General features: G+C 55.5%; 115 protein-coding genes and 1 other RNA gene (2 of these 116 only partly in view). 78 read left to right on the forward strand and 38 right to left on the reverse strand.

Going from position 1 to position 111,896, the window contains the following annotated elements:
* The 21 genes from N7220_RS18465 to N7220_RS18565 form a co-directional block, all read left to right on the forward strand.
* A protein-coding gene (locus N7220_RS18465) for a hypothetical protein (RefSeq protein WP_283148999.1) crosses the window boundary here: on the forward strand, positions 1 to 134 show its 3' end. Its footprint begins 334 nt before the window's first position; 134 of the gene's 468 nt are visible here — the last part of the coding sequence; its start codon lies off the left edge, out of view; it ends in the stop codon at positions 132 to 134.
* Between the two features lie 309 nt (positions 135 to 443).
* The gene (locus N7220_RS18470) at positions 444 to 905 is read left to right on the forward strand and encodes a terminase small subunit-like protein (RefSeq protein WP_283149000.1); all 462 of its coding nucleotides are present in this window, start codon (positions 444 to 446) and stop codon (positions 903 to 905) included.
* Entirely contained in the window at positions 886 to 2,094 is a 1,209-nt protein-coding gene (locus tag N7220_RS18475) for a PBSX family phage terminase large subunit (protein ID WP_283149001.1), read from the forward strand. The genes N7220_RS18470 and N7220_RS18475 overlap by 20 nt, the downstream gene beginning before the upstream one ends.
* Before the next feature lie 14 nt (positions 2,095 to 2,108).
* Complete coding sequence (locus tag N7220_RS18480) at positions 2,109 to 3,557, forward strand: DUF1073 domain-containing protein (protein WP_283149002.1); 1,449 nt, start codon at positions 2,109 to 2,111, stop codon at positions 3,555 to 3,557.
* Positions 3,493 to 4,239, forward strand: a complete 747-nt coding sequence (locus N7220_RS18485; RefSeq protein ID WP_283149003.1) for a phage head morphogenesis protein — start codon at positions 3,493 to 3,495, stop codon at positions 4,237 to 4,239. The genes N7220_RS18480 and N7220_RS18485 overlap by 65 nt, the downstream gene beginning before the upstream one ends.
* A 42-nt stretch (positions 4,240 to 4,281) precedes the next feature.
* Positions 4,282 to 5,559, forward strand: a complete 1,278-nt coding sequence (locus tag N7220_RS18490; RefSeq protein WP_283149004.1) for a DUF2213 domain-containing protein — start codon at positions 4,282 to 4,284, stop codon at positions 5,557 to 5,559.
* A gap of 13 nt (positions 5,560 to 5,572) precedes the next feature.
* Entirely contained in the window at positions 5,573 to 6,067 is a 495-nt protein-coding gene (locus N7220_RS18495) for a structural cement protein Gp24 (RefSeq protein ID WP_283149005.1), read from the forward strand.
* A 13-nt stretch (positions 6,068 to 6,080) separates the two neighbouring features.
* Positions 6,081 to 7,028 carry a DUF2184 domain-containing protein gene (locus N7220_RS18500; RefSeq protein WP_283149006.1) on the forward strand — a complete coding sequence of 316 codons (948 nt, stop codon included), beginning with the start codon at positions 6,081 to 6,083 and terminating at the stop codon, positions 7,026 to 7,028.
* A 10-nt stretch (positions 7,029 to 7,038) separates the two neighbouring features.
* Positions 7,039 to 7,245, forward strand: coding sequence for an STY1053 family phage-associated protein (locus N7220_RS18505; protein ID WP_283149007.1), 207 nt, complete (start codon positions 7,039 to 7,041; stop codon positions 7,243 to 7,245).
* 2 nt (positions 7,246 to 7,247) lie between these two features.
* Positions 7,248 to 7,631: a DUF4054 domain-containing protein gene (locus N7220_RS18510; protein WP_283149008.1), complete on the forward strand. Its 384-nt coding sequence runs from the start codon at positions 7,248 to 7,250 to the stop codon at positions 7,629 to 7,631.
* A gap of 9 nt (positions 7,632 to 7,640) precedes the next feature.
* On the forward strand, positions 7,641 to 8,225 hold the full coding sequence (locus tag N7220_RS18515; protein ID WP_283149009.1) for a hypothetical protein: 585 nt from the start codon (positions 7,641 to 7,643) through the stop codon (positions 8,223 to 8,225).
* Positions 8,225 to 8,596, forward strand: a complete 372-nt coding sequence (locus N7220_RS18520; RefSeq protein WP_283149010.1) for a hypothetical protein — start codon at positions 8,225 to 8,227, stop codon at positions 8,594 to 8,596. The genes N7220_RS18515 and N7220_RS18520 overlap by 1 nt, the downstream gene beginning before the upstream one ends.
* 3 nt (positions 8,597 to 8,599) lie before the next feature.
* Positions 8,600 to 9,160, forward strand: a complete 561-nt coding sequence (locus N7220_RS18525; RefSeq protein ID WP_283149011.1) for a phage neck terminator protein — start codon at positions 8,600 to 8,602, stop codon at positions 9,158 to 9,160.
* Positions 9,161 to 9,178: 18 nt separating this feature from the next.
* Positions 9,179 to 10,663 carry a DUF3383 domain-containing protein gene (locus tag N7220_RS18530; protein ID WP_283149012.1) on the forward strand — a complete coding sequence of 495 codons (1,485 nt, stop codon included), beginning with the start codon at positions 9,179 to 9,181 and terminating at the stop codon, positions 10,661 to 10,663.
* 9 nt (positions 10,664 to 10,672) lie between these two features.
* Positions 10,673 to 11,116, forward strand: coding sequence for a tail tube family protein (locus tag N7220_RS18535; RefSeq protein ID WP_283149013.1), 444 nt, complete (start codon positions 10,673 to 10,675; stop codon positions 11,114 to 11,116).
* Positions 11,116 to 11,556, forward strand: coding sequence for a phage tail assembly chaperone (locus N7220_RS18540; protein ID WP_283149014.1), 441 nt, complete (start codon positions 11,116 to 11,118; stop codon positions 11,554 to 11,556). The genes N7220_RS18535 and N7220_RS18540 overlap by 1 nt, the downstream gene beginning before the upstream one ends.
* Positions 11,557 to 11,594: 38 nt before the next feature.
* A complete protein-coding gene (locus tag N7220_RS18545) occupies positions 11,595 to 11,744 on the forward strand; it encodes a DUF6889 family protein (RefSeq protein ID WP_283149015.1) in 150 nt (49 codons plus the stop codon).
* A complete protein-coding gene (locus N7220_RS18550; RefSeq protein ID WP_283149016.1) occupies positions 11,737 to 13,515 on the forward strand; it encodes a phage tail tip lysozyme in 1,779 nt (592 codons plus the stop codon). Before N7220_RS18545 ends, N7220_RS18550 begins: the two co-directional genes overlap by 8 nt.
* Positions 13,515 to 14,105, forward strand: coding sequence for a phage baseplate protein (locus tag N7220_RS18555; RefSeq protein WP_283149017.1), 591 nt, complete (start codon positions 13,515 to 13,517; stop codon positions 14,103 to 14,105). Before N7220_RS18550 ends, N7220_RS18555 begins: the two co-directional genes overlap by 1 nt.
* Entirely contained in the window at positions 14,105 to 14,419 is a 315-nt protein-coding gene (locus N7220_RS18560; RefSeq protein WP_283149018.1) for a phage baseplate plug family protein, read from the forward strand. Before N7220_RS18555 ends, N7220_RS18560 begins: the two co-directional genes overlap by 1 nt.
* Positions 14,419 to 15,375: a phage protein gene (locus tag N7220_RS18565; protein ID WP_283149019.1), complete on the forward strand. Its 957-nt coding sequence runs from the start codon at positions 14,419 to 14,421 to the stop codon at positions 15,373 to 15,375. Before N7220_RS18560 ends, N7220_RS18565 begins: the two co-directional genes overlap by 1 nt.
* On the opposite strand, the gene N7220_RS18570 is transcribed toward N7220_RS18565, so the two are convergent.
* Positions 15,376 to 15,996 carry a hypothetical protein gene (locus N7220_RS18570; RefSeq protein ID WP_283149020.1) on the reverse strand — a complete coding sequence of 207 codons (621 nt, stop codon included), beginning with the start codon at positions 15,994 to 15,996 and terminating at the stop codon, positions 15,376 to 15,378.
* A 9-nt stretch (positions 15,997 to 16,005) separates the two neighbouring features.
* Here N7220_RS18570 and N7220_RS18575 point away from each other — a divergent pair, with 9 nt between their 5' ends.
* The 13 genes from N7220_RS18575 (at position 16,006) to N7220_RS18635 (ending at position 24,917) form a co-directional block, all read left to right on the forward strand.
* On the forward strand, positions 16,006 to 16,782 hold the full coding sequence (locus N7220_RS18575; RefSeq protein WP_283149021.1) for a Gp138 family membrane-puncturing spike protein: 777 nt from the start codon (positions 16,006 to 16,008) through the stop codon (positions 16,780 to 16,782).
* Between the two features lie 8 nt (positions 16,783 to 16,790).
* On the forward strand, positions 16,791 to 17,144 hold the full coding sequence (locus N7220_RS18580; protein WP_283149022.1) for a contractile injection system sheath initiator: 354 nt from the start codon (positions 16,791 to 16,793) through the stop codon (positions 17,142 to 17,144).
* Positions 17,145 to 17,209: 65 nt separating this feature from the next.
* Positions 17,210 to 18,322: a baseplate J/gp47 family protein gene (locus N7220_RS18585; protein ID WP_283149023.1), complete on the forward strand. Its 1,113-nt coding sequence runs from the start codon at positions 17,210 to 17,212 to the stop codon at positions 18,320 to 18,322.
* A 1-nt stretch (position 18,323) separates the two neighbouring features.
* Complete coding sequence (locus tag N7220_RS18590) at positions 18,324 to 18,986, forward strand: DUF2612 domain-containing protein (RefSeq protein ID WP_283149024.1); 663 nt, start codon at positions 18,324 to 18,326, stop codon at positions 18,984 to 18,986.
* A gap of 63 nt (positions 18,987 to 19,049) precedes the next feature.
* Positions 19,050 to 20,366, forward strand: coding sequence for a glycine-rich domain-containing protein (locus N7220_RS18595; RefSeq protein WP_283149025.1), 1,317 nt, complete (start codon positions 19,050 to 19,052; stop codon positions 20,364 to 20,366).
* Entirely contained in the window at positions 20,366 to 20,944 is a 579-nt protein-coding gene (locus N7220_RS18600) for a DUF4376 domain-containing protein (RefSeq protein WP_283149026.1), read from the forward strand. Before N7220_RS18595 ends, N7220_RS18600 begins: the two co-directional genes overlap by 1 nt.
* Positions 20,945 to 21,014: 70 nt before the next feature.
* Complete coding sequence (locus N7220_RS18605) at positions 21,015 to 21,371, forward strand: hypothetical protein (protein ID WP_283149027.1); 357 nt, start codon at positions 21,015 to 21,017, stop codon at positions 21,369 to 21,371.
* Positions 21,372 to 21,389: 18 nt separating this feature from the next.
* Entirely contained in the window at positions 21,390 to 21,845 is a 456-nt protein-coding gene (locus tag N7220_RS18610; protein WP_283149028.1) for a glycoside hydrolase family 73 protein, read from the forward strand.
* A gap of 1,034 nt (positions 21,846 to 22,879) precedes the next feature.
* A complete protein-coding gene (locus N7220_RS18615) occupies positions 22,880 to 23,371 on the forward strand; it encodes a hypothetical protein (RefSeq protein WP_283149029.1) in 492 nt (163 codons plus the stop codon).
* Positions 23,372 to 23,585: 214 nt separating this feature from the next.
* On the forward strand, positions 23,586 to 23,816 hold the full coding sequence (locus N7220_RS18620; protein ID WP_283149030.1) for a hypothetical protein: 231 nt from the start codon (positions 23,586 to 23,588) through the stop codon (positions 23,814 to 23,816).
* Positions 23,813 to 24,124 carry a hypothetical protein gene (locus N7220_RS18625; protein ID WP_283149031.1) on the forward strand — a complete coding sequence of 104 codons (312 nt, stop codon included), beginning with the start codon at positions 23,813 to 23,815 and terminating at the stop codon, positions 24,122 to 24,124. The genes N7220_RS18620 and N7220_RS18625 overlap by 4 nt, the downstream gene beginning before the upstream one ends.
* 11 nt (positions 24,125 to 24,135) lie before the next feature.
* Complete coding sequence (locus N7220_RS18630) at positions 24,136 to 24,558, forward strand: hypothetical protein (protein ID WP_283149032.1); 423 nt, start codon at positions 24,136 to 24,138, stop codon at positions 24,556 to 24,558.
* The gene (locus N7220_RS18635) at positions 24,555 to 24,917 is read left to right on the forward strand and encodes a DUF1353 domain-containing protein (RefSeq protein WP_283149033.1); all 363 of its coding nucleotides are present in this window, start codon (positions 24,555 to 24,557) and stop codon (positions 24,915 to 24,917) included. Before N7220_RS18630 ends, N7220_RS18635 begins: the two co-directional genes overlap by 4 nt.
* Positions 24,918 to 24,968: 51 nt before the next feature.
* On the opposite strand, the gene N7220_RS18640 is transcribed toward N7220_RS18635, so the two are convergent.
* The 3 genes from N7220_RS18640 to N7220_RS18650 form a co-directional block, all read right to left on the reverse strand.
* Positions 24,969 to 25,604, reverse strand: coding sequence for a hypothetical protein (locus N7220_RS18640; RefSeq protein ID WP_283149034.1), 636 nt, complete (start codon positions 25,602 to 25,604; stop codon positions 24,969 to 24,971).
* Between the two features lie 120 nt (positions 25,605 to 25,724).
* Positions 25,725 to 26,666, reverse strand: coding sequence for an SOS response-associated peptidase (locus N7220_RS18645; RefSeq protein ID WP_283149035.1), 942 nt, complete (start codon positions 26,664 to 26,666; stop codon positions 25,725 to 25,727).
* Between the two features lie 766 nt (positions 26,667 to 27,432).
* Positions 27,433 to 29,253: a pectinesterase gene (locus N7220_RS18650; protein WP_283149036.1), complete on the reverse strand. Its 1,821-nt coding sequence runs from the start codon at positions 29,251 to 29,253 to the stop codon at positions 27,433 to 27,435.
* A gap of 658 nt (positions 29,254 to 29,911) precedes the next feature.
* Between N7220_RS18650 and N7220_RS18655 the strand changes: the two genes are divergently transcribed.
* Both N7220_RS18655 and N7220_RS18660 read left to right on the forward strand, forming a co-directional pair.
* Complete coding sequence (locus N7220_RS18655; RefSeq protein ID WP_283149037.1) at positions 29,912 to 30,565, forward strand: glutathione S-transferase family protein; 654 nt, start codon at positions 29,912 to 29,914, stop codon at positions 30,563 to 30,565.
* Between the two features lie 448 nt (positions 30,566 to 31,013).
* Entirely contained in the window at positions 31,014 to 31,940 is a 927-nt protein-coding gene (locus N7220_RS18660) for a TauD/TfdA dioxygenase family protein (protein WP_283149038.1), read from the forward strand.
* A gap of 217 nt (positions 31,941 to 32,157) precedes the next feature.
* On the opposite strand, the gene N7220_RS18665 is transcribed toward N7220_RS18660, so the two are convergent.
* Positions 32,158 to 32,955, reverse strand: coding sequence for a Crp/Fnr family transcriptional regulator (locus N7220_RS18665; protein WP_283149039.1), 798 nt, complete (start codon positions 32,953 to 32,955; stop codon positions 32,158 to 32,160).
* A gap of 327 nt (positions 32,956 to 33,282) precedes the next feature.
* On the opposite strand from N7220_RS18665, the gene N7220_RS18670 reads away from it, so the two are divergent.
* The 5 genes from N7220_RS18670 (at position 33,283) to N7220_RS18690 (ending at position 37,283) form a co-directional block, all read left to right on the forward strand.
* Positions 33,283 to 33,738, forward strand: coding sequence for an Hsp20 family protein (locus N7220_RS18670; protein WP_283149040.1), 456 nt, complete (start codon positions 33,283 to 33,285; stop codon positions 33,736 to 33,738).
* 235 nt (positions 33,739 to 33,973) lie between these two features.
* Positions 33,974 to 34,969 (forward strand): GGDEF domain-containing protein, encoded by a 996-nt coding sequence (locus N7220_RS18675; protein WP_283149041.1) that lies wholly within the window; start codon positions 33,974 to 33,976, stop codon positions 34,967 to 34,969.
* 117 nt (positions 34,970 to 35,086) lie between these two features.
* Positions 35,087 to 35,332 (forward strand): hypothetical protein, encoded by a 246-nt coding sequence (locus N7220_RS18680; RefSeq protein ID WP_283149042.1) that lies wholly within the window; start codon positions 35,087 to 35,089, stop codon positions 35,330 to 35,332.
* 360 nt (positions 35,333 to 35,692) lie between these two features.
* Entirely contained in the window at positions 35,693 to 36,529 is an 837-nt protein-coding gene (locus N7220_RS18685; RefSeq protein ID WP_283149043.1) for a hypothetical protein, read from the forward strand.
* 451 nt (positions 36,530 to 36,980) lie between these two features.
* Positions 36,981 to 37,283: an I78 family peptidase inhibitor gene (locus N7220_RS18690; RefSeq protein ID WP_283149044.1), complete on the forward strand. Its 303-nt coding sequence runs from the start codon at positions 36,981 to 36,983 to the stop codon at positions 37,281 to 37,283.
* A 22-nt stretch (positions 37,284 to 37,305) separates the two neighbouring features.
* On the opposite strand, the gene N7220_RS18695 is transcribed toward N7220_RS18690, so the two are convergent.
* Entirely contained in the window at positions 37,306 to 37,791 is a 486-nt protein-coding gene (locus N7220_RS18695) for a bacteriohemerythrin (RefSeq protein ID WP_283149045.1), read from the reverse strand.
* Positions 37,792 to 38,179: 388 nt separating this feature from the next.
* On the opposite strand from N7220_RS18695, the gene N7220_RS18700 reads away from it, so the two are divergent.
* From N7220_RS18700 to N7220_RS18720, 5 genes are all read left to right on the forward strand, one after another.
* A complete protein-coding gene (locus N7220_RS18700; protein WP_283149046.1) occupies positions 38,180 to 40,513 on the forward strand; it encodes an extracellular solute-binding protein in 2,334 nt (777 codons plus the stop codon).
* Between the two features lie 193 nt (positions 40,514 to 40,706).
* Positions 40,707 to 42,116, forward strand: coding sequence for a hypothetical protein (locus N7220_RS18705; RefSeq protein WP_283149047.1), 1,410 nt, complete (start codon positions 40,707 to 40,709; stop codon positions 42,114 to 42,116).
* A gap of 139 nt (positions 42,117 to 42,255) precedes the next feature.
* Positions 42,256 to 43,266: a GGDEF domain-containing protein gene (locus N7220_RS18710; protein WP_283149048.1), complete on the forward strand. Its 1,011-nt coding sequence runs from the start codon at positions 42,256 to 42,258 to the stop codon at positions 43,264 to 43,266.
* A 33-nt stretch (positions 43,267 to 43,299) separates the two neighbouring features.
* Positions 43,300 to 43,737: a hypothetical protein gene (locus tag N7220_RS18715; RefSeq protein WP_283149049.1), complete on the forward strand. Its 438-nt coding sequence runs from the start codon at positions 43,300 to 43,302 to the stop codon at positions 43,735 to 43,737.
* 185 nt (positions 43,738 to 43,922) lie between these two features.
* Positions 43,923 to 45,323, forward strand: a complete 1,401-nt coding sequence (locus N7220_RS18720) for a tetratricopeptide repeat protein (protein ID WP_283149050.1) — start codon at positions 43,923 to 43,925, stop codon at positions 45,321 to 45,323.
* On the opposite strand, the gene N7220_RS18725 is transcribed toward N7220_RS18720, so the two are convergent.
* Positions 45,295 to 46,545 carry an arsenic transporter gene (locus tag N7220_RS18725; protein ID WP_283149051.1) on the reverse strand — a complete coding sequence of 417 codons (1,251 nt, stop codon included), beginning with the start codon at positions 46,543 to 46,545 and terminating at the stop codon, positions 45,295 to 45,297. The two genes, N7220_RS18720 and N7220_RS18725, sit on opposite strands and share 29 nt — an antisense overlap.
* Positions 46,546 to 46,732: 187 nt before the next feature.
* Here N7220_RS18725 and N7220_RS18730 point away from each other — a divergent pair, with 187 nt between their 5' ends.
* Complete coding sequence (locus N7220_RS18730; RefSeq protein ID WP_283149052.1) at positions 46,733 to 46,906, forward strand: hypothetical protein; 174 nt, start codon at positions 46,733 to 46,735, stop codon at positions 46,904 to 46,906.
* A gap of 154 nt (positions 46,907 to 47,060) precedes the next feature.
* On the forward strand, positions 47,061 to 47,318 hold the full coding sequence (locus N7220_RS18735) for a DUF2185 domain-containing protein (RefSeq protein WP_283149053.1): 258 nt from the start codon (positions 47,061 to 47,063) through the stop codon (positions 47,316 to 47,318).
* 52 nt (positions 47,319 to 47,370) lie between these two features.
* On the opposite strand, the gene N7220_RS18740 is transcribed toward N7220_RS18735, so the two are convergent.
* On the reverse strand, positions 47,371 to 48,261 hold the full coding sequence (locus N7220_RS18740) for a LysR family transcriptional regulator (RefSeq protein WP_283149054.1): 891 nt from the start codon (positions 48,259 to 48,261) through the stop codon (positions 47,371 to 47,373).
* A 132-nt stretch (positions 48,262 to 48,393) separates the two neighbouring features.
* On the opposite strand from N7220_RS18740, the gene N7220_RS18745 reads away from it, so the two are divergent.
* Positions 48,394 to 48,720 carry a carboxymuconolactone decarboxylase family protein gene (locus N7220_RS18745; RefSeq protein WP_283149055.1) on the forward strand — a complete coding sequence of 109 codons (327 nt, stop codon included), beginning with the start codon at positions 48,394 to 48,396 and terminating at the stop codon, positions 48,718 to 48,720.
* 77 nt (positions 48,721 to 48,797) lie between these two features.
* Positions 48,798 to 49,802, forward strand: a complete 1,005-nt coding sequence (locus N7220_RS18750) for an aldo/keto reductase (protein WP_283149056.1) — start codon at positions 48,798 to 48,800, stop codon at positions 49,800 to 49,802.
* A gap of 96 nt (positions 49,803 to 49,898) precedes the next feature.
* Here N7220_RS18750 and N7220_RS18755 read toward each other — a convergent pair whose 3' ends face one another.
* Together N7220_RS18755 and N7220_RS18760 are read right to left on the reverse strand one after the other, a co-directional pair.
* Entirely contained in the window at positions 49,899 to 50,354 is a 456-nt protein-coding gene (locus tag N7220_RS18755) for an SgcJ/EcaC family oxidoreductase (RefSeq protein WP_283149057.1), read from the reverse strand.
* A gap of 443 nt (positions 50,355 to 50,797) precedes the next feature.
* The gene (locus tag N7220_RS18760) at positions 50,798 to 51,547 is read right to left on the reverse strand and encodes an SDR family NAD(P)-dependent oxidoreductase (protein WP_283149058.1); all 750 of its coding nucleotides are present in this window, start codon (positions 51,545 to 51,547) and stop codon (positions 50,798 to 50,800) included.
* A 118-nt stretch (positions 51,548 to 51,665) separates the two neighbouring features.
* Here N7220_RS18760 and N7220_RS18765 point away from each other — a divergent pair, with 118 nt between their 5' ends.
* Positions 51,666 to 52,577 (forward strand): LysR family transcriptional regulator, encoded by a 912-nt coding sequence (locus tag N7220_RS18765; RefSeq protein WP_283149059.1) that lies wholly within the window; start codon positions 51,666 to 51,668, stop codon positions 52,575 to 52,577.
* On the opposite strand, the gene N7220_RS18770 is transcribed toward N7220_RS18765, so the two are convergent.
* Together N7220_RS18770 and N7220_RS18775 are read right to left on the reverse strand one after the other, a co-directional pair.
* A complete protein-coding gene (locus N7220_RS18770) occupies positions 52,572 to 53,537 on the reverse strand; it encodes a helix-turn-helix domain-containing GNAT family N-acetyltransferase (RefSeq protein ID WP_283149060.1) in 966 nt (321 codons plus the stop codon). The genes N7220_RS18765 and N7220_RS18770 overlap by 6 nt on opposite strands.
* A 293-nt stretch (positions 53,538 to 53,830) precedes the next feature.
* Positions 53,831 to 54,457 carry an NAD(P)H-dependent oxidoreductase gene (locus N7220_RS18775; protein WP_283149061.1) on the reverse strand — a complete coding sequence of 209 codons (627 nt, stop codon included), beginning with the start codon at positions 54,455 to 54,457 and terminating at the stop codon, positions 53,831 to 53,833.
* Positions 54,458 to 54,895: 438 nt separating this feature from the next.
* Here N7220_RS18775 and N7220_RS18780 point away from each other — a divergent pair, with 438 nt between their 5' ends.
* From N7220_RS18780 to N7220_RS18795, 4 genes are all read left to right on the forward strand, one after another.
* Positions 54,896 to 55,438, forward strand: coding sequence for a fimbrial protein (locus tag N7220_RS18780; RefSeq protein ID WP_283149062.1), 543 nt, complete (start codon positions 54,896 to 54,898; stop codon positions 55,436 to 55,438).
* A gap of 87 nt (positions 55,439 to 55,525) precedes the next feature.
* A complete protein-coding gene (locus tag N7220_RS18785; RefSeq protein ID WP_283149063.1) occupies positions 55,526 to 56,302 on the forward strand; it encodes a fimbrial biogenesis chaperone in 777 nt (258 codons plus the stop codon).
* A gap of 290 nt (positions 56,303 to 56,592) precedes the next feature.
* Positions 56,593 to 59,247 carry a fimbria/pilus outer membrane usher protein gene (locus tag N7220_RS18790; protein ID WP_283149064.1) on the forward strand — a complete coding sequence of 885 codons (2,655 nt, stop codon included), beginning with the start codon at positions 56,593 to 56,595 and terminating at the stop codon, positions 59,245 to 59,247.
* Between the two features lie 6 nt (positions 59,248 to 59,253).
* A complete protein-coding gene (locus N7220_RS18795; protein ID WP_283149065.1) occupies positions 59,254 to 60,486 on the forward strand; it encodes a fimbrial protein in 1,233 nt (410 codons plus the stop codon).
* 77 nt (positions 60,487 to 60,563) lie between these two features.
* Here N7220_RS18795 and N7220_RS18800 read toward each other — a convergent pair whose 3' ends face one another.
* From N7220_RS18800 to N7220_RS18850, 11 genes are all read right to left on the reverse strand, one after another.
* On the reverse strand, positions 60,564 to 64,064 hold the full coding sequence (locus tag N7220_RS18800; RefSeq protein ID WP_283149066.1) for an ATP-binding protein: 3,501 nt from the start codon (positions 64,062 to 64,064) through the stop codon (positions 60,564 to 60,566).
* Between the two features lie 12 nt (positions 64,065 to 64,076).
* On the reverse strand, positions 64,077 to 64,706 hold the full coding sequence (locus N7220_RS18805) for a response regulator transcription factor (RefSeq protein WP_283149067.1): 630 nt from the start codon (positions 64,704 to 64,706) through the stop codon (positions 64,077 to 64,079).
* A 154-nt stretch (positions 64,707 to 64,860) separates the two neighbouring features.
* Complete coding sequence (locus N7220_RS18810) at positions 64,861 to 66,957, reverse strand: hybrid sensor histidine kinase/response regulator (protein ID WP_283149068.1); 2,097 nt, start codon at positions 66,955 to 66,957, stop codon at positions 64,861 to 64,863.
* Between the two features lie 58 nt (positions 66,958 to 67,015).
* Positions 67,016 to 67,663, reverse strand: coding sequence for a response regulator (locus tag N7220_RS18815; RefSeq protein WP_283149069.1), 648 nt, complete (start codon positions 67,661 to 67,663; stop codon positions 67,016 to 67,018).
* On the reverse strand, positions 67,660 to 68,238 hold the full coding sequence (locus N7220_RS18820) for a hypothetical protein (RefSeq protein WP_283149070.1): 579 nt from the start codon (positions 68,236 to 68,238) through the stop codon (positions 67,660 to 67,662). The genes N7220_RS18815 and N7220_RS18820 overlap by 4 nt, the downstream gene beginning before the upstream one ends.
* Before the next feature lie 535 nt (positions 68,239 to 68,773).
* Positions 68,774 to 70,036, reverse strand: a complete 1,263-nt coding sequence (locus N7220_RS18825) for an NHL repeat-containing protein (protein ID WP_283149071.1) — start codon at positions 70,034 to 70,036, stop codon at positions 68,774 to 68,776.
* Between the two features lie 288 nt (positions 70,037 to 70,324).
* Positions 70,325 to 70,897 carry a hypothetical protein gene (locus tag N7220_RS18830; RefSeq protein ID WP_283149072.1) on the reverse strand — a complete coding sequence of 191 codons (573 nt, stop codon included), beginning with the start codon at positions 70,895 to 70,897 and terminating at the stop codon, positions 70,325 to 70,327.
* Positions 70,894 to 71,466: a hypothetical protein gene (locus N7220_RS18835; RefSeq protein WP_283149073.1), complete on the reverse strand. Its 573-nt coding sequence runs from the start codon at positions 71,464 to 71,466 to the stop codon at positions 70,894 to 70,896. Before N7220_RS18835 ends, N7220_RS18830 begins: the two co-directional genes overlap by 4 nt.
* Before the next feature lie 659 nt (positions 71,467 to 72,125).
* Positions 72,126 to 72,572 (reverse strand): hypothetical protein, encoded by a 447-nt coding sequence (locus tag N7220_RS18840; RefSeq protein WP_283149074.1) that lies wholly within the window; start codon positions 72,570 to 72,572, stop codon positions 72,126 to 72,128.
* Positions 72,550 to 72,795: a polymorphic toxin type 44 domain-containing protein gene (locus N7220_RS18845; RefSeq protein ID WP_283149075.1), complete on the reverse strand. Its 246-nt coding sequence runs from the start codon at positions 72,793 to 72,795 to the stop codon at positions 72,550 to 72,552. The genes N7220_RS18840 and N7220_RS18845 overlap by 23 nt, the downstream gene beginning before the upstream one ends.
* Positions 72,796 to 73,355: 560 nt before the next feature.
* Positions 73,356 to 73,748: a hypothetical protein gene (locus N7220_RS18850; RefSeq protein ID WP_283149076.1), complete on the reverse strand. Its 393-nt coding sequence runs from the start codon at positions 73,746 to 73,748 to the stop codon at positions 73,356 to 73,358.
* 329 nt (positions 73,749 to 74,077) lie between these two features.
* Between N7220_RS18850 and N7220_RS18855 the strand changes: the two genes are divergently transcribed.
* Positions 74,078 to 75,235: an FRG domain-containing protein gene (locus N7220_RS18855; protein ID WP_283149077.1), complete on the forward strand. Its 1,158-nt coding sequence runs from the start codon at positions 74,078 to 74,080 to the stop codon at positions 75,233 to 75,235.
* 214 nt (positions 75,236 to 75,449) lie between these two features.
* On the opposite strand, the gene N7220_RS18860 is transcribed toward N7220_RS18855, so the two are convergent.
* The 3 genes from N7220_RS18860 to N7220_RS18870 form a co-directional block, all read right to left on the reverse strand.
* Positions 75,450 to 75,662: a hypothetical protein gene (locus tag N7220_RS18860; protein ID WP_283149078.1), complete on the reverse strand. Its 213-nt coding sequence runs from the start codon at positions 75,660 to 75,662 to the stop codon at positions 75,450 to 75,452.
* Between the two features lie 102 nt (positions 75,663 to 75,764).
* Positions 75,765 to 76,123: a transfer-messenger RNA gene (gene ssrA, locus N7220_RS18865) on the reverse strand.
* Between the two features lie 89 nt (positions 76,124 to 76,212).
* On the reverse strand, positions 76,213 to 76,743 hold the full coding sequence (locus N7220_RS18870; RefSeq protein WP_283149079.1) for an acyl-CoA thioesterase: 531 nt from the start codon (positions 76,741 to 76,743) through the stop codon (positions 76,213 to 76,215).
* A gap of 181 nt (positions 76,744 to 76,924) precedes the next feature.
* On the opposite strand from N7220_RS18870, the gene acuI reads away from it, so the two are divergent.
* The gene (acuI, locus tag N7220_RS18875; protein ID WP_283149080.1) at positions 76,925 to 77,908 is read left to right on the forward strand and encodes an acrylyl-CoA reductase (NADPH); all 984 of its coding nucleotides are present in this window, start codon (positions 76,925 to 76,927) and stop codon (positions 77,906 to 77,908) included.
* A gap of 66 nt (positions 77,909 to 77,974) precedes the next feature.
* On the opposite strand, the gene N7220_RS18880 is transcribed toward acuI, so the two are convergent.
* The 6 genes from N7220_RS18880 to N7220_RS18905 form a co-directional block, all read right to left on the reverse strand.
* Positions 77,975 to 78,640 (reverse strand): HAD family hydrolase, encoded by a 666-nt coding sequence (locus tag N7220_RS18880; protein ID WP_283149081.1) that lies wholly within the window; start codon positions 78,638 to 78,640, stop codon positions 77,975 to 77,977.
* Positions 78,641 to 78,718: 78 nt separating this feature from the next.
* The gene (gene ubiG / locus N7220_RS18885) at positions 78,719 to 79,447 is read right to left on the reverse strand and encodes a bifunctional 2-polyprenyl-6-hydroxyphenol methylase/3-demethylubiquinol 3-O-methyltransferase UbiG (protein ID WP_283149082.1); all 729 of its coding nucleotides are present in this window, start codon (positions 79,445 to 79,447) and stop codon (positions 78,719 to 78,721) included.
* Positions 79,444 to 80,760: a TRZ/ATZ family hydrolase gene (locus N7220_RS18890; protein WP_283149083.1), complete on the reverse strand. Its 1,317-nt coding sequence runs from the start codon at positions 80,758 to 80,760 to the stop codon at positions 79,444 to 79,446. The genes ubiG and N7220_RS18890 overlap by 4 nt, the downstream gene beginning before the upstream one ends.
* A gap of 85 nt (positions 80,761 to 80,845) precedes the next feature.
* The gene (locus tag N7220_RS18895; RefSeq protein ID WP_283149084.1) at positions 80,846 to 81,070 is read right to left on the reverse strand and encodes a hypothetical protein; all 225 of its coding nucleotides are present in this window, start codon (positions 81,068 to 81,070) and stop codon (positions 80,846 to 80,848) included.
* Between the two features lie 275 nt (positions 81,071 to 81,345).
* Positions 81,346 to 81,870 (reverse strand): DUF7931 domain-containing protein, encoded by a 525-nt coding sequence (locus N7220_RS18900; protein WP_283149085.1) that lies wholly within the window; start codon positions 81,868 to 81,870, stop codon positions 81,346 to 81,348.
* Positions 81,800 to 82,921 (reverse strand): cupin domain-containing protein, encoded by a 1,122-nt coding sequence (locus tag N7220_RS18905; RefSeq protein ID WP_283149086.1) that lies wholly within the window; start codon positions 82,919 to 82,921, stop codon positions 81,800 to 81,802. The genes N7220_RS18900 and N7220_RS18905 overlap by 71 nt, the downstream gene beginning before the upstream one ends.
* Here N7220_RS18905 and N7220_RS18910 point away from each other — a divergent pair.
* The 5 genes from N7220_RS18910 (at position 82,914) to N7220_RS18930 (ending at position 89,639) form a co-directional block, all read left to right on the forward strand.
* Entirely contained in the window at positions 82,914 to 83,450 is a 537-nt protein-coding gene (locus N7220_RS18910) for a peroxiredoxin (protein ID WP_283149087.1), read from the forward strand. The two genes, N7220_RS18905 and N7220_RS18910, sit on opposite strands and share 8 nt — an antisense overlap.
* 5 nt (positions 83,451 to 83,455) lie before the next feature.
* Positions 83,456 to 83,935, forward strand: coding sequence for an FKBP-type peptidyl-prolyl cis-trans isomerase (locus N7220_RS18915; protein ID WP_283149088.1), 480 nt, complete (start codon positions 83,456 to 83,458; stop codon positions 83,933 to 83,935).
* Between the two features lie 792 nt (positions 83,936 to 84,727).
* Complete coding sequence (locus N7220_RS18920; RefSeq protein ID WP_283149089.1) at positions 84,728 to 87,613, forward strand: ribonucleoside-diphosphate reductase subunit alpha; 2,886 nt, start codon at positions 84,728 to 84,730, stop codon at positions 87,611 to 87,613.
* Positions 87,614 to 87,752: 139 nt separating this feature from the next.
* Entirely contained in the window at positions 87,753 to 88,352 is a 600-nt protein-coding gene (locus tag N7220_RS18925) for a hypothetical protein (RefSeq protein WP_283149090.1), read from the forward strand.
* Between the two features lie 174 nt (positions 88,353 to 88,526).
* On the forward strand, positions 88,527 to 89,639 hold the full coding sequence (locus N7220_RS18930; protein ID WP_283149091.1) for a ribonucleotide-diphosphate reductase subunit beta: 1,113 nt from the start codon (positions 88,527 to 88,529) through the stop codon (positions 89,637 to 89,639).
* 237 nt (positions 89,640 to 89,876) lie between these two features.
* Here the strand turns inward: N7220_RS18930 and N7220_RS18935 are convergent, their stop codons facing one another.
* Complete coding sequence (locus tag N7220_RS18935; RefSeq protein ID WP_283149092.1) at positions 89,877 to 90,980, reverse strand: aldo/keto reductase; 1,104 nt, start codon at positions 90,978 to 90,980, stop codon at positions 89,877 to 89,879.
* A gap of 117 nt (positions 90,981 to 91,097) precedes the next feature.
* On the opposite strand from N7220_RS18935, the gene N7220_RS18940 reads away from it, so the two are divergent.
* Positions 91,098 to 92,021: a LysR family transcriptional regulator gene (locus N7220_RS18940; protein WP_283149093.1), complete on the forward strand. Its 924-nt coding sequence runs from the start codon at positions 91,098 to 91,100 to the stop codon at positions 92,019 to 92,021.
* Here N7220_RS18940 and N7220_RS18945 read toward each other — a convergent pair.
* Positions 92,018 to 92,407 carry a cupin domain-containing protein gene (locus tag N7220_RS18945; protein WP_283149094.1) on the reverse strand — a complete coding sequence of 130 codons (390 nt, stop codon included), beginning with the start codon at positions 92,405 to 92,407 and terminating at the stop codon, positions 92,018 to 92,020. The two genes, N7220_RS18940 and N7220_RS18945, sit on opposite strands and share 4 nt — an antisense overlap.
* Before the next feature lie 68 nt (positions 92,408 to 92,475).
* A complete protein-coding gene (locus N7220_RS18950) occupies positions 92,476 to 93,315 on the reverse strand; it encodes a DMT family transporter (RefSeq protein WP_283149095.1) in 840 nt (279 codons plus the stop codon).
* Positions 93,316 to 93,420: 105 nt separating this feature from the next.
* Here N7220_RS18950 and N7220_RS18955 point away from each other — a divergent pair, with 105 nt between their 5' ends.
* From N7220_RS18955 to N7220_RS18965, 3 genes are all read left to right on the forward strand, one after another.
* A complete protein-coding gene (locus N7220_RS18955) occupies positions 93,421 to 94,092 on the forward strand; it encodes a TetR/AcrR family transcriptional regulator (protein ID WP_283149096.1) in 672 nt (223 codons plus the stop codon).
* A gap of 71 nt (positions 94,093 to 94,163) precedes the next feature.
* Positions 94,164 to 95,063, forward strand: coding sequence for an alpha/beta hydrolase (locus tag N7220_RS18960; protein WP_283149097.1), 900 nt, complete (start codon positions 94,164 to 94,166; stop codon positions 95,061 to 95,063).
* Between the two features lie 71 nt (positions 95,064 to 95,134).
* Positions 95,135 to 95,578 (forward strand): DUF2214 family protein, encoded by a 444-nt coding sequence (locus N7220_RS18965; RefSeq protein WP_283149098.1) that lies wholly within the window; start codon positions 95,135 to 95,137, stop codon positions 95,576 to 95,578.
* A gap of 515 nt (positions 95,579 to 96,093) precedes the next feature.
* Here N7220_RS18965 and N7220_RS18970 read toward each other — a convergent pair.
* Complete coding sequence (locus N7220_RS18970; protein ID WP_283149099.1) at positions 96,094 to 97,047, reverse strand: LysR family transcriptional regulator; 954 nt, start codon at positions 97,045 to 97,047, stop codon at positions 96,094 to 96,096.
* Positions 97,048 to 97,276: 229 nt separating this feature from the next.
* On the opposite strand from N7220_RS18970, the gene N7220_RS18975 reads away from it, so the two are divergent.
* The 8 genes from N7220_RS18975 (at position 97,277) to N7220_RS19010 (ending at position 105,510) form a co-directional block, all read left to right on the forward strand.
* Positions 97,277 to 98,134 (forward strand): fumarylacetoacetate hydrolase family protein, encoded by an 858-nt coding sequence (locus N7220_RS18975; RefSeq protein WP_283149100.1) that lies wholly within the window; start codon positions 97,277 to 97,279, stop codon positions 98,132 to 98,134.
* 57 nt (positions 98,135 to 98,191) lie between these two features.
* Positions 98,192 to 98,944: an SDR family NAD(P)-dependent oxidoreductase gene (locus N7220_RS18980; RefSeq protein WP_283149101.1), complete on the forward strand. Its 753-nt coding sequence runs from the start codon at positions 98,192 to 98,194 to the stop codon at positions 98,942 to 98,944.
* 96 nt (positions 98,945 to 99,040) lie between these two features.
* A complete protein-coding gene (gene rhmD, locus N7220_RS18985; RefSeq protein WP_283149102.1) occupies positions 99,041 to 100,219 on the forward strand; it encodes an L-rhamnonate dehydratase in 1,179 nt (392 codons plus the stop codon).
* Positions 100,220 to 100,705: 486 nt separating this feature from the next.
* The gene (gene lra1 / locus N7220_RS18990) at positions 100,706 to 101,458 is read left to right on the forward strand and encodes an L-rhamnose 1-dehydrogenase Lra1 (protein WP_283149103.1); all 753 of its coding nucleotides are present in this window, start codon (positions 100,706 to 100,708) and stop codon (positions 101,456 to 101,458) included.
* Positions 101,459 to 101,571: 113 nt separating this feature from the next.
* Entirely contained in the window at positions 101,572 to 101,886 is a 315-nt protein-coding gene (rhaM, locus tag N7220_RS18995) for an L-rhamnose mutarotase (protein WP_283149104.1), read from the forward strand.
* Between the two features lie 7 nt (positions 101,887 to 101,893).
* Complete coding sequence (locus N7220_RS19000; protein ID WP_283149105.1) at positions 101,894 to 102,784, forward strand: amidohydrolase family protein; 891 nt, start codon at positions 101,894 to 101,896, stop codon at positions 102,782 to 102,784.
* A 132-nt stretch (positions 102,785 to 102,916) separates the two neighbouring features.
* Positions 102,917 to 104,443, forward strand: a complete 1,527-nt coding sequence (locus N7220_RS19005) for a sugar ABC transporter ATP-binding protein (protein WP_283149106.1) — start codon at positions 102,917 to 102,919, stop codon at positions 104,441 to 104,443.
* Positions 104,444 to 104,499: 56 nt separating this feature from the next.
* Positions 104,500 to 105,510, forward strand: coding sequence for an ABC transporter permease (locus N7220_RS19010; protein WP_283149107.1), 1,011 nt, complete (start codon positions 104,500 to 104,502; stop codon positions 105,508 to 105,510).
* Between the two features lie 560 nt (positions 105,511 to 106,070).
* Here N7220_RS19010 and N7220_RS19015 read toward each other — a convergent pair.
* Positions 106,071 to 106,307, reverse strand: a complete 237-nt coding sequence (locus N7220_RS19015) for a hypothetical protein (RefSeq protein ID WP_283149108.1) — start codon at positions 106,305 to 106,307, stop codon at positions 106,071 to 106,073.
* 141 nt (positions 106,308 to 106,448) lie between these two features.
* Here N7220_RS19015 and N7220_RS19020 point away from each other — a divergent pair, with 141 nt between their 5' ends.
* Positions 106,449 to 107,456 (forward strand): ABC transporter permease, encoded by a 1,008-nt coding sequence (locus N7220_RS19020; RefSeq protein WP_283149109.1) that lies wholly within the window; start codon positions 106,449 to 106,451, stop codon positions 107,454 to 107,456.
* Between the two features lie 181 nt (positions 107,457 to 107,637).
* Positions 107,638 to 108,639: a rhamnose ABC transporter substrate-binding protein gene (gene rhaS, locus N7220_RS19025; protein ID WP_283149110.1), complete on the forward strand. Its 1,002-nt coding sequence runs from the start codon at positions 107,638 to 107,640 to the stop codon at positions 108,637 to 108,639.
* 90 nt (positions 108,640 to 108,729) lie between these two features.
* On the opposite strand, the gene N7220_RS19030 is transcribed toward rhaS, so the two are convergent.
* Positions 108,730 to 109,518 (reverse strand): mechanosensitive ion channel family protein, encoded by a 789-nt coding sequence (locus N7220_RS19030; protein WP_283149111.1) that lies wholly within the window; start codon positions 109,516 to 109,518, stop codon positions 108,730 to 108,732.
* Between the two features lie 244 nt (positions 109,519 to 109,762).
* On the opposite strand from N7220_RS19030, the gene N7220_RS19035 reads away from it, so the two are divergent.
* Both N7220_RS19035 and N7220_RS19040 read left to right on the forward strand, forming a co-directional pair.
* Complete coding sequence (locus N7220_RS19035) at positions 109,763 to 110,515, forward strand: (Fe-S)-binding protein (RefSeq protein WP_283149112.1); 753 nt, start codon at positions 109,763 to 109,765, stop codon at positions 110,513 to 110,515.
* Positions 110,512 to 111,896 carry the 5' portion of a lactate utilization protein B gene (locus tag N7220_RS19040; protein WP_283149113.1) on the forward strand. 37 nt of this gene lie beyond the right edge of the window, so only the first 1,385 of its 1,422 coding nucleotides appear in the window; the start codon lies at positions 110,512 to 110,514; its stop codon lies beyond the right edge, outside the window. Before N7220_RS19035 ends, N7220_RS19040 begins: the two co-directional genes overlap by 4 nt.

Below are 111,896 nucleotides of genomic sequence, written 5' to 3' on the forward strand. Positions count from 1 at the left end.
GGACAGAAACATGCAAAGTATTGAATGGTGATCTGCGTAGCGCGCTTGCGGTACTCGAACTGCAGCTTCTTGACCTGATCACGATGCCAACTGTTGCGAACGCGCACCGATTTCTCGAGAAAGTACTTGCTTAAATGCGTGAGTAAAACTATCATCTTTTTTGTAGCGTGCATTGGTGCGCTTCAAACGAATTCAATGCAAAGCCCCGGCCTAAACAGCTGGGGCTTTTGCGTTTCTGGTCATGCCATAACAAGGCAAATTCATTTGCGGTCCCCTGGGATACTCAAAGGCTGACGCCCTGCCGCAGACCTTGCAACGATGCACGGCAAGCGCAGAGTGCCGGAAAACCTGCGCAGCTATCGACTAAATGAAAGTTGGTCTCCTCCCCGCAATGCGGTCCTCGCCAACGCAGGGCGATAGCAACACCCCTACGGATTGAAAACATGGCAAGGCCCACCCGATACACCAATGCGATGGCAGAGCGAATCTGTGAGCGCTTGATGGGTGGCGAGAGTTTGCGCCGCATCTGCAAATCGGATGACACGCCCGACCAAGCTACTGTTTACCGGTGGCTGAACCAGAACAAATCGTTTCGCGAGCAATACACCCGCGCGCGAGAAGTTCAGGCCGACACGCTGGCTGACGAAATCATCGATATTGCTGACGACGGCATCAATGACAGCTACGTGGATGAAGATAGCGGGGCAGAGCGCACCAATTACGATGTGATCGCTCGCAGCAAACTCCGTGTTGATGCGCGTAAGTGGCTGGCCGGGAAGATGGCGCCAAAGAAGTACGGCGAGAAGATTCAACAGGAACTCTCTGGGCCGGGCGGTGAACCACTGGCCCCGCCAGTCTTCAATGTGACGTTCGGGAAGCAAGAGGATGGCGGCGATCAATCTTGAGTTCGCCCCCAAGTTTGCCCCGTTATTCAAGCCGAAGCGTTACAAGGTATTCCATGGTGGCCGTGGTGGCGCCAAGTCGTGGGAGATAGCTCGCGCCTTGGTACTGCTGGCGTCCTGCAAGAAACTGCGCATTCTCTGTGCGCGTGAAGTACAGAACACCATCAAGGATTCAGTCCACAAGTTGTTGAAGGATCAGATCGAATCGCTCGGCCTGCTGCCTTGGTTCACGATCACCGATACCAGCATAAAAAGCACGACGGGTTCTGAATTCATTTTCAAAGGCCTGCGCTACGACGTGCAAGGCGTGAAGTCCACGGAAGGCATCGATATTTGCTGGGTGGAAGAAGCTCAGACAGTAAGTGCTGATTCATGGGAGGTACTGATCCCGACCATCCGCAAGGAAGGTTCAGAAATCTGGATCAGCTTTAACCCGAAAGAAGAAGTCGACCCCACCTACCAGCGCTTTGTACTGAATCCACCAGATGACTCGGTGGTGGTCGAGGTTAATTACTGCGACAACCCCTGGTTTCCGGAAGTACTCCGCAAGGAAATGGAGTACTGCAAGCGCGTCGACTTTGATGCCTATGAGCATATCTGGCTCGGCAAGCCACGCAAGATCAGCGCGGCAGTCATCTTCTCCGGCAGGTATCGCGTCGATGCATTTCCTGATGACCTATGGATCAAGGCGGAACGTCTGTTCTTTGGCGCTGACTTTGGCTTCGCGCAAGACCCGAGCACGCTAATCCGCTGTTTCATTCTCGAAAACAAGCTTTACATCGAGCATGAAGCCTACGGCGTGGGTGTTGAGCTGGATGAAATGCACCAGCTTTACGACAGCGTTCCCAGTTCACGTGACTGGCCTATCAAGGGCGATAACAGCCGCCCGGAAACGATCAGCTATATGCACCGGCAGGGATTCTCAATTTCTGCCGCAGATAAATGGCCTGGCTGCGTTGAAGATGGCATCACGCATCTACGCGGCTTTGAAGAAATCATCATTCATGAGCGTTGCAAGCACACCGCTGATGAAGCCCGGCTTTATTCGTACAAGGTCGACAAGCAGACCAATGAGGTACTGCCGATCATCGTAGACAAACACAACCACTGCTGGGATGCGATTCGTTACGCCTTGGATGGCTATATCCAGGCACGTGGCGGCGCTGGCTTGTGGGCCCGACTCGCTGGCTAAACAGGAACACATTAATGGCACGGAAACCCGCACGCATTCAGAAGGCAGCGGCCCGCAGCCAGGATAGCAAAGGCAAGTTCCAGTCGCGGGACAGCTTCCAGAACTTGATGGCCCGTACGGGCTACGGCGCTGGCAGCCTGCAGGACGGCAGCGCTTACACGTTCGACTACATCAGCCGCAACCGCACGTTGCTGGAAGGCGCGTTTCAGTCGAACTGGGTGGCGCGCACCACGGTATCTGTGGTGGCTGAAGACATGACCCGCGAGGGCATTGAAATCAAGTCGTCGCTTGAGCCTGACGACCTGGAAATGATTTACGAAGAGTTCGACACCCTGCAATTGTGGGATGCGCTCTGCGACAACATCAAATGGGCGCGGCTCTACGGCGGCTCCATTGCCGTGATGCTGATCGACGGCCAGGACATGAGCAAGCCGCTCAACGTCGAAACCATTGCAGAGGGCCAATTCAAGGGCCTGATGGTGCTTGATCGCTGGTTGGTTCAGCCAACACTTGAAGACATCGTCAAGCAGTATGGCGATGGATTCGGGCTGCCACGCTTTTATGACGTGGTCGCCGACTCACTTGCTCTGGCGCGCCAACGCATCCACCACTCGCGGGTAATCCGCATCGACGGTGAAGACCTGCCGTACTGGCGCAAGATCAGCGAGAACCTGTGGGGCGTGTCGGTGCTTGAAGGGCTGTGGGATCGGATCATTGCCTTCGATAGCACGACCGAGGGCGCTGCACAGCTGGTATACAAGGCATACCTGCGCACCTACAAAGTGGAAGGCCTGCGGCAGATCATTGCTGCTGGCGGCAAGGTCATGGAAGGTCTGGTCGCCCAGATCGAGATGATCCGCAAGTATCAGTCCAGTGAAGGACTGACGCTGATGGATAAGTCTGATGAATTCGAGGCGCACTCGTACACCTTCAGCGGCTTGTCTGATGTCCTGTTGCAGTTCGGTCAGCAATTGTCTGGCGCCACGCAGATTCCGCTGGTGCGGTTGTTTGGCCAGTCTCCGGCCGGGCTGAACAGCACGGGCGAATCAGACTTGGCGACGTACCAAGACACGATCAAGCGCGGCCAGAACCGAAAGCTCCGAACTGGCCTGACCAAGTTGCTGGATGTAGTCAGTCGATCACGCCTTGGTAAGCCTTTACCTGCTGGCACCACATTCAAGTTCCGGCCGCTGTATCAGCTGAAGGATATCGACAAAGCCAACATCGCCAAGACAGTTAGCGATGCGGTGATCAACGCAGAAGATGCCGGAATCATCTCGCGCTCGACTGCGCTGAAAGAGTTACGGCAGTCGGCAGAAACAACCGGCATTTTCTCCAATATCTCAGACGAGGAGATCGAGGAGGCCGAGAATGATCCGCCGCCGCCAGGGGAAACAGATGACCCAGCTAACGAGGGATCGCAAGCGCAAGAGCAGCAATCCGGTAAGAACGCGGAAGATTGAACAGGCTTATTCGGGCCAGTTGCGCAAGGTTGCCCAGCATATCGGGCACCTTATCAACGGGTTTCCTGCGGGTGATCCGGCATCGGTTGCGCCAATTACCCAATTGCTGACCGCTTACAGTGAGGCGCTGACCCAGTGGGCTACGTTTACTGGTGCCAGCATGCTTGCAGCGGTGAACAAGCAAGACGTGGCTATGTGGGCGCGCAATGCAGAGGAAATGTCGAAAGCGCTGCGCTATGAACTCAAGCACACGCAAACAGGTGAGTTGCAGCGCGAATTACTGGCCGAGCAGGTGACATTGATCAAGTCGATTCCGCTTGATGCTGCTCGGCGCGTACATGATCTGACGTTGAAGGGTTTGGAAGACTCAACCCGCGCTGCCGAGATTGCCAGGGAAATACGACGATCTGGCGAAGTGTCAGCGAGCAAGGCTACGCTGATCGCCCGTACTGAAGTGGCGCGAACGGCCAGCACACTGACGCAATCGAGGGCTGAACAGGTCGGCAGTACGCATTACATCTGGCGCACGTCAGGTGATGGCGATGTTCGCCACGCCCACAAGGAAATGAATGGCAAGGTTGTTGCATGGGCTGATCCACCTCTATTGAGCGATGGCACCCGCACGCATGCCGGCCAGATTTACAACTGCCGGTGCTACCCGGAACCCATTATCCCCGATTAAACAGACCCGCTTCGGCGGGTTTTTTCATGGGCGAAAGAAACGATGCAACGCATCACAAAAGACGCCAGTGGCCGCCTTCGCATCTACACGGTTGAGCAGCTTGGCCCCAAGCAGTCGGTCACGCCTGAAGGGTTTCTGCTTTGCCATGACGTGCCCATTGCCCGCACCGGCACTCAGTTATACGGCGCTGATGAGGTGCCGGTTGATTCAGCCAATGGCGAGGTTCGCATCTATCGGCAGGAAGACGACGTTTTCCGTCCTGAGACGGTAGCGAGCTTCGAAGGCAAGTCGGTCACGATTGACCACCCGGATGATTTCGTCACACCCGAGAACTGGAAAGAACTCACGGTCGGGGTGACCCAGAACGTGCGCCGCGGTACTGGCGCAGAAACCGATCTGCTGATTGCAGACCTGCTCATTACCGACCAGGAAGCAATCAACGCAGTACGCGCGGGACTACGCGAGGTCTCGTGCGGCTATGAAGCTGACTATGAGCAAGATTCGCCCGGTGTGGGTTACCAGCGAAATATCGTCGGCAATCACGTAGCGCTCGTTGAGCGTGGCCGCGCAGGCCCGCGTTGTGCAATTCAAGACAAGGAACCGAAACACATGGCTAAACCTAGCTGGAAAGACCGCATCTGGGCCGCATTCGGCTCGCGTGATGCGGAAGGGATGGAAGAAGCCCTGAAGGAAGGTCAGAAGTCAGCAGATGCCGATGACGAAACTGAGGAAGAACGCAAAGCGCGTGAAGCCAAGGAATCGAGCAAGACTGGCGATGCTGCGCTGAAGAAGATCATGGACAAGCTCCAGTCCATGGATGCGGATATCCAGGAACTGAAGAAAGAGCGTGCCGAGTCGGAAGACGATGACGGCAAAGAAGACGACCCGGATATGACTACCGATACCGTGATCGAAGCCGAAACTGCACGCAAGGCTGATGTCGGTAAGACCTACACCGGTGATGCCCTGCGTGACACGGTATCCCGCGCTGAAATTCTGGCTCCGGGTCTGGCCACGCCGACCACTGATGGCGTCAAGGTTGCTGATGCTGTTGCCCGACACCAACGCCGTGCGTTGAAGCAGGCTATGACCACCGACGCGGGTAAGGCAGCAATTGCGCCATTTCTGAATGGTCGTGCGCTCGACAAGCTGACTGGCGATGCTTTGCATGCGGTTTTCATTGGGGCCTCCGAGCTGATGAAGACTCGCAACAACGACACCGCCACGCGCAGCACTGCCAAGACCTCAGATTTTGGTGGTGTAACGACCGTAGCCAAGATCAACGAAGCCAACGCGCAGTACTGGCAAAACCGCAAATAAGGATGCCGAAACCATGAGCAATGCAATTCTTTACCGCATGAATTCTGGCATCCCTGGGGATGTCAGCCGCCGCCAGAGCGCCACGATTGAATCTGGCTTTTATGATTCAGGCGCCGCTTTCCCTGGCTACGGCCTGTTCGGCAAGATCGTGTCGGGCAAGTTCGATCCGATCGGTGCTGGCGACACTGCCGCCAATGTGTATGGCGCGCTGGTTCGTCCGTATCCAACGACCGGGCTCAATGCCTCCGATCCGCTGGGTACAGCCGTGCCTCCTACTTCCGGCGTCTGCAACATCTTGCGCCGTGGCTACATGACCGTGAAAAACAACGCCGGTACAGCATCGCTGGGAAGCCAGGTTTACGTGCGTGTTGCCGCTGCGGCTGCAGGCAAACCCATCGGCGGCATCGAGGCAGCATCCGATACAACCAACACCATCGCCATCACTGGCGCAACGTTCATGAGCGCGGCAGACGCCTCCGGCAACGTTGAAATCGCATTCAATATCTAAAGGGGCACTGTAAATGCTGACTTTTGACCGTCGTACCATCGACTCGGCCGGTGCCTTCCTCGTTGGCGAACTGGAACGCTTGGACCAGACCTTGCACATGCCTTTGGCATCGGTGACCTGGTCGCGCGATATCAAACTGCGTGAAGACGTTTCTATTGCTGACGAACTGTCGTCCTTCACCAATTCGGCGTTTGCCGCAGCTGGCGGCCCATCGCCTAATGGCAAAAGCTGGATCGGCAAGGATGCGACCGCTATTGCTGGCATGGCACTGGATATCGGCAAGACTGCAAATCCCCTGAACTTGTGGGGTATGGAGCTGGGCTGGACATTGCCTGAACTGGAATCCGCCCAGAAGCTCGGGCGCCCGGTTGATCAGCAGAAGTTTGCTGGCATGCAACTCAAGTACCAGATGGACATCGATGAGCAGGTTTATATCGGTGACACTGGCTTGGGCGTTACCGGCCTCGTGAATAACGGCAGTGTGGCCACCACGAACGCCATCAACGGCAACTGGAACAATGGCACGACCACGCCGAACCAGATTCTGCAGGATGTGAATACCCTGCTGGAGTCGGTCTGGGCTTCGTCCGCTTTCGCTGTTTGCCCGGAAGAACTGCGCGTGCCGCCAATCCAGTACAGCTATCTGGTCAGCACACTGATCAGCTCGGCCGGTAATATCTCAATCCTGCGCTTCCTGCAGGAAAACTCGATTGCCAATGCGGTCAATGGCAAGCCTTTGAACATTCAGCCGCTGAAATGGCTGACTGGTCGTGGTGCTTCCAACAAGGATCGCATGGTGGCGTACACCAACGACACCAAGCGTGTGCGCTTCCCGCTGGTGCCGTTGCAACGTACCCCGCTGGAATACCGTGGCATTCAACAACTGACCACCTACTTTGGTCGCCTGGGTGTCGTCGAAGTGGTTTACGGCGAAACGCTCGGCTACGTCGACGGTATTTAAGGGGAACACCATGTCAGTCATCAATGTTGCAAAGGCCTTTACACTTTCCGTGGTCGAAGAAGGCCAGTTGGTGAAAAAGCCTTTCGCCGTCGGCATCCAGGATGTTGAAGACTTTGTCGCCGACCACTGGTATACCAAGGCTCACACCGAGCCATTGCCTGATGCCGTAGCCAAGGCAAAGAAGCCTGCTGACACCACCGCCAAGCCACAAGGTTAATCATGGATACCGCCCAGTTTCGGGAAGACTTCACCGAATTCAGCGACGAGACAATCTATCCAGACTCGTTGGTCCAGCTATGGCTGACCGCAGCGCTGATGTTCGTGGACGAATGCCGGTGGGGCGATGCCTATAACCTCGGTCTAGAGCTTTTCACCGCGCATCACCTTGTGGTGTCAGCGAAAGACCAGCAGGCGGCAGAGATTGGGGCGGTGCCGGGGCAAGTGACCGGTGCCACTTCATCCAAGTCGGTTGACAAGGTCAGCGTCGGATTTGATACCAAGGCCGTTACCTACGAAGGTGCTGGCTTCTGGAACATGTCCAGCTATGGCATTCAGTTTTACCAGCTCATGATGATCTTCGGCGCTGGCGGCATCCAACTTTGAGGTAATCCAATGGTCAGCGTCAAAATCCGCAAGGACAACGTCGCTGCCGTACTCAAGGGGATCGCTTCGCTTGCACGGCAGGATGTGCTGGTCGGCATCCCTGGCACTGAAGGGGATCATGCTGGCGAGGATGGCAGGCCGGTCACCAAGGCCGAACTTGGCTATATCCATGAGAACGGCTCTCCAGCCTCAAACATCCCCGCGCGGCCTTTTTTGCTGCCAGGCGTTCGTGATGTCCAGGACAAGACCATCAATGACTTCCGTGCCGCTGCCACCGCGGCGCTGAACGGAAATTCAGAGAAGGTATTGTCAGCGATGTCGCGAGCTGGTGAACGTGCGGCTCAAAGTGCCAAGTCGGTAATGACCAACTCAGCGTATACGCCGCTAAAGCCTGGCACCATCGCCAACCGCTGGCGTTCACGGAATACGGCGAGTCGGCGAAAGGGTGAAAAGCAGTACATGGATATGATCGCCTCAGGGGCACAGGCCGCAGGTATGAGCTTGTCCGATATTGAGGCGGCGGCGGGTATCCAGCCCCTAATCAACACCGGCGAATTGCGCAATTCGATCACCTACGTCATCAGGAAAAAGTAATGGCACAACTTGATGTTACTGAGGTGCTGCTTGATCCGCTGTTCGGTGACAAGAACATCCTTTGCTGTCGGCAGACACAGACCATTGATGATAATGGCTATGCGACCAATACCGAAGCACAGACGCCTTTTTTTGGGGTGGTTACCTCGGACACGGGCGATGTGCTCACAAGGCTGTCTGAAGGCTCTCGCATTGTTGGCAACATTATCATCCATACCAAACTGCGCCTCATCGACGGCGACACTGGTCTGGATGCGGACGAAATCATCTGGCAGGGCCGACGTTACACCGTAGCCAAGGTCAACGATTACAGCCACTTCGGGCGCGGCTTTGTCGCGGCCTCCTGCGATATCAAACCACTCTCGGGTTAACCCATGGCGAATGATTCTTCAACTGGCGGCTATCTCGCGCCGGTCGCGGCGTCTCCGCCAGAAACTGACAAAGACCTCGATACGATCCTGCAGGCCATGGTGACGGGCATATCCGGGTTGCCTGGCAACCTTGTTCGCCCTCGATGGCAGCCGACTGTGCCCAAGCAGCCAGAGCCAACAACCAACTGGTGTGCAATCGGTATTCAGCGGCAAGTCCTGGTCGACATGCCCTATATCGCGCATGACGGCACTGGAAACGGCCAAGACAACTTCATGCGGTATGAAGAAATTGATCTGCTCTGCTCCTTCTACGGGCCGCAGGGCATGCAATACGCCAGTGCAGTACGCGATGGCATCTACATTCCGCAAAACAGCGAAGCCATCAAGCAACACAACATGGCATTTATCGGCGCGTCGGACATCATCCCGGCGCCTGATTTCGTAAACCAGCAATGGATTCGCCGCTTTGATATGACGATCCGGCTGCGCAGGCAAATCACCCGCACCTATCAGGTGCTCAACATTCTGTCGGCTGAAACGCAAGTCACGCCTGACTCTTTCTAAATCATCGGAGTGCAAGATATGTCTCTTGGTCTTTCCGTATCGGACGTGGTCAGCGTTGACGTCGTCATGTCGCCCATTGCCGCAGCTACCCGCAATTTCGGGGCGCTGCTGGTGTTAGGCGCATCCAGTGTGATCGATATCAATAGCCGTATTCGCCAGTACACCACCCTGGACGCAGTTGCCTCTGATTTTGGCACCAGCGCCCCTGAGTATCTGGCTGCAGACCTGTTTTTCTCGCAGTCGCCGCAGCCGTCATTGCTTTATGTTGGTCGCTGGGCCAAGACGCCCACTTCTGCGCAATTGCTCGGCGGTGTGCTCTCCGCAGCACAGCAAGCAATGTCTAATTTCAGCTCTATCGCCAACGGTACGATGGCCATCACCATCGATGGCACCGCCAAGACGTTGTCTGCGATGGATTTCACGGGGCAGACCAACTTGAATGGCGTGGCCTCTGCCATTACGGCCAAGCTGGGCGCGGCAGGTACTTGCACGTGGGACGCGGTGAATAGTCGCTTTGCGATTACCAGTTCCACGACTGGCACGACATCTACCATTGGCTACGCAACATCTACTGGCAGTGGCACGGATGTGTCTACGTTGATCCTGATGCAATCCGGCCAGGCCTCCGCGCCGGTGCCGGGTGTACTTGCAGAAACCCTTCTGGCTGCCGTGTCGTTAATGGCCAACCTGTCGAATGACTGGTATGGGCTGGAGGTCGCAGATAGCTCGCCGACCACCAGCGATCTGCTGGGTGTGGCAGCCTATATTGAGGGCTCTGGCGTATCCCGCATCTTCGGCGTAACCACTACGTCTTCGACCGCGCTGGACTCGACCTCGACTACTGACTTGCCGGCGCAGCTGAAGGCAGCGAAATATCGTCGGACGTTCTCCCAGTACAGCAGCAGCTCGGCATATGCAGCGGCTTCGATCTATGGCCGTGCTTTCACGGTCAACTTCCAGGGCAACAACACCACGATCACGCTGAAGTTCAAGCAAGAGCCTGGCGTCACTGCGGAAACCCTGACCGAGAGCCAGGCAGCTACGCTCAAGGGCAAGAACTGCAATGCCTTCGTGAACTATGCCAATTCAACCGCCATCATCCAGGAAGGCGTGATGGCAGACGGCTCGTTCTTTGACGAAGTGCATGGCCTGGACTGGCTGCAGAACGATGTGCAGACGGCAGTATTCAACCTGCTCTACACCAGCCTGACCAAGATTCCTCAGACCGATGCTGGTATCAACCAGATCGTCACGACCATTGCCAGTCGCCTGGATCAGGCCGTGGCTAATGGCCTGGTCGCGCCCGGGGTATGGAATGCGGGCGGCTTTGGTTCGTTGAATCAGGGCGACACGCTGGCCAAGGGCTATTACGTCTACGCGCCACCGATTGCTACGCAGTCACAGGCCGACCGAGAAGCTCGTAAAGCCCCGGTGATTCAGGTCGCCGTCAAGCTGGCTGGTGCGGTTCATTCCGTCGACGCCATCATCAACGTGAACCGCTAAGGGGAAACCATGCCTGCTTATTCATTCCTGGACGTCCAGGCAACGCTGGTCGCCGTTGGCGGTGTCATCAATATTGGCTCTGGTGCATCGGTGGCAGAGGAAGGCATCACCATCCAACGTGCTGGCGACAAAAATACAATGCTCATTGCCGCCGATGGCAACGGCATGCATAGCCTTCATGCTGACAAATCCGGCCAGGTTACGGTGCGCCTGATCAAGGGCTCTCCGGTCAATGCCAAACTGATGGCGCTTTATGACGCCCAGTCGCTCAGTTCCGCGCTTTGGGGAAAGAACATCATTACCGTGAGCAATTCGGTTGTTGGCGATATGCACGTGGCCAGTGCCTGCGCCTTCAAAAAGTGCCCGGATATGAACAACAAGAAAGATGCCGATATCGTTGAATGGATTTTCGATTCCATCGACATCAATAGCATCCTTGGGACGTACAACTGATGGAATTCGAACTCAATGGCGTGAATTACCGCGCTGGCAAACTGACCGCCTTCGAGCAGTTTCATGTGTCTCGCAAGATCGCTCCCATTGTGCCGACGCTGATTCCTATCTTTTTGCGGCTGTCGAAGGCCGCTGGCGACAAGCCACTGACCGAAAATCTGGCCGAGATGGGCGAGATTCTGCAGCCCTTCGCCGATGGCATCGCGTCAATGCCTGATAGCGATGCGGAGTATGTCCTTGGTACTTGCCTGTCGGTCGTCCAACGACAGCAGGGCGGCAATTGGTCTGTGGTCTGGAACAAACAGCACAACACCAGCATGTTTGATGACATGGATATCGGTGTGATGCTGCCCATCGCCGTGCGAGTTATTCGTGACAGCCTCGGGGGTTTTATCAACGGGCTGCTTACGAGCCAGACGGGCAGCCCGGGCGCGGCATAACTTGGCGCACTTTGCCTGGTGGCGAGGACTGGCTATTGTTGCCGGTCCTCAAAGGCTGGGTGAAGTATGAATCGCTCAAGGATGGATCAATCGATCTGGCTGACCTTGCACTATTGCACGACATGGCGCGCGTTCAGGCCGACAACGAAACCATCGCGTACGACATGAGGAAGCAGAACAATGGCTAGCCCAGACACCATCAAGGACTTTCTGGTCTCGCTGGGCTTCCAGGTCGATGAGAAGGGCCTGAAGAAATTCACTGGTGGCATTGCCGATGCAACGCTGCAAGTCGGAAAGCTGGTTGCTGCCATTGCCGGTGCAGCACTCACCGTCGGCGCCGGCGTCGCTGCATTTGCCAGCAACATGGAGTCGCTGTACTTCGCGTCAAAGCGTACCGGCGCGGCTGCGGCAAACATTCGCGCGCTGGAATCGGCCGCCAAAGATTTCGGGGCCTCGGCAGATGAAGCCCGCGGCTCTCTGGAAAGTGTTGCGCGCTTCATGCGCAATACACCTGGCGGCGAAGGTTTTCTGCAAAGCCTGGGCGTACAGACCCGCGATGCCAACGGCCAGTTGCGCGATACCAGCGACATCCTGATCGATCTGGGCAAGTCCTTTGCCAAGATGCCGCAATATCAGGCAAACGAGTACGCCCAGTTCCTTGGCATCTCGGAAAAGATGCAACTAGCCTTGCGCGATGGCGACTTTGAAAAGGACGTGCAGCGCAAGCGCCAGGCCCTGAAAGACTCGGGCATGGACAAGGCGACCGAAGACGCCCACAAGTTCATGGTGCAATTGCGCGACCTTGGCGTGCAGTTTGAAGCCTTGGGCGTGAAGATCGAAGCGGCGCTCTTGCAGAAGGCGGGGCCGATACTGGCCCAGTTCAAAGCATGGTTCGACAAGTCCTCACCAGAAATCGTCGATCGCATTACCGATGTGCTGGTGGTCCTGCTAAGGCTAGTCGAAGAAGGCGCGCCAGTTTTGCTCAAGCTGCTTGATTACTTCGTACAGCTTGATAAAGAAACCGGCGGCTTATCTACCCAGATCATTGCGCTTACCGCCCTGTTTATTGCCATGGGCGGTCCAAGTGTCTTATCGGCCATCGGTGGGTTGCTTGGGGGATTGAACAAGGTTTCTGCGGGCGCTGAGGCTGCCGCGGGGAGTGTTGGTCTTATTGGTAAGGCTTTCCTGCTGGCAACACAGGCAGCGACTGCATATTTTGCTTACCAAGCAGGCTATAAGATTGGCGAAAAAATCAACGAGCACCTGTCCCAGGACACCAAAGACAAGATCGGCGGCACCATTGCCACGGTTCTGGCCAAGCTGGGTGTAAAGGAAGCGCAGGAGGCTCTCGATATCAATGAGGGCGGAGGTATCAATAAGCCAACCCCTATTGGTAAAAAGTCGGTAAACCAGAAAGCGCAATCCATGCGTGGGACTGGTGATGCACGCCAGTATGCGCTGAACCTGTTCCAGAACCTTGGCTGGTCACCTGAGCAGGCCGCCGGATTGGTGGCGAACCTGACTCATGAGAGCGGGCTTAATCCCGGCGCAGTGGGCGACAGCGGGCGCGCCTTTGGCATCGCCCAATGGCACCCAGACCGGCAAGCGGCGTATGCGAAGTGGTCCGGAAAAGACATCCAGAAGTCCTCGTTCGAAGACCAGCTTCGATTCGTCAATTACGAGCTCACAAACGGTGCAGAAAAACGCGCTGGTGACTTGCTGCGCGCTACTCGCAATGCGGCTGATGCGGGCAGCGTGGTATCGCGTTATTACGAGCGGCCAGCTGATCAGATCGGCGAAGCGCAAAAGCGGTCGGCCTCTGCGGTGCAGATTGCCCAGGACACCAAGATTTATGTTCAGGGGAGTAATGATCCCGCAGAAACAGCGCGCCGTGTAGCTGAAGAACAGGGCCGCGTGAGTGCGGCAACCGTGCGCAATTTCCGAGAGGTTGTTTCCTGATGGCAACGTTTGCTGGACTGATCACGATCTCGCCAAAGCGCAAGATCGGCACGATCGCCGCCAAGGTGACACTGGAAGAATTGGCCACTGATGATCTGACGATTACGGGGCATCCGGTCGAGGCTGGTGCAGATATCACCGATCACGCCTTCAGCAACCCGGCGCAGGTCGTTATCCAGTGTGGCTGGAGCAATGCCGACATTGAAGCCTTGTCAGGCTTTGCGGAGGAATTGCTCTATGACATCAGCCAGGGCGCGTTTGGCGCTGACTATGTGTCATCGGTCTATGCCCAGCTGATTGCGCTGCAGAAGTCCCGCGTGCCTTTTGATGTGGTGACCGGCAAGCGCAGCTACACCAACATGCTGATTGCCAGCCTGGCGGTCACTACGGACAAAGAGAGTGAAAACATTCTCATGGTCCGGGTGACCTGCAAGCAGATCATCATCGTGGGTACGCAAGTCACCACGTTGCCGCCGGCAGCCAACCAGGCCAACCCGGCTTCGACGGCCAGTACGCAGAACATTGGATTCAAACAGGTGATTCCCGCCATGCCTGCATCAGGTGGCACAGTTTCACCGGGGGCCTGGTAATGCCGAGCTATTTTGAGATACCCCTGAGCGCAACGCCACAGACATTCCCGATTACGCTTTCGGGTGTGGATTACCGGATGACGGTGCAGTTTCGCAACGCCGATCAAGGGGGCTGGGTACTGGATGTCGCGGATGGCCAGAGCAACCCGCTGGTTCAGGGAATCCCGCTGGTGACCGGTGTTAATTTGCTGGCCCCATATGGCCATCTTGGGTTTACCGGGCGCTTGTGGGTACAAACTACAAACGACCCCGACGCTATTCCGACTTACGCCAATCTTGGCACCGATTCACACGTTTACTGGGTAACCGACTGATGTCTGACCAATACCTCCGCAATGCTTCGCTGCTTATTGGCAACGATGCGGAGGCGCTGGACCTGTCGCAACTACGGTTCCGGTTTGCAATTCACCGAGGCGACAACCGGACACCCAACAGCGCGGACATCCGGGTTTACAACATATCGGATGCAACCCGGCAGAAAATACAGAACGAATTTACCCGGGTGGTGCTGCAAGCAGGTTATGGCGACAGCATGGGCGTGATCTTCGACGGCACCGTGGTGCAGGTTCGCCGCGGGCGCGAAAGCCAGACTGATACCTATCTGGATATCACAGTTGCTGACGGCGACAGCGCCTACAACTTCGCCGCTATGAACATGTCTCTGGCGGCTGGCGCATCGATCGATAACCAGATTGCCGCCGTGATGCAGTCCATGGTGCCCCAAGGTGTAACTCTGGGATATAAGCCTCCCGCACTCACCGGCAAGACGCTGCCGCGCGGAAAGGTCTATTACGGCACCGCTCGTGCTTATATCGACAATCTGGTCAAAACCATCTCGGCCAAATGGAGCATTCAGGACGGCAAGGTGGAAATCGTGCCGTTGAATGCCTATATCCCGGGCGATATTCCGGTCATCACGGCTGCCACCGGCATGGTTGGGCTGCCAGAGCAGACTCAGAACGGTATCAAGGTGCGCATGCTGCTGAACCCGGCCATCCGCATTGGCCGCCTGATCAAGCTGGACAACGCCAGCATCCAAGAGCAACGGCTCGGGGTCGGTATCGACAACCAGGTCAACAACCAGTTTCTGCAACTGCAGGGTAAGAAAGATAACGACGGCCTGTACTACGTCATGGTTGCCGAGCACTCAGGCGATACACGTGGCAATGAGTGGTACACCGACGTGATTTGCCTGGCGACGGATGCATCTGTGCCTCTGGAACTTGCACAAAAGGGGTCAGCAATCGATCCCATAAAGCCGTACGGCTGATCAATCAGTAGCCATTTTGAACATTGAGGGAAGAGTCACCCCTTTATAAATACCTCGCTTGGTTTTCACAGTAACCTGTGGGACCGCATTGGAATTGTCCAAAAGCATTTCTCCATCTTGCTCAACAACGATGCAGTCAAATGAAGATGGATCGATCTCTCGTAGTTGCCCATGCTGAAGTTCCCAAGCCTTGCGAAGCGAATCTGGGCCGTTGGATATATTTGCGACTTCCTGCATCGCTCGCATTACCACCTCAACGGTATCGAGATCATGGCAAATAAGTGCGCCTGGCATTAAATACAGCGCCACTGCATTGACACGTTGTAGATTTGGATCAATGGAGGTCGAGTTTACGGACACGCATCGTTGCCATTTTTTTTCATATTCATATTGTTCTGGTGAACCAAAGCACCATCCACCTTGGCTCAATTTGGTCACCAACTGATCTCGCTTGTCGCAATATTCCATGGTTTTTTGATTGTCTCCACTGCCTCCTCTGCAAGCATCATTTAATTGCTCAACCTTTGCGATTAATGGCTGAGCCTGCGTTTTCGAAAGTGGAGCAGCCATGCCAAATGAGCTGAATAACAATATAACGCAGGCAAGAACGAATAATTTCATGAGGTCTCCATGGATCAACGAGAACGGCACAATGACCCGCAGCTTGCATTAGATGCTGCTTTGGTCGGTCATCAGGCAACAATATGGACTGCATTGCCTGGCATTATCCAGAGCTTCAACGCATCTGCAATGACTTGCGTGGTACAGCCCACTATCAAAGGCCAGATACAAGACAAGAACGGCAATTTCTCATCCGTAGTAATGCCGCTGCTGCTGGATTGTCCTGTGTTCTTCCCCTCTGGCGGCGGCTGCACGCTGACCTTCCCGCTGACCAAGGGCGACGAGTGCCTGGTGGTGTTTGCCTCTCGCTGTATCGACAGTTGGTGGCAAAGCGGTGGCGTACAGGAACGTGCGGAATACCGAATGCATGACCTGAGCGACGGCTTTGTATTTGCGGGCGTGCGCTCGCAACCGCGTGTGCTCGGATCGGTCAGCACCAGTACCACCCAATTACGCACTGATGATGGCGCGGCCTATATCGAGGTGAATCCCGTAAACCACGCCATCAACCTGAAAACCTCGGGTAACGCGGACGTGAACGTTGGCGGGAGCATCACCGCCGAGGCGGCAGGAAATATCATCATGACAGCACCGCAGATCACACTGAATGGGGCTGTGACCATCAATGGTCCGCTGAACCAAGGTATTGGCAGTGCTGGTGGTGGCGCAACCTTGTTGGGTCCGTTGGCAGTTACGAATGATGTCACCGCAGGCGGGAAGAGCCTCAAAACGCATACCCACGGCGGCGTGCAGCCAGGTAGTGGAAACACTGGGGCTCCCAACTAGGAAACACCATGAGATACCGCAAGGAAGACGCTAACGGCGATTACTCGTTTGGCGGGGGCCCGGCTGACTTCTGGGTTGATGTTCCTGAGGCTGTAGGACAGGCCGTCATGACCAAGCTCAGGCTCTGGGCTGGAGAATGGTTTCTGGATAACACCGAAGGCACGCCGTGGAATACCAAAGTTCTTGGCAAATACACACAGGAAACCCGCGATGCAGCCATCAGAGCCCGCATTCTCCAAACTCCGGGCGTGACTGACATCGAAACCTACGCAAGCGTCTTCGATGGGAACACCCGGTCTCTTTCGGTCACCGCGACCATCAACACGATTTACGGCCAGACACCTATCACGGGGACGCTGTAATGACCTCACCGACAGCAGCAGTTGTGACTTCTACCGGCATTTCCGCCCCCTCGTATGAAGGTGTCTTGACCTGGCTGCAAGGCCAATATCAATCCATTTATGGCGCCGACATCTATATCGATCCGGACAGCAAGGATGGGCAGTTTCTGGCCGTAATTGCTTCAGCGATCAATGACTGCAATGCCTCGGCAATCTCGGTTTACAACTCATTTAGCCCGGCAACAGGGCAGGGTAATGGGCTATCTTCCAACGTGAAGATCAATGGTATCGCACGTGCACAGGCCAGCAATTCGACCGCAGATATCTTGATTGTTGGCCAAGCTGGAACAGCAATTACCAACGGCATTGTGAGCGATACAAGCAACAACCGTTGGGCGTTGCCGGCCAATGTCACCATTCCTCCTTCAGGCCAGATTACGGTAACGGCAACATGCCAGACGCTCGGGGCCGTGGTAGCTGCGGCGGGGACGGTCTCTGCGATTACTACCCCAACACTGGGCTGGCAGTCCGCTACAAACCCCGCTGCTGCAGCGCCGGGTGCGCCAGTGGAAACAGACGCCCAGTTGCGCGTGCGCCAGCAGCAATCAGTCGCACTTCCATCGTTGACAGTGCTGGCAGGTATTGTCGGGGCAGTCGAGGCAATCGCTAGCGTCGCCGAGGTGGTCGCATATGAGAACGATACGGGAACGACTGATGGCAATGGATTGCCACCGCATTCCATATCTCTGGTCGTCGAAGGCGGAGATGCCACCGCGATTGCTACCGCGATCATGCAGAAGAAGACGCCCGGCGCGTACACCTATGGAACAACGGTCATTAGCGTGACCGATAGTGTGGGCGTTGTGCATCCCATCCGTTTCTATCGCCCAACGAACGAGGCCATTACGGTTGCCATCTCTGTAAAGGCACTCAACGGCTACACGTCCGCCATTGGCACGTCTATCCAGCAGGCAGTATCTGACTACATTAACGGCACACCTATTGGTGGTGGTGCAGCCGCTGGCGTTGAATGGGATTCAAGCATCAGTGCGGCCAAGTCCGTGCCTGGCAGTGGTACGTTCAAAATCGAATCACTAACCTTGACCGGGCCAGGTGGAGCGGGAACGCCTGATGTTCCGCTGGCATTCAACCAGAACGCAACCTGTACCCCGGCGAGCGTCGTTCTCACAGTGAGCTGATATGGCACAGGTTTCTGATTACACCGGGCTGATCACCTCAGAGCACGCCGATAAGCCGAATTACATGGCGATGGTGTCTGCAGTGGCCGGCGCGTTCGTTTCGGTCATCAACGATATCGAAGCCATTCCCCCAGCATTCGATCTGGATTTGGCCATTGGTGCCCAGCTTGATGTGCTTGGCCTCTGGATCGGCTTGTCGCGGAACGTGAAAACGCCGCTGAACGTTTATTTCTCATTCGACACGGTGGGGCTGGGTTTCGATCAGGGCAACTGGAAAGGCCCATTTGATCCATCGGATGGCATCACATCTCTGGACGATGACACTTACAGGATCATGTTGCGCGCCAAGATTGGTGCAAACAACTGGGATAGCACCCTGGTTTCCTATCAGGAAATCATGGCTGAAGTATTTTCTGGAACGGGCGCCAACGTATTCGCCGTCGACAATCAGGACATGTCGATGAGCGTCTACATTTCCGGGGTCATCCCGTCCGCAATTTTGCTGGCCTTGATCAAAGGCGGGTACCTCCCGCTCAAACCGGAAGGCGTGCACGTGAATACCTACATCGTTACGTCGGTGGATGATGCACCGCTCTTCGGATTCGATGTCCAGAACCAGTTCATCGCCGGTTTCGATACTGGCGCATGGGGCACGTCGCTCTAATTCATATCGTGAATCAACACAAGCCACCTTTGGGTGGCTTTTTTTATGCCTGCTGGAGTACCAATGGCCACATCGAATGACTTTCTCGCGTTTGCCGCGCAAACCGGTGCCAATGTTGTAGACCAATCGACCTATGCTGGCCTGGCTGCAGTTGCTGCCGGTTATTCGTCTGGGGTCGCGCAATCAGCCCAAGTTAACAAGACCCTGCGCCAATCGTCGACTATCGCTGCCATGATCGGCCAGATCATCGCCGACTATAGCGGCCAGAATGCTGCGGATAACGGCAATATCGCGACCCTGGAAGCCAATTTCATTCTGGCGCTGAAGGCGATTAACCGTAACTCGGTGGTGCTGGCAGATACCGGTGCCGCGAATGTATATACAGCGGTGAACACACCACCGCTGACCACTCTACCCAGCACAACTGGATACGTTGTTAAGCTAAGTATCGTCAATGCCAACACCGGAGCGTCCACGTTTGCGCCAGATGGTTTGTCAGTAAAGCCTGTATATGGCTTGGGATTGCAGCCATTGCAGGGTGGCGAACTCGTAGCAAAGGGCGTAGCTACTTTGCTGTATGTAGTTGCTTCAACGGTTAATTCTGGTAACGGCGCGTGGGTAATTCTTGAATGCACGGGTGGTGCACAGCAGGTAACAAATGCCTCCGCCAGCCAGCATGCACTCACTCTCGGCCGCTCCCTCGGTCGCCTGATTGGCGTGCAGGTATTTTTCAACCCGGGTGCAGCTACATACACGCCATCCACAGGTATGACCCAAGCGGTAGTTTTTGCAAGCGGCGCCGGTGGTGGTGGAGGGGGGTCTATTGTAACAACTGCCGGGCAAGCTTCAGTGGGGGCGGGCGGCGCAAGCGGTAGTTTCTGGAACGGTACATTGTCGGCTGCAACCGTGGGTGCATCTCTTGCGTTGACTGTCGGGGCGGGTGGCATTGTAAACGTTGGTGGTGCAGGGGGGAATGGCGGGGCAACATCACTCGGGGCTTTGGTAACCATCCCGGGTGGCAATGGCGGAGCCGCGGGTGGGGCAGCAGCAACGACTACAAGTGCCATTAACCCAGGTGCCTTACCAGGCGGCGTGGCTTCAGTTTCAGGAGGGACCACCATTGTTAACTCGTATGGGATTAATGGTGGTCACGGTTTTGTTACCCAATCCGGTACTATTTCTGGTTGGGGCGGCGGGTCTGCCATAAGTGGTGGTGCTGGGGGTGGTAAATCCGTACAAACGGGCAATCCTGGACTAGGAGGGGCTGTGCCGGGCTCTGCCGGTTCTGGCAGTGCAGCCGGGGCAAGTAGTGCTGCGCTTGCGGGTGGTGCTGGCGCGCAAGGCATCATTATCATTTACGAATTCGGGAACCCCGCATAATGACAGTCTACGCATACGTACAAAATGGCGTGGTGGTGGAGCTTGTCGCGTCCGCCTCGGATGCCAACGGAAAAGACATTCCGCTGGATCAGCGTTTCGTGCCGGACTTCGTTGCTTCACTCGTCGATCTTACGGGCGTCGAGCCGCAGCCAGAGCAGCGCTGGACCTACGATGGCAAGGTTTTTACCGATCCTTCATATGTCTCGCCAGCGCAATTGCTGGCGAACGCTCAGGAAACGCAGATCGCCACCATCTATGACGCCTACGTCGACGCGATCCAGCAACCGGTGAGCTTCACGCCTGCTGACGGCCAGGCGAAGGCATTCCAGGCGGATGCCGGTAGCCAGACCGTATTGCTGCAGGCGATCACCGGTTATGGCTTGGCAGGCACCGTTCCAGAGGGCTTCTACTGGGTATCTGAAGACAATACGCAGAACCCGTTCACGTTGGCTGATCTGAAGGGCTTGTATGCGGTGATGCTTGCGCAAGGCTGGGCTGCATTCCAGAAGCGCCAGACGTTGAAAGCCGAGATTCTTGCAGCGACAACGGTGGCGGCAGTTCAGGCTATCGACTGGTAGTAACTCTCCTGCATTACCCAAAAAGCAATGACGCCACCCTTGAGGTGGTTTTTTTATTTCAGGAATGCTGATGCCACCAACGACCGAATCCACTGAAGTTTCGCTGGCCAGACTGGAGGAGCGCTTTCAAGGGCTCCTGAAAGGCAACAACCAGATGGCCGACGACCTTCGCCGAATGGCCGAGGCCTATGAGCGGCTAGTAGAAAGCGGCGAGCGGATTGGCTTGATCGAGAAAGACGTGACGACCCATAGCGACAGCATCAAGAAGCTTTGGGAAAAGCACGATGCCTTGGCAAAGACAGTCAGCGACATTCAGCTGGCCAGCGGCAAGTCCTACCAGGCGCTCGTCTGGGACGGGGTGAAGTACATCGCGTTTGCGGTGGCCGGTGCGCTCCTGGCTCACTTCGGCATCAAGGTTGGTTCCTGATTCATCTTGGATAGCCCCATGACACCACAAGTATTTATTGCGGCTATTTCTGCCGCCGCAGTCGCATCTGCAAAAAAGACTGGTATTCCAGCCAGCTTCACCATTGCTGAATCAGCGCTTGAATCTGGCTGGGGCGCATCTCAACTCGCCCAGCAAGCCATGAACCTGTTCGGGGTGAAAGCTGACCCGGCGTGGCACGGCCCGACTTTCTCCCTTCAGACGCGTGAATACCTCAAAAGCCAGTGGGTCATGGTGCCTGCGCTGTGGCGAAAATACGACGACTGGCAGGGGTGCATGGATGATCATGCCCAGTTCCTGCTGACCAACCCAAGGTATAAAAACTGTTTTCCGGCCACTGGTGGTGTGGCGTTTGCACAACAGGTTGCTGCTTCTGGGTACGCTACCGACCCTGACTACGCAGCTAAAATCCGGTCGATCATTTCGACTCATGAATTGGCCAAATTCGACTCTTAACCCCTGTCGATAAACGTTTAAACGAATACAGCTGGTATATCGGTTTAAGCGTTTTTTGCCAATTCAATGCGAATTGGTATACCGAAAAATGCCTAAAACGCTTTAGAGATATCCTAAATGGAGGCGTGTACACGCTCTGCTTTGATCGATAAAACTGGTTTTCTTGTCGTTTATCCATCAGAAATACGCGTTTTTTCAATTGGAAAACCATTTTTTAATATGGGTGTCGCTTTTGTTGGTGTTGTCCGCAGACGTGCCCATCAAAATTTAAATTTTGATATTAATCAGAATGTTGCTTGATGTTGACGTTGTTTGTGATGCGGTTGAGAAGCAGCCATTGTGCTAGTTTTAGCGAGATCGTCTGGGAGGAAAACCGTTTCTTTTTCCCCTTGGTAGAGAAACAAGAAGCTTATCCAGATGGATGTTTCTTTGCATTGAGCGCTTGTTTTCTACATTAATAATTAACAATTGCTAAAGAAATTGAAGAGTTTGTTAACAATTAATTGGGGGGGCTTGCGGAGTTGCCCGTTTTGCGCGGCGAGTGACATCAAAAAAAGCACTTTCGCTATTCTGGATTCGGGGCGTAAGATGGCCTTCCGCATCGAATGGTCGATGTGGCAATTGAGGAGATCGATTTGGGATCAAAGAGGTATGGAATTGGGGTAGGTGCAGCGTCAACTGACACCTCCCCGGAACCGCTGAACACACCTTGCGAAGAGTGCTCTACCGAGAATGGTACGCACGCCTATGCCAACGAGCAATCAAGAAGCTCGGCTGTCCGACCTTTGGCAGATGCTGTTGATCTCTATGGAAACATGATCATTGTTTCATGGAAGGATGACGGCGTGGACCAGCAGCGCGTTATTAAAGCCGATCGGGTTATGCGCGAATTCGCCGGATCCCTCCAGCGACGTGACGAGGTACGCCGCACGTTACGCGTTGAGTACGTCATGGAGCTGCTTGACGCCCGGTAGCAGTACAACAAGCAAAGCAAGCCCCGCAAATGCGGGGCTTTTTTTATGGCCGGAGAAAATATGACGGAAGTAACCCAAACCCACGAAGAGAAAGAGACGCTGGTCGTCGATGTGCTGTTGCCAGGGCATGAGCCGCGCGTGACCACTCCGCTGTTTCTGCACACCAAGAAGTTGCTGATTGAGCGCGTGGGCGGCCGGTGCTGGATTTGTGGGCGCACTGCTGAAGAAAGCGGCCATCCGCTGGAAGCGCACCACCATCCGGTGGAGCGCAGCCTGGCAAACCTGACAGATTGGGATTTATTCCGCAGCGAATGCGAGGCCGGGATGTGGGGCGAGTACGCCAAGGCCTTCGATTGGAGCAAGTTCGACCCTGCTGACCCATACACCTTTGTCGATGACATGACCGTGAACGGGATGCTGCTTTGCAAGGAACATCACACCGGCAAGGGCACGGGCATCCACGATCTGCCTGGGCCGCTGTGGCTAGGCCAGAAGTATGGCCGGGAAGGGTACCAATTCACCGGCAATGAAGTTCTGCACCACGAGGGCTAGTTTTTCTTTTTCAGCTCACGGTAAATCGAGCCACCTAGTGCGCCGACAAAAACGATTACCGCGCCGATGATCGCCTGCATTCCGGTCTTTGGATAGAAGTACACGGCCACCGCCGTGCAAGCACACGCTAGAAAAAATATCTCCATCGCCCATCTTTTATGCATGGCTACGCCCCACGTTTGCGATCAACAGAATCAACTACAGGATAGATCCTATGAACAAAACATCCAGCATCGTCACTGGTGGCATCACCTTTACCGCCGCCACGCTCGTTCCGGCTGTGCAATGGGCACTAAATGGCTTTCCACGCCCAATCCCGGAAAGCGTGCCGTATCTGGTTTCTGCTGGCTTGGTGACCGGGGCGCATTCGCTGTACAACTACCTGATCACCCGCACGTCGCCGAAAATCGCTGTGACCAGTAATCCACCGGCCCAGCCCCAATGATCCGCGCTGCGCTCCTGTGCCTGGTGGTCATGCTGGGCGGCTGTGCAGGCATCTCCACCTATGTGGTTCAGCCGTTCCGCGACGAGACTGGCCAGATCATTTGCTGCAAGGCGTTCGTCCAGTCCGGCAAGGATGTGGCCAGCGTGTCGGTCCACGTTGCCAAGACCGGATCGGATAACTTCACCATCGACTTTTCAGAAACCGGCGTCGGTGCAACCGCGCCGATCACTGCAGTTACTTCCGTAGCATCTGGCGTCGCTGGCGCCGTCACCGATGCCGCAATCACCGCGGCTAAATTCGCCAAATAAGGATTGAACCCATGAAATACATCATGCTGCTTGCGGCAGGCTTCGCCGCGCTCGCGATTTCTGGTTGCGCTACCAATGGCACCCACAAGATTCAGACACCGGCACAAGTGGCCAGCCAGGTATGCCCAGCCGCCACAGCGGCCATTACCTCGCTACAGCAAGTATCGGGGCTGAGCTCGTCGGCTCAGGCCGATCTGGCCAAGGCTGCGCCCGTTGTTGCGGAGGTATGCGCTGCCGGTACCACGGTCGATGCGCTGGACCTGAAGTCGCTTTCGGCGACTGCACTGCCCGCGATCTTGACTGTGGTGAACGCCTCGCCGCTGGCTGATGACGTGAAGACGCGGATTGGCATTGATCTGACGGTTGCCCAGATCGTGCTGGCCTCCGTGATTAGCTCATTGCCCCCAGATGCTTCTGGAGTGGCCACACAATGAGCCGGTTTCTGACCAAGCTGGAAATCGCGAATGCCACGGATAAGGATGATGGCCAGTGGGTGCTGATTGCGCCCCTGGTCTATCAATCTGACGTGGCGGGGCAAACGTTCACGGTGCCGGCCGGGTTCCATACTGATCTGGCCAGTGTGCCGCGCCTGCCGGTGGTGTTCCTGCTGACGGGTGACACCAGCCGCGAAGCGGCAGCGTTGCACGACTACCTGTACACCGAACACCCAGTGCCGCGTGCGATAGCTGATGCGGTACTGCGCGAAGCCTCTGCGGTCACCGGCGTTCCGGCTTGGAGGCGCTGGCTGATGTGGGCAGGAGTCCGCCTTTGGGGGGCGCCACACTGGTTATAAGCGAACTTGTCCGCATGACGTATTTTCTTGGTAATAGCGAGCGGGGAGCGATTATTGGATCTTCACCCGTGCGACGAAAGTCATTTCTCCCCCCAAGTTGAGCGGCACTTTCTCCGCTTCGGATAAATAGTGAAAGCCGGCGGTCGGGGGCCACGGATCAAAGACGCCAACATTTCCAATTGCGCTAGGTCCATTTGGGGTTTCCATAAGCTCCATCGAGACCAACATCATGCAATGGTGCTTATTGCAGTAGATCAAAGGGTGGTTATTGGCGAGCTCCTCGGCAATCATTTGGTTATTTAATACGTTTATACCATTGATGGCATCGTATGCAGCAGTGACCCTTGAGTGGAATGTGCTTCCTCCTTGATCGGTCCACCCGACACTTAACGCATTTCCAATGGTCCTCGGATTCCCTGATGGCTGGCACCGCGGATTTCCAAAAACTCGTTGGACAATATCCACTTGATCGACCTGGTAGTCGTAGGTGGCAAAAAGCATGGAAATTGAAGCTGCCCAACAAAAAAGGGGGCAACTTTGTAGAACCAGGGCTGGATTGTCGACCCACACTCGCACCGGTGTTCCATTGGCCGTTGGTGGACCCAACCTCAAAGAATCTGCGAACAATTGCGGCATAAGTGCGCAGGCGGCCATCCCCGCCAAAAAATCTCGTCGATTCACGGCCATATTCATGCCTCCAATAAAAACTCACATGTAGGAGGAATACGACAAAAAGTGAGTATGGTTGGAATTTTTCCTGCAAAAATACGGACAGATGGGCGTAGTGATGGCGTAAGTATTTTTCGGCTATAGAGAGCCTGTCGCCGCATCGAGCTCAAGGGTTTTTTTATATCCCTTCGGTGCAGGCTCGGCATACATCTTCTCTGCCGGGTAAAGCTTGAGAAATGTGCGGGCAATTTCAGGATCACGGCATGTTAGCCAGGCGTCGTAATCTTCCCGTTCGATGATCACCAACGAGCGTTTTTCATCTTCAGGTTTGTGGAACCGGCTCATAACTGGATGGCCATCAGCGTTGACCGTGATCTGGGTAAATGAAAACGACAGTTCCCCGTCGTCCTCTTTCCATGCTCGGAACAGGCCAGCCACGGCGAATGGAAATCCGCCAAGTAGCCCGATCTTGTAGCGCACCGGCTTACCGGTCTCATAGCACGGCTCGTAAAACTGCAGCATGGGCACCAAACAAAGTTGGCAGCGCTGCCAAGCTGACCGGAATGAATGCTTCTCGCCGATCGATTCCGCGCGGGCGTTCATCGTTGAGAACTTTGCGCCGGGTGGCAGGCGCTTTTTCGGAATCATCCCATAGGTCGCGTGCAGGACCTGGCGTCCTTCATCACGGCTCACCAGGATAGGCGCCACGTAATCCTGATAGACCTCGGGCTTCCAGTCCTTCGGCATCTCAAATCCGACACCGAAAAGCTCGATTGCCTCACGTACGCTGAGCACGTCGTAGTTTGTGCACATCACCGAATATCCTGAATCATCCAGGGTTTCAGCATAGGCGATCCCATTGTCTTCTTCCCGCTCGTGCTTTATCCCCAGCAGAAATGCCTGTATCTGCAGGAAAGCTACAATCGGAGGGGTTACTTCGATGTGACTACGGCATACCTCTGTCCCGTGGTAGCGGATGCAGTAATGCGTCGTTCCGGAATTTCCTGGCGATAGAACCAAGTCGAAGCCCAGTTTGCTGGTATCGGTTTTCAGCTGGTCAAGAGAGTAGATGGTGTTCATTCGCGAGAATGTAGAACGTTCGTTCTATTTCGTCTATTCTTGTCGATAAGCGTACCTGGCACACTTTCCGGCACAGACCGCAGAAACCATCCGTATGTGGTCAGAAAAAAAGCCACTGTTTCCAGTGGCTCAAAGCGGTACACATACGGCTGATTTCTACTGAGGCGGGTTCGAATCCCCCTCTCTCCGCCAGCTTTACACCCAACGACATCCAGCGTTGGCAAATAAACCCCGATGAAACCTGGTGTTCACGGGGTTTTTTGTTATCCGGCGCGACGCGGGGGCTGCACGGGAGCGTTGGGCCATTGTGAGTAGGTGTGTGAGTAACCATGCTCGTTATCGCACAAGCTACTACTTACAGTTATCCGGCCTGACAATGGCAAGGAATTCTGCGGTCAGCCATATTGAGTTGGAATACAACGAGTTGAGGCCGCATAGCTCACTGGGAAACCGGACCCCGAGCGAGTTCCGGCTCGCACACCTTGAAGCCGGGAATCTCCAGTTCTAGCCGCTCGGTTAGGCGGGAGGAGATCAGATCACAATAGCGAATGCTCTTAACTGGGCATCACCGAGATAGGAGTGGACCACCTTGCGGGGCTGCCGCCGCGTTCAAGCATCCACCGTAAAAGAAAAGAGGAACCAGATATCTGGTTCCTCTTTTTGTTTAGTGCGGATGATTGGTGTTATCGCGGGAAGACCCAGTGACGTGGCAATTGACCCTCGTTACCCCCGCGGTTAGCAGAGGTCTGCAGACTATGCCATTTGATCACGGTGTCGGCACCCAGCCTGTATTGCTGTTCCAGCTGGCGAATACCTTGGTGCGCGTATTGATACCACTGAGGTCCAGCGTATTGCTGGCATCCGTGGTGTCACGGCCAATCATGCTCAGTGCATTACCTGCGCTATCCATACTTCCGCTCTCACGCCAGCCACTGGCAGAGGTCGCTGTGGTCGGGTTCGGTAATGGGTTGGCAGGCGAGGTGCCAGGACTAGACCAACCCACTGTGGCAATGTGTGTACCCATCTTGGTGTTGATGTAGCCAATATTGTCGCAATAGTAGTTGGCGTTAACCAGGCTGCCGGTGGTGAATTGCGTGGTGCAATAGCCATTGGCGACAGTCAAGCCGGCGGAGCGACCAAGGTAAGTGCTGCCAGCTGGTACACCCGAGTCAGCCGTCAACGTACTGTTGAGCACCACAAAGCCCGGATAACCGTAAGTGGCGCGCGACTGGAAGATATACCCGCCCGAAGCCGGGGTGACCGGATCGGCCACCGTGTGTAGTTCGCTATTCTCGAACATTGCGGCAAACGGTGTGCCCCAGATGAAGTCCACATCACCGGCGATGTAGGTCTGGTAATACCAGACCCAGCCCTTGGTCTGAATCGTATCCTGTGCGCTCAAGAAGTTCATGTAGCTGGCAACCATGCGGCTGCCGGCCAAGGTCGAACTGTTGTAGTAGATCGTTTCAGCCTGATTGTTGTAATTCGACAATTTGACGTGAGAGTTCTGCAGTGTGAAGTTGGTCAGCTTGAGCAAGTCGGCCCCTTCCACCAGAAACACCGGGCGTCCGCCACCCAAGGCACGCCGGGTGCCGGTGCCTTCTGTGGTCAGCGTGGTTTGAGCCGCAGTCTTACTTCCGCCGGAACCGGGGTTATAAGACTCAGAGTTATCCTGGTAAACGACCACGCCAGCACGGCTGGCGCCCTGGATGGTGAGATTGTTCACGTTGCGCAAGAATAGCTGCTCGTTATAGCTGCCATTTTTGATGGTGATGGTCTTCGCATCGGCAGCATTGGTGCAAGTGGTGCAGCCATTGATCATCATCCAGTCCAGCGCGCCTTGTACCGTGCGGAAATCCCCGCTGCCATTGGTATCGACCACAACCGATGTAGTTGAAGCTGGCGCGTTCTTGGTATGAAAGGCCCATGCTGTCGAGCCGGTGATGCCTTTAAAGCTGGAGCCATTATAGGTGCCAGACAACACTCCGTTATCGACCGTGACGTAGTAGCTGGTGTTGTAGCTCAATACGCCATCATGCAAACGAATGGTTGCCGTATTGCCCGAGACGGTGATCGGCGTGTAATACACATAGCGCCATTGCGTGAGCGTGCCTGCGTTGTTACCCAGCTTGTCGATTTCGGTATTGGTGGCTGGCATATACGTCTGCGTTTCAGCACCCGCGGTTACCGGCCCACCGCTGATATCGATCGTGTCGACCAGCGTGCCATCTGATTTGTAAACCTTGATAAAGCCAGTGGTACCCACTGCCGGTGCACTATCGAAGGTGATCTGCAAGCGCGAATCAGCAAAAGCCGCAGCTGCCCCGTTCAGCGGCATCAACGCGCTGGCGGACACTGGCGTGGGGGTTGGTGTGGGAGTCGGAGTGGGGGCTGCAGTTGGCGTTGGGGTTGGTGTGGCAGTCGGTGTTGGCGTAGGTGTAGCCGTGACGTTGGTTGCTTTGGGCGACGCGGCGGAATCAGGCGCCCCCGTTGAGCTGGCATCCGAGCCATCGCCACATGCAGTCAGACCAAGCGCTATCAATGCTGCAATCACGGTGGTGTGTATGGGCTTCATGGATTTATTCATCTATCTTCTCCCTCATTGTTTGAATGGCAAACGGCATAGCAAAGGACATTCCGTCAGACAGTTCGCTGTCGCTGAATGCGTTAATCGCCGATGGTGGGTGTCATTTTTGGCAATGACTTGTTTTACCTTTCGCGCGCATTTATCTGATATATCAGGTAAATCGACGAGCTATCCTAGGAGAAACAACAAGGGGGGGCCATGCGTTTAGTTACCTGGCATGACAAAAGTCAACGGGCATGTGTACTTTGATGTGGAGCGACTACATTTTTGCAGCAATGCGCGCAAACGAGATGACATGTACTACTGTGCTTTTGGCGAAAAAACATCTTGTGATGAATGGCCCAAGCTCTGGCATAGATGTGAAGCGCAGACACAAAAACACCGAATTCATTTCATTCGGGCATTTCTGGCAGAGAGCAGACATAACCTGATTTACGCTGCAAAGATCACTTTCGCCGAGATGTACGCGTAGTCGGTTCGGCTGGTTGAATCCACAGATGCGAGCAGTCATCCCGGTGGACAGGTCGAGCTCATCCGATTCTTTTATTGAAAAATCGAGCCGATTTATTCTTGTGCATAGTGCTTGATTCGGTGGGCGTTATTGTCCGAATACAACGCGCAATAGTAGCCGCTGATTTTTTCCAGGAGGCGCTTCACGATGACCATCACCATTACTGCCTTTGAACGGTCACCCGATGGGGGCAAAGGGCTGGCGCGTGATACGCGCGTTCGCTGGGCGCTGGAAGAAGTGGATCAGCCCTACCAAGTTCGACTTGTTTCCTTCCGTGCCCTGAAGGAACCCGCACATCTGGCGCGCAATCCTTTCGGCCAGATTCCAACGTATGAAGAAGGCGATCTTGTCTTGTTCGAGACGGGGGCGATCGTTTTCCATATTGCCGAGCGCCATGCGGGCCTGCTGCCGAACGATGCCAATGCGCGGGCTCGCGCCATTACGTGGCTGTTTGCGGCGCTCAACACGGTGGAACCGGTGATCCTCGAACTCGCAACTGCCCGGCTACATGAGCGCGACAAACCGTGGAGCGAGCAGCGCCTGCCTTTGGTCGAGGAGCGTGTGCGGGGCCGATTGGGCCAACTTTCCGCTCGTCTGGGCGGCGCCGACTGGCTCGACGATGCGTTCAGCGCGGGCGACCTGCTGATGGTGTCCGTACTGCTCAGGCTGAGACCATCGGGTCTCTTGGATGAATTTCCGAACCTGGCCAGTTATGTCGCTCGCGGCGAAGCGCGGGCTGCCTACAAACGGGCTTTCGCCGCGCAATTGGCGATCAATACCGGTACCTCGCCGACGGGTTGAATTGCGCATAGGTGGGAATTCTGGCGCCAGCTCCGACGCCAGGCGAGGAGCGTGTTTGCCAGACTTGGGGTAAGCGGATGCTGTGAGTAATCCAGAATAACGGTCCGACCTAGGGTTACCTTTAAGGATCATCGATCCACCGCTTTTTCCATGGTTGGTGACGGCCTCACGCCAGCGATATCGCCTCAAATATCAATATTTCCAATAATTATATTAAATGTAAAATTATTGATAGTTTGGTCTATGTGGTTTTCCCCATAATTCCCCTGTCATCTGCGCTGGGCCTGGTCGTCGCATAAGCCGGTCGACGCCTGAGCGCGATGCTCTCTGCATGCCCTCTTGGCTATTGGGGCAAGCGCAAGCATCACCTCGCACGATCCCTATCCGCTGTTTTTTGATTTGCGATAGTGGCGTGATTTCAATTTCTATCTGCCAGGGGAATTACCGCATGAGCCACATTACTATTCATCCAGTTGCCGGCCGGATCGGTGCAGAACTGCGTGGGGTGCAGTTGTCTGGCGATTTGGCGCCAGAAGCGGTTGAAGCGATCAAAGCGGCGCTGCGCACTCACAAAGTGGTGTTTCTGCGCGAGCAATTGCTCGATGACGCCGCCCAGCAGGCCTTTGCCAAATTATTGGGCGAGCCGGTTGCCCACCCGACAGTACCTACAGTTGAGGGCACCGATTACGTGCTGGAGCTGGATTCGGCCCACGGCGCGCGGGCTAATAGCTGGCATACCGATGTGACTTTCGTCGAGGCCTATCCCAAGGCATCCATTTTGCGTGCGGTGAAGGTGCCAGAAGCCGGTGGGGATACCGTTTGGGCCAATACGCACACTGCTTATACTGATTTGCCGTCCGAACTGCGGGATCTGGCTGATCGCCTGCGCGCCATTCATAGCAACGAGTATGACTACGCGGCCTATGGCCGAGGCAAGGATGTCAGCCCAGAAATCCTGGCGCGCTACAAGAATGTGTTTACCTCTACCGTCTATGAAACTGAGCACCCAGTCGTACACGTTCACCCCGAAACAGGCGAACGTCATTTGCTGCTGGGGCATTTCGTCCAGCGCTTCAAGGATTTGAGTACCACCGATTTCAATCATTTGTTCCCGCTGCTGCAAAGCTATGTCACCCGACTGGAAAACACCGTGCGCTGGCATTGGCAAACCGGTGATGTGGCCATTTGGGATAACCGCGCCACGCAGCATTATGCGATCAATGATTATGGCGATGCGCACCGCATAGTACGACGCGTAACGGTTGCGGGCACTGCGCCAGTTTCGCTGGATGGCCGGGCGAGCCAGACCTTGAACAAAGCCGTCAAAAACCCTGTTCCAGCCCTTGAACCGGTCAAAGAAAAGGTCGCCGCGTAAATTGGCCTCAAGGCACGGTGGTGCGTGGGACAACGTGAAATCTGGCTATGATGGCTGGGCTTCACGTCGTTCTGCGCGCATTTGTTCTGCGATGCGGGAGTTGATCCGGCCTGTGATCGGGTACGCCGCAGACTTTGTGATGCCCTTGAAATGAAAAACCGCCCATGCTCGGGGCGGTTTTTTTATGGGGAAGGGTGATTGGCTGCGAACGCCAAACCTACACAGCGCTCATCTTTTGCAACTTGTCCACGTCGAGCACCGTAAAGCGGCTGTACTGCACATCAACGATGCCTTGCTGCACCAGCCAGCGCAGTTCTTTGTTCACGCTCTGTCGTGACGTCATCAGCAACGCCGCCAGATCTTCTTGCGATAGTTTGATCACCAATTCAATACCGCGGTTGGTCTGCTGGCCGTGCCGTTGTGCCAGCAGCAACAACTGGCTCGCCAGCCGGGCCCGAAAACCGGACAACGCGGTTTTGGACATCAGCGCATGCAAGTTGCGCGAGCGCTGGCAAACCAGTTCGAGCACGCCTCTGAGCAAACCGGGCTCATTATCAAATTGCTCAAACAAGGCTTTACCGGGGATATGAAACAACGTGGCCGCGCCATGTACGCGCTGGTCATGCATGGAGCCTTTGCGATCAATGACCGGGATGAAATTGATGACTTCATTCGGCCATGTGTAGCCCGCAACCGCACGTAATCCCGCGGCATTGGTGGTGCTCATTTCGATGGAACCCGAAAGAATGATTTGAATCTCGTCGCAGGGCTGGTTTTGGGCAAACAACAACTCGCCATGCTGCCAACTGCGCAGCACGCCGGCATCGCATAGTGCATCGATGGCGTCCGCTGGCCATGCCCGCAGGCAAGGGTTGCGGGTAAATGCATCGTGAATAGCCGCGCGTATGCCCTTGTCCAGATGTCGACCTTCCTTTCTGAAGTGACGAGAGACGTCTGAAAAAACAAATGCCGCTTCTGGGCTTCCTTGGCTTGCTGTTTTGTGCCGTGCTTGCATGCTGTTTGCCATCACAAATTGCACTTTGGTTATATTGTATTTGTTTTATATATCCTTAATTTTGTTGGTCCAGGAAAGACTTGTTGCTTCTGTGCTTAGCGCTGGCAGGTTGGCCGCGACCGAGCCAATGGCAATCGGCACCCAATTGCGGTCCGGTTGGCGAGCAAAAGCGGGGGTATATCGGGGCAGTCAGTGTTGTTTCCAATCCGGAAAATTACTCAATCCGGTAACGCTTGAAAGCGGGCATTACGGGCTTATCTCGATTCATAGCGGGGGCTCACGGTGAGACCCGCACCCGATATTGCTTGCACTTTGAGGATATGAAACATGCGTACTGTTGACTTTGCTCCTATCTACCGCTCGGCCATTGGCTTTGACCGCATTGCCCAATTGTTTGATGAAGCGCTGCGTGCCGAAAACACCCCAAGCTACCCGCCCTATAACATTGAGTTGGTCGCCGAAGACCAATACCGCATCACCATGGCCGTCGCCGGTTTTAGCCGCGCCGAACTCGATATCGAACAACTGCGTGACACGCTGAAGATTAGCGGCAAGAAACAACGTGGCGAAAGTCGTCCCACCTATCTGCATAACGGCATTGCCGCCCGCGATTTCGAGCACAGCTTCCGCCTGGCCGATCACGTGCGCATTGAAGGCGCGACGCTGGAAAACGGCTTGCTGAATATTGAATTGCGGCGCGAAGTGCCAGAAGCATTCAAGCCGCGCAAAATCGCCATCAACGGCGATAACGTCGAATATCTGGAAAGCCGCGCCGCCGCGTAATCCAGTCAGTTGATCTGTAGACAAAGCCGGGCCATGTGCCCGGCTTTTTGTCGTCTGCCGCTATCAATCGTTAGTGAACTGTCACGTTGTAATAGCTCTGGCGGCGACCGATTTAGCGATACCGAAACCTGGCGTGATCGCGCTATTTGCGCTGACCTGTGCGGATTTTCATCTAAGGTAAAAACAGCGTGCGCCAGGATAGCCAACAGCAGGGCACGCAATGGGGGGAGCGGTTATGTCGGGCAGTCGCTTGCAGGTGCCAGAAGCCAGCGGTGCGCGTAACAAGGAAGAAGTCATTCTGCTCATGCTGTGTGCATTGAGCATTCCCAGCATTTTGCCCTTTGGAATCTTCAGGCTGTACCAGCACAACTGGCTGCTTGGCGCCATTGATCTGACTCTTGTGCTGGGCATGAGCTGTGTCATGGCGTTTGTCTGGTATAGCCATCGGGTACGTTTTGCCAGCGTTGTGGTATCGCTGTTTTATTCCACCGGAATGCTTTTGATGATTCACCTCAAGGGCATTTCGATGACGTATTGGGCATATCCGACCATGATTGCCACGTTTTTCTTGCTGCGCCCGCTCATTGCGTTGGCAATCAATACAGTGTCTCTGTTTGGGCTGATGGCCTTGTTGTACGGGCAAGTGTCCACACTGGATCAGTTCACGATTACAGTCAGCATTGTGCTGATCAATTTGTTCTCTTATATTTTTTCCAAGCGTACGGCGATTCAGCACGGCGAGTTGAACCGGCTGGCCGAACAGGACTTTCTCACCGGCGCCGGCAACCGGCGTGCGCTGGAACGTAGCCTGGCTAGTTGTGCCGAAACGCAGCAATCGCACGGCGATACCAGTTTGTTATTGCTGGATCTGGACCATTTCAAACAAGTGAATGACCACTTCGGCCACGCTGCTGGCGACCTGGTGTTGGTGCGGTTGTGTGAGTTGATTCGCGAACGCGTCCGTAATTCGGACCAGTTGTTCCGATACGGCGGCGAAGAGTTCGTCGTTATTGCCTGGGGGGCCAGTTTGCAAGCCGCCGGTGATCTGGCCGAAGATTTACGCAAACTGGTGGCTGCAACCGTCATGCTGGAAGACTGCCCGCTGACGATTTCCATTGGCGTGGCAACCCTGCGCGAACAAGAATCCCCGGCGTCCTGGCTCAAACGGGCCGACCGGATGCTTTATCTGGCCAAGCAGTCGGGGCGCAACGCCGTACGTATCGCCGAATAAACGTTTCAAGCCAGCGTTCAGCTCCCAAACCGTCGCCCCGGTCGGTCTGGCGCCATAACTTTCAGACCCGGCAGCCATTTCGGGCTATGCTGGGCGCTTTCCTGCGCAAGGTGAACCATGGAACTGGTCTTCGAGGGTTTTTTAATCCATGCCTACGGCGTGCCATTGCCAGACGGCAAGTGGATCGCCGCGACCAGCCTTGACCGCCTGCCAACATCCACTGAAGACGTGCTGGAAAGCGCCTTTGGCACTCAGCGCATCAATCGCAGCAAAGTCTATGACACTGAAGAAGAAGCCGCGCTGGTGGCGCTGGAAGCTGGGATTGAAATCGCCGGCAACGGGCGCGATGATTTACTGGATTAGCTTTTAACGACACCTCACCCCGTTGCCGGGCGATAGGCAACCACCGGGTTAACTCCCGTTCTCCATACAGCGTCGATCAGCTTTTTGTTTGTTTTGCTAGCAGTTGCTTGCCGCATTGGTTTGGATTGATATCTAACCTTTTCCGGCAACCGGATTCGCTCTTATTCCCGCTTTGCACGTAATCAGTTGCACAACCGATACAGTCATACGATCCCGCATAAAAGACGCTATCTCTTGCTTGTGGCATGAGTAAGAATGGCGGCGTTCAAAAATAACTATATCGGGATAAGCGTGAAAGCATTGAATCGGGGAGGCAATACCTGTAAACGCAGCGCCGGGCTAGGGCGTATTCATTGCAGAGTGATTAAGCAATGGCATTCGGTCAGAACAGTACTGACTTTGTCCGGCGTATTGGCGTTTCTGGCATTAAGTGGCTGTGCCTCCGTGACAACAGGTTTGCATCAGACCATTGCAATTGACGCCCAGCAAGGCCAAACCCAGGTAGCCAATGCGCATTGCCTGTTATCCAATAATAAAGGGGAGTGGTGGGTGTATACACCTGCTACCGTGGCGGTGCATCGCTCTTTTGGCAATCTGAAAGTCAAATGCGAGAAGGAAGGCGTTGAACCTGGCCAGCTGGAAGTCGAGTCATCTACCAAAGCCATGGTGTTTGGCAATGTCTTGATCGGCGGGATTATCGGCGCCGCAATTGATACTGCCGACGGTTCTGCTTACGACTACCCAGACCGCATTGTGGTGAATATGGGTAACGCCAACCCCGCTATCCATGTAGACACAAGCAACACCCAGAGTTCGCCCAGCGCCACCACCACGGCGAGCGCGGTGCCTGCACGACCGGCCGCCCCGATAGAAGTCGCGCTGGTCCGCCACGGGCATGCTGGGCAATGGCTGTTGTTATCTACACACGCGCAATGGGATAAAGAATGCCATTCCCGTCCGCCACCCGAAGTGGTGATGATGGGCGTGCCAGAGCATGGGCAAGTGGAAATACGTAAAGCGACTTTCCCGATCCGCAATAATTCGAGCGGCTCTACCGAATGCTTCGGCCTGATGGTTGATGGGGTCGGCGTTTATTATCAGCCGAATTCCGATTTTCATGGCAATGAAACCGTGCGCTACAACGTGAATAGCCGGAAATATCCTAAAGTTATGGCGGCTGCGGTGACGGTGGAATAAACCACTTTCCATCTAATCAGACGCCACGCCATTGCCGTTCCGGTATTTAGAAAGGGTCTACGGCTGTGATTCGATCCTCGCAGGCGTAGAACCTTTTTGCTTTGGTGCCTTGCTATCGATATGCGTGTTTCAGTCCGCTAAGCAGATTGTCGGCTTTGCCGGCTTGGTATTGTGTGTTGTTTACAATTAAAGTTGATTTTCAGTAAACGAAAACTGTGGATTGAAATTGCGGAATTGAAGTTATTGCGTAATAAAGAAGCGCAAAGATCAACGCCAGAACTCAAGTCAGGTTTGGCCATTTTCACGCCGTTCAATCGTCGTGTTTTTTGTCCGCTTTTTCATTCAATAAACAGTAACGGAACGACGTTTCCCGCCGCTTGGACACGGCCCAACCAGGCAAGACCAGCCGCGTCTGCTATGGTGATGTTTTAAGTCCTCACATGCAGCTGCCATGCACTCAATTTTTCCATCTCTCTGTTTGATTTTGCTGGCCGTAGCGCTTGCCGGTTGCAGTGCCAGTCAACCCGACGCCATGACTATGGCTTCACCCGGTGCTTGCAATGCCGAGCCGGTACAGGCGCTGGTCGGCAAGACCAGCACGCCCGAACTGGTCGAAATGGCGCGTCAGCAATCCGCCTCAAAACTGGTGCGCGTCATCAAACCTGGTGATGCGGTCACGATGGATTTCAACACGCAGCGTTTGAATCTGGATGTTGACGAAGCCGGTGTAATCAAAAAGGCCGCGTGTGCTTAGACCGCTTGCGGCCTGGCGTGCGCTAGCCCGCTATCTCCGACCAGAAGCGATCCAGCCAGTTTTTCTTTTGCCACTTGGGTTGGGCGCCGCGCTGCAAAAAGAAGCTGGAATATCGCTGATCGCCTTCCTGAATGTGGTGGGTAAGCCAGTTGCGCAGAAAATGCAGCAGTTCAAAGGTAATGGCGTCGCCTGCAGCTACCCGTTGCTGAAAGGACTCCAGATCGGAAATCAAGACTTCGTGGTGCTGTTTGTGGTTCTCGTAATCCGGGTAGCCCAGGATACGCATCAGGCTTTCTTCTACGGTGAAGTGGATCTTGGTGTAGTCGGCCAGCCTTTCCAGCGTGGCAATAGAAGCAGCGCGCCCGTGATGTTGATGGATGGCGACATGTAGTTCGTTAAGCAGGTTCACCAGCACTTTATGTTGTTCATCGATTTCCTGAATCCCTACCGACAAGCCTTCATGCCATTGCACCAGTGGTTCCATGTGACTTTTACTCTCATTTGTCATGACTGCTCATGCTGAGGAGGTGAGGCTAAAAGGACTTTGATCTTGGTCAAAGTGTGGCGGAGACATTGCGGAAACTACCAAGCGTCCAGTCATCATTACGAGAAATCAGCTGCGATGGCGCGCGGGATGCGAGTCAGCCAGGACAGGCTCTGCTGCAAAAAGAGGAAGTGGTGAGGGTAAGGTGTAGGAAATAATCCTTTCTATTTGTGAAAGTAATTTCAGCGAAAAAGGCCATAAAAGCGACAAGCAAGATTGTTTTAGTAAGTTTGTTGCCTCTGTATCGAAAATCAGATGGCATTTTGAAACAGTTCCATATATGGTTTCAGCAATAAAAAGAGCTGTATATAAGTTGTTCTCAGTGTGGAATCAAAATCAACCGGTGCCCGTCATGTCTATCCAGAATCGCCTCCTGCTGTACGTTGGGGTGCTTAACCTCGTCGGCTTTTTCATCGCCTGGACCCTCATTGCCAGCCTGGGCTTGACCGGTGCTGGCGCCATTGTGCTGATCGCCCTGATCACGCTGGCCGCAGTACTGGCCGGGGTGTACGCAGCAACAGCCTGGACCTTGCGTCCGCTCAACCAGATGCGCACCGCGCTAACCCAACTGGTGGAAAAGGGCGGCGACCTGAACATGCGCCTGCCTGCCAAAGGCGCGCCAGAACTAGCCGATATCGCCAATGCGTTCAACCATTTTGTGGCTGATCTGCAAGTCACCTTCCGCGAAGTCCAGCGTGATATGGAAAGCCTCTCGCTGGGACTGAAAGAGCTGACTGGCGTGACCGCGCAACTGGTGAAAGATGCTCACGTGCAGAGTGACTTTGCCTCGGCCTCGGCGGCTGCGGTGGAAGAAATCACTGTCAGCATCAACCAGATTGCCGATAACGCTATCGACGTCGATCACGTGGTGAAAGAAACCACTGACCTCTCAAACCACAGTGCCGAAGCGGTGCTGAGGGTGTCGGATGAAGTCTCGACCATGGCGAAATCCATGGAGCAACTGGGCGTCACCATGGGTGACCTCGGCAAGAATTCGCAAAAGATCGGCACCATCGTGGTGGTGATCAAAGACATCGCCGAACAAACCAATTTGCTGGCATTGAACGCAGCTATTGAAGCTGCCCGTGCCGGTGAACAAGGCCGTGGTTTTGCCGTGGTGGCCGATGAAGTGCGCAAGCTGGCCGAGCGCACGGCTAACGCCACGCTGGAAATCGCCAAGCTGATCGATTCGGTCAACAAAGACACGCGCAATGCCGTGGACAGCATGTCTACCGCCAGCGGCCAGGTCACCGGCAGTGTCGAGAAAGCCGATGTCGCGCGCGAACACATGCTGGAAATAGGCACGCGCATGCAGCACATGGCCGAAGTGGTGCGCGGCATTGCCGATGCCACGCAAGAACAAACTTCCGCCACGACCACCATGGCGCGCTCGTCCGAGCAAATCAACGTGATGAGTCAGGCGTCAGATTCCGCCCTGCAGCAAGCGCGTCGCGCGCTGGAAGGTCTGGATAAACGCGCGCGCGATCTGATGTCGGTGGTGGGCCGTTTCCGCCTTGAAGACATTGAAGTGCTGCACGGCTGGTTTGCCTCCAGCGGTGCGCGCGCGGTGGCGGAAATCAAGATGCGCCTGAACCAGATGGGTCACCACTGGGCCGATATGCACAGTGGTAAAGATGTGCCGGGCATGCTCAAAACTGCCGTTGAAAAAGGCAAGTTGCCGACCGCCGCTGCGTTTGGCGGGGTGAAGATCCAGAACTGGGCAGGCAAAGGTGTGCTGGCTGATCTGGATGAAGTGGCCAGCGAACAAGGCTGGAACCGCATTCTGCCGAGCGTGCTGGATCGCATGATGCAGGCCGAAGGCAAATATGTGGCCGTGCCGCTGGGCGTGGCCCGCGTGAACGTGCTGTGGGTGAACTCCAGCCTGGTCAAGCGCGTGGGTGTGACCCAAGCGCCGACCAGTTGGGATGATTTCTTCGTGCTGTGTGACAAGCTGATGGCCGCCGGGATCACCCCGCTGGCGCACAGCGAAGTGAAGTGGCAAGTAGCCACGCTGTTTGAATCCGTCGTGCTGGGTTTGTGCGGCGCGCAGTTTTATCTGCAGGCATTCAGCAAGCTCGATGCCAGCGCTTTGTCTGGCCCGCAAATGGCGCGCGCGCTGGAAACTTTCCGCCGTCTCAAGCGCTATTGCACACCGGATTCGGTGGGCCGTGAGTGGAATCTGGCGACCATGGACGTGATCAACGGTCGTGCCGCCATGCAGTTGATGGGCGACTGGGTGAAGGGTGAACTGGATGAAGCCAACCGCCGTCCAGGCGAGGATTATCTGTTCTGGGCTGCGCCAACGGTGAACGGTGAATACAGTTTTGCTGCCGATACGCTGACCTTCTTCCGCCAGGACGAGCCGGTGCGTCGTAAAGCGCAGCTGGACTTTGCTCGTCTGCTGGTGAGCCACGAAGGGCAGTTGGCCTACAACAAGCACAAGGGCAGTATTCCGGCGCGTACCGATGTCGATACCAACAAGCTGGATGCCTATGGCCGCGCTTCTTCGCGCGACTTTAGCCAGGCTGCCAGCCGCAACGTGCTCGTACCATCATGGGCACACAATATGGCCGTGCAGGATGATCAGAAAAAGGCGCTGATCGAAGCGGTGGCCGAATTCTGGAGCAACGACAACATGACTCCGGCCGATGGTGCGCGGCGTCTGGCTGCTGCGGTGAACCGGTAAGTGGCCGCCATGTTGATGAATTGATAGAGAGCAATACTGGAGGCGCTGGCGTGAAAACCCGGCGCCTTGTCGTATCTGCGGTTCTGAATGTCTGGATTGGCAATTGCCACCAACCCACCATTAATCCTCTGGGTAAACGCCGCTGATGACGCTACGTTTCAAACTTTTGTCCGTTGTGTGTTTGATCGGCAATATGCTGAGCGGGTTATGCTTGGCTGCTGCAGCCGATACTTCTGCTCAGCCCTGCCTGAATAACGCGGTCACGCCGTCGTATGAGGAGCAGCGCCTGGGCAATGTGCTGGTCGCGGGCGGAACGCCGTTTGCCGAGCAGATATTGGCCGCGTCCGGTTTTACCCAATTTGGCCTGCAATTTGCCCAACGCCTGTGTGACTCGGGCAAAGTGACTTCCTTTGACGCTGCCAACGCGCTGGTCAAAGCCTCCGGCATAGCGCTGTGGCAAGCCGCGGTAGATCGGGTGCAGGGTGTGCATGTGACCGGCGATTTGCCGCGTAGCGATGATCGCATGCTGTATTGGGCGCGGCTGAAAATGACGCTGGCGTTGCGCCAATGGCAACCGGCGTTTGCCCTGAGCGACGCCCAGCGCGAACAATTGCAATGGACGCTGGAACGTGCCTCGCGCGGGCAGTTGTCGATGCAGTTTCCGTCCGGCCCGGGTTTCAAACGCATCATTCTCAGTGGCTTTGATCCGTTCACATTGGGAACTCCCGGTGCGGCGCATCCCGATACGCACATCCGCATTGGCAATCCGTCCGGGGCGATTGCACTGGCGCTCAATGGCCGACGCTTCAATTTGCCCGATGGCCGCGTGGCGATCATCCAGACCTATCTGTTGCCAGTCAGTTACGGCCCGTTCCGCAAAGGCATGCAGGAACACACGCTGGCGCCATTCTTTACCGGACCGGATCACGTGCAGGCATCGCTCACGCTCAGTCAAGGCGGCAAAGGCGTGTTCTGGATCGAAAACTGGCATGGTCGTTATCACGCTACCAACTTTCCCGATAACGAAGGCGTAACCCTCTCTGCGCGCTTGCCGTCTGCGCCAGATGCCGATATTTATCCGCCCGCCGACGTGCTAGGTTACGACCCATTGCCATGGAACCCGCGCAAACCGGCGCAGTTTATCGAAACCACACTGCCGGTAGCTGCCATGATCAACGCTCGCAGCGGCGCACAAGTGATCAATGCAAGTACCGGGCAAAAGGGCGGCTATCCGGTGATCTGGCATACCAACTTCACTGTGTTTGCCGATTGCAATGCGCTGGGAACGCAGGACTTCAATACGCCACCGCCAGCCAGCTATCCGCCACCGACCGCACCGGTTGCGCCGCTCGCCAACGCGTGTGCGCACAGCGGGGGAGGCGGCAATTATTTGTCCAACGAAAGCGGCTATCGCAATACCTTGTTGCGCGACACGCTTGCCCCGACGATTGCTGCCGGACATTTACATGTGCCGGTGATGACGGTGTTTGCGCCGGGCGACGATGACAAACTCACCGATGCGATGTTTGAGTCTTATCGCGACAGTATTGTTGAACAAGCCACCGGCCTGATCGAAGCAGTGACCAGAGCCGCTGGCGGTTAGCGGAGGGCGCAGTCGCGCAAGAGCGCCAACCGTTTTCATGGTTTTGTGGCTAGTGCAAACCTGAGTTGGCTCACCATGCACTATGCTGGATAAATGCTTTTTACCCAGACAACGCAGTAACGAGCGGCGGAATAACCCCATGAATCAGCAAGCTCATGATTACCCCTCCAGGCACGCTCCAACGAGCATTGTGGTGTTACTGCTGGACCCCGCCGCCAAGCGAGGCGAGGCTATCAGTCAGGCGCTGGCGACGGAAACGGACATCACCGTGCATACCTGCCATGAGCCAGAGCAGATGCTGGCGTTGATTGGGCAAGTCAAACCGGCGGTGATTCTGCAAACCCACGCCGCACTAGCCGATGCGGGTCTGGCACTGCTGCGCACCCTGCGCGACCATGCCGCTGCTGCACACACGCCAGTGGTCGTGCTGGCGGACCAGGCTGATCCAGCTGCCGCCAGCGCCGCGTTTGCTGCCGGAGCCAGCGACTATCTGGCGCATCAACCGCAGGCCACTGAATTGATCGCCCGCGTTCGCTACCACGCGCGTGCGCATCATGCCTTGCAGCAACAAGAGCAGACTTCCCGCTTGCTGCATGACACGCAAAATCACCTGACACTGGCCAAGCAGCAACTCGAACAGATTACTCATTCGGATGGACTCACCGGCTTGCCCAATCGGCGCCGCTTTGACGACTATCTGGATATGGAGTGGCGGCGGGCCATGCGCGAGCAATCTACCTTGTCTTTGCTGATGGTCGATGTTGATTACTTCAAGTCGTATAACGACAGCTTTGGGCATTTACAAGGTGATGCAGCGCTCAGCCGCATCGGTCTGGCCTTGCGGGAAAGCTGCGCCCGCCCGGCGGATCTGGCGGCGCGCTTTGGCGGTGAAGTTTTTGTGGTGGTGTTACCCAATACCGGCGAAGAGGGGGCGTTGCTGATAGCCGAAAAAATCCGCCTGAGCATTATGGAACTGGCCATTGAGCATGAAAACCCCGCCACGCGGGCCATGCTGACCGTGAGTATCGGCGTTGCCACGCGCGTGCCGAAAGCAGGCCCGGCGATTACCTTGCTGGGGCTGGCGGACGAAGCGCTTTATCACGCCAAAACGACGGGTCGCAATCGCGTGCAGGTCGCAGTCGGCCCGTAAACCTGAGTTGTTACTCATGCGCTATTGCGCACCATGCGCCACCCTGGAATACTCACGGACTTCCTGTTTCCGAATCTGGTAGACAAACCGATGAGTCCGCACGACAAACCCACAGACCCGGCGCCGCAAGGCAAACGCTGGCCTGCCCATGCCAAAGTGCGCCTGACCGGCATGGTTATTCTGGTTGGTGGTTTGCTTGCTGCAATTGTGGTTTATCTGATTGCTGGCAGCGATGCGGGCGCGGACCTGAACGGCATGGATGCCAGCAAGCAGTATCAATTCCAGCTGGAACGCATTGGCGGCAAATCGGTGGTGCTGGCTTCTGACTTCAACCAGTGGCTGGGCAGTTTGTGGCACGGCACCCGGCTGGCATGGACACTGGGCGTGCTGGCCGTTGTCATCGCCTTGTTTTGTTTCTGGTTGGCCGGTTTGATGGCCGTGGAGATACCGGAAGACGACACGCCAGACTAACTGCCGCGCAGGCAAAAAAAGACCCCGACCCATTACGGTTATCGGGGCTCGTCAAATGCTCCAAAATGCGCTTGGGGGGATAGCAGGTGCGCACAAATTGAGTATTCGCCAGCATTTGCCATTGGTCACCCTGTCAGAGCCTGCAGCTAAATCCAGGCCCCCCCACACTCAAGGTTTTTTCAGTTATGTCCGTGCCATCACCCGCAGCGCAAAACCTGTTTTTTGAAGGCAACCGTCAGATGCAGGCTGGCGAGTTGCTGGCGGCACAAAACTCTTTTGAGCAGGCGCTGGAACTGGCACCCGATATGGCCGAGGCACTGGCTAATCTGGCCTTGTTGCAAGAACGCGCTGGCGATATAGCGGCAGCTTTGGGCAGTTATCAGCGCGCGCTGCATCTGCAGCCCGCCAACACGCACATCTACCTCAACCTGAGTGGTTTGCTGATCAAGCAAAAACAGTTTGATCACGCCGAACTGGCCTGTCGGCAAGCGCTGGCACTTGATCCGGCATCGCCCACGTTGTTATCCAATCTGGGCATGTTGCTGGCCTGCGTGAAGCGCGAAGCTGAAGCAGAAGAGTGTTACCGCCAGGCTCTGGCGATTGATCCGGGTTATGCCAAAGCGCGCTTCAACCTGAGTTATATCTTGCTGCGGCAAGGGCGCCTGGAGGAGGGCTGGGAAGCCCACGAAGCACGCTCCAATGATCCGCTCGGCCGCTATTTTGAATTTCCGCGCTGGCAAGGCGAGAGCGTGGTGGGCAAAACGGTGCTGATCGGCTTTGAGGCCGGTTTTGGCGACATGATCCAGTTTGGCCGCTACGCCTTACAACTCAAGGCCATGTGCGCCAAACGCGTGGGCATTGTGTGTCATCCGCCACTTAAAACGCTGCTGGCTGGGCTGACTGGCATTGACGAGGTGTTTGCCTACGACGAAGCCGTGCCCAAAACCGGTTGGGATTTCTGGGTGCCACCCATGACCTTGCCGCTGCATTGCCATACCCGGCTGGACAACGTCCCCGCACAGATTCCTTATCTGGCCACCGATTCGGCCAAAGTTGCACAGTGGGCCGCTACATTGCCCGCAGGCAAGTTACGCGTTGGCCTGGTGTGGCAAGGCAATCCGCAATTCGAGAACGATAAAGATCGCTCACTACCCGCGCTGTCTGTGCTGGCGCCACTACTGGCAAATCGCGAGGTCCAGTTTGTGAGTCTGCAAAAAGGCTTTGCGCAAGAGACGGCGGCGCAGCAACTGGCGGAACTGGGCGTATACGATGCTGCGCCCACGCTGGCGGATTTCTCCGATACCGCTGCGGTTATCGCCAATCTGGACTTGGTGATCAGCGTGGATAGCGCGGTGGCTCATCTCACCGGGGCACTGGGCAAACCTTGCTGGTTATTACTGGCGGATTTTCGCACCGACTGGCGCTGGCTGACCGAGCGCAGCGACAGCCCGTGGTATCCGCATATGCGTTTGTTCCGCCAGCCTGCCGGTGGCGGCTGGGACGGAGTCATCAAGCAAGTAGCAACGGCGTTGCGGGCATGGAATAACGGTAATGCCGTCAGCCCAGCAGCAGCCGGGCCGCAATAGCCAGCAACAGAGCGGGTGGCATCACCAGTACGCCCACTTTGAAGAACTGCCAGAACGTCACCGTCACGCCCTCCCGGCGCAGCGCGCTTAACCAGAGAATGGTGGCGAGAGATCCGGTTACCGACAAATTAGGGCCAAGATCTACCCCGATCAGCACCGCGTCGACGACTTGCTGCGGACTGTGCGACAAGGCCAGGGTTGAACTGGCGATGAGCCCGGCTGGCAGGTTGTTGATGGCGTTACTGGCCAGCGCGAGCGCCAGTCCTGCCGTGGCTGCTGCTGCGTTTGCAGACATGCCAATGGCGTGATTAAGCCACTCGGCCAAGGTGCGGATCAGACTAGAACGGTCCAGCGCCTCTACCAGCACAAACAAACCCGCCACCAGCGGCAAGACACCCCAGGAAATCTCTTTGAGCAATGGCCACGGCGAAGCGCGCTGGATCAGCATGACCAGGATCGCGGTCAGTGCGCCGAGTATCGCGGTCGGCAAGCCCAACTGCATATCCAGCGCCGACACGACCAACAATGTCACTGCCGTAACGACCAGACCGGCCAGCGCAATCTTGCCATGCGTACTCAGCGGTTCTTGCGCGAGATTGGCATTGCACTGGCCTTGCAAAACGTGACGCTGTGTCCACCACAGCGCTGCCAGCGTCGCCGCAATTGACAACAAAGACGGCAGGGCAAAACGGCTTAGCCAGGCCAGCAAAGGTGGCAAATGGTTGCCATACAGCACCAGGTTGGCCGGATTGGAAATAGGCAGCACAAAACTGCCGGCATTGGCGATAAAGGCGCAGATAAACAAGAGCGGCAGCGGCGGCGCGTTGGCCTTGCGGGCCATGGCAAACACGGCCGGTGTCAGCACGACGGCAGTCGTGTCGTTAGACATAAACACTGTTACCACAGTGCCAATCAAATAAACCAGCAGGAACAAGCGAGTGGGCGAACCCCGCGCATGGTTAACCGCCAGTACCGCAACCCAGTCGAACAAACCTTCGCGGCGGGCCACTTCGGACAACAGCATCATGCCGGTCAGAAAAAGATAAACGTCCAGCCCCTTGCTCACGGCGCCCCACGCTGCCAGCCACGGCATCTGTCCCAACAACAGGATGATCGCCGCACCGCCACAGGCCCATACCGCTTCTGGCCAGCGCAGCGGACGCAAGATTACGCCCGCTGTTGCTAGCGCCGAAACGCTCCATATCACCCAATTTTGATTCATCGGTTCTGCTTCTCTTCACACGCTGACTGCAATGGGCGATCAGGATATCGCGCCAACGGATGTTTTTGCAGCGTAGTTGCAGTTATCAGCCAGCACCGACACATCTTTGCACCAGTGGCTGACGGTCATTTGCTGCTTTGGCGCGCATGCTGGCACGCATCAGCATTGTCATTGGGGGAGGGGATCTATGTCTTCTTTTACGCTATATCTGGTGGGGGTGGTCATTGCTATTGCCGGCTTGGGGTACGCGGCGTATCTCGCGCACGTGCCCGATCACTGGCTCGCCGCGGGGGTGATTATCGCCATTGGTATCGGTATTGTTGGCGCGGTGCGCAGCACCCGCTTTCGTGATCCACCCTGAGCTTGCAACAAGCAAACTGGCGTGAGTGGCAGAGTGGGCTATCATCCGGACTGCATTTATTTCTTTCTTCCACTTTGTTGAGTGCAGTCTCATGGCTTCTAGCGAAAACCAAAATAACGAGCAACTGGACGCAAAATATTCCGCCCACTGCATCGTGTCTAATCGCGTCCTCAAAGACGGCGCCAGGGTAGGGTTTCTCTACCGCGAAGCGGCTGATCGTGATGACGACAGCGGCTGGTGCATTACCGCAGGCGACGAATCCCAAGACTATATGGATGACGTCACCAATGTCTCTTACGTCACGTTGAGTGCCGTGCTCAAGTGCGACAGCACCATCATGAATTTGCTGGACTCTGAAGTGGGCGCCGAGTATGTCCGGGTTGGCAGCAGTGCGCTGTTTGTGCGGGCGTAATCGGGCACTTTTATCACTTTTATAGTCTGATTCTGGATCGTCCCACGGCCAGCTAGCGTAATCGCAGCGCTTCTACCAGCAATGCAAACGCCGGGGACGATTGCCGACGGCTCGGGTAATACAGGTGATATCCCGGAAAAGTGGGGCTCCATGCAGCTAGCACCTGTTGCAACTGACCAGCAGCGATATGCGCTTGCACCATGTCCAGCGGCAGATAGGCCAGCCCAAACCCCGCCAGCGCCGCGTTGAGGATTTGCGGGCTGCTATTGAATACCAGTTGCCCTTCAACCCGCACGTTCAGGGCGTGTCCGTCACGTTCCAGCTCCCACGCATAGAGCCCGCCATGTGTGGGCAAGCGCAGATTGATACAGCTATGGCTGGCCAGGTCTTGTGGCGTTTGCGGGCTGCCGCGCCGGGCCAGATATTCCGGCGACCCCACGATCAGCATGCGCAAATCCGGCGCAATCCGCACTGCAATCATGTCTTTGGCAACCTGCTCGCCCAACCGGATACCCGCATCAAAACGGTCGGCCACAATGTCGGTCAGACCGTAGTTGATATTGATCTCGACTTTGATATCCGGGTAATCCGGCAGGAATTGGGCCAACTTGGGCCACAGCACCGTGCTGGCGGCATGTTCGGCGGCCGAGATGCGGATGGTGCCAGCGGGTTTCTCTCGCAACTCACTCAAGGCCGCGAGTTCTTCTTCAATTTCTTCAAAGCGGGGTGCGATGGTGCTGAGCAAGCGCTCGCCTGCTTCGGTGGGCGAAACGCTGCGCGTGGTGCGGGTTAGCAAACGCAAGCCCAAACGCGTCTCCAGCCCTCTGATGGTATGACTCAACGCCGATTGCGAGACGCCCAGCCGGGCGGCGGCGCGGGTAAAGCTGCCGTCCCGGGCCACCGCAATGAATGCCACCAGATCATTCAAGTTTTGCTGTGCCATTGATGAGCCAATCTAATAAGTGCATGCCGATTTTGCCATCTAATCATAACTGAGCAAGGCTGTTAAATTTCTTTCCAACGCCAGCAGTCCGTTAGTGGCTAACGGCGATGGCACATGGAAAGGAGATTCATCATGTCTAGCAAGCCTTCTGCCGCACGTGAAGCGTTCGGCGATATTGCCCCGGCCTTGGCCGATTACACCGACAACGTATTGTTTGGCGACGTGTGGGAGCGCCCGGGACTATCGCCGCGTGATCGCAGCCTGATAACCGTGGCCAGTCTGATTTCGCTCTACCGCCTGAACGAGTTGCCGTTTCATCTGAAAAAGGCGCTGGCCAACGGCGTAACGCGCGACGAGCTCATCGAAGTAATTACCCATCTGGCGTTTTATTCCGGCTGGCCCACTGCCAGCACCGCCTTGCCTATCGCCAGGAAAGTCTTTGAAGAAGCGGGCATCTAGTTTTATGCCCCGCTGATTACCAACAACCACGAACAACCCCAAACCCTCGCAGGCCCGAGCCTGCATGGAGAACTGACATGGATTACCGCTATCTGGGCCGCAGCGCGCTCAAAGTGTCGCCGCTATGTCTGGGCGCAATGATGTTTGGCGGAGAAACGGACGAAGCTACCGCCACCCGCATCATCGACAAAGCCTTTGACCAGGGCATTAATTTCATTGATACCGCCGATGTTTATCACGCCGGGCGCTCTGAAGAGATTGTCGGGCGGGCCATCGCCCAGCGGCGCGATAGCTGGGTCATTGCCACCAAATTTGGCTTTCCCACGGCGCAAGGGCCCAATGAGCAAGGCCAGTCCCGCAAATGGATCATGCAATCGGTGGAGGCCAGCCTGAAGCGCCTGGGTACGGATTACATCGACATCCTGTATTTTCATCGCGCGCTACTGGATGCTCCGCTGGAAGAGGGCGTGCGCGCGGTGGGCGATCTGATCCGCCAGGGCAAGGTGCGCTACTTTGGATTGTCCAATTTCAAAGGCTGGCGCATTGCCGAAATTGCGCGTCTGGCTGACCAGATGGGCATGGATCGGCCCGTGGCCAGCGAACCGCTATACAACATTGTTGATCGCACGGCAGAAGTGGAACAACTGCCCGCAGCAGGCCACTACGGCTTGGGCGTGGTGTCGTACAGTCCGCTGGCACGCGGCGTACTCAGCGGCAAATACGCTGTGGATTCGCCGCCGCCCGCAGACAGCCGTGCCGGGCGTGGTGACAAGCGCATCGCGCAAACCGAATGGCGCCCGGAATCGCTCAAGATTGCCCAAGCCATTGCTGCTCGCGCCGCTGAACGAGGCACAACCTCCATCGCCTACGCGCTGGCCTGGGTGCTGAAAAACCAGCTAGTCAGCGCCACCATCGCTGGCCCACGTACCGAAGCGCAATGGGACAGCTATATGCCTGCGCTGGCGCTGCAACTGGATGCCGACGATGAAAAGTTCATCGATAGCCTGGTGCCACCGGGTCATGCCTCAACGCCGGGTTATACCGATCCGGGTTATCCGGTAGAAGGGCGGCGGGCGCGCTAAATACGGTGTGGCAAGTTGACCGGGTGGCGCAAGCACAATAAAAAAACCATCGAAGACCGATGGTTTTTTTATTGGTATCTGGCCAGATTTCGAGGATCAGTTTGGCTGGGCAGAGGAGTGATGGCTGCTGATCAACCAGTTCTTGCCGGTCCAGACGTAGGTATAGGTATACCGTGCTTTGACGTGGCTGCCGTCCTTGAGCGTAAAGGTGTAGAGCCCGGCATCTATGGCAGAGTTACAGCCAATGATCACCTTGCGGAAATCAATTTTGCCGACAGGTTTTTTCTGCAAAAAGTGCTGGAAATAATCCACCTTTTGTTCCCGGCTAATACGAGGCTGATCAGAGACGGTAGGCAGAAGAATCGAATCGCGAGCGTAGTTTTTTACAACCTTGTCGGCATCACCCGTTTGCAAAGAGGCGTTCCAGCGATCAAATAGCGAAGCGATTTCTTTGGTGGTCACCGGGCGGCAGATTTCAGAGTGGGCCAATGCTGCGGGCGAAGCGACGATGCCAAACAGTGCAATCGAGGCAAGTAGCTTTTTCGTGATCATGGAGTGGTTCCTGAGTTAAAGACTTATATGAGTTTTTCCTCCGGCGGACGATTGCGGGTTTTAGCGAACAAAAAACTGCAGCTGTTCACGCTTGCGCCAAACCAGGGAAGCGCAGTATCAGCTGAGTTCGTGACCGGATAAATTTAACTAAACATTGTTAATGAATACTAAAAAATATTCATGCTACGGAATTGGACGTGCTAAGTCTGCTTTGGATTGCGTGCCGGATTGATTGGCTACCCAACGCCCAGAGGCAGCGGGCGGGCAGGGCATTCCATAAGCAGTTGCGCGATATTGTGCGGGGATTGCCGCATGCCTGGCGCTAGCAAGGGGGCGATATTTAGCTGCGAGACTTAAATGCTGGCATTGGGGCGTCAATTGCCAATCCGTCTGGATGTGAAAAGAGGTGCTTGCGCACCTCTTTCCGTTCTTTCAGCCAGCAATTACTGGGCGGTATAAGCGCCGTCCACCGCAACAGATTGGCCCGTCAAATAGCGTGCTTTGTCAGAGCCCAGCCAGACGATTGTTTCGGCAATTTCGTCGGGAGTTGCCGCACGGCGAGCGGGGATGCTGGCCAGGAAGCCATTCTTGAGGGCTTCATCGCGTCCAACAAAGCGGTCCAGCATGTCTGTCTGCACCGGACCGGGCGCAACCGCATTCACCCGCACGCCGATGGGCGCGCCTTCCAGCGCCGCGCTGCGGGTAAGCCCTTCAACCGCATGCTTGCTCGCGACATAAACCGATGCCCCCGCCATGCCAACCTGACCGGCAATGGATGAGAGATTGACGATGGCGCCAGCGCCTTGCAACTGCATCACGCGCATTTCGTGCTTGATGGACAACAGCGCGCCCAGCACGTTGGTCTCGAAAGTATCCCGGTAGTTTTGTTCTGTCTGCTCGGTAATGGGGCCGCCCTGGCCTTCCACGCCCGCGTTATTCACGGCGACGTCGATACGGCCAAAACGGGCGACGGCACCTTCAACCAGCGCACGCACTTCGGCTTCTTGCGTGACGTCGGCCTTGATGAACTCTGCCTGCGCGCCCAGCGCCCGGATTTCTGCCGCCAGCGCTTGCCCGGCTTCGGGGCGGCGGCCACTCACCACCACATTGGCCCCCAGCTTGCCAAAAGCCAGTGCAGTTGCGCGGCCAATGCCGGTTAAAGCGCCAGTAATCAATACAGTTTGCGATGTCATGATGTTCTCCTTTGGGTTAGGTCTTGCTACGGGGCCTACTTTGATTGATTCCAAAGGGTTGAAATAGACCGTAATGAGTCGTATAAGTTATGCCATTACGGAATAGATGAGTGGGTGAATGGACAAGCTCTCGGCCATCAAAACATTTGTGCGCGTCGCTGAAGCGGGCAGTTTTTCGGCGGTGGCTAGCGAAGCAGGCGTGACCCAAAGCTCGGTCAGCAAGCAGGTGGCCGCACTGGAGCGCGAATTAGGTGCGCGGCTGTTCAGCCGCACAACGCGCTCGCTCTCGCTGACTGAAGAAGGTCAGCGTTATTTTGAGGATGTACGTCGTCTGATTGTTGAAATTGAAGGCGCGGAAGAAACCCTGCGCCAAGGTTCGGGCCAGGTGCAGGGGCTGATCCGCATTGCCGCACCGGTCGGGTTTGGGCGGCTCAAGCTGATGCCGCTGGTCAAAGCGTTCATGGCCATGCACCCAGGCGTGAAAGTCGACTTGCAACTGCATGACGGGTTTATTGATCTGGTAGAGCAGGGCATTGATGTTTCTGTGCGGATTGGCACGTTGATTGATAGCGGATTGGTTGCCCGGCGGATTGGCACATCCCATCGCTTGCTGGTCGCCCACCGAGATTACATCCGGCAGTTACCGCAAGGCGCCAGCGCCCCCTGCTCGCCGCAAGACCTGCTACGGCATAACTGCCTCATATACACCGAGCTAACCACTCGCAATGCCTGGTCGTTCATCGCCGGCCCCGGTGCAAATGTCCCGGAAGGCACGAAAGAAACGGTGAGGGTGCAGGGCAACATACAAACCAATAGCAGTGAGGTCATGCGTTTTTCCATCCTCTGCGGGATGGGTATTGGTTACTCGCCAGACTGGTTGATTGACGCCGAACTCAAAAGCGGAGAAGTGGTACGACTACTGCCTGACTGGCAGGCGCCACAGGCCCCCATCCACCTGGTCAGCCCGCCTGAGCGCAAGAATGCGGGCAGGGTCAGGGCTTTGGGGGATTTCATCGCTGAAAATCTATAGCGGTGGGTTCTGCATCGCTGGGCGGGTGAACTGCTGCTCGGTGACTGAGCTTCCCCACTGCGTGCCTTGCTCTTCCAGCGCCAAAACGAAGCCGAAAGATTCATACAAGCGCCGGGCAGCATCCAGCCCCTTGAAGGTCCACAGTTGGGTGGCGCTGAACCCGGCTTCATCACAGAATGCCATCGCCTGGGCTAGCAGTTGTCGTCCCACGCCAGTGCCGCGGCACGTGTCGTCCAGGATAAACCAGCGCAAGTGTGCCTCGTTGTTCCCGAGGTCTTGCCCGTCAATGGCTACCGAACCCACAATCCGCCCGTTCTGAACTGCCGCCCAGATTTGATTGGCAGGATGATCCAGTCGCCCCGTGAATTCCGCTGCACCAGCGGCCACCTTGCTCTCGAAGAACTGCCCGAAATGCCAATGGCGGGAGTAGAAATCGGCATGCATTTCGGCGATGCGCCCGATCAAACCTGGCTGGTAACCAGTGATGATTTCAACCGGGCTGGCCGCCACCTCCTGTGGCCGCTCGTGACGCAGTTGCAGTGCGCTGGCATATGCGCCAAGCCCTTGGGCAACGACTCGCTGCTGCGCCGGGTCTAGCAGGTTCAGTGCGGTGATAACTTGCTGCTGGCCATGCACGTGGATGTCGGCCACGGTGCGTTTTCCCAGCTCCGTGAGAAACAGGTTTTTTGAGCGCCCGTCTTCACTGGACGCCGCTTCTTCAATCTCGCCAGCCTCAATCAATTTCCCAACCATACGACTCACGCTGGATTTCTCCAGTCCGAGCGCTTGCACCAGTTGTGCTGCAGGCATGGCGCCTTGGTTTTCAATCTCAAGCAAGGCATGGACTGCGGATGGCGAATATCGGGTGCCCGCCAGTGTGGACTTCATGAAACCCAGCTCACGCACCATCGTGCGCGATGCAGAACGGATTTCTTCGACCAGGGAGGAGTCGACGCTCATGTTTGTATTTCCTGAATAACTAGTTGCACAATACAACGATGTAAAAAGTATACGACGCTTTAGTTGTATTGAGCAACCATAGTCAGAATGTACGCATTAAAGATGCTGTTGCCAGGATAAGCCCATGCTGCCAAACACGATTAGATGTGTGGGCGTATTTCATAAAAAACGAAGCCTCTGCCAAGTTAGCCCCCAAATCAGTGGGCTAGATGACAGAGGCGACGATGTTTTCAATCTGCTGCGGCCGTGTCTTTGCGAGACGTCGACGCCGCAATCAGAGCAGGGCGGGCAAATTAGTCCACTTCGGTGACGAACGCTTCACGCGCCCGACGCACTTTTGGCAGATTAACCAGCCAGTCACCCGACTCATCGCGATAACCCAGCGGCAACAGCGCGACGCTGCGCAGGCCGCGTGCCTTCAGGCCCAGGATTTCATCAAGCGCAGCGGGGTCGAAGCCTTCCATCGGCGTGCTGTCGACTTCTTCATAAGCCGCAGCCACAAGCGCAACGGACAAACCAATGTAGGCCTGGCGCGCCGCGTGTTCAAAGTTGACCTGCGCGCTACGCTGCGGGTAGGTATTCAGCAGCATGTTCCGATAGTTCTCCCAGCCTTCATTGGTGAACCCGCGCTTTTCGTTCACGAGATCGAACATCGTATTGATGCGTTCGGTGGTGTAGTTGTCCCAAGCCGCAAAAACCAGCAGTTCGCTGCAATCGGTCACTTGCCCCTGGTTCCATGCGATGGCTTTGATTTTCTCGCGGATTTCCTTGTTGCTCACCACCAGAATTTCGTAGGGCTGCAAACCGCTGGACGTCGGCGCCAGGCGTGTAGCTTCAAGGATGCGCTCAAGTTTCTCATCAGCTACCTCGCGGGTAGGGTCCATCTTTTTGGTGGCATAGCGCCACTGAAGACGGCTCACGAGGTCTGCAGAATCAAGGGTAGTCGCTGGGGATTGGGTATTGGACACAACTGGAATTCCTGAAAAATGGAAACCAGTAGATGCTGACGATTGGTCATATTTCAATCGAAGAGTGCAGATGTGGCCTATGTACGAAAACATGGGTTGAAGACCAGGTATCTGCAGGGGGAGATAGCGGTATCCGCGAATAAATTACGTCTGAATACTACTGACAACATACCTGCTGGTGCCGCGTTGGCTGCACAGGTTCTGAGCGAACGGGACCGCTATTTGCGATGTTCGCACCCGCTTCTCACCGGGGCGGGCCGCTTTTGGGTGGGGGTAATCGTAGTAGCAGGCTTTCAGTATTTACCTAGCCTTAGTTCAATCTCTACCGATTTTGGTGATCTATCGGGAACTTTAAAGTGGCGTCTCCTTAAACGCACTAATGAGAACGTCATGAAAAGCCTCAAACTCATCTCCGCACTGATCATCGCTGGTGGCGCTCTGGCATCACAAATTGCAGCCGCTGCGCCTACTTCCGGCACGATCACTTTTAACGGCGCTCTGGTTGCCGACACTTGTGTCGTTGATGCAGGTGCGGGCAATAGCTTCGCCGTGACACTGCCTTCGGTTCAAACCACTGCATTCACCGGTGTGGGCAATGCTCAAGGTACCACCCCATTCACTATCGCGCTGACCGGCTGCTCGGTGGGCGTGCCTGTTCGTGCTTTCTTCAGTGGCGCCAACATTAACGGTACCACGGGCAACCTGACCAACCTGGGTGTGGCTACCGGCGTTGAAGTTCAAATGCTGAACAGCACCAACGCTGTCATCAATCTGGCCGGTGCAGATGCTACCGCTCAGGGTGACACGTTGTTGACCACTGATGCGACTGGCGCTGCAACACTGGGGTACTCCGCACAATACCTGTCTACTGCAGCAGCGCCTACAGCAGGTTCGGTGACCTCCAACGTTAATTACGAAATCGTTTACCAATAATCAAATTTATTGATTAGTGGCTTCTCCCGGTAAGGTCAATGCCGATTGCAACGGCCGCCGGGAGTACCGCTTTGCGGGGAAATCATCATGATTAAAACCAAATATGCTTTGAGCATGCTGTTGGGTTCTGCAGCACTGGTGCTGGGATTATTCGCAGCGTGTGAGGCTAATGCTTCGGTTGTCATTGGCGGAACTCGGGTGGTTTACAACGCTGCGGACCACGAAGAAACACTCAAAATTACCAATAAGGGCAAACTGCCTGCATTGACCCAGACTTGGGTTGATAGCGGTGATGCTCAGGTATCTCCTACGAATACGGCAGTACCCTTTACCATTACCCCTCCGGTTTCACGCATTGATCCGGATAAAATGCAAACGCTACGTATTTTTTATACCGGCGAGCCATTGCCCCAAGATAAAGAATCTGTATTCTGGCTTAACGTGCTGGAAATCCCACCTGCTCCGGATTCTGCTAAAGCAGATCAAAAGACAGAGCAGAATTATCTGCAAATGGCGGTTCATTCGCGCATTAAATTGTTTTATCGCCCTAAAGACTTGAAAGGGGCGGCTGATGAAGCCCCGGCCAAGGTGAAATGGCAACTGGTGAAAGACGGCGCAGGTCAGGCGTTGGAAGCATACAATCCGACGCCATACCACGTTTCGCTGGCAGGCGTAGAGGCTCGTTCTGGCAAGGCACATGCATCGTTTGAAGAAGGGGGCATGATTGCTCCTGGCGCCACTCAGCGTTTTGCCCTCAAGGGCACGATCACCCCGACCGCCGACGCCAGCGTGCACTACCGCGCTATCAATGATTTTGGCGGCGTCGCAGAAGGTGATGCACCGTTTACCACGGCATTTCATTGAATCCCATTGAGTTTTATTGAGTTCAGGTTAAGGGCCGCTCCGTGTAAAGCGCACTGAGCGCGCTTGTGCCTGGATTCCTGCGTTTTTCTATGCGCCCTGATGCGGACTGAATGAATGGAATGACTGCATGGCAAGCCAGTTTAAGTATTCTACTAAGCCTCTTTAATGTGGTGCTTATATCTGTTGTGTCTTGCAAATATTAAAATTTAATTTCTTTCTGGAATTGAATTATTTCTGGATTGACTTTTGCCGGTAATTATTTGTAATTTCATCAAACTGGTTGATCAAAAATGAAAAGCCGCACGCTGCAATTATTCCCTATCGGTGATCCACTCAGTCTGTTGATTCTATCCATCTTTGCCGCTGGGCCGGTACTGGCTGCTGAAGTGCCAATGCAGGTTGCAGAGGTACATTTCAATGATAATTTTTTGCATACCGATGGTCAGGCAATTGATATCACCCGTTTCAGCAGGGGTAACGTGGCGGTACCGGGTCAATATCGCGCGGATATCTATGTCAATAAAATCTGGGCGGGTCGGTCTGATATCACTCTGAGCGCGCTCAATGGCGATAAAGCCAATGTTCAGCCGTGTTTTGATCATGCCTTGCTGGATCGAATTGGCGTGGATTTTGGCAAGCTGGCGCCAGAGTCAGCCGCCATGCTCGAAGCAGGTATTTCGTGCCCGCAACTGCCCGCTTTGATTCCCGCTGCCACCGCTGCCTTTGATTTTGGTGAACAGCGACTGGACATCAGCATTCCGCAAATCGCCATGAACCGCAGCGCACGCGGTTACGTAGACCCGCGCTATTGGGATAACGGCATCACTGCGGCAACGCTTGGCTACAACGCCAACGTGTACAGCAGCAATTCAGATGGCAAAACCAATACCCAAGGGTATTTGGGGCTGAATGCGGGCGTGAACGTGGGTGACTGGCGTTTCCGTCATAACGGTAGCTACAGCGACAGCACCGCAACCGGCGGTCACTACCAAAGCGTCCAGACCAATCTGCAACGCGCCATTGTGCCGCTGGATAGCCAACTGACTATCGGTGATGCCTTTACCGATGGAAGCATGTTTGACAGCGTGGGCTTTCGGGGTGTGCAACTGGCCACCGACGACCGTATGCGCCCCGATTCGCAACGCGGATATGCGCCGATTGTGCATGGCATTGCCAACAGCAACGCGCTGGTGCAGATACGCCAGAACGGCAACGTCATTTACGAGACAACGGTTGCGCCCGGCGCCTTTGAAATTGATGACCTCTATCCAACCGGCTACGGCGGCGATCTCGAAGTCGTGGTGACCGAAGCTGACGGCAGCGTACATGTCTCACTCATTCCCTATTCCGCGCCGGTTAATTCGGTGCGCGAAGGCGTAACACGTTATAGCGCCATGGCCGGTCAGTATCGCAATAACGGCCTGCATAGCACGCCTTGGCTGACCCAGGCTACGGTTCAGCACGGTTTCACCAATATGGTAACGGGTTACGGCGGTGCAACTCTTGCTGACGGTTATGCCGCAGGCTTGGGGGGCGTTGCGCTCAACACCAGCGTGGGCGGCTTCGGTGTGGATGTGACCTACGCCGCCACTCACCTGAATACCCAGGCAGACCAGAACGGCATGAGTGCCCGGCTCAGTTACAGCAAGCTGATCGCACCGACCAACACCAATTTGACGATGGCGGCCTACCGCTATTCCAGCAAGGGTTATCTGGGTTTGCAGGATGCCATGGCGGTGATCGATGCTGACCGCTGGGGCGCGGGTAACGCGCTGGATGCGGTGTGGCATGCGCGTGGTCGGCTGCAGTTGAGCCTTAACCAGGCTTTGCCAGAGGGCTACGGCAGCTTCTATGCCTCCGGATCGTCCCAGAACTACTGGAATCGCAGCGGCAATGATCTGCAGTATCAACTGGGTTACAACAACAATTTCAAAGGCTGGAGCTACGGTGTTTCGGCATCACGCCAGTTCAATGCAGCCAATGCCTCGAGCAATGCAAATGGGATGACCACGGCCACCAATACCCCGGGCAAGTGGGATACCGTTGTCATGTTTACCGTGGGTATTCCTCTCGGTTCCGGCGCGTATCAGCCGTTCTCTTCGACTAGCGTGCAACACAACTCATCCGGGAATACCAGCGTTCAGGAAAATCTCTCTGGCAACCTGGGTAGCGACAACGCGTTTAGTTATGGTTTGAATGCGGGGCATAGTAGCGGCGGTGATGCACAGTCGAGCAACACCTTGTCCGTCAACGCCAGCTATATGTCCCCGCTGGCCCGCTTGGGGGTGAATGCGAGCAAAAACGGTAGTTATAGCCAGACCGGAGCATCAATGTCCGGCGGCATGGTGGCCTACGACGGCGGCGTTGCCTTTACACCAAGCATGAGCGAAACCAGCGCAATTGTAGAGGCACCGGATGCATCGGGTGCGCGCCTTGCGAATGGCAGTGGCTTACGCGTTGACCCTTGGGGCCATGCCCTGGTATCCGGGCTGACACCCTTTGCACGCAACCAGGTGGAAATCGATCCCAAAGGATTGCCGCTCAATGTCGAGCTCAAATCGACCATGCAGCATGTGGCACCTACTGCCGGTGCGGTCGTCAAGGTCAAGTTCGAAACTGAAAATACCGGGCGCTCGGCGTTATTGCGGCTGGCGACAACTGACGACAAGCCGGTGCCATTTGGCGCAGAAGTATTTGATGCCGATGGCGTCAGCGTTGGCACGGTAGCTCAAAGCGGACGCGTGATTGTACGTGGCTTGAAAGCCGACAAGGGCGACCTGACGGTGAAGTGGAGTGACGCCATTACCAGCGCCTGCCGGGTGAGCTATGAACTTCCAGCTCTGCGCAAGGAAGAGGGGGCAACGTTCTCTTCCATCTCCACCATGTGTCGCCCGATGACGTCGAACGCTGACGTGGCCGTGGCCAATACAAAACCGAAGCAATAAGAGGGCATGAAGATGAATACCAAGCAGAGTTCTGCAACGCTGGGTTTTGGCCAAGGTTCGTGGTGTAGCCGTACCTGTGACGTGGTTGCGTTTTTTAGCAAAGCGTTGCTATGCCGGTCACTGCCAGCCAAAGCCGGTGTGCTCATGCGAATCGTATTTGCCGCTGTTCTGATGCTGGCTGGTGGTGCCGCCCAGGCTTACCAATGCGGTAGCGGTTATGCGGTAAGCCCAACTATTTCGGTGCCCTTGGGATCAACGGTTATTACTACCTCACAGCCCACCACCGTGGGCAGCTGGGTTGGTGACTGGACGCCGTACAGCAAGACCTATGCGAACTGGTGGTGTTATGCCTCCAACGGAGACGTGCTTCGTCCAGTGCTCAAAGGCACTGGTGGCTATGCCTCCCCAGCGTCTATCACCGCACCCGATGGCGTCAACTACGCGGTTTTCGCAACCGGCGTCAGTGGGCTGGGGGTTGTGTTTAAGTGGCATGCAATTTACAGCCTTGCCGACACCAACGGGAATATGACCTCCATCGTGCAGGAGCAATCGATAGATGTGCCATTGCTTAGCGGGTCCTACACCAACCAGGTGGCACCCTGGAATTACAATTCTGGTTATCAACCTACTGACATTGGTATTGCCATTTCCGCCCGTTACATCATGATCGGCGCCATTCCCGCTGGCACCAAAGTGCCGGCCAAGGCGAGCACCCAAATTGGCCAGTCGGACATCATTTATAACGGGACAAATTTTAACTCCAACAAAGGCATCTACTTTTCGCAAACAGCATCGACCTTCCCAATTTTAGGCTGTACCCCTGTAACTGCCGTAAGTGTTCCAATGGGTACATACGGTACTGGCAAGCTGGCTACTAGCGGTTCCCGAATTGGCGCCACAAATTTCAATATTGCGTTGACGGGCTGCCCGGCCAGCATGTCTGGCATATCCATTTCGTTACACCCGGTAAATGGGACAATTGGCGCCAGCGCCAACAGTATTGCCACACTTGCCCCGGTGGCTGGCGTAGCGACCGGGGTGGGATTGCAAATCACGAAATCCGGGACGACGACGCCGGTGGGATTTGAAGTGGCCTTTCCATCCAATAGCGGATACACCGGCACGGCAGGCAATTACAACATTCCGTTGACTGCCACCTACGTCAATACCGGAGGAACGGGGACCGTGACCGCCGGAAGCGCCAACACACAAGTCGAATACACCATCACTTATCAGTAGCCCTCAGTACCCAATCGGTTGTACCCGTGAATCTGCAGTGAAATCACGGGTACTGTGTGTGGCAGCGCGAAAGCGTATTACTGGTTATCCATGTATTCGGCGCACATTCGTTCCAGCCGCCGCAATAAATTCGGGATGTTTCCGCGTTCGTCCGGATCGGTGCAGGCCGATTCAACGGCGGCACATGCGGCCACAAGTTCTTGTCGCGCCAGCATGCTGAATGGGCCTTTGATTCGATGTATGACATCTGCCAATGCGCTGAATTGGCGGGTAGCCATGAGCTCCCTGGCATTGAGCAGGTCGCTGGCAAGGCTCGAGGTTAATGTTTGTTTGATCTTGATGCTTTCTGCGGTGTTCTCGCCAGACTGCGTGAAATCCGGCCGCAAATCGCAGTAGTCCCAGCAGTACTCATTCAGCAATTTTGACCATGTCTGGATGCTCACTGGCCGGATCTGGCAACTATTCATGCCTGCAGATAGCGCTTGCTCATGCAGTTCTTTTTGCAAAGATGCAGTCATGCCAATCAATGGTCGATGCTGCTCGGCAGGTTCGACGCTGCGAATTGCCTTGGCCAGTTGGGGGCCAGACATTAGCGGCATGGTGCAGTCAATGACGACCAAGCCATAATCCCGGCGCTTGAGCATATCCAGTGCGGCAAAGCCATCTGCGGCTTCATCAACGTGGCACCCCAGTTTTTCCAGCTGGCCGCGTAGTATCAAGCGGTTTACCGGATGATCATCCACGATCAGCACCGCCAGCCCCGGAAACCAGATCTCACGCGGCTTGTTGGCCATGACAGCTGCAGCTTGGGTCGGGCCAATTACGGCGACCGGCAGACAGACCTCAAATGTCGTGCCTTGGCGTAACACGCTATGAAGCGTCAACGTGCCCTGCATGACCTGCACCAGTCGATGGGTCAGGGCAAGGCCCAGTCCGGTCCCTTCGTAAATCTGGGGGCCTTCGGTTGGCGCGCGATAAAAGGGTTCAAACAGCATGGGCTGGTCTTTCTGCGCGATACCAATACCGGTATCGCTAACCGCGATGTGCAGCTGCGGGTTATCGTTTTGCGTTGTCAGTTGAAGGGTAAGTGTGACTCGACCCTGGTTGGTGAATTTCAGGGCGTTGGTGATCAGGTTGGTGATGATTTGCCGCAGCCGAACCAGATCAATGCTGACTTCGCACGCCGTATTTTGTTCAGTGCAAACAAATTCCAGCCCTTTGTTGTTGGCCTGCAAAGTAAAGACTTCACGCAGTTCTGCCGCCAGTGCTGCCAGGTTTACGGGGGCAGGGTGCAGTACCAAAGTCTCGGATTCAATGCGGGACAAATCGAGGACTTCGTCCACTAACGCCAGCAAATGGCTGGCTGAGCCACGTGCCGCCAGCAGTTGCGCGCTATCAGTCGGGTCTTTGGCGGCGTCCAGGCGTAAGTCCAGTATGCCAATGACGGCACTTAGCGGCGTGCGCACCTCATGGCTCATGCCAGCCAGGAACAGGCTTTTGATCTGGTTGGCCTGGGCTGCTTCATCGCGCGCGGCTCGTAGCTGGTTCTCCAGTTCAATACGAGCGGTAACATCCAGCCATCCCCCGGCATAACCGGCTTTGTGGCCTTTTCCGTCCTCAAATGAGGTGGCCCAGACATACAGATTGTGCAAATGCCCGTTCAAACTGACCTCGACGTCGGACATGTCCTCTGGTCGATGCGCCGGATCGAATAGCAATTGCTGCACATCTGGCTCGCGTGTCACCGGTAATTGCTGGACCAATTGACTCTGTATGTGCGACATCTCTTGCTGAGTACTCGCCAGGTAAGTGCGATTGGCACTTTGTAGAGCACCTTGTGTATCGCACACAAAAATGGGTACTGGGATACTGTTGAACAATGCTTTGTTGAGTGCAAGGTTGGCTGACAAGGCCGTATTTGCTGCCTTGCGAAGACGAACTTGTCGCCGCAACGTCCAGCCCCAGCCTAAAGCAATTATCGCGAGTGCAATCGCAAGCGCCAATCCCCCGGCAATTTGTGCGCGATACCGCTGCCAGGTCGGGTCAGGATGCGCTTCAGAAAGCCAGCGGCTTTCCCAGGTTTCCATATAGTCTGGGGGCAGGGTGAGGATGACTTTATTTACGATGCTCAGCAGTTCAGGCGCTTGCTTGGTGACGCCAAAGCCAAAGTGTTTGGGCAGGGGCGCCAGTGTGCCCTGAATGACTAGCTGATCTTTGTAGAACTCGCCAATCAGGTAATTTGCAACGGCGATATCCGTAATCGCTACGTCAATACGAGATAGCTTGACCGCATCAAACAAAGCTCGCGGCGTGGCAAATAGCGTGAGCTGGCCGGGCTGAAAATGCGGGGCAACAGCGTTGTAAATAAGTTGGCCACCAATTATCCCGACCCGTTGATTCGCGGGCTGGCTGACGGAAGAAGACTGGGCACCTGAGCGTCCTACCATCACCCAAAGCGAAGTGGCATACGGGTAACTTTGATCCATAAAGTCTGCGGCAAGATCAGATGGTGAAAACAGGGTGAGGCTGGCTTTGGCTGAGCGCATTACATCCGGAATCTGTCCCGCTGAATCCAGGAGGACCGCTTCAAATTGCTGGCCGGTTTGCTTGTGGATTTTGTCCAGTAAATCGACGCTGATGCCTGCGGGCTTGTCGTCTGGTGTGAGAAAGAAAAACGGGGCGAACTCTTTAATGGTGGCATATCGAACGATCGGGTTTGCCTTGATCCAGGACAGTTCCGCTTGGTTAAAAGTAATTTGAGTGTCTGTTGAGAACGGGATATCCCGGTTTTCCCAGCGAGACTGGATATTCTGGCGAGTGGCGGCATCCATCGTGGCAATGCCGCTATCGAGTAAATGACGCAAGCGGGTATCGTCAGCGCGAGTAGCCAGATAAAAGCCGTCTGACGAGAATCCGGCAAAATTGCTGATCTCCAGATTACGCAATTGCAGTTGTTTAATCAGCCATGAAACAACCACATAGTTACCCACTCCGGCATCGGCGGAGCCAAACGCGACTGCCTGAATGGCCTGCAAATCCGAACTAAACGGCAGATAGCTTTGGGCGGGGACATGTTGTTTGAGATCGCCAAGCACATCCTGCGTCGAAACGTACGCGAGCTTGCGTATGGGGGTCTGGTTGACCAAGTCGGAATTGCGCCTTTTTACGATGACCAGGCGTCCGGCGTAATAGGGCAAGCCAAAGGAGATGTTCGTGACGTCCCTCGTGCGTGGTATCGAACTGGCAACGTCGATTTGCCCTAGAGCCAGTCGTGTTCTCAGTTCATCGACATTGGCAAAAGCACGGTAAGTGGGAGATAACCCGTTCTTTTTTGCAATCGCCTCGATGACATCTACAGAAACCCCAATAAAGTGTCCCGGCGCGTCCTGAATTTCCAATGGGGGTTGCTGGTCCGGGATGACGCCGATGCGCAAGACACCTTCTTTCCAGCCTTTATTCTGCAAAACACTATTGGTTTGCGGTGCAGCTGCGGTGGTAGTTGCCAACGGCACGCTCAAGGCCTGGTTTGCCGCCAGAGCTACAGCCAACGCCATGAGATAAGCTGCCAGCAGGCGCATTGCGCAACACCCTTATTCGAGCAGATTCCGCGAGCGGGCAAAGTCGATCACTTCTACCAGGTTTGATAACCCCAGTTTTTCCAGGATATGGGTTTTGTGGCTACTGATGGTCCGCTCACTCAGATGCAAGCGATTGGCCAAATCCTTGTTGGATATCCCGCGCGCCAACGCCAGCATGATCGCCAGCTCTCTTTGGCTAAGGCGTTCGAGCGGGTCACTCTTCGGATCGTACAAGTGTTCATGGTCAATTGTCGGAAAGCAGTTATAGCCATGCAGCACTTGCTGAATGGTCGTGAGCACCTCAGGAACAGGACGGTCTTTGCTGATAAACCCGTTGCCGCCAGCCTGAATAATGCGACTGATATAAACCCGTGGGTCCAGCATTGAGAAGACCAGGACCTTGGCTTTGGAACCTTGCTGGCGCATGCGCGCTATCAGAGCCAGTCCTTCCATATCGGGCAGCTTGAGGTCAACCACCACCAGATCCGGTTTGAGATTTGCCATCTGTTCGAGCGCGGTTTTTCCATCATGCGCTTGCCCCACAACAGTTAGCGTCGGGTCTTTGGTCGCCATTGTGACCAGCGCATCGCACACGGCAGGATGGTCATCCACAATATATATGGTGTTGGACTGCTGCTGCATTGCCAATTCCTTAGATGCCTTGATGCGCATATGGCACCAGGGGAAACGAACCAGCCGATATGGCCGGAATCCACCTTCACTCTAGACTGGGCAATTGCAGATTGCGTTTGTATCTTTTGCCTGGCTGCAGATATCAGATAGTTCTACACCATCACTATGCCAGGCAGTTCAGGCGCTCTTGTATTGCTGCCAGCAAGGCGTGGAGCTGCTGTTCTGCGTTGGTCATTGCCTGATTAAGCGCCGCGAATTTCTCATTTTTGACAATCTGTTCAACGGCCAGGCAGCGTTCCCCTAGTGCGGTGAAGCCAAACATATTTGTCATACTGCGCAGACGGTGGATTTTTTCAAGCAATGTCCCCCAGCTGTTTTGCCCGCAGGCGTTTTGCACGTCTTGCCAATCCGCAGTACAAGCTGCGGCAACATTGCGCAGTAAAACTACTTCTTTTTGTTTGTCTTCCAGCGTAATGACTTTGATACCGTCTAATGAGATGGCGTCTTGGGCCTGCGTTGCGGGCACATCGTTTACAGTGGACTTGTTCATCATGGCCACCGGCTTTTTACCCAGAATGCGTGCCCAGCCCGCGATCGTAACGGGTTTATGCAGGCAGTCATCCATGCCAGCTGCGATGGCCGCATTGCGGTATTCGCTTTGCGTAAATGCAGTAAGACCAATCATTCTTGTATGCGCGATATGGTTACTTTGTTCATGCGTCCGGACTCTTGCTGCGAGTTCCGGGCCGCTCATTCCTGGCATGGAATAATCGGTCACGATCAAGTCAAAACCTTCCCCTGCGGTTAATAAGGCCAAAGCCTCTTCGCCGCTACTCGCTTGCGTCACGTCGCAACCTAGCTGCTGGAATTGCGCTTCCAGCACGGTCAGGTTCAGCAAATGATCGTCGACGATCAGGACTTTCCTGGCCCAATGGCTTTGCTGCGTGGCTATCTCTGATTCAAACGGTACCGCTCTCGGTTCATCGCATAGTTCCGCTTCAATCAGGACTTGCACGGTGGTGCCATGATCTAACACGCTCTGCAGAGTGATTTTTCCGCCCATTAGCTCAACAAGTTGCCGACAAATAGCCAGACCGAGCCCAGTACCCTGATTTACTTGCTGCGTTTGCAAACGACCATGCTCAGCCTGACTAAACGGCTGAAAGAGTCCGGCCTGATCGGCTGTGGCAATGCCGATTCCGGTATCGCTTACCTCAATTTCAATCTTCACAGAGTGGGCAGTCTGGCCGGAAACCAGTCCTCCGCGCAGGCACACTTGCCCATGTTTGGGCGTGAATTTGGCAGCATTGGATAACAGGTTGGTAATGATTTGTTTGAGCCGCAAGGCATCTAGCGTCACCCACAGAGTTTGTGGAATAGCCGTCAGATCATTTACAAATTCGATGCCTTTGCTACTCAGCTGCATTTCGTAGAGCTGGCCGACTTCAGCAAGGACGTCCGCCAATCTCACCGGCGATGGATGGAGCACCAGTTTGTTAGCTTCAGCCTTGGAAAAATCGAGAATGTCGTCAATCAGCGCCAACAAATGTTGCGCAGCTTTGAGCGCCATTGCTTTGGCTTGCGGGCCTTTCCCTGCACCTGGAGCGCTATCTCTGTGGAGCAAACCTATTTCGAGACTACCGATAATGACATTGAGTGGGGTACGAATTTCGTGGCTGATATTGGAAAGAAAGGTAGATTTAACCTTGCTGGCTTCTTCCACTTTTGTCTGTGATTGTTCTGCAACCATCTTGGCGTGACGCAAAGCGTCTTCAAGACGTACACGCTCGCTGATATCAAGCCAGCCGCAAATACGGCCCGCAGGCGCACCTTGGTTTTCGTAAAACGGAATCGCCCAGAAATAAATATCTTGTTCTAAACCACCGAAACTCAGATGCAGATCTTGATAATGCACACCACTAATGGATCTGAGATTTTCACAAAATTCTTTGAGGCTTTGCAATGACGTCGTACCCATGGGTAGAGCAGTTTCCGCAGAAAACCTGACATTGGTAATGCCCTCGTTGGTAAGCTCCCGAAAAATTCGATTGCACTCCAGGACTTCCCCTTCTTGATTTATTGCAAATGCAGCAATAGGAAGGCCATCCAGCAAAGACTGATACATCTCAACCCGATCCCTCAGTTTACGATTGGCACGGGCTATCTCTTTGGTGGCAGAGCGCATTCTGAATGCTAGCGAGAGCGTTACCACCAAGCTAATGATCAGTAAAAGGCTGAAAAAAAAGACTTCAAAATCCATGTGTCTTCCAGAAATACAGGGGACAAGCGACAAGCCACAAGCCACAAGCCACCGTGCTTCAAGTGACGTCTAGTCCATACACTTTGGCGTAATCAATAAGTTCAACAATATTGTGTACATTCAGCTTTTTCATAAGGTTGTACTTGTGAGTCGCTACCGTCTTCTGGCTTATAAAAAGCTGACGGGAAATTTCGATGTTTTTCTTCCCTTTGATCAAGTTCATCAACACGTCTTTTTCTCGATCAGACAATTTATGAAGGATGTCCGCATCTTTAGATGGTGCAGACCCATGAGAATCTCGCCTTGGAAAGACGTTGTTTCCCATCAAAATGGAACGAATAGTCAGCAGCACCGCTTGCTGGGGTTTGTTCTTTGTTAAAAACCCGTTTGCGCCCAAGTTGGCCACTTCGGGCGAAAATACCCGCTCTTCATGACTGGAATACACCAAGATCTTGATTTCTGAATCAATGCGCTGAATGTCCCGAATTATTTTCAGGCCGTCACTATCAGGCATGCTTAAATCGAGGATGACGAGATTCGGCTTTTTTAAGTGCAGAAACTCCCTCAAATCGTGGCCGTCACTACTCGTTCCAACCACTTCCATATCGGGCTGCGGTTCTATAATCATCGACAGCGCTAGCAGGATAACCGGATGATCATCAATCAAAAATATGCGCGCTTTCTCGGGATGTTTGGTATTTTTCATAAAATATGCTGCTCGTTTATTTTGATGCGTAATGGCACGGTCGTGCGATATTCACATTGAATTGTTTTGGTGGAATTATCACTGCATAGAAAATTACTTTTTCCAAGCCCGTTGTTATATTTTTCTGGGATTGAATCACCATTCCTCCGGTTTTTTCGAGAGAAAAAATAATCCGAAATGAAATAAGAATGCAGAGAAAATAGCCCAATGCCAAAAATGAGAAGGCAGCTCGCCGCCACCGCGTCAATTTCAGAAATAAATAAATGTCGCAATAAAATGGAGAACGCAAATGCGCTAATGGATGAAAAAAGCATCATGAGCGAGAAAATTTTATCTGGATTTTTACTTGCACCAGTGACGTAGATTTGCACGGCAAACGCCATGCTGGTAAAGAGCCGCCTGGCTTTGTTTTCTGGTGTTGGCTGCTCGTCATCCGTGCCGAACGTGCAATCAACGTTGCGTATTCCGTTGATTTTCAGATCACACCAATGCGGGCGGTTTGTACACCTCTTCTCAAAGGGCATATAACTACCGCTTGCGAGGGTGACATTCCTGATGGGAATATGCTTTATCATTAGCTCAACTCAGTCCATGCTGTCATTGCTGAATTCAATCACTCCCAATGCTTTAAATACATAAATATCAATTTATTTTCCACTAAACTAATTTTTAGTAATGCATAGGAAAAATCCTATGCCGCTGGTGTAGGTCGATGAGCTTCTGAATTTTAAGATGCGGTTCTGGATCAAACGATATGAGATCACGATGTTGCTCTGGTTTAGCGAGAAAGCATTGCAAATGCGGCGCTAACGAGTTTCTTGCTGCGGGAAGATTCCTGGTGTGGTGTCATGAAATCGCAAAACCGTGAAAGTACCTAACACCACATAGAGTTTCCGTACGTGCGACTGCTTAGGTTCAAGTAGAAATTGCCCACCTGGACCTATACATAGAAGTTCTTCTTATCCACCGGGGTTGAAAGCTCAACCCTTGTCAACGGCTAGCCCTTTTTTCGCCAAATGCCGATAGCAATAAAAAAGCCCCGCATCATCGGGGCTTTTAAAGGCGATATCGTGCTCAATAGATGGCTACGCGATAGCCATTACTAATGGCTCAAGGCGTGCCGATTTCGTAGAGTCCTGTCGGGTTCAGGTCTGCTACATAGAGGTTTCCGGCGGAATCCAGAGCGACACCCGTAGGTATTCCAAGTGAAAACGAACCTGTAGCAACATGGGTTATTGTGTTTGTGCCTGCCGCAATCTTGTAGACCAGGTGATCTGTAGAACCGGCCACGAAAATATTGCCAGCAGCATCTACGGCTGTTTTCCAGGCGTTCGCAATTGAAGTGGACCCCGGTATCAGCGTGGCGCTTGTGCCTCCGGCCGGAACTTTATACACGCCAGCACCCAGCGTAGTCACATACAAGTTGCCGGACGCATCCAGCGTAACAAGCGCCGCACCGGTCACCGAATTGGTCACCAGCGTGGCGGTCGATGAACCCGCCGGGATTTTATAAATGCTGCTCGCATTTTCATCGACGACGTACAAAGCGCCTGCGGCATCAATTGCGATATCAGAAATGGTGCTGAACGACTGATTGATCGTCACTGCAGTGGACGTGTTTGATCCCAAAGCGATTTTCCATACCGCCGTGGTATTTCCGTCTGCAATATATAGATTGCCACTCGTATCAAGTGCCATACCCCCGCAGATATTGAGTGTGAGCCCTGGAATCGCGGTAGCCGTGGTGCTACCTGGGGCAATCTTGTAGACATGCCCCCCGAATGTCTCGCAGGTATAAACGTTACCCGCAGGATCCACAAGGACATAGCCGAGAGAGGCAAATGCTGTGGCGGGTGCAAGCTTGATTGTTTGGGCGCAACTGATGGCAATGGTCGCAACATCGGCAACGACGTTCGAACCGCTTGCGCCACTCACTTTACAAATCAGTCCTGCTGGCTGCGTGCCGACCGTAACGTTGTAACTGCTGCCCAATGTGATGCCGGTGGCGAATGTGAATGTGCCGTTCGCGGTTACGGTAAGCGCATCAGCGCCGTTGTTTTGCAATATCAGGGTGCCACCGGTCAGACCGGATACTGTGCCGCCAACGGTATAGAGAGTGACGACTGGCGTTGGCGTTGCGGTTGGAGTTGGCACCGGAGTTGGCGTTGGAGCCGCCGTCGGAACGGAGGTTGGCTCAGGTGTCGGCGTAACAGCCACATGAGACGACGTGGACGTTGAATCACTGGAATCAAGCACACATCCAGCCAGCGCCATGGCCAGTACACCAGCCAGAAGGGAAGAGAACAGTTTCATGACATTCGCATCAAAATACGGGAGTGGGCGAATGTTAAAGTGCCTTACTTTTTTTTTCACCTTACGGGATTCGTGGTGTCGCATTATTCGTGAATGACGTGAATATATAAATCCACACCAATGTTGCGAGCACCATGACGGTAGTGCGCGACGACGATTCAGCCGGAACCGCGTTTGCGGCTTCGGCCAACTCGTAACCCGGTTGAAGGCCGATTCTCGGCATAAACGTTAACGAGAATCCGGGGTGGCGATATCTCACCGTGCCGATACCCCTGGTTTTGCGGGCAGCGTGCCCCGGATTCCCGCTGCGTTTATGCCGATGCCCGGCCTTCACCCGGGCTACGGTCGTCATCTGGGCAGGACCGTGTTTGCGGCTTCGGCCCACTCGTGCACCGGATACCCGTTCCGGAAAGCCCGCTCGAGCAATTGGCGATCGACCAGCCCCCAGACGCCCCAGGCACCACCGATGTCGTGCAGGTCCAGCCTTGACGCGGCATCGTAAAACGCCTGGTCGATGCGCAAGCCTGCTCCGACGGGAATGTCGGCCAGCGTGACATCGCGCAGGCCGTGCAGCGGATCAAAACAGACAAAGCGCCGGTAGACCTCCGGCACCCATTTGCCGTATCCGTTCATGCTTGCCGGAACCAATTGGCGGGCAGGCAGGGGTTGTTCGGCGGGGCCATTGGCCTGCCGCTGTTGCCAGTGCTCGGCGGTATCCACCTCTCCGGATGGGGTATCAAGCAACCAGGCAACAGGAACCAGTGCCATGTCACTGGTTTGCAGTTCCGAGCCATCGGTAAAGGTATAAACCAGTTGTGCCTGATCCAGGCTAGTTTGCGTTACGGCCAGGCACAAAGCGGCCTTGCGCACCATGTACGGATCAACAAATTGATTGACGATGCTTTGGGCGATAGTGGTCATCCTTGCACCTCCGTCGGGCGGGAGGCGGGTAGCGGCATCCGCCAGATCATCACCTCAGATTCATCGCTGGAAAACTGGTCCAGCAAGGCAGCATCGACCAGCCCCCATACCGTTCCCTCCGCCAGCCCCTGCGCCGCAGTGTAGAAACGTTGGTTGAGCAGTAACGGCGCTTGGGGTGGCAACTCACCCAGGTGAAACTCGCGCAGACCGTATTGCGGATTGAAACAAACGAACCGCCGCTCGTGTTCCGCCAGCCAGTGGCCAGATTCATCCTGAAAAGCCGGAACAAGGCCACGTTCCATGCGCTGCATCAGGCGGGTTTGCCCCTGGCGGCGCGCCATCTGCAGCCACTGGCTGGCATCGGCTACCTCGCCGGTGTGCAGATCAAGCAGTTGCTCAAGCACGCTCAGCCGCAACGTACTGGCGCGCAACTGCGAGCCATCGGCAAAGGTATAAATCATGGGCATCTGCCGGATATCCGATTGCGCAACCGCCAACTGGCGTGCCACAGCCAGCAGGGCATCGTAGCCAGGAATCTGCTCGAAGAGACTGCGGGCAATGGTGGTCATGACTGGCCTCCGTTGCGGCATGAGGCGGGTCGAAACTGGATATATCGGGGAAGGGAGGAAAGGGAGAAAAAAGAGAGAACGCGCACAGGCGGCGCGGGCGTGCCTTGTGGTCTGAACATGATGGTGCTTCCTTTGCTGGCGGTCTTGACTCCCGCCACCCCGCTGTCAAACGGGGTGGCGGAACCGGGCAGGGTTGACAGACCGGGCAAAGGAACCGGCAGGCCTTGCGGCCTCCCCACCCGGCCCGCCATAGATACAGGCGTGCGGGTGCGACGGACGCAAAAATAGCCGCGAAATTATCATAATTCGGCGGCTGTTGTCCGCCTTTGCTACCGGGCTGTCAAACCCGTCTGCGCTCTTACACGCAGACCTTCATGGTGCGGCTATCGGGCGGGTGAGGGTATACGGGTTTACCCTTATATTGGCGTGGAAGGAGTTGGAAATCTGGAAGTTCTTTGATGCGAATGCGGCAGGGTGGGTTGCCTCGTCTCACCGATTCCGTAGCCCGGATGAAGGCCGAGAATCGGCATAAACGCAGCGAGAATCCGGGATGCCATATTCGCAATATCACCTTCACTGGCCCGAGGCAGTGTATTACTGCCCCGGATTCTCGCTTCACTTCATCGGGGCTACTTGCTGAGCCGCTCACACTAATTGCTTCAAGGCCGGTGCAGGGAGTTGCTTAAATAGAAAGTGGCAGAGATGTAGTCATCACCACTATTGAAACCGGCTTTGCTGGAAAATTCGTAAATCCGTGCATCGGTAGTGATTTGGGCCGAGTCGGCACTTGCAAGTATTTTGCTATCTGCATCATCGGTGACCAAAAACGGAGTAGCGGCTTGTGCCAATTTGAGTGCTTCACCCGCGTTGCTGGTTTTGGCCAGAAAGTAATACCGGTACAAATTGGGTACGGTAGTGCCGCCTTTGTCCCAACGGAAAACATAAATAGCTCCGGTTGAGCCAATGGGGACCAAGGTTTTAAGCACGCCGGGATACGGGTTGCTTCGCGAGCTACCAATGCCTAATCCCGCAAAAAATACCGCCACCATTGCCAGTAGAATAACCAGCCATACCCATTTGCGCTTAAAACCCCCGGCGTTTTGCATATTCGATGCCAGCCTTGATTTGTTTTTGGTCCGAAGGATCATCCCCGTAAGGTGCTCGTCCCCAGTAAACGCCCCAGCCCGATGTGGAGGTGCGTGCTGCCTCTTGGGCGTAACCCGCTGCCCTCAGCAGCACAACTTCGGGAATGCCAAGCGCCGTTCCGGTAGCACCGTAATTGAAGTTGCCCAAATCGGCATACTGCCGACCACGCTGCTTGTAGTCCATAGGTCCGTGACCCCATACATGATCATAAAACCACTGTAGGAATTGGCATTGGCGAATTTGCCGCACGCTCTGCGTGCATCGATCATATTAAGGTCTACAGAAACGCCGGCCGGCGAAATGGGAGGAAAGGACATTGCGCATCCTTTGGCTGCGAGTTTACAAAGAAGACGCAAACCCTACGGCCATCCCCCATGTAATGAAATCCCCGTCATTTTCGATACATTTTCGATCAAGGACACACGTTATGGCGGGTGGGGTGGTATGCATTGGACAAGAAAAACCCGCAAAGCGTTTATCTTTGCGGGTTTTAGGTTTCTTTATGGGGGAGTATTTAAATCTGGTGCTGGTTGGTACAAGTGGGCCGGTGGGAGTCGAAAGAACGTCTATGTGTGGCTTTCTTGCTTAATGTGCACGATATGATTTTTTAAAAGTACCGACATAAGTACCGACAGTTTCTAATGCTTGTGCCGCTTTTACCACAACACTTCCAATACTCCATGGCCCAGTGGCTAGAGCTAAATCTTGTGTACTTGGGGAATCACGATAGGTCGGTCGTAGAATTAGTTACAAATACGCTGATTACCGATGTTCTGACAAGTTACCGTACGCCCGTCGCTAAAGTGAGTGATCGTCTGGTTTCCAATCTGCTGGGTGTTGGCGCTGGTACCATCGCTATAGTTGGTTATGCGCTGGTTGCCAAATTGTTGCGAGTTTGCTGATTGGCCGTTGCTGTAGTTCGTGATTGTCTGGTTGCCGAACTGCTGAGTAGTGGCAGACTGACCATTGTTGTAGTTAGTAATCGCCTGATTACCGAACTGTTGGGTAGTAGCGCTATTACCATATCCATCAGTACAGACCCGCTGATTACCAATGTATTGACAGGTGCTTTGCGCTTGGGCTTGACCCGCTGCAAGTGCTAGGGCAAGAACCGACAGTATTGAGATTGCTTTCATGAATATGTTGCCTAAAGACAGCGAAGAGAGGCATGCCGCTATTGGCTCTCCCTGGCTATGTTGATGTCATTTTGGGGTTGGGATTGACTGGGGCTTCGTTGCGAGCGTATGCCTGACCGGCCAGGAAGCATATTACGTCTTTCTTGACGTAGCAGGTAGATGCAAACCAGCTTTGTTTGGCAACCATTTTATCTTTGGGGTAGCGAAAAATGTCCTGCCAATATTGCATCAGGCGACGGTTGACTTTTCGGCCTTGTAAGTATGCAATTGACGAGGCCATAATATGCTGAGCGGAATTGACCTGCTTAAACTAGTTAAAGTGAGTCTTGATGAAGCATAATCAATACCTTGGCACCGTTAAGCTGGATGGTGTTGAATTGCCTGCGCTATTGTGTTCTGATGCGGATCGCCCTGATGTTTTGAGTTTGCAGGTATACAACCCGGCAACTGGCTATTCGGCACTCTTCACACTGCGAGAAATAGAAAAAAAGATAGATAAATCTATCTACGCTGTCGTAGAGGCCTTCGGTCCTGACAAGGAAAAACCATCGCAAACTGTCTCCATAATTGGAGATATTAATCCAAAGGGCGAATTAAAGGTTGAAATTACCGAAGGCACGGATGGAGGCGTCCTTGGAAAAAGTACTGACGGGAAGTCATCTTTTGCATTCAAGGCACCTTCGAGCGAAGAGACGTTTGAGCCAGTTTATATATGCGAAGACTGGCTTGATTTTTTAAAATGGATTAAGGAAAATAAAAATAATATTGGCTCTTTTAGAGGTCATGGCAATTCTAAGTTTCATTTGAAAACGACATTGGCACGTGCTGGGCGTACAGTTATGCCTAGATATTGCAATGAAACTTTGCCAATGTTTCAGGAGCATGTTGAGGCATTTAAAAATCAACGAATTAATAGAAATGATGCAGCAGAATATTCATATTTGCTGGCATTAGCGCAACATCATGGCCTCCCAACGCCGATGCTTGATTGGTCTCGCTCACCATACGTGGCGGCATTCTTTGCCTTTTCTGATTATCTTGAAAACAAAGATAATAGAAAGGATGTTACGCATGTGCGGGTATTTGCGCTGACGCGCGCGTTCTACGACGCTCATCAGCCTCCTATTGTTTCGTTGAATGCATACGGACCGTACGCATTTGCGTTAAGCGCCACGGCACGCGACAATCCGCGCCTTTATGCTCAACAAGGCAGCTTCTTGGTTACGAACGTTTGTGACGTGGAAAAATTTCTGAGAGAACTTGAGCAATTTAATAATGCTGCATATCTCTACGCTGTAGATATACCGGTCTCAGAAGTAATCGTTGCTCTTGAAGATCTGAGATATATGGGAATTAATCCCGCAACAATGTTTCCTGGTCTTGATGGGATAAGCAAGATGATGAAGCAAGAAATGGCTTCAAGAGACCTCCAAACTTTTAATGCTGCGGAAGGAAATTTAGCGGCAGAGAATGGATCAAAGCTATAAATCTTAGTTCTGTAGGGTGCGCATTGATGCGCACCGTCTCCCTAGACTAGCTGATTTCACGAACATCTTGTCAATGTGTGAAGCTGAAACCGGAGGTGGTTTGTTGGAGCAAGACGGCAATTCGCCAGGGAATTCAGATTCAAATTTGAAACAATAAAGCGGGTCAGGGGATGGGGCTGCGGCTGAAATCGGCCCCCCCATCGTGAGGACTGCTTTATTGCTCGCGTGCAGGGTCAATTTCCTGGGCGCGCGTTGTTTTGCGGGAGCGCCAGGTGGTTTCCGCTATTCCTGCAATCGCTACCAACATGCCAATCAGCACGGCCCACAACCCAACTTGGGAATACATCAGCAGCCCAATGGCGATACCCCATGCGGCGTTGAGCAGTAACTTTTTTGTGCTGATTTTGGGGTGTTGGGTGGGCGTCATGTTCTTGTTTATCAAGTTACTTCTCCATGCCCGGACCACAATCCAGGCCCGCAAAAACAAACGCCCGGAACCGCATAACGGCGCCGGGCGCAGAAGTGAAACTGGTGGAGCCGGTGGGAGTCGAACCCACGTCCGAAAGTCCTCTACGAAGAGTTCTACATGCTTAGCCTGGTCAACTGGATTTAACCTTTAACGAGCCGACCGGCAGGCTTGTTTCGGGCGAGTCACCTTAGTTTGACACTGCATCAAGTGACCCGATGCAGCGCGATCCCTTCTATATGACTCTGCTACCGGTTGCCCGGTCTACCCGAAGGGAGAAGTAGTGCAGAGCCTAGCTGGTTAAGCAGCTAGGGCGTAAGTTTCGTCGTTTGCAACTAACTTGGTTCAGTGTTTTACGGGTAACTGAGAACCCGGCATGCCCTCATCCGCTTTGTAACCCCCGTCGAAACCATGGCGGCCCCAGATGAAGAATGCCTAGTATACCTCGAAACCGCATTTCGGCGCAGCCCCACCGTGTGAGCGCTGTTGGTGTGCGGGTGACTGGTCCGGATTATTGGGTTTGATTCTGGGTTTGGTTCTGGCCTTGCACCCAAGCAACAATCCAGTCGGGTAGCGGCGGTGACGGGTGGGTAATGCCGCCCAATGCCATCAGGTCGCTGGTGAGCACAGAGCCGCCGGTTCTGCGCAAAAAGCGGGCGGCGACCACGGCTACGGCAATGATTTCGCCTTTGCGCTCTATGCGGTGCTGCAGGAATACGGCTTTCTCGTCCCAGCCCAGTACGTCGGTTTGCACTTCAAACCGCTGCCACACAGTCAGCGCTTTGCGAAAGTGGATGGTTTCCATTGCCACCACCGGAAACCAGCCCGCCTGCTTGACCTTGTCGGCCAGGCCAGAGCGAATCATCAAGTCGGTGCGGGCCAGGTCGAGCAGGGTGAAATAACGGCCATTGTTCACGTGCCGCAGGATATCCAGATCATTGGGGTAGACCTGATAGGGCGTGCGACAGGGGCCGAGTACCGGGCACACTGGTCTGAAGCGCGCAAACAGCATTTGCCAGATCAAACGAAAATAAAGATTCATGTTTTGGGCCAGAAGGACGGGTCAGGTCAAGGAAGGGTCAAAGCAGGATCAGAATTCGCAAAAACCGCATTGAGCGACGGTTTGTTTTGCGTGCACACTGCCATGCAATTCATCGCGTGTTATGCCGTCGTACTTTGTCGATTGCGCAACACGCAGTAAATACGGCAAAACCGGAGGCCCCATGTTTAAAGCGTTATTGTTGAACCAGTCAGATGCCGGGTTCTCGGCGCAGGTTACAACGCTGGATGAAGCGGCATTGCCAGAAGGCGATGTGCAGATTGATGTGCAGTTCTCAACACTCAATTACAAAGATGCGCTGGCGATTGGCAATACCAGCCCGATCGTGCGCAAGTGGCCGATGGTGCCCGGCGTGGATGGTGCGGGCATCGTTACCGCATCGCGCCATGCGGATTTCAAACCCGGTGATGCAGTAGTGCTTAATGGCTGGGGCGTGGGAGAGCGCCATTGGGGCTGCCTGGCTCAAAAGGCCAGTTTGTCGGGAGACTGGTTGATTCCGCTGCCTGCGGCGTTTACACCTGCGCAGGCCATGGCCATTGGCACCGCCGGTTATACCGCCATGTTGTGCGTGCAAGCGCTGGAACGGCACGGGCTTACTCCGGCAGACGGCCCGATTCTGGTTACCGGTGCGACTGGCGGCGTGGGGTCGATTGCGGTGGCCTTGCTGGCTCGCCTGGGTTACTCGGTGACAGCGCTTACGGGTAAAACCACGGCGAGCGATTATTTGCAGCAGTTAGGCGCTACCGAGGTGCTGGATCGGGCCGCGTTTGCCGCTGCGGGTAAACCATTGCAGAAAGAACTGTGGGCAGGCGTGATCGATTCGGCCGGTAGCCATACGTTGGTGAACGCGTGTGCCCAGGTGCGTTATGGCGGCGCGGTTGCCGCATGCGGGCTGGCGCAAGGAATGGATTTGCCGGGCACCGTCGCACCGTTCATTTTGCGTGGGGTGACGCTGTATGGCATTGATAGCGTGATGGCACCTAAAGCCCGCCGCATGGCTGCATGGCAACGGCTGGCGCAAGATCTGGATCACGATTTGCTGCGTGCGGCGACCACGCAGATTGGTCTGGCCGATTGCGTTGATGCCGCGCAGGACATTCTGGCCGGGCGGCATCGCGGGCGGTTTGTGGTAGATGTAAACCGGTAAACCACTTACTTGAGGCAAGACGCAGTGCGCGCCTTGCCTCAATTATTCATCCGCAGTTGGCTGTGCTCAGGCCGGTAGGTGCGCCAGCAAATCCAGCGGGTGACCAATGCTCAGGTCGGCGCCCCAATTTTCGGGCTGGTCGGTGCTGGCGATATAGCCGTAGCTGGCAATGACTGTTGTCATGCCCACTCGGCGGCCGGCCTCGATATCGCGTTCGGCATCGCCCACATAAATGCAGTTGGCAGGGTCCACGCCCAGCGCTTCGGCAGCGTGGTACATCGGCTTGGGGTCTGGCTTGGGTGCGCCCACGGTATCGCCAGACACCACCACGCCTGGCGCGAACGGCAGCGGCAGCAGGGCCACCAGCGGGTCGGTAAATCGCGCCGGTTTGTTGGTGACAATGCCCCAGCGCCAACCGCGCGAAACAATCGCTTCGATCAGCGGAGTGACGCCATCAAACAAAATGGTGTCATCGGCCAGATGTAGCGCGTAGTGCGCCAGAAAACGATCCCTCAAGGCGATGAATTGTTCGGGCTGCTGTGGAGTGATGCCAAAACCTAGCCCAATCAAACCACGCGCGCCGTGCGAGGCAATGGGGCGAATGGCCTGATAGGGTTGCAGCGGCAGACCTTCTTCGGCCAGCAGGCGGTTGAGCGCGGCGCCCAAGTCTGGCGCGGTATCCGCCAGCGTGCCATCCAGATCAAACAAGACTGCGCGAACGGGGTCGGTCATTGCGAGTGGATTCCTGATATTGCTGAGCGCGCCGCCGCCGAGTCAGTTGGCGGCTGGATGTGGCCGGTTGCGGATAGGTTAGAGCGGCTTGCGGCAAGCCACCATGTAATTGACGTCAGTATCCGCGCCCAGTTTGTAAACCTTGGTGAGCGGGTTGTAGGTTAGCCCGGTAAGCGCTACGGTTTCGATGCCGCTGGTGCGGGTCATGCGGCCCAGTTCAGACGGCTTGATGAACTTGGCGTAATCGTGAGTACCGCGTGGCAGCATGCCCATGATGTACTCGGCGCCGAGTACGGCCAGCGCATAGCTCTTGGCGTTGCGATTGAGCGTGGAGAAAAACAGCCAGCCACCTGGTTTTACCAGTCGTGCGCAGGCTTCAATAATGCTGGCGGGCGAGGGGACATGCTCCAGCATTTCCATGCAGGTCAGCACATCGAACGATTCGGGCGCTTCTTCGGCCAGCGCCTCGACCGCAACTTTTCGATATTCCACACTCAAGCCAGATTCATGCAAATGCAGCTTGGCGATTTTGAGTGATTTGTCGGCCAGATCAATGCCGGTCACCTGCGCGCCACTGGCCGCCATGCCCTCGGACAAAATACCGCCACCGCAGCCCACATCCAGCACCTTTTTGCCCGTCAGGCCAGCGTGCTCATCAATAAATGCCAAGCGCAGCGGGTTGATGTCGTGCAGCGGTTTGAACTCGCTGGTTTTGTCCCACCATTTGTGAGCCAGCGCCGAAAACTTGGCGATTTCGGCGGCATCGGCGTTCAGGATGTTGTCGGGCGCGGATTGGGGTTCTGTCATGATTTCTTGCCTTCCATGCGCGCTTGCCAGCGGCGGGCGCGGGTGAGGATTTCCTGGCGATTCAGGCTGGTGTGCTGGCCATTGTGATACACCGTGCGGCCAGCAATCCAGACGTGGCTGACCTGGGTGCGGTCAGCGGCGTAAACCAGATGCGATACCGGATCGTAACATGGCGCGGTGCCTGCCGCAGAGAGGTCAACGGCGATCATGTCCGCCTGTTTGCCTGCCACCAGGCTGCCGATGCGGTCCTGCCAGCCCAGTGCTTTGGCGCCATTGAGGGTGGCCATTTCCAGTGCTTGCCACGCGGGCAGTGCTTCGGGATTGCCGCTCTGGCCCTTGGCCAGCAAGGCGGCCATGCGCAGTTCGGCGAACATATCCAGCTTGTTATTACTGGCAGCACCATCGGTGCCGATGCCGACGTTGATTCCGCCAGCGATTTGATCGGCAATGCGGGCAAAGCCGGATGCCAGTTTCAGATTCGATGCCGGATTGTGCGAGACGTTCACCCCGTGCCGCGCCAGCAGCGCGATTTCTTCATCGGTGGTGTGTACCATATGCGCGGCAATTAACTGGTTGCTTAGCAGGCCCAGCCCGGCCAGCCGTGCCAAAGGACGCGTGCCGTGCTCTTTGAGGCTGCCAGCAATTTCGTCCTGGCTTTCGTGAATATGGCAATGAATACCCACGTTCAGTTGATCGGCCAGCATGATCACATTGCCGAAGGTGGCATCGCTTACCGTATACGGCGCGTGTGGTGCCAAGGTGAACCCAACCAGTGATTCGCCGCGGAATTCATCCATGCAGGCGATAGCTTTGCGGATGTAGTCGTCGGCATTGCTGGCATACGCTGTGGGGAACTCCAGAATCGAGCAACCCACCATCATGCGAAAATCGCTGGTCAATGCAGCGCGGGCAACAGTGCTGTGGTGAAAGTACATGTCGTTGGCGCAGGTGGTGCCGCCAGCAATCATTTCCGCGATGGCCAGTTGCGTGCCATCGAAGACAAATTCATCAGATACAAACTTCCCTTCAGCCGGCCAGATGTGCTCGTTCAGCCAGGTCATCAGTGCCAGATCGTCGGCATAGCCACGCAGCAAAGTCATGGCTGAGTGAGCGTGCAGATTGATCAGCCCGGGCAGCAAGGCGTGATCCGGCAGGTGGATGCGCTCGGCTTGTGGATACTGCTGCAGGGCCTGAGACACCGGCAGCAGGGCGCGGATATGTTCCCCCTCCAGCACCAAGGCATGGTCGGTTAGAACCAGCGCTTGCGGTTCAATCGGGATAATCCAGCGCGGAATGATGACTTGTATGGGCATGCGATGCTTGCAAAGGCAATATTTGAGAGGGAAAGGCGGCTGAGCCAGCCTTGAAGATTCGGGGCGCTAGCTTGATAACTGGATATTACAGACTGTAGAAAAGCAAAAAGCCGACCAGTTGGTCGGCTTTTTTGCTTGCGCGCCGTGAATTACTTGGCAGCGGAAGCGTCCGAAGCAGCAGCGTCGGAAGCAGCAGCAGGAGCAGCAGCAGCGTCGGAAGCGACGTCGGAAGCAGGTGCAGCAGCAGCGTCGGAAGCGGCCGGAGCAGATGCTTCAGCAGCAGGAGCGGATGCATCAGCAGGAGCTTCATCTTTCTTGCCGCAAGCGGTGAGTGCGAGGGCCAGCAGGGCAGCAACGAGCAGAGACTGTTTCATTCTTCTTACCTTTAGCAGAATGGGGGGTTGGACAAGTAAATTACAAATTACAGCGTTGTTAGGCTATCGACCGTGATCGATGGCTATTTGGAAACCAGTTACATCACTGACGACCGACGGGCGGAATTCTAGCACGATTTGAATAAAAGGGTAGCCTGGGAGGCGCACCAAACTGTAGCGCGCTGAGATTTTTACAACAAATGTCAAACGCTCATAAATCAAGCCTACGCCAATCTGGCGTAACGTTCGAACATTCCCACGCCTTATCAAAGGCTTGTCGCATTTTAGCGACGTCGCGCGCATCGTCTGCGCATTCACTTTTCGGCCAATCAAAGTGACAACGTCTTACAAACCGTTGCATATCGGCCAGAATAAATGGCGAAAACAACGCTGGCATATCCGGATTAGCCAAATGCATCTGTAATCTTTGATTCTGGCGATTCTCCAATTCCAGTAGCAACGGACATTGGCTGGCAATGAATTCGGTTGAATGCGCCAGAATGCGGATCTGCGCTGCGGGATTGCGCGCCAGCAAGGCGGCCATGGCCTCGGTCATGGCGCGGCTCTCAAGGCCGCACTGGCTGAAGTCTCGTTCGTACATCATGAGGCTGTGGCTGGCGCCCTGAATCAGCGCCAGTGTGGCCTCACGATATTCTTTGTAAGTCTCAAATTTTGCCGACATGAAGGTAGCCATAGTCGTAGCAGGTATAGAGCGCTTCGAGTACTGCATCGTCATATTGCGCCGCTGGCAGGCGGCGGCTATCGGCCAGGCGACGCAAGGTTTCCACCGCGTCTGCTTCGGCCTCCAGTTCTTCGCCATTAATAAAGAGCTGTTCTCCTTCATAGAGCATGAGGGATTTCAGGTCCAGATAAACGCCCTGTGCCTGCGCTTGTTCGGCAAATTCGTCAAAATCCAGTGCTTCATCTGGCGCGGTGTAGAACACGTGTGGTTTGGGCTCGGTAAAGTAACGGCCAACAAACTTGCGCACATCGGCGTCGGTCCACGTTAGTTGCGTGAGCATTGATTCGATTTTGCCCACAAAGGCCAGATCAATCTCACCCGGTCGAGCAGTGGGTTGACGCTCCGGATCGCCATAAACGCCGGTCAGACGCAGCTCGTCTTGCAGGTATTCCAGAAACTTGCCGACGATTTCCTGTTCAGTGGGCGCCCGAAAACCGATCGAATATGTCATGCCAGGTTCCAGCGCCACGCCGTAGTGCGCGTATTTGGGCGGCAGATACAGCATGTCGCCGTGATCCAGAATCCATTCCTGTTCGGATGAAAAATCGCGCAAAACGCGGATGGGCGCGTCTTCAATAAAATTGCCCGCGTCATCGCTGGAAATCTGCCAGCGCTTTTTGCCGCCCACCTGCAGCAAGAACACATCATAAGAATCGTAGTGTGGGCCAACCGTGCCGCCCGGTGGGGCGTAGGAGATCATCAGATCGTCCAGCCGGGTATACGGCAAAAAATTGAATTCATAGAGCAGATCAGCAATATGCGGCACGTGGTGATTCACGCTCTGCACCAGCACTGTCCAGTCGGTTTCTGGCAATCGGTCAAAGCGGCTGGCGCGAAACGGGCCGTTTTCTACCAGCCAGCGCTCATCACGACGCTCAATGAGCCGCGATTCCACGTCATCTTGCTGAGCGAGCGCAATCAACCTGGGTAAATCAATCAGTTCTGGGAAATCTTGCCAGGCATTGCGGATCAATAACGGCTGCTTTTGCCAGTAATCTGTCAGAAATTGCTCTGCAGTCAGTCCACCCAGGAGTTGTTTGTTCATTGGCTCGGCTATAACGGAGAAAAACGAGGCAATCATTATCCCACTACGCAAGGGAGCTGACATGCTCAAAGACGGGGAAATTGCACCGGACTTTGCATTACACGATGCCCAGATGCAGTTGATCCGGCTATCGGATTTGCTTGGGCAACATCATGTGGTGCTCTATTTCTTTAACAGGGATCACTCTCCTGGCGGAGTGACCGAGGCCGTAGAGTTCAGTGATCGCGCCGAAACATTTCGGGCGCACGGCACGCTGGTGTTGGGCGTGAGTCTGGATGACTGTCTGGCGCATGAGGCTTTTCGCGATGAACACGGCATCGAATTTCATCTTTTGTCTGATGCGGAAGGCGAGGTGAGCCGGCTCTATCATGTTTTGCGGGAATGGGTGGGCGCAGGCATGGTAAAATACGGGATTGAACGCTCTACCTTTGTGATCGACCGGCAGGGCGTGATCCGCCACGCGCTGTATCACGTGCTCCCGAAAGGGCACGCGGCGGAAATACTTTCACTTGTTAAACAGTTAGGATAAACCCGATGCAAATCGCCAAAGACACGGTCGTAACGCTGAACTACGAGATGTTCGACACCTCGGGCAAATCGCTCGACAAAACCGAACAGCCTATCGTTTATCTGCACGGCGGTTACGACAACATTCTGCCGCTGGTAGAAGAAGCACTGCATGGCAAGGCCAAGGGTGATTCCATTGATGTCACCATGGAACCCGATGATGCATTTGGCGAATACGAGCCAGAACTGGTGCGTAAAGAAGCCAAAGACGTGTTCCCGATGGAAGTTGAAGCCGGCATGATGTTTGAAGCCGATGATCCTGCCACTGGCGACGTCATGCTGTTCCGCGTAACCGAAATCAACGGCGGTGAAGTCACCGTTGACGCTAACCACCCGTTCGCAGGCGTGAAAATCCGCTTTGTGGGCAAGGTAGAAGACGTCCGCGCGGCAACTGATGAAGAAATCGCGCACGGTCACGTGCACGGCGAACACGGTCATCATCACTAAGCCGTAGCGCAAGGTGTGCAGGGCTGGCCCGATGCCTTGATGGCATGCGAGCGTTGCAAAAGGCGAACCAATGCGGTTCGCCTTTTTCTATTTTGTGGTGGGCGAAAGGGCTTCATTAGCCCAAGGCATCTCAATTTGTCCTGGTTTTGTAGCCCGGATGGAGCCACAGGCGAGAATCCGGGGTGCAACGGTGGAAAATTTAAATGTTGGTGGTTTGTTGGCGCATTGCGGTCCCGAATACCCGCTGCTCCATTGCAATTGTCATGTGTAACGTTCAAGGGCGTTGCGGGGGAACCCCCGAAGGGCAGCTCCATCCGGGTTACGGGCAGAGGTTCGCCATTTTCATGTTGCATCACTGATCGCAAAAACGCCTCTGAAAGGCACTGTTTTGGCGCTTTCAGAGGTTCTGGTTTTACCCGTTTTGGTGCCCGCCCAAGCATCCTCGCAACACCGAATATCCGCTTTCGACAGGCTGTCTCAATCGTGCAACGCCTCCTATGCCGCATGAATAAAGGCTTCGCGTTATGCATTGCAAATATATTTCCGTTTGTCGCCTTATCACATCTTTTTCCGGTTGCGCTAGCGCTGGGTCTTCCCCTAGTATTTGTGTCTGAACGTTGAGTCGAACACAAGATGTAGTGGTTCTTCACAATTTATACACAGAATTGTCCACAGTGGGTCGGTCCACTCCCAAGTCTTTGATTTGTGGAACAAACCGGCCACAAATAACACCTAGCCAGAAGGAAGCACGCGCAAATGTACGCCACACTGGATAGCACCGCAGGAAGCCGCATGACCGAAGCTGTAGATCCCCAAGTTGCCACCGATAACACTCGCTACGAGCAATATAAAACCATTCGCCGTAACGGCGCTGTGGTGCCGTTTGCGCCGTCCAAAATCACGGTAGCCGTGACCAAGGCGTATATCGCTGTGCATGGGAATCAAGCTGCGGCCAGTGCAGCGGTGCGTGAACGGGTGGAAGCGCTGACCGAGCAGGTCGTCAACGCGCTCATGCGCCGCAAGCCTGAAGGCGGTGCAATCCATATTGAAGATATCCAGGACCAGGTTGAACTGGCCCTGATGCGTTCCGGCGAGCATGACATCGCCCGCGCTTATGTGCTGTATCGCGAGCAACGCAAGTCGGATCGCGCCGCCAAGGGCGAAAGCCACGAGATCACCACCGAGCAACACGGCAGCATCAATGTCGCGTTTGATGACGGCAGCCGTCGCCCGCTGGATATCGCTCGCCTGAAGGCCCTGATTGCTTCGTCTTGCTCCGGTTTCGAAAAAGAAACCAGCGCATCGACCATCCTGGCTGAAACGCTGAAGAACCTGTACGACGGTGTGCCGGTTGAAGAAGTGCGCAAGTCGGCGATTCTGGCGGCACGTGGCCGTATTGAAATCGACCCGGCCTACAGCTTTGTCACTGCGCGTCTGCTGCTGGATGTAGCTCGCCGCGAAGTGTTGGGCGAAGAAGCCAGCCATGAAGAAATGGCGACCAAATACGCTGAAGCGTTCCCGCGCCTGATCAAAAAGGGCATCGAGAACGAACTGCTGGACGAAAAACTCGGCCAGTACGATCTGGCGCGCCTGGGCGCAGCGCTGGATCACACCCGCGATTACAAATTCGGCTACCTGGGTCTGCAAACCCTGTATGACCGCTATTTCCTGCACGTGCACGGCACCCGCATTGAACTGCCGCAAGTGTTCTTCATGCGCGTGGCCATGGGCCTGTCGCTGAACGAAGTGGACCGCGAAGCGCGCGCCATCGAGTTCTACAACGTGTTGTCGACCTTTGACTTCATGTCCAGCACCCCGACACTGTTCAACTCCGGTACCCGTCGCAGCCAATTGTCCAGCTGCTACCTGACCACCGTGGCTGATGATCTGGAAGGCATTTATGAAGCACTGAAAGAAAACGCGTTGCTGTCCAAGTTTGCCGGTGGTCTGGGTAATGACTGGACGCCAGTGCGTTCGCTGGGTAGCCACATCAAGGGCACCAACGGCAAATCGCAAGGCGTGGTGCCGTTCCTGAAAGTGGTGAACGACACCGCCGTGGCGGTGAATCAGGGCGGCAAGCGCAAAGGCGCGGTCTGCGCGTACCTGGAAACATGGCACGCAGATATCGAAGAATTCCTGGAACTGCGCAAGAACACCGGTGATGATCGCCGCCGCACCCACGACATGAACACCGCGAACTGGATTCCGGACTTGTTCATGAAGCGTGTGATGGAAGGCTCTGACTGGACTCTGTTCTCGCCAGCTGAAACACCAGATCTGCACGATCTGTACGGCAAGAAGTTTGAAGAGGTTTACACCCGCTACGAGGAAAAAGCGGCGCGTGGCGAAATGCGCGTAGCCAAGAAGCTGCCGGCACAAACCCTGTGGCGCAAGATGCTGACCATGTTGTTTGAAACAGGTCACCCATGGATCACGTTCAAAGACCCATGCAACATCCGTAGCCCGCAACAACATATTGGTGTGGTTCACAGTTCCAACCTGTGCACTGAAATCACCTTGAACACCAATGACAGCGAAATCGCGGTATGTAACCTGGGTTCCGTGAACCTGGCGAACCATCTGAAAGACGGCAAGCTGGATTCCGAAAAAGTCGGCCGCACCGTGAAGACTGCGATGCGCATGCTCGATAATGTGATCGACATCAACTACTACGCTGTGCGCAAGGCCCGTAACTCCAACCTGAAACATCGCCCGGTGGGTATGGGTCTGATGGGCTTCCAGGATGCGTTGCACACCCTGCGTATGCCGTATGCCTCTGACGCCGCCGTGCAGTTTGCTGATGAATCGATGGAAATCATCGCTTATCACGCTTACTGGGCTTCGACCGAACTGGCACAGGAACGTGGCACCTACCCAAGCTACAAGGGCAGCCTGTGGGACCGTGGCATTCTGCCGCAGGACTCCAACCAACTGCTGGCCGAAGAGCGCGGTGGTTACCTGGAAGTGGATACCAGCTCACAACTGGACTGGACATCGCTGCGCGAACGCATCGCCACCTACGGTATGCGTAACAGCAACTGCCTGGCGATTGCGCCGACCGCAACGATTTCCAACATTGTTGGCGTAGATGCTTCGATCGAACCGACTTACCAGAACTTGTTCGTGAAATCGAACCTGTCTGGCGAGTTCACCGTGATCAACGATCACTTGGTGCATGACCTGAAAGAACGCGGTCTGTGGGATGAAGTCATGATCTCCGACCTCAAGTACTTCGACGGTTCCGTGGCCAAGATCGACCGCATTCCGGCTGACCTGCGCGAGCAATATGCCACTGCGTTCGAGATGGACCCGAAATGGCTGGTGGAAGCCGCATCGCGTCGCCAGAAGTGGATCGACCAGGCCCAAAGCCTGAACATCTACATGGCCGGTGCCTCGGGCAAGAAGCTGGACGAACTGTACAAGCACGCATGGTTGCGCGGTCTGAAGACCACTTACTATCTGCGTACTTTGTCTGCCAGCAGCGCTGAGAAGTCGACAGGTCGTGGTGGTGAACTGAACTCGGTGCCGGTGGATGGTGGCTTGTCTGCACCTCCTGCCCCTAACGCACCGGCAATCCCTTCGGCACCCGCAGCGCCAGCCGCGGTAGCAGAAATGGAACCCGCAACCGACATGAAGTTTTGCTCCATCGACAACCCTGATTGCGAGGCTTGCCAGTAAAGCCGCGTGACACACCGCCCCGCTTTCGGGGCGGTGTTGTTGTCAGATCAGACAAAGCTCGGACAGATCGAAATAGCCAGGCGGAACAACGTTTTGCCTGTAGACAGGTCCAAATGGTTTGCCCAGAGGGTTTGCCACAATGCTGAAGCGGCTGTTGCTGTTATTGACTTGCATCGTGCTGTTATCGGCTTGCGCCACCAGGCCGCAACTCTCCACCACTGGCATTATGGTGCCGCCAGCGGGGCAGGCTTATGCGGTACTGGCCATTACGTTTACCAGTTTTGATCGCGACACCACCAATACCAGCGTGGTGCTGCAAGGCCCGATGGGCCAGAAAGAATATTTTGCCCAAGTCATGACGGACTTTATCCGCGATGCGGGCGATATCCCGGATACGCCGGGCAAGCTGCACCTGATTACCTTGCCGCCGGGCCACTACACCATGCCGATGGCTTGGGGGCGCTGGAATGACGGCAGCGATACGATCATGTTCAGCCACCATGTAGACCGGATACCGCTGAATCTGCAGTTTGATGTTGCAGCGGGCGAAGTGATTTACCTGGGCGACGTGCATCTGGATCTGAATCTGCGATCCAGCGCGCGATTAAGCGATCAGCATGCCCGGGATTTCAACCATATAAAAACCATCTGGAAAGTGCCGGATACCTCCAGCATCCAGATTCGCTTGCCGCAACCGATACCGGGAACGGCAACGCCAGCAGTACAGCCCGCGCAATAGCGGGGCAGCATCGCCACTGATGCATGCAACTACGGCAACAAGAAGAGTGCCAGAAATACACGAACGAGCGGAGTGCGCGGATGAATCACTTCATCGCTATCTGACTGATTCAAAGTACAAAATTTGATTTTTACTCATTCTGATTAATTTAGAGTTATTTGAAAGGACCAACCCATGCTGAGTTTTGACGACGACATCGTTTCCGCCCCGGCCCCCAAGCCTGCTGCCCCCGCTGCCAGCACTCATGCTGTACCGGCATCGGCCATCAGCAACCGTGTGCGCGCCGACGACAAACGCGTCATCAACGGCACTACCGACGTCAACCAGCTGGTGCCGTTCAAGCACAAATGGGCGTGGGAAAAGTATCTGGCGCAGTGTGCAAACCACTGGATGCCGCAAGAAGTGAACATGCAGCGCGACATCGAACTGTGGAAGAGCCCCAATGGCCTGACCGACGACGAACGCCGTTTGGTGAAGCGCAACCTGGGCTTCTTTGTGACCGCCGATTCGCTGGCCGCCAACAACATCGTGCTGGGCACATATCGCCAGATCACCTCGCCAGAATGCCGCCAGTTCTTGCTGCGCCAGGCGTTTGACGAAGCCATTCACACCCACGCTTACCAATATATTGTGGAAAGTCTGGGCCTGGACGAAGGCGAAGTGTTCAACGCCTACCAGGAAGTGGCGTCGATCCGCGACAAAGACGAATTCCTGATTCCGTTCATCAACGTGCTGACCAACCCGGAATTCAAAACCGGCACGCTGGAAACCGATCAGCAACTGCTGCGTTCGATCATCGTGTTTGCCTGCATCATGGAAGGCCTGTTCTTCTACGTCGGCTTTGTGCAAATCCTGGCGCTCGGCCGCCAGAACAAAATGACCGGCGCTGCGGAACAGTATCAATACATCCTGCGTGATGAATCGATGCACTGCAATTTCGGCATCGACTTGATCAACACCATCAAGCAAGAAAACCCGCAACTGTGGACTGAGCCTTTCAAAAACGAAATCTATGACCTGTTCAAAAAGGCCGTAGAACTCGAATATGCCTACGCCGAAGACACCATGCCGCGCGGCGTGCTGGGCCTGAACGCCAGCCAGTTCAAAGAATACCTGCGCTTCATCGCCAACCGCCGCCTGCAACAAATCGGCCTGGAAGCTTTGTTCCCCGGCGTCTCTAACCCATTCCCATGGATGAGCGAGATGATCGACTTGAAGAAAGAAAAGAATTTCTTTGAGACTCGGGTAACTGAGTATCAGACGGGTGGGGCGTTGAGCTGGGATTGAGGTTGTGTGTTTGAAGAAAAAAGCCGCTTTATGCGGCTTTTTTCTTTTAGGTTTTTAGAAAAGCATCGTAGCCCGTATGAAGCGCAGCGAGAATCCGGGGTGGCAATGTATCACTGGTTCATCTGCATATATCTTGGCGAATATGGCAACCCCGGATTCCCGCCTGCGGCTTCATCCGGGCTACATGATCGAGTCATTTCTGTAGCCCAGATGAAGCGTGGCGAGAAGCCCGCCCGTTTATTCCTGCGCCGGAGGTACTACCGTTGCTGGCGCAAAACTCGTCGGCTGGCTGGCCACGGTTACTCCGCCATGAATGCGATGCTGGTGGTTGTCGGCAAACATGTAATACGGAAACGGCCGGGCTGGTTCGCTGGCTTGATCCAGTCGCGCAACCAGTTCGGTGGGGATATCGAACTCCAGCGAGCGCAGGGTTTGCTGCAGCTGTTCCGGTTTGGTGGCGCCGACGATCACGCTGGCAACGCCTTTGCGGTGAGACAGCCAGTTAAGCGCCACTTGCGCCATTGGGCGGTTGAGTTCGTTGGCGACTTTTTCCAGCTCGGCCACGATTGCAAAATTGCGTGGGGTCAGTTTTTCAAAGCCGGGCGAGGGTTTGTCTGCCACTTGCTGCAAACGCCCATCGCCAAACTGGCCGCCCTGGCTGGGTTTGTATTTGCCAGACAACAGACCCATCGCCAGCGGGCTCCAGGTGACCAGGCCCATGCCCAGTTCAGTAGCCAGATCAGCAAATTCAAGCTCGGCGTTGCGCTCAATCATCGAGTATTCCAGCTGCATGGCGGCGACCGGCTCGTAGCCGCGCCACTGCGCAATGGTTTGGGCGCGACCAGCATACCAGGCTGGCGTATCGGACAAACCCACGTAGCGGATCTTGCCCGCGCGCACGGCATCGTCCATGGTGCGCATCACTTCTTCCACTGGTGTCATGCGGTCCCACGTATGCAGGTAGTAAAGATCGATGTAGTCCGTGCCCATGCGCTTGAGCGAGCCATCCAGCGCGCGCATCAGGTTTTTGCGATGGTTGCCGCCCGCGTTGGGGTTGCCGGGTTCGGCGTTGTAGCTGTATTTGGTCGCCAGCACGATCCGATCGCGCACGCCGCGCTCGGCAATGAATTCACCCAGCCATTGCTCGCTGGTGCCGCCCGTATACAGGTCGGCGGTATCGACAAAGTTGCCGCCATGCTCCAGGTAAATATCAAACAGACTTTTGGCCGTATCGCGTTCTGTACCCCAGCCCCATTCGGTGCCAAAGGTCATGGTGCCCAGTGAGAACGGGCTGACGCGCAAACCGGAACGGCCCAGCAGGTTGTAAGTGGCGGTAGTCATGATGTAGCTCCTTGAATTGGCGAGAAGAAGAGCCATCCCGGTGGGCGACTCGGTGTTGACGGAACCCATATTGCTCTGCTTAATTGTGAAGAAAAATGCCATATGGATTGATAGACCATGAAGCAAAACTTCAAAATGGACGCCGCCCAATTGCCCGCATTGCTGGCCTTTGAGCGAGTGGCGCGACACGGCAACTTCAGTAAGGCGGCAGATGAAATGGGCGTCTCGCCGTCGGCGTTGTCGCAAACCATTCGCAACCTGGAAGCGCGCACCGGCATTCATTTGCTCAATCGCACCACGCGCAAGGTGAGTGTGACGGAGGCGGGCATGCGCTTGCTGGCCGGAGCCGCTCCCGGGCTGGCGCAGATCGAAGCCGCGCTGCTTGATCTCGAGGACTTCCGCGATCAGCCCGCAGGAACGCTGCGCATCAACCTGCCGCGCATTGCCTATCGCACCATCATTGCCCCGCATCTGGCCGGGTTCATGCAGACGTATCCCGATTTGCGGCTGGAGTTCCGTATGGAAGAGGGGATGAGCGACATTGTGGGAGACGGTTTTGATGCGGGCATCCGCTTTGGCGAAAGCGTGGCGCGCGATATGGTCGCCGCGCGCATTGGCGGTCCGCGCCGCATTGCGGTTGCCGCTACACCCGCGTACCTGAACCAGCGTGGGCGTCCGCAAACGCCTGAAGACTTGCTGCAGCATGATTGTCTGCGCTATCGCTTTGTCACCAGCGGGCGTTTGTATAACTGGGAGTTCACGCGCGACGGGCGCGAGTTTGAAATCGAACTGGATGGCCGGCTGGTTTACAACGACATTTACGACATGATCGACGCCGCCCGCCACGGCTTGGGTCTGGTGCACGTGACCGAAGACGTGATCGCCGCAGAACTGGCCAGTGGCGAACTGGAGCGCGTGCTGGAACCGTGGTGCACGCCCTTTGCCGGGTTCTTTTTGTATTACGCCAACCGCACGTGGATGCCACGCAAATTGCGGGTTTTCATCGACTGGTTTCAGCAGGCTAATGCCGCCAGCGTCTAGATCCAGACATCATTCTGCGCGGTGCGCTCGCCGCCGACCTCGCCGGTATTGAGCACGCCGCGTGGTTCGATCAACAACAGCTGTACTTCACTTTGCGCATACGGTTTGTGCTCAACGCCCTTGGGGACGACATACATTTCGCCCGGCCGCAGATGCACCGCGCCATCACGAAAATCAATACGCAAATCGCCAGCCAGCACGATGAAGGTTTCGTCGGTATCGGCATGCGAATGCCAGACAAAATCGCCCTCAATGCGCACCACTTTGAACTGGTAATCGTTCATTTCGGCGACGACTTTGGGCGTCCATTGCTCGGCAAATAACGCCAACTTCTGCGCAAAATTGATGGCCTGGTATTGCTGTGCCGATGTGCTGATGTCTGACATGGTGATATGCCCATTTCTCGAAGTTGAACAGCTAGAACCCGAACCGGATTAATCCCGGAGAGGATCGCTCAGCGTTGCCTTTGCACGATGACCAATACAATCCCGCCCAGAATGGCGACAGATGCCACCAGCAGGCGAAAACCAAATGGCTCACCCAAAAACAGAATGCCGCCCATGGCCGCCAGTGCGGGCACACTCAATTGCACCGTTGCTGCGGTAGTCGCTTTAAGCGCGGGCAACACGGCGTACCAGATGGCGTAGCCAATGCCGGAAGCCAGCGCACCCGATGCCAGCGCATACGCCAGACCAGCCGGGTCTACGCTTGCGCTGCGCCACTGCAGCAAACTGCAGAGCAGGGCAATGGGAACCGCTCGCGCAAAGTTGCCCGCAGTAACACGGGTAGGATCGCCCGCCCCGCGACCACGCAACGAATACACGCCCCAGGCCACGCCTGCGCCAATCATCAGCAAAGAGGCTTGCAGCGGTGGTGCAGTCAGACCGGGTAACAACAGACCGATCACGCCCGCCGCCGCCAGCAGCAATCCCAGCCATTGCATGGCTCGCAGCCGTTCGCCGCGCCATAGGCCATGGCTAATCATGCTGATTTGTACCGCGCCGAATAACAGCAAGGCGCCCGTGGCGGCGGGCAGATTGACATACGCAAACGAGAAGCCCGCTGCGTAAATCAGCAGCGCTACCGCAGACTTCCAGCTCCCTTGCCCTCGTGCGGAGCTGGTTCGCGTACGCGCCAGCAAATACAACACAGCCGCACCGGATGCCAGGCGAACACTGGTAAAGCTGGCCGGATCGATAGTGGTGTGGCGCAACGCCATGCGGCAAAGCAATGAATTGCCAGCAAAGGCGATCATGGCCAACAGGGTCAGACAGGAAACGCGTAATGGAGACATCATTTCTTATGGGTTTTGATCTGGATGAACTGCCTCAGCGTAGCAGCTTGATCTGCAACAGAGTAGGGCGCCGAAAACCGTTCAGCGCCGATCAAGATATGTTGATTGAATAAAACGACCGACCGTGCTAATTTTCAACGCATGGGCAAAGGCGAACAGAAACGGCAAGACATTATCGAGCATGCGTTGCTGCTCGCGGGCAAAGTCGGGCTGGAAGGCCTGAGCCTGGGCGGCCTGGCGGCGAGCATGGCGATTTCCAAGAGCGGGCTGTTTGCGCATTTCAAATCCAAAGAGGCGCTGCAGTTAGCGGTGCTGGAACTGGCTTGCGAACGGTTTGCGGCCGAAGTACTGGTGCCAGCAGTGGCTTTGCCACGTGGGCAAAAGCGCTTGAACGGCTTGTTTGAGCATTATCTGGCCTGGATACGCGGCCAGACCAGTCAGGGCAGTTGCATCTTTATGGCGCTGGCCCACGAATATGATGATCGCCCCGGCGAGATTCGCGATGTACTGGTGCAAAGCTGGCGTGACTTTGGCGGTTCTGTGGCGCGCGTGGCCGCTACCGCTATCACCGAAGGCGAGTTTCGCCCGGATTGTGACCCAGCCCAGTTTGCCTTTGAGTTCGTCGGCATTGTCATGGTGTTCCAGCACGCACACAAACTGCTGGGAGAAACGCAGGCCGAAGCGCGGGCACGTCTGGCCTTCAAGCGCTTGATGCGTTCTTACCGCATTGTTGAATCCAGCCCGTCGCCGCGCAACGTACCGTTTGATGCGGCTTGAATGCGCGCGCAGCGATAGTAAAACCAGACCGTCATATCGAATCCCGTTCCACCCAATTACGGAGCCGCACCATGAACCAGGCCGACGCCAAAGTGATCTCTGCAAAAAATAGCACGACCGGTCGTTCTTACGAGCCGCCCGCGCCGAAGTGGCTCAAAACCGGCCTGCGGACGCTGGACGTGGTGATGCCGCGCACCGCAGCCAGTGTGTTGCAGCGCTTGTTCACTACTCCGCCGCGCCCCGCGCTACGCCCGGACGAAGCTGCCGTGCTAGCGCAAGCCCGGCGCTGGCAGGGTCGCGTGCGCGGCATGGCGATGTCGGGCTATGAATGGGGAAATCCGGACGACCCGGCCGTGTTGTTGATTCATGGTTGGGGCGGGCATGCCGGGCATATGTCGGGCATGGTTGAGCCATTGCTGGCGGCGGGTTATCGCGTGCTGGCGGTGGATGTGCCAGGCCACGGCGATTCGCCACGCGGGCAAGTGGCGCTGCCGCACTTTCACGAAGCCATTGAAGAAATGGCCAGCCGCGCCGGGCGGGATTCGGTACAGGGCTTGATTGCGCATTCGTTCGGCGCAGCGGCAGCAACCTATGGTTTGTCGCGGGGATTGCAGATTCCGCGCGTGGTATTTGTCGGGCCAATGACGCAATTTGGCGCGCTCTGGGCGGCGGTACAGGCGCGCACCGGCGTTTCGCAGCGTTTGGTACAGCGCATGATTTCCCGTATGGAAGCACGGTTTTGTCTGGGCTTTGACGAGATCGAGCCCGTAGTGCTGGCCGGGCAATTGCAAACCCCGCTACTGGTGCTGCATGACCTGCATGACGACAAGGTGGCGATTGGCCAAGGTGAAGCGCTGGTGGCCAACTGGCGTGGGGCAGCGCTGCGCACCAGCTCACAACTGGGCCATCTGAAAATACTGAAAGACCAAGCCAGCGTGGCAGCGGCAGTCGGTTTTTTGCAGCGCGCCTAAAGCGGGGGTGATGTTTGATCAATCTGGTCTAACATCATGAGACTAACCCCCGGAGCGCTGGAACCATGACCATGAGTTGGCTACTGGCTGCGATACATCTACTGGGCGTGTGCATTGCCTTCGTCGCAATCTGGTGCCGCGCCCGCGCGCTGGGTCGGGTACACGGTTACGCCGATCTGGCGCCGGTCTTTGCCGCTGATTCGGTCTGGGGACTGAGTGCGCTGCTATTGGTCCTCACCGGCCTCACCCGGGCATTTGGCGGGTTCGAGAAAGGCACAGAATACTACGGCCACCAGCCGTTCTTTCATATCAAAATGGGCTGTCTGGTGGTGGTTCTGCTGCTGGAAATCTACCCGATGATCACCCTGCTGCGCTGGCGTCTCGCCCGCAAGGACACCCGCCCGTCCAACATCGGCGTGGTGCGGCGACTGGCGCAGATCAGTTATGTGCAGAATGGGTTGCTGGTGGTGATGGTGTTGGCTGCAACGGCGATGGCGCGGGGGATTGAGTTGTAGCGACTTGCGCGTGAGAGTGTGCTTTAAGTGCCTATCGGCATGGTGTTGAAATGCGTTTGATACCCCGGGGTGCCCGGGAGCACGTTTCTTTCTTTTGCGTCGCCAAAAGAAAGAAACCAAAGAAAAGGCGACCCGGGCGCAAGCGCCGACGGGGCCCGAAGTCAAAAGCCGAAACGAACAGACTGCTTGCCAGGTATCTTTACGCGCATTCTGTGTTCCCTCGGTCGGCCGGAGCCTAAGGTCTCCGGCTCTCGGTCGGCGTGTTCTGCGGTTTTGTCTGCCAGGTAAAAACCAAAACCGACGTAGCGTAGGGTGGATTCGGAGTAAAGCGGCAATCCACCAGTTGCTGACCCAACCTATAGCCCGGATGAAGCGCTAGCGGGAATACGGGGCAGCAACGCTACAACAGGCCACTGGCGAAAAGTATTCCAGCGGAATCAACCCCGGATTCTCACTGCGTTCCATCCGGGCTACAGGGTTTGCGTGGGCGCTGACCATGTGAACTGGGCCGCCAATCAAACCGCCGCCACCCGCGCCTGCAGCGCCATCCTTCGCACAATCTCAATAAACTCCACCCCAATCCCACTCAGCGTTTCGCCTTTACGCGTCAACAACCCAAATGGCGCCAGGTTCTGCCCAATGGCCAAAGGCAGGGCGGTGAGCAGCTTGGCTGTGAGGTGGTCGCGCAGAACAGGTTCTGCCAAAGCAGTAACTGCATCGCTGCGTTGTACCAACTGCAAAGTCGCGAAGATCGAATCACATTCAACGGTATTGACTGGCGTTGCCGTGTGATTGTGTTCAAACTCGCGTTCCAGCACCTGGCGTGCCGGACTGGCGAGCGGCTGTAGTACCCACGGCCATTTGGCCAGTTCCGCCAGCGTGATGCTCTCGCGCCCGGCCAGCGCATGGCCGCTGCGCACCACCACTTTCATCACTTCATTGCCCAGTGGTTCAAAGTCCAGCCAGTTGTGCTGATTCAGCTCAGAAAACCGCCCAATTGCAAAATCCACTTTGCCTTGTTCCAGCAGATCAATCAGTTGATCGCTGGTTTCGCCTTTGATGCGGATGCGCAGCAGCGGCTTGCGGGTTTTGAGTTCCGAGACTGACTGCGCGACCAGATCCGGCGCTGCGCCCATGATGGTGCCGATGATCAACTGCCCAAAGCCGCCTTGCTGCCACAACTGCAGACTATCGGCGCAACGCTGCAAGCCGCCCAGGGTAGTGCGGGCAAAGCGGATGACCTCTTCGCCCACCGCCGTGGGCCGCACACCGCGTGCCAGCCGCTCGAAAAGCGTGCAATCCAGAAACTCTTCCACTTCTCGCAGCATGCGCGTGGCTGCGGGCTGCGACATGGCTAGCGTTTCCGCTGCCTGATGCAAGTTGCCGTGGTCGGCCAGCGACACCAGCAAGAACAAATGTTTGTAGCGCAGGCGATGTAACAACGATTGATAAAAATATTGTTTGAGCATTGCGGTGCACCATTCCAGTGGATTGATCTGTCTTCAGTGTATTGATTTGTATGATTTAAATTACAAATGCTGCGGTCGCATAAAGTGATTGTGCGATACCTTTTAATTATCGAATATAACCAAATTCGCATTAGTCAGGTATTTCACGGCGGGTTAAAACTGTAGCCATTGCAAACGAACTACGTGTTTGGCCGACTCGATGTCGGTGCATCGCACGAGGAGAAGCTTGATGAAATTGCTGCGTTTCGGCCCTGCTGGCCATGAAAAACCCGGTCTGGTTGATGCCAATGGCGTAATCCGTGATCTCTCCGCGGTGGTCAATGACATTGGCGGCGCCACGCTATTGCCAGGCAGTCTGGCCAAACTCAAGGATGTAAAACCCGAAACGCTGCCGACCGCGCCAGCCGGTGCCCGAATCGGGCCGTGTGTGGCGGGCGTGGGCAAGATCATTTGCGTGGGGCTGAACTACAGCGACCACGCCAAAGAATCAAATATGGCGATCCCGACCGAGCCGATCCTGTTCATGAAGCCGGTCAGTTCCATTTGCGGACCGAACGATCATGTGGAAATCCCGCGTGGTGGCGAGAAGACCGACTGGGAAGTCGAGCTGGGCGTGGTGATCGGCAAAACCGCCAAATATGTCGAGAAAGAACACGCGCTGGAACACGTAGCCGGTTACTGCGTGGTGAACGATGTGTCCGAGCGCGCTTTTCAGCTGGAACGTGGTGGCCAGTGGGACAAGGGTAAAGGTCACGACACTTTCGCCCCCATCGGCCCTTGGCTGGTCACGCGTGACGAAGTGCCAGACCCGCAAAACCTGGCGATGTGGCTGGACGTGGATGGCCACCGTTATCAGAACGGCAGCACCAAAACCATGATTTTTGATGTGGCTACGCTGGTGTCGTACATCAGCCAGTTCATGACGCTACAGCCCGGCGATGTGATTGCCACCGGCACACCGCCCGGTGTGGGTTTGGGCCAGAAGCCGCCGGTATACCTGCACGCCGGGCAAACCATGAAATTGGGTATTGCCGGTTTGGGTGAACAAACGCAGCTAACCGTGCCAGCGAAAGTGCCGGGTCGCTAAGGCGACAGACAGGTAGGGCAGGCACAAGCCGCCTTTCAAGATCGCAAAGGAAACCAGATGAACCAGCTAGACCTCAATAACCGCGTTGCCATCATCACCGGCGGTGCTCGTGGTATCGGCTATGGCTCGGCCCAACGCATGCTGCAATCGGGCGCCAGCGTAGCGCTGTGGGACATCGATGCCAAACGCCTGGATGAAGCCGCCAGCGAGCTCTCCAAGCTGGGCAAGGTCAGCGTGCATGCGCTGGATCTGACTGACACCGCCGCCGTAAATGCCGCCGCTGAGGCCACCGTTGCTGCGCACGGCAAAATCGACATTCTGGTCAACAACGCGGGCATTACCGGCGGCAACGGCCTGACTTGGGAACTCGACCCCAAAGGCTGGGCGCGGGTGATTGAAGTTAATCTGGTTGCGCCGTTCCTGGTCTGTCACGCGGTCATCCCGAAAATGCTGGAAAACGGCTATGGCCGGATTGTGAATGTGGCCTCGATTGCCGGTAAAGAAGGCAACCCGACCGCCTCGCACTACAGCGCCTCCAAGGCCGGTTTGATCGGCCTGACCAAATCGCTGGGTAAAGAGTTGGCGACCAAAAACATCATCGTCAATTGCATTACCCCAGCAGCCGCCAAGACCGAAATCTTCGACCAGATGGCGCAGCAGCACATCGATTACATGCTGTCCAAAATTCCGATGGGGCGCTTCTTGCAGGTGGACGAAGTCGCCGCACTGATCGGCTGGCTCAGCTCTGAAGATTGCTCGTTCACCACTGGGGGTGTAATCGACATCTCCGGCGGCCGTGCAACGTATTAAGCGTTTGTAGGGTTTGCACACTGCATGTGCGAACGCGGGTAATTGAACGGTGCGCACCCGTGCGCACCCTACCGTAATAAAGGGCGAAGCATGAGCATGCCAACCATTAAACACATCCGCGCTTTCACCGTGCGCGGCGGCGGGGCGGATTACCACGATCAGGGCGCTGGTCACTGGATTGACGACCATATCGCCACGCCGATGAGCAAGTACGAGCAATACCGCCAAAGCCGCCAGTCCTTCGGTATCAACGTGCTTGGCACTCTGGTGGTTGAGGTTGAGGCCAGCGATGGCACGGTGGGTTTTGCCGTAACTACGGGCGGCGAAATTGGCGCGTTCATTGTCGAGAAACACCTGGCGCGTTTCATCGAAGGCCAGAAGGTGACCGACATTGAAAAAATGTGGGACCAGATGTTCAACGCCACGCTGTATTACGGCCGCAAAGGCGTGGTGATCAATACGATCTCCGGCGTTGATCTGGCGCTGTGGGATTTGCTGGCCAAGGTTCGCGGCGAACCGGTGCATCAATTGCTGGGCGGCCCGGTGCGCGATCAACTGCAGTTTTACGCCACTGGCGCGCGGCCTGATCTGGCCAAAGAAATGGGCTTTATCGGCGGCAAGATGCCACTTCATCACGGCCCGGCCGAAGGCGAAGAAGGCCTGAAAAAGAACCTGGCCATGATCGAAGACATGCGTAACCGCGTGGGCGATGACTTCTGGCTGATGCTCGATTGCTGGATGAGCCTGGACGTTAACTACGCCAGCAAACTGGCGACCAAGGCGCATCAATACGGCCTGAAGTGGATTGAAGAAGCGCTGCCGCCAGATGACTACTGGGGCTACGCCGAACTGCGCAAAAACGTACCCAAAGGCATGTTGGTGACCACCGGTGAGCACGAAGCCACGCGCTGGGGTTTTCGTCTGCTGCTGGAAATGGGTTGCTGCGACATCATCCAGCCGGACGTGGGCTGGTGCGGCGGCATTACCGAACTGATCAAAATTTCCGCCTTGGCCGACGCGCACAACGCGCTGGTCGTGCCTCATGGCTCATCGGTCTACAGCTATCACTTTGTCATTACCCGCCATAACAGCCCGTTTGCCGAGTTTTTGATGATGGCGCCCAAGGCTGACCAGGTGGTGCCGATGTTTAACCCGTTATTGCTGGATGAGCCGGTGCCAGTGAATGGACGGATGTCCGCCAGCGCGCTGGATAAGCCTGGGTTTGGGGTGAGGTTGAATCCGGAGTGCAAGTTGTTTAGGCCTTATGAGCATTGATTTTGCGTAGTTGGTTTTATGTGCCTTTGGCACAAGTAAAGGCATTTGATACCCGGGGGTGCCCGGGAGCACGTTTCTTTTCTTTGCGTCGCCAAAGAAAAGAAACCAAAAGTCCCGCAGAGCGGGATAGCAAAAGGCGACCCCGCTGCCGCAAGGGGGCCCAAGTTCAAAAACCGAAACAAACCATCTGTTTGGCGGGGGCTTTTACGCGCATCCTGCGTTCCCTCGGTCGGCGTGGTTTGCCGCATGGATTGCCAGCGACAGAGCAGTAACCGTGATGTAGCCCGGATGAAGCGTGCCCCTCGGGGGTACCCCTACAAAGCTCTTGGAGAACACGTATGACTGTTGCAGCGGGGAAGCGGGAATCCGGGGTTGCGATGTAACAATGAACAACGGTGGCTGAATTTTGCCCATTTCGTCTCCCGGATTGCTTCGCGAATCCGGGCTACAGATGCAGAACGAAACAAGAATTCGCTGGAGAAACACATGCTGTTAAAAGATAAAACCGTCATCGTCACCGGTGGTTCCCGCGGCATTGGCAAGGCTGTTGCAATCGCTTGCGCTGAGCACGGCGCCAACGTGGTGGTCAGCCATCACAGTCACGCCGATGAAACCGTCACGGCGATCAAGGCGTTGGGCCGTGGCGTGGTGGCGGTGAAAGGCGATGTGGCTGATCCGCAAACTGGCCACCTGCTGGTACAAGCTGCCGTGGAGAACTTTGGCGGTGTCGATGTGTTGGTCAGCAACGCGGGTATCTGCCCGTTCCACGCTTTTCTGGATATGCCACTGGAAACCTTCCAGCGCACCATGGAAGTCAACCTGCACGGCGCGTTCTACGTGACCCAGGCCGTGGCTAACCAGATGAAAAACCAGGGCCGGGGCGGGGCGATTGTCGCAGTGAGTTCGATCTCTGCACTGGTCGGCGGCGAGTTCCAGACCCACTACACGCCGACTAAAGCTGGTGTGCATTCGCTGATGCAATCGTGTGCGATTGCGCTGGGTAAGTACGGCATTCGCTGTAACTCGGTGATGCCGGGCACGATTCTTACCGACATCAACAAAGATGATTTGTCCGACCCGGAAAAGGTCGCGTATTTCGAGAAACGCATCCCGCTGGGCCGCTTTGGCCAGCCGGAAGACCTGGGCGGTGCGGTGGTGTTTTTGGCATCGGATATGGCCGCGTATGTGACTGGCGCATCGTTGCTGGTGGACGGTGGTTTGTTTGTGAATTTGCAGTAAATCCCGGGGTGTAGGGTTTGCACGTTTTTTGTGCGAACGCGTTCAAAGATTTTCCGGGAGTCACGGTGCGCATAAATGCACACCCTACAAATGCATTGAAAACGGAAAACAACATGCAAACCCACGCATTCCGAATGCAGCTCAACCCTGGCATGAAAGCCGAATACCAGCGTCGCCATGACGAAATCTGGCCGGAACTGGTGGTTGCGCTAAAAGCTGCCGGGATCAGCGATTACTGGATTTTTCTGGACGAACAAACGCATAGCCTGTTTGCCGTGCTCAAGGCGACTGAAGACCATGGCATGGACGATTTGCCCAAGCTGCCGATCATGCGCAAATGGTGGGATTACATGGCCGATGTGATGTTGGTTGAACCGGATAACAAGCCGCAGCAATGGGCGCTCACGCCAGTGTTTCACCTGGAGTAACAAGGTCATGACGCTACAGATTGTTGATCCGCATATTCACCTCTGGGCACCGGGCACCTTGCGCTACCCGTGGATGGAAAGTGAAGCGGTCGGTTTTAACGGTGACACGGCGGCCATCAAAAAACCGTACTTGCCGGCGGATCTGCTGGCTGATGCCGGGGACGCCGTACAGGTACTCAAGGTCGTGCACATCGAAGCGATCCCCGAAGATCAACTGGGCGAAACCCAATGGGTGCAATCGCTGGCCAACGATCCAGCCAACATCCCGCTGGCGATCGTCGCGGCGGCAGATTTATCACAGCCAGACGTGGAACACCTGCTGGCTGCGCACGCTGAATACCGCAATGTGCGCGGCATTCGGCAAATTCTGAACGTGCATGAAAACCCGTTTTACGACTACGTCGGCCGCCATTACATGAACGAGGTGCAGTGGCGGCGCAATTTCAAGCTGCTGGCCAAATACAAGCTGTCGTTTGATATGCAGCTGTATCCGTCGCAAATGCCTGCCGCCGCCGTGCTGGCGCGAGACAACCCGGATACGACATTCGTCATTAACCACGCTGGCATGTTTGTAGATCGCAACAGCGTGGATGGCTGGCGCCAGTGGCACGAAGGTCTGATGGCATTGGCCGCGTTGCCGAATGTGTCGGTCAAGATCAGCGGGCTGGGGATGTTTGACCACCAATGGACGGTCGAAAGCCTGCGTCCGTACGTGCTGACGGTGATCGAGATTTTTGGGGCAGAACATTGCATGTTTGCTTCGAATTTTCCGGTCGACAAGCTGTACAGCAGCTATCCGGCGATCTGGCAGGCGTTCGCGCAGATTGTGGCGGATGCCAGCAATGAAGAAAAAGCGCAGTTGTTCCGGCTGAATGCCGAACGGGTTTACCGGATTTGAGTTTATTGATAGCCATCGCCGTTTCAAGGGTTGGCGGGTATGCAGGAAGTAGGGTGCGCCTTCATGCGCACCGAACATTGAATGCGTTCGCACGCGGTGCGTGCAAACCCTACGTATACCAAGGAATATTTGATGGATTCGAGTGCAATGCAACCCCGGCTGGAATTACGCGGCGCCAGTAAAGCGTTTGGTGAGGTCCAGGCCTTGCTCAACGGCTGCCTGTCGCTGTATCCGGGCGAAGTCCATGCCTTGTTGGGCGAGAACGGCGCAGGGAAATCTACGCTGGTGAAGATTCTGGCGGGTGTACACAAGCCCGATACCGGCGCGTTGATCATCGACGGGGTGCAACGCCATTTCGCCTGGCCATCGGACGCGCTGGAAGCGGGTATCGCAGTGATCTACCAGGAACCGACGCTGTTTGCCGACCTTTCGATTGCCGAGAACATCTACATGCGGCGCCAGCCGGTGGACAAGTTCGGGCGCATTCGTTACGACGAAATGAATCGCTGGACCCAGGAAATGCTCAACTCGCTGGGCGTGTCGCTCAAGGCCACGCAACTGGTGCGCGGTTTGTCCATTGCCGATCAGCAAGTGGTGGAGATTGCCAAAGCGCTGTCGCTCAACGCCAATGTATTGATCATGGATGAGCCGACCGCTGCGCTCTCCAAGCCCGAAGTGGAGCGCCTGTTTGCGGTGGCCGAGCGCTTGCGCGGCACCAACGTGGCCATTCTGTTTATTACTCACCGGCTGGAAGAAGTGTTCCGCCTGGCGCAACGCATCACCATCATGCGTGACGGCGCCGCTGTTCATTTCGCCCAGACCCATGAAATGAACCACGACAGCATCGTCGCCAAAATGGTCGGGCGTGATCTCTCCACCTATTACCCCAAGGCCGAAGTCGAATTCGGTGAAGTCGGCTTGTCGGTGCGCAATCTCACGCGTCCCGGCGTGTTTCGCGATATCTCGTTTGATGTGCGCAAAGGCGAGATTGTGGCGCTCTCCGGCTTGGTCGGTGCCGGGCGCAGCGAAGTAGCGCGGGCCATCTTTGGGGTCGATCCAGTTGAGTCGGGCCAGGTGTGGGTGGAAGGCAAACAACTCAAGCTGGGCCAGCCGTCCACCGCCGTAAAAGCCGGTGTGGCACTGGTGCCGGAAGACCGCCGCCAGCAAGGCTTGGCGCTGGATATGCCAATCTCACGCAATGCCTCGCTCACCGTGTTGCAACGGCTGGTGCGTTACGGGCTGATCTCGGGCAAATCCGAACGTGATCTGGCCACCACTTGGGGCAACAAACTCAAGCTCAAGGCCCACACCGTCGATGCGCCTGCCGGGACGCTCTCTGGCGGCAATCAGCAAAAAGTGGTGCTGGGCAAATGGCTGGCGACCAATCCGCACGTGTTGGTCATTGACGAACCCACGCGTGGCATCGACGTCGGTGCGAAGGCCGAGGTCTATCAGACCATGACTGATCTGGTGAAAAACGGCATGGCCGTATTAATGATCTCCAGCGAACTACCTGAAGTACTGGGCATGGCTGATCGCGTACTGGTTATGCACGAAGGCCGCATCACGGCGGATATCCCACGCAGCGAGGCCAACGAAGAACGCATCATGGCTGCCGCGTTGGGCCAGATGGAAAACGGCGTGAGGCAAGCAGCATGAACATGTCCTCGATCATTCATCCCACTCCTTCGGTTCACTCAGCAGGCGCACCACCCATGCCACAAAAACAACAAGAACCGCAGCGCTGGGCATTAACGCTGGCCCGCAACCGTGAAAGCACATTGCTGGTGGTGCTGGTGCTGTTGATTGTGGGCACCTCGCTGGCCAATCCGGCATTCCTGAGCTGGCATAACGCGCGCGATGTGCTGCTGAACGTGGCCATCACCGCCATCCTTACCGCTGGCATGACCGTGGTGATGCTGATGCGACATATCGATTTGTCGATCAGCTCCACACTCGGTATCACCGCCTATGCAGTGGGCTCGTTGTTTATCGCGATACCGGGTTTGCCGATCCCGCTGGCCGTATTTGCCGGGGTGCTGATCGGGCTGTTTGCCGGGTGTATCAACGGCGCGCTGGTCACGTTAGGCCGGGTGCCATCGCTGGTTGCCACGCTGTCTACGCTCTACATCTTTCGCGGCATTGATTATGCGTGGGTCCACGGCGGCCAGATCAACGCCACCAGCTTGCCAGACGCGTTCTCGCATATCGCCAACGGCAATTTTTTCGGCCTGCCGCTGCTGGTAATCATCGCCGCCGTAGTGCTGATAGCGGTGGGTTATTACCTCAAGTTCTATCGTGGCGGCCGCGAGTTTTACGCCATCGGCTCCAATCCTGAAGCCGCTACGCTGGCCGGTATCCGCGTGAACAAGCGGGTGTTCAACGGTTTTGCGCTATCTGGCGCGCTGGCTGGTTTGGCCGGAGTGTTGTGGCTGGCGCGGTTTGGTACGGTGGATGCCAGCACTGGTAAAGGCGTGGAGTTGCAAGTGGTTGCTGCGGCGGTGGTGGGGAGCGTGGCGATTACCGGTGGTGTGGGCAATGTGTGGGGTGCCACGCTGGGTGCGCTGCTGCTGGGGGTGATCAATATTTCGCTGGTGGTATTGCGGGTGTCGTCGTTCTGGCAACTGGCGATCCAGGGCGGGTTGATTGTGCTGGCGATTGTGGGGGATACGTTGTTGTCTCGGCAGATTGCGAAGTGGTCGGTGAGGAAGCGTGAGCATGCTTGAGATTGTGGGGCGTAGGGTGGATTCGGCGCGAAGTCCGTAGCCCGGATGAAGCTGCCCCTCGGGGGTCCCCCACAAAGTCGCTGGACGTTGCGTATGACACTTGCAGTGAGGTAGCGGGAATCCGGGGGCAGGGTGTCAATAAGCTGATAACGCTGACTTGTTAGTGCCTTCGGCACGGTTTGATTGAGATACCCGGTGGTGACCGGGAGCACGTTTCTTTTCTTTGAGTCGCCAAAGAAAAGAAACCAAAAGAAAGGCGACCCGACAGCGCAAGCGCAAACGGGGCCCAAGGTCAAAAGCCGTGCCCCTCGGGGGTACCCCCACAATGCCGTTACGCGTATCGGATGCAAGTTGCAGGGGGAAACGAACAGTTTGTGTATCAGGGTTCTTTTGCGCGGCTCCGCCGTTCCCTCGGTCGGCCGCAGCCTGAGGTCTCCCGCTCTCGGTCGGCGTGGTAAGCATGGATGATGTGCCTGGAAGGAACAGCCGATATTAGTCCCCCTCTTTTTCAAAGAGGGGTTAGGGGAGATTGGGTTTTGGAGTGGACCAGGCCGCAGTGGTTAATCCCTCATTGCAGCCATCTCCCCCAGCCCCTCTTCCAGAAGAGGGGAGCTAACAGCAAAAGCAAAAGCAACAGCAACAGCAACAGCAACAGCAACAGCAACAGCAACAGCAACAGCAACAGCAATGGCAGAAACCTTTGGCAGTACCAGAGTCTCGTCATTCCCGCGAAGGCGGGAATCCAGTGCAACAGTGAACGGTTGTGGTAGCAACGAAAAACAATGGGCACTCGCCAACAGACGAAATGCTTTTAACCCCCCGGATGCCACTGCCGAAGGAGTGTCGGGAAATCTTAGGCTCCCGGCCACCGCCGGGTATGAAAACACCGTGCCGAAGGCACTTAAGAATCACCAGTAGCAGATACACAAAGGCACAAAATGCTCCAAACCCAAAAACTGCAACGCACCTTCGGCTGGGAAGGGATGCTCTGCGTGGTGCTGGTTCTCTCGCTTTCGCTGGGCCGTTTGCTGTCGCCAGAGTTCCTGGGCGCAGCCAATGTCTCCAACTTGCTGGCGGACTTCACCGAAATCGCCCTCATGGCATTGCCCATGACGCTGATCATTGTTGCGGCAGAAATCGACCTGTCGGTCGCGTCAGTCATGGGTATGTCCAGCAGCCTGATGGGCGTGCTGTGGCATATGGGTTTGCCAATGCCCTTGGTCATTACGCTGGTACTACTTGGCGGCATTGCGGCGGGGTTGTTTAACGGGTTGGTGATTGTGCGCCTGGGTTTGCCGTCGCTGGCGATCACCATCGGCACCATGGCCATGTTTCGCGGGTTCTCTTATTTGCTGCTGGGCGATCAGGCGATTGCGGATTTTCCGGCCAATTACACGGCGTTTGGTATTGGTTCGATTGGCGATACCTTTTTGCCGCAGCCGTTTGTACTGGTGATCATCGCCGCGATCCTGTTCACGGTGTTGCTCCAGTCCACCGCTTTTGGTCGCAGTTTGTATGCCATCGGCAGCAACCAGACTGCTGCGCATTTCTCTGGCATTGATGTCGCCAAAACCAAGATCAAATTGTTTGTGATGTCCGGGCTGATGAGCGCCATCGCTGGCGTGGTTTATACGCTGCGCTTTTCCAGCGCTCGCGGCGATAACGGTGAAGGCTTTGAGTTGTCCGTGGTTGCAGCAGTGCTGTTTGGCGGGGTATCGATTTTTGGCGGCAAGGGCTCGCTGGTTGGCGTGTTGTTGTCACTGGTGATTATCGGCGTGCTGAAAAACGCGCTGACGCTGTACGACGTTTCCAGCGAAGTGCTGACGATTGTCACTGGCTTGCTGTTGTTGTCGTCAGTGCTGGTGCCCAACCTGGTCCAGCGCGCGAAAGAAATGCGGCAGAAACGGGCGATTGCGGCGCGGGCTGCAGCGGTGATCACACCGTAGCCCGGATTCCCGCCTGCGGCTCCATCCGGGCTACGGGACACGTTGTAGGGCGGGTGCAACCCGCCATGCAGGCACCACAAAGAACAAGCAGTAAAAAACTCAAGGCCGGAACAAGGCTGGGGGTAGTACCCAAAAACCACGGTCGGCATTTTTGACCGCACCACTGACGAGGAGTCGACTCATGCGTAGAAACATCAAGTTGCTTGCAGTACCGGCACTACTGGCGGCGTTGCTGTGTGCCACAGCGTTTGGCGCAGGTCTGAAAAAGGATCTCAAGATTGCGTTCCTGCCCAAACAGATCAACAACCCGTATGAAGTGATTGCCGATAACGGCGGTCTGGAAGCCATCAAGGAGATGGGCGGGATCGGCAAGGTGGTCGGGCCGTCCGATGCGGGTGCGTCTTCACAGGTGTCGTATATCAACACGCTGATTACGCAAAAGCAGAATGCCATCGTGATCGCTGCCAATGATGCCAACGCTGTAGTGCCTTATCTGAAAAAGGCCCAAGCCCAGGGTATCAAAGTAGTGACGTTTGATTCGGACACCGCGCCAGAAGGCCGCACGCTGTTTATCAACCAGGCCGATAGCGAATCCATTGGCCGTGGCCAGATTCAGTTGCTGTCCAAGCTGATTGGTGGCGAAGGCGAATTTGCCGTGCTGTCGGCCACACCGAACGCCACTAACCAGAATACCTGGATCAAGTGGATGGAAGAGGAACTGAAAAAGCCGGAATACGCCAAGATCAAGCTGGTGAAAGTGGCCTACGGTAACGACGACGACCAAAAGTCCTTCGTCGAAACCCAAGGTCTGCTGCAAGCGTATCCAAACCTGAAAGCGATTGTGGCGCCAACCACCGTGGGCATCTCCGCCGCCGCGCGTTATATCTCCACTTCGCCCAAGAAAGGCACGTTTGTGGTGACTGGTCTGGGTACGCCTAACCAGATGCGCGCCTTCGTGAAGAACGGCACAGTGAAAGCGTTCCAGTTGTGGGACCCGGGTGCTTTGGGTTACCTGGCTGCTTACGCTGCGGCTAACCTGGCTTCGGGCACCATCACCGGCAAGGAAGGCGATACCTTTGAAGCTGGCAAGTTGGGTAAACGCACCGTCGGCAAGAGCGGCGAGGTCATTCTTGGACCACCGACCACGTTTGATGCATCCAATATTGATAACTTCAACTTCTGATTGATGTGAGAACGAGCGGATTCAGCTTGCGGGCTGCCATCTGAACTGAGCCGCCGTGTTCTTGGTACAAAACCATCAAACATCAAAGTATCAAACCCGTTGGGCCAGTGCTGCCGTCTTCTTCAACTCTGGCGGTACCTGGCCCAACAGCTCACTTTTCACCGCGAGGAAGTCGGCGTTTTGCGTCCACGCATACACCGTGATTTTGGTGCCAATATCGGTAAAGTCAGACACGACCACGTTCGGCGCCGGTTCGGCCAAAATGCGCGAATCCGCTTCAATCAACGAGCGCAGCTTGTCGATGGCGGTCGAGACTTCGGTATGCGGCACCACCATGCTGGCGTCGATGCGGCGGGTGGCGTTGACCGTGTAATTGGTAATGGCACTGCTCCACAACTGGCTGTTCGGCACAAACATGCCTTGGCCGTCGGGTTTGGTCAGTCGCGTATAAAACAGGCTGATTTCTTTGACCGACCCGGCGACGGTGCCACTGCCTTCAATGTAATCGCCTACCCGAAACGGGCGCAGCAGCAAAATCATGAAACCCGCGGCGATGTTCTGCAGCGTGCCTTGCAGCGCCAGGCCAATTGCCAAACCCGCCGCACCCAAAGCCGCGACGATGCTGGTGGTGCGCACGCCAAAGCGATCCAGCGCAGCAGTCAGCGCGATCAGGCGGATGGCCCACATCACAATACTGGTCAAGATCGGGCGAATGGTGACGTCGGCGCTGGTTTTGGCCAGCGAGCGCATCAACAGCGCGCTAAGGCGGTTAGACAACCACCAGCCAATAATCAGAATCAGCGCGGCCAGCATGGCGTCCACGCCAAAGTTCATCAAGTTACGCAATACCCATTCCGAAGTGATCTGCATGGTTGGCATGGGGTTCTCCTGTTCAAAGTTATCGATGTTTTATATAGGCAACCCGTACGGGTTTTCCGGGTTGCGTCCGCTGATTTGATGCGGACAATCACTAGTACGACTGACATCGCCGCTTCATGTTCCGCTCGTGGCAAAAACCCGCAGCGCAGCCTGGTGGCAGATTAAGCCACATACGTTTACGAATATCCGTTGTTGTTACCGGCGCACCGCCTGCAAGCGGTGTACTCAACCAGGACTGTGACGCATGCGAGTTGCCTTGTTTGTACCGTGTTTTATCGATTCGTTTTTCCCGGAAGTGGGCGTCGCCACACTTGAATTGCTGGAGCGGCTGGGCTGTGAGGTGGTTTATCCATTCGATCAGACCTGTTGCGGCCAGCCCATGGGCAACAGCGGTTGTGAAACCGATGCCCGCGCCGCCGAGGCACTGTTTGTGCGCAACTTTGCCGATTACGACTACGTGGTTTCGCCCAGCGGCAGTTGCGTGCACCACGTGCGCGATCACCTCACCGCCGTGGAACAAGACAGCACTACCCGCAAAGTGCGGGCGTCTACTTATGAACTGGTGGAGTTTTTGCACGATATCCTGCAAGTGCGGCAGTTTCCGTGGGCCGAATTTCCGCACAAGGTGGGATTGCATAACAGTTGCGGTACTTTGCGGCGGCTGGGCCATGCCAAGCCGAGCGAACTGAACGTACCCGACTGGTCCAAACCGCTGGATTTGCTGCGCGGTGTCAAAGGCATTGAGTTGGTCATGCCACAGCGTCCGGATGAATGCTGTGGCTTTGGTGGCACCTTTTGTGTGACCGAAGAACCGGTTTCCGCCCGCATGGGTTACGACAAAGTGCGTGATCATTCCGGCGCAGGCGCCGAATATATTGTGTCGGCGGATATGTCCTGTTTGATGCATCAAAAGGGTTGTGCCGAACGCTTGAGCCTGCCGCTCAAATTCATCCACATCGCGCAAATTCTCAACGGTGATCAGGGAGAAATGGCATGAGCGCGGTATTGGGTAAAAAGGTGGGCAAAAAGAGCGTCGATCACGTCAAGATATCGCGCGAGTTCATCGCCGATGAGCCGCACATTGCGTTCCACGACAAGCGTCTGTGGACACTGCGCACGCTGCGCGATGGCCAGGCCAATGCCATCCCGGAATGGGAAGAACTGCGCGTGCTGGCCTCTGGCATCAAAGAACACACGCTGACGCATCTGGCCGATTACCTGGAAGAGTTCGAGCGCAACGCCACCGCCAATGGCGTGACGGTGCATTGGGCCAAAGATGCGGCGGAACACAATCGCATCGTGCACGAGATTCTGGCCACCAGAAACGTCGATACGCTGGTGAAGAGTAAATCCATGCTCACCGAAGAATGCGACATGCGCCCGTACTTGGAAGCGCGCGGCATTACGGTGGTGGAGACTGACCTCGGCGAGCGCATTCAGCAACTGGATGACGAGCCGCCAACCCACATCGTCGTGCCTGCCGTGCACAAACTGGCGACCGATGTCGCTGAAGTGTTCGCCGATACCATCGGCACGGATCGCAACAATGCCGATCCGCACTATCTGGCCGAAGGCATGCGCCAGGACACGCGGCCGTATTTTTTGAAAGCCGGTGCGGGCATGACTGGCGCCAACTTTGCCATCGCGGAAACCGGCACTGTGGTCACCTGTACCAACGAAGGCAACGCGGATTTGTCTGGCAACGTACCACCGCTGTATATCGCCAGCATCGGCATCGAAAAGATCATTCCCAAGATGGAACACCTGGGCGTGTTTATCCGCATGCTGTCGCGCAGCGCGCTGGGCTCGCCGATTACCCAATATACCTCGCATTTTCGCGGCCCAAGAGACGGCGGCGAATCGCATTACATTCTGGTGGATAACGGGCGCAGCGAGCGGCTTGCGATGGATGACTTCTGGTATTCGCTCAAGTGCATTCGCTGTGGTGCCTGCATGAATACCTGCCCGGTGTACCGGCGCAGTGGCGGGCTCAGTTATGGCGGCGTTTACGCCGGGCCGATTGGGGCGATCATCAATCCGACGTTTGATCTGAAAAAATATTCCGCGCTGCCGTTTGCCAGCACGCTCAATGGCAGTTGCACCAATGTTTGCCCGGTGAAGATCAATATCCACGAGCAAATCTACAAATGGCGGCAGATTGTGGTGGAGCAGGGCGAAGTGTCGTTTGTGAAAAAAGAAGCAATGAAAATGGCTGGCAAGGTGTTGGCTGATCCCAAGCGCTATCGGCAGTGGACGGCAGGCACCAACAAAGCACTGGCCGGTCTGCCACGTTCATTTCTCTACAACCCGTTCAATGCCTGGGGCAAACAGCGTGAACTGCCAGAACCACCCAAACAGACTTTCCACCAGTGGTATGC

Origin of the sequence: Silvimonas soli, from assembly GCF_030035605.1 — a bacterium.
In the GTDB taxonomy this organism is placed as follows: domain Bacteria; phylum Pseudomonadota; class Gammaproteobacteria; order Burkholderiales; family Chitinibacteraceae; genus Silvimonas; species Silvimonas soli.

What these genes read in the sequence shown, in the direction of transcription:
- N7220_RS18470 (WP_283149000.1), top strand. Translation starts at nt 444, where the DNA reads ATGGCAAGGCCCACCCGATACACCAATGCGATGGCAGAGCGAATCTGT.
- N7220_RS18475 (WP_283149001.1), top strand. Translation starts at nt 886, where the DNA reads ATGGCGGCGATCAATCTTGAGTTCGCCCCCAAGTTTGCCCCGTTATTC.
- N7220_RS18480 (WP_283149002.1), top strand. Translation starts at nt 2,109, where the DNA reads ATGGCACGGAAACCCGCACGCATTCAGAAGGCAGCGGCCCGCAGCCAG.
- N7220_RS18485 (WP_283149003.1), top strand. Translation starts at nt 3,493, where the DNA reads ATGACCCAGCTAACGAGGGATCGCAAGCGCAAGAGCAGCAATCCGGTA.
- N7220_RS18490 (WP_283149004.1), top strand. Translation starts at nt 4,282, where the DNA reads ATGCAACGCATCACAAAAGACGCCAGTGGCCGCCTTCGCATCTACACG.
- N7220_RS18495 (WP_283149005.1), top strand. Translation starts at nt 5,573, where the DNA reads ATGAGCAATGCAATTCTTTACCGCATGAATTCTGGCATCCCTGGGGAT.
- N7220_RS18500 (WP_283149006.1), top strand. Translation starts at nt 6,081, where the DNA reads ATGCTGACTTTTGACCGTCGTACCATCGACTCGGCCGGTGCCTTCCTC.
- N7220_RS18505 (WP_283149007.1), top strand. Translation starts at nt 7,039, where the DNA reads ATGTCAGTCATCAATGTTGCAAAGGCCTTTACACTTTCCGTGGTCGAA.
- N7220_RS18510 (WP_283149008.1), top strand. Translation starts at nt 7,248, where the DNA reads ATGGATACCGCCCAGTTTCGGGAAGACTTCACCGAATTCAGCGACGAG.
- N7220_RS18515 (WP_283149009.1), top strand. Translation starts at nt 7,641, where the DNA reads ATGGTCAGCGTCAAAATCCGCAAGGACAACGTCGCTGCCGTACTCAAG.
- N7220_RS18520 (WP_283149010.1), top strand. Translation starts at nt 8,225, where the DNA reads ATGGCACAACTTGATGTTACTGAGGTGCTGCTTGATCCGCTGTTCGGT.
- N7220_RS18525 (WP_283149011.1), top strand. Translation starts at nt 8,600, where the DNA reads ATGGCGAATGATTCTTCAACTGGCGGCTATCTCGCGCCGGTCGCGGCG.
- N7220_RS18530 (WP_283149012.1), top strand. Translation starts at nt 9,179, where the DNA reads ATGTCTCTTGGTCTTTCCGTATCGGACGTGGTCAGCGTTGACGTCGTC.
- N7220_RS18535 (WP_283149013.1), top strand. Translation starts at nt 10,673, where the DNA reads ATGCCTGCTTATTCATTCCTGGACGTCCAGGCAACGCTGGTCGCCGTT.
- N7220_RS18540 (WP_283149014.1), top strand. Translation starts at nt 11,116, where the DNA reads ATGGAATTCGAACTCAATGGCGTGAATTACCGCGCTGGCAAACTGACC.
- N7220_RS18550 (WP_283149016.1), top strand. Translation starts at nt 11,737, where the DNA reads ATGGCTAGCCCAGACACCATCAAGGACTTTCTGGTCTCGCTGGGCTTC.
- N7220_RS18555 (WP_283149017.1), top strand. Translation starts at nt 13,515, where the DNA reads ATGGCAACGTTTGCTGGACTGATCACGATCTCGCCAAAGCGCAAGATC.
- N7220_RS18560 (WP_283149018.1), top strand. Translation starts at nt 14,105, where the DNA reads ATGCCGAGCTATTTTGAGATACCCCTGAGCGCAACGCCACAGACATTC.
- N7220_RS18565 (WP_283149019.1), top strand. Translation starts at nt 14,419, where the DNA reads ATGTCTGACCAATACCTCCGCAATGCTTCGCTGCTTATTGGCAACGAT.
- N7220_RS18570 (WP_283149020.1), bottom strand. Translation starts at nt 15,996, where the DNA reads ATGAAATTATTCGTTCTTGCCTGCGTTATATTGTTATTCAGCTCATTT.
- N7220_RS18575 (WP_283149021.1), top strand. Translation starts at nt 16,006, where the DNA reads ATGGATCAACGAGAACGGCACAATGACCCGCAGCTTGCATTAGATGCT.
- N7220_RS18580 (WP_283149022.1), top strand. Translation starts at nt 16,791, where the DNA reads ATGAGATACCGCAAGGAAGACGCTAACGGCGATTACTCGTTTGGCGGG.
- N7220_RS18590 (WP_283149024.1), top strand. Translation starts at nt 18,324, where the DNA reads ATGGCACAGGTTTCTGATTACACCGGGCTGATCACCTCAGAGCACGCC.
- N7220_RS18595 (WP_283149025.1), top strand. Translation starts at nt 19,050, where the DNA reads ATGGCCACATCGAATGACTTTCTCGCGTTTGCCGCGCAAACCGGTGCC.
- N7220_RS18600 (WP_283149026.1), top strand. Translation starts at nt 20,366, where the DNA reads ATGACAGTCTACGCATACGTACAAAATGGCGTGGTGGTGGAGCTTGTC.
- N7220_RS18605 (WP_283149027.1), top strand. Translation starts at nt 21,015, where the DNA reads ATGCCACCAACGACCGAATCCACTGAAGTTTCGCTGGCCAGACTGGAG.
- N7220_RS18610 (WP_283149028.1), top strand. Translation starts at nt 21,390, where the DNA reads ATGACACCACAAGTATTTATTGCGGCTATTTCTGCCGCCGCAGTCGCA.
- N7220_RS18615 (WP_283149029.1), top strand. Translation starts at nt 22,880, where the DNA reads ATGACGGAAGTAACCCAAACCCACGAAGAGAAAGAGACGCTGGTCGTC.
- N7220_RS18620 (WP_283149030.1), top strand. Translation starts at nt 23,586, where the DNA reads ATGAACAAAACATCCAGCATCGTCACTGGTGGCATCACCTTTACCGCC.
- N7220_RS18625 (WP_283149031.1), top strand. Translation starts at nt 23,813, where the DNA reads ATGATCCGCGCTGCGCTCCTGTGCCTGGTGGTCATGCTGGGCGGCTGT.
- N7220_RS18630 (WP_283149032.1), top strand. Translation starts at nt 24,136, where the DNA reads ATGAAATACATCATGCTGCTTGCGGCAGGCTTCGCCGCGCTCGCGATT.
- N7220_RS18635 (WP_283149033.1), top strand. Translation starts at nt 24,555, where the DNA reads ATGAGCCGGTTTCTGACCAAGCTGGAAATCGCGAATGCCACGGATAAG.
- N7220_RS18640 (WP_283149034.1), bottom strand. Translation starts at nt 25,604, where the DNA reads ATGGCCGTGAATCGACGAGATTTTTTGGCGGGGATGGCCGCCTGCGCA.
- N7220_RS18645 (WP_283149035.1), bottom strand. Translation starts at nt 26,666, where the DNA reads ATGAACACCATCTACTCTCTTGACCAGCTGAAAACCGATACCAGCAAA.
- N7220_RS18650 (WP_283149036.1), bottom strand. Translation starts at nt 29,253, where the DNA reads ATGAATAAATCCATGAAGCCCATACACACCACCGTGATTGCAGCATTG.
- N7220_RS18655 (WP_283149037.1), top strand. Translation starts at nt 29,912, where the DNA reads ATGACCATCACCATTACTGCCTTTGAACGGTCACCCGATGGGGGCAAA.
- N7220_RS18660 (WP_283149038.1), top strand. Translation starts at nt 31,014, where the DNA reads ATGAGCCACATTACTATTCATCCAGTTGCCGGCCGGATCGGTGCAGAA.
- N7220_RS18665 (WP_283149039.1), bottom strand. Translation starts at nt 32,955, where the DNA reads ATGCAAGCACGGCACAAAACAGCAAGCCAAGGAAGCCCAGAAGCGGCA.
- N7220_RS18670 (WP_283149040.1), top strand. Translation starts at nt 33,283, where the DNA reads ATGCGTACTGTTGACTTTGCTCCTATCTACCGCTCGGCCATTGGCTTT.
- N7220_RS18675 (WP_283149041.1), top strand. Translation starts at nt 33,974, where the DNA reads ATGTCGGGCAGTCGCTTGCAGGTGCCAGAAGCCAGCGGTGCGCGTAAC.
- N7220_RS18680 (WP_283149042.1), top strand. Translation starts at nt 35,087, where the DNA reads ATGGAACTGGTCTTCGAGGGTTTTTTAATCCATGCCTACGGCGTGCCA.
- N7220_RS18690 (WP_283149044.1), top strand. Translation starts at nt 36,981, where the DNA reads ATGCACTCAATTTTTCCATCTCTCTGTTTGATTTTGCTGGCCGTAGCG.
- N7220_RS18695 (WP_283149045.1), bottom strand. Translation starts at nt 37,791, where the DNA reads ATGACAAATGAGAGTAAAAGTCACATGGAACCACTGGTGCAATGGCAT.
- N7220_RS18700 (WP_283149046.1), top strand. Translation starts at nt 38,180, where the DNA reads ATGTCTATCCAGAATCGCCTCCTGCTGTACGTTGGGGTGCTTAACCTC.
- N7220_RS18705 (WP_283149047.1), top strand. Translation starts at nt 40,707, where the DNA reads ATGCTGAGCGGGTTATGCTTGGCTGCTGCAGCCGATACTTCTGCTCAG.
- N7220_RS18710 (WP_283149048.1), top strand. Translation starts at nt 42,256, where the DNA reads ATGAATCAGCAAGCTCATGATTACCCCTCCAGGCACGCTCCAACGAGC.
- N7220_RS18715 (WP_283149049.1), top strand. Translation starts at nt 43,300, where the DNA reads ATGCGCCACCCTGGAATACTCACGGACTTCCTGTTTCCGAATCTGGTA.
- N7220_RS18720 (WP_283149050.1), top strand. Translation starts at nt 43,923, where the DNA reads ATGTCCGTGCCATCACCCGCAGCGCAAAACCTGTTTTTTGAAGGCAAC.
- N7220_RS18725 (WP_283149051.1), bottom strand. Translation starts at nt 46,545, where the DNA reads ATGAATCAAAATTGGGTGATATGGAGCGTTTCGGCGCTAGCAACAGCG.
- N7220_RS18730 (WP_283149052.1), top strand. Translation starts at nt 46,733, where the DNA reads ATGTCTTCTTTTACGCTATATCTGGTGGGGGTGGTCATTGCTATTGCC.
- N7220_RS18740 (WP_283149054.1), bottom strand. Translation starts at nt 48,261, where the DNA reads ATGGCACAGCAAAACTTGAATGATCTGGTGGCATTCATTGCGGTGGCC.
- N7220_RS18745 (WP_283149055.1), top strand. Translation starts at nt 48,394, where the DNA reads ATGTCTAGCAAGCCTTCTGCCGCACGTGAAGCGTTCGGCGATATTGCC.
- N7220_RS18750 (WP_283149056.1), top strand. Translation starts at nt 48,798, where the DNA reads ATGGATTACCGCTATCTGGGCCGCAGCGCGCTCAAAGTGTCGCCGCTA.
- N7220_RS18755 (WP_283149057.1), bottom strand. Translation starts at nt 50,354, where the DNA reads ATGATCACGAAAAAGCTACTTGCCTCGATTGCACTGTTTGGCATCGTC.
- N7220_RS18760 (WP_283149058.1), bottom strand. Translation starts at nt 51,547, where the DNA reads ATGACATCGCAAACTGTATTGATTACTGGCGCTTTAACCGGCATTGGC.
- N7220_RS18765 (WP_283149059.1), top strand. Translation starts at nt 51,666, where the DNA reads ATGGACAAGCTCTCGGCCATCAAAACATTTGTGCGCGTCGCTGAAGCG.
- N7220_RS18770 (WP_283149060.1), bottom strand. Translation starts at nt 53,537, where the DNA reads ATGAGCGTCGACTCCTCCCTGGTCGAAGAAATCCGTTCTGCATCGCGC.
- N7220_RS18780 (WP_283149062.1), top strand. Translation starts at nt 54,896, where the DNA reads ATGAAAAGCCTCAAACTCATCTCCGCACTGATCATCGCTGGTGGCGCT.
- N7220_RS18785 (WP_283149063.1), top strand. Translation starts at nt 55,526, where the DNA reads ATGATTAAAACCAAATATGCTTTGAGCATGCTGTTGGGTTCTGCAGCA.
- N7220_RS18790 (WP_283149064.1), top strand. Translation starts at nt 56,593, where the DNA reads ATGAAAAGCCGCACGCTGCAATTATTCCCTATCGGTGATCCACTCAGT.
- N7220_RS18795 (WP_283149065.1), top strand. Translation starts at nt 59,254, where the DNA reads ATGAAGATGAATACCAAGCAGAGTTCTGCAACGCTGGGTTTTGGCCAA.
- N7220_RS18800 (WP_283149066.1), bottom strand. Translation starts at nt 64,064, where the DNA reads ATGCGCCTGCTGGCAGCTTATCTCATGGCGTTGGCTGTAGCTCTGGCG.
- N7220_RS18805 (WP_283149067.1), bottom strand. Translation starts at nt 64,706, where the DNA reads ATGCAGCAGCAGTCCAACACCATATATATTGTGGATGACCATCCTGCC.
- N7220_RS18810 (WP_283149068.1), bottom strand. Translation starts at nt 66,957, where the DNA reads ATGGATTTTGAAGTCTTTTTTTTCAGCCTTTTACTGATCATTAGCTTG.
- N7220_RS18815 (WP_283149069.1), bottom strand. Translation starts at nt 67,663, where the DNA reads ATGAAAAATACCAAACATCCCGAGAAAGCGCGCATATTTTTGATTGAT.
- N7220_RS18820 (WP_283149070.1), bottom strand. Translation starts at nt 68,238, where the DNA reads ATGATAAAGCATATTCCCATCAGGAATGTCACCCTCGCAAGCGGTAGT.
- N7220_RS18830 (WP_283149072.1), bottom strand. Translation starts at nt 70,897, where the DNA reads ATGACCACTATCGCCCAAAGCATCGTCAATCAATTTGTTGATCCGTAC.
- N7220_RS18835 (WP_283149073.1), bottom strand. Translation starts at nt 71,466, where the DNA reads ATGACCACCATTGCCCGCAGTCTCTTCGAGCAGATTCCTGGCTACGAT.
- N7220_RS18840 (WP_283149074.1), bottom strand. Translation starts at nt 72,572, where the DNA reads ATGCAAAACGCCGGGGGTTTTAAGCGCAAATGGGTATGGCTGGTTATT.
- N7220_RS18845 (WP_283149075.1), bottom strand. Translation starts at nt 72,795, where the DNA reads ATGGACTACAAGCAGCGTGGTCGGCAGTATGCCGATTTGGGCAACTTC.
- N7220_RS18850 (WP_283149076.1), bottom strand. Translation starts at nt 73,748, where the DNA reads ATGAAAGCAATCTCAATACTGTCGGTTCTTGCCCTAGCACTTGCAGCG.
- N7220_RS18855 (WP_283149077.1), top strand. Translation starts at nt 74,078, where the DNA reads ATGAAGCATAATCAATACCTTGGCACCGTTAAGCTGGATGGTGTTGAA.
- N7220_RS18860 (WP_283149078.1), bottom strand. Translation starts at nt 75,662, where the DNA reads ATGACGCCCACCCAACACCCCAAAATCAGCACAAAAAAGTTACTGCTC.
- N7220_RS18870 (WP_283149079.1), bottom strand. Translation starts at nt 76,743, where the DNA reads ATGAATCTTTATTTTCGTTTGATCTGGCAAATGCTGTTTGCGCGCTTC.
- acuI (WP_283149080.1), top strand. Translation starts at nt 76,925, where the DNA reads ATGTTTAAAGCGTTATTGTTGAACCAGTCAGATGCCGGGTTCTCGGCG.
- N7220_RS18880 (WP_283149081.1), bottom strand. Translation starts at nt 78,640, where the DNA reads ATGACCGACCCCGTTCGCGCAGTCTTGTTTGATCTGGATGGCACGCTG.
- ubiG (WP_283149082.1), bottom strand. Translation starts at nt 79,447, where the DNA reads ATGACAGAACCCCAATCCGCGCCCGACAACATCCTGAACGCCGATGCC.
- N7220_RS18890 (WP_283149083.1), bottom strand. Translation starts at nt 80,760, where the DNA reads ATGCCCATACAAGTCATCATTCCGCGCTGGATTATCCCGATTGAACCG.
- N7220_RS18895 (WP_283149084.1), bottom strand. Translation starts at nt 81,070, where the DNA reads ATGAAGCTCCTGCTGATGCATCCGCTCCTGCTGCTGAAGCATCTGCTC.
- N7220_RS18900 (WP_283149085.1), bottom strand. Translation starts at nt 81,870, where the DNA reads ATGACGATGCAGTACTCGAAGCGCTCTATACCTGCTACGACTATGGCT.
- N7220_RS18905 (WP_283149086.1), bottom strand. Translation starts at nt 82,921, where the DNA reads ATGAACAAACAACTCCTGGGTGGACTGACTGCAGAGCAATTTCTGACA.
- N7220_RS18915 (WP_283149088.1), top strand. Translation starts at nt 83,456, where the DNA reads ATGCAAATCGCCAAAGACACGGTCGTAACGCTGAACTACGAGATGTTC.
- N7220_RS18920 (WP_283149089.1), top strand. Translation starts at nt 84,728, where the DNA reads ATGACCGAAGCTGTAGATCCCCAAGTTGCCACCGATAACACTCGCTAC.
- N7220_RS18925 (WP_283149090.1), top strand. Translation starts at nt 87,753, where the DNA reads ATGCTGAAGCGGCTGTTGCTGTTATTGACTTGCATCGTGCTGTTATCG.
- N7220_RS18930 (WP_283149091.1), top strand. Translation starts at nt 88,527, where the DNA reads ATGCTGAGTTTTGACGACGACATCGTTTCCGCCCCGGCCCCCAAGCCT.
- N7220_RS18935 (WP_283149092.1), bottom strand. Translation starts at nt 90,980, where the DNA reads ATGACTACCGCCACTTACAACCTGCTGGGCCGTTCCGGTTTGCGCGTC.
- N7220_RS18940 (WP_283149093.1), top strand. Translation starts at nt 91,098, where the DNA reads ATGAAGCAAAACTTCAAAATGGACGCCGCCCAATTGCCCGCATTGCTG.
- N7220_RS18945 (WP_283149094.1), bottom strand. Translation starts at nt 92,407, where the DNA reads ATGTCAGACATCAGCACATCGGCACAGCAATACCAGGCCATCAATTTT.
- N7220_RS18950 (WP_283149095.1), bottom strand. Translation starts at nt 93,315, where the DNA reads ATGTCTCCATTACGCGTTTCCTGTCTGACCCTGTTGGCCATGATCGCC.
- N7220_RS18960 (WP_283149097.1), top strand. Translation starts at nt 94,164, where the DNA reads ATGAACCAGGCCGACGCCAAAGTGATCTCTGCAAAAAATAGCACGACC.
- N7220_RS18965 (WP_283149098.1), top strand. Translation starts at nt 95,135, where the DNA reads ATGAGTTGGCTACTGGCTGCGATACATCTACTGGGCGTGTGCATTGCC.
- N7220_RS18970 (WP_283149099.1), bottom strand. Translation starts at nt 97,047, where the DNA reads ATGCTCAAACAATATTTTTATCAATCGTTGTTACATCGCCTGCGCTAC.
- N7220_RS18975 (WP_283149100.1), top strand. Translation starts at nt 97,277, where the DNA reads ATGAAATTGCTGCGTTTCGGCCCTGCTGGCCATGAAAAACCCGGTCTG.
- N7220_RS18980 (WP_283149101.1), top strand. Translation starts at nt 98,192, where the DNA reads ATGAACCAGCTAGACCTCAATAACCGCGTTGCCATCATCACCGGCGGT.
- rhmD (WP_283149102.1), top strand. Translation starts at nt 99,041, where the DNA reads ATGCCAACCATTAAACACATCCGCGCTTTCACCGTGCGCGGCGGCGGG.
- lra1 (WP_283149103.1), top strand. Translation starts at nt 100,706, where the DNA reads ATGCTGTTAAAAGATAAAACCGTCATCGTCACCGGTGGTTCCCGCGGC.
- rhaM (WP_283149104.1), top strand. Translation starts at nt 101,572, where the DNA reads ATGCAAACCCACGCATTCCGAATGCAGCTCAACCCTGGCATGAAAGCC.
- N7220_RS19000 (WP_283149105.1), top strand. Translation starts at nt 101,894, where the DNA reads ATGACGCTACAGATTGTTGATCCGCATATTCACCTCTGGGCACCGGGC.
- N7220_RS19005 (WP_283149106.1), top strand. Translation starts at nt 102,917, where the DNA reads ATGGATTCGAGTGCAATGCAACCCCGGCTGGAATTACGCGGCGCCAGT.
- N7220_RS19010 (WP_283149107.1), top strand. Translation starts at nt 104,500, where the DNA reads ATGCCACAAAAACAACAAGAACCGCAGCGCTGGGCATTAACGCTGGCC.
- N7220_RS19020 (WP_283149109.1), top strand. Translation starts at nt 106,449, where the DNA reads ATGCTCCAAACCCAAAAACTGCAACGCACCTTCGGCTGGGAAGGGATG.
- rhaS (WP_283149110.1), top strand. Translation starts at nt 107,638, where the DNA reads ATGCGTAGAAACATCAAGTTGCTTGCAGTACCGGCACTACTGGCGGCG.
- N7220_RS19030 (WP_283149111.1), bottom strand. Translation starts at nt 109,518, where the DNA reads ATGCCAACCATGCAGATCACTTCGGAATGGGTATTGCGTAACTTGATG.
- N7220_RS19035 (WP_283149112.1), top strand. Translation starts at nt 109,763, where the DNA reads ATGCGAGTTGCCTTGTTTGTACCGTGTTTTATCGATTCGTTTTTCCCG.